Genomic DNA, 115,343 nt, shown 5'->3' with positions numbered 1-115,343 from the left:
CGCCATGTCGCTCGTGGATAGAGCGGAATGCAGCGCCGGCTTCGATTGCCTGTAGCTGCTGGGGATCTCCGACCAACACGACTTTTGCGCCAACGTTGGCCGCATGGGAGAGCACGCGCTCCAACTGGCGCGTGCCGACCATGCCGGCCTCATCGATCACCAGGACATCGCGAGCGGTGAGCAGATCGCGGCCCTGTCCCCAGCCATGCTCCATGCTGGCGATGGTGCGTGACGAGATGCCTGATCCGCTCTCGAGATTCTCAGCGGCAATGCCGGAGAGTGCGGCACCTCGAACCTCGTAGCCCGCCGCTGCCCATGCCTGGCGTGCAACGCCCAGCATGGCGCTCTTGCCCGTTCCGGCAAAGCCGACAATGACCCCAAGACCGCGACCATCGGTGATGTGATCCAGTGCATCCGCCTGCTCGCCTGACAGGACAAGCCCGCGTTGCGCGGCCCGCGCCACAGCTGCCTCGCGATGTACCTCACTCACCGCGTGTCGCTCGTCCAAATCCATACGCTCCGCAGCGCGGTGAAGGCGCTGTTCGGTCTCGATCATCTGCCTTGTGGTGAAACGGTCTTCGCCGCGCCGGTCCTTGCCGAGTTCGATCAGATCGGGTGCGTTGCTGATGGCTGCCACCACCTCGTTGAACTGCTCCATTCCGTCGCTGTGGCGATGCGCAAACTTCGCAATGTCTTTTCGGGTGAAGGTCGATTGCTGATGGGTGATGGCATCAAGCGCCACGGATGGATCGGCAATGATGCGCGCACCATTGTTGCGCGCGATCTCGCGATGCAGTTCGGCGCGATCTGCTTCAATGCCGCCAGCCTCAAGGCCACTGCCCTCGATGCGTTGGGCTGGCGCACCAATCTGCGTTTGCGGCTCTAACGCTATGCCCTGTGCTTCCAGACTGCGATGATCGATGCGGGCGTCGATGTCGAGCTCGGCCAGACGCTCATTGACCAGTTCCGCCCATCGCTCGCGCCAGCGCTCGACCATCTGGGTGGCATTCCAGTCACGAACCTTGGCACCAAAACCATTCTCGTCTACGGACCGCATGGTCAGCATGACATGAGCATGCGGCTTGGGACTGCCATTCTCTGCCCTGTCCCAATGCACATTGAGATCGGCGACCATGCCCTGGCTGACAAACTCAGCCTGAACAAAGTCGCGCGCCAGTTCGATGCCTTGCCCTTGGCTGAGTTCACGCGGGAGCGCGAACTCCACCTCGCGGGCAAGCTGGGCATCCTTGCGCACCTCGAACGCCTCGACATCGTTCCACAGCCGTTCGCGGTCGCGCCAGGCTTCGGGTGCATTCTGCGGCAGCATCACCTCGGAATGGACGACACCACGCTTGGCGGAGAAGTCGTGGCTGCGTTCGATGCGCTCGTCACGCAATCGCGAAGCCGAGCGGTAGGCCGCCGACGCTACAGCACTGCTCCCAGCCTTGCGGCCAATGACCTTGAGATGAAGATGATAGATCGCCATCGCGACCGGATCATTTGCACGTCAAAGCGAACGTCGGCACGACGTATAAGCGCGCCCTCCCTCGAAAAATTCTCGGGATGGACCAGCCCGTCCCGGGCTGTCTCGGCAACCCTGAAGCCTTCCGGCAGGCGCTCAACTATCATTCAGAGATCGACAATCAATGGAGACAGCCATGCGCAAACCACGAGACTTCGACGCCGAACTGAAGGCGCTGGAAGAAAAAGCGCGAGAACTCAAAACGCGAAAGGTGCAGCAACTTGGCGAACTGGTGGTCGCCACCGGCGCCGATCAGCTCAGCACCGACGAACTGGCTGGTGCACTGGTCGCAATTGCCGAGACGAAAGACGCCGCAAAGCGTGAGGCATGGGCCAAGCGTGGGGTGACGTTTTTCGAGAGCCGGTCCCGTCGAACTGCTCCGGAATCTCAGCGCAGCCCTCGCGGCGCTCCAGCGCAACCGGGCAGCGCGCAATCGCCGGCAGGCGGCTCTAGCTCGCAATGACATGCGCACCTGGCAGGTCGAGCGCCGCAAGCGCACCCGACATCTGATCGAACTCGGCGGGCTAGTCGTCAAGGCCGGCATCGTTGATCTGACCAACGGCGATCGGGCCACCATCTACGGCGCGCTCCTCTCGCTCGCCGCCAAGCTGCAGAGCCATGAAGACGATCATGCGCGGGACCTGTGGGCCGCGAAGGGGAAGCAGGCGTTCGATGCGGAACGGCATGAAGAGCAGATGGGCCGGCGAAGCCCGTGGCGGTTGGCCCAACCGGCGAAGTGCTGCGGAACAACCCCGTGCTTTTCGAACAAGCGCTGAAAAGCCTGTGTCAGCCATGGCCGTTCGAACTGGAACGCAAACCTGGCTTGATGAAAGAGCCTACCAAATGAGTCTTCATCCACACTGCCGATCTTGGCGGCAACCCGATCATCCGCATAGATCATTGGCGTGATATGCGCCATTAACGGGCTTGCTTGAGCGTCTTTTGGACTTGCTCTTCAAGAGCGCCCCGCTTCAACATGAACTCGCGCGTGATACGCACAAGGATTGAACCAAGATCATCGACGACCACTTGGTTCAAGAACGATTCCATATCGTCCTTGGTGATCTCGATCTTGTGCTCGACCGACTGGAGATTTTCGCCCGCAGCGCCGATTTTCTTCTGCATAAGGATGAGGGTACGGTCACGCTCCTTCTTCAGCCCGGCATTTCGGTATTCATCCGTTGCGGTTTGCAGGAGCGCGGCTGCAAGCATCGGGTCGGCATTGCTTGCGAAGTGCTCGAATGATTCACCGACCGCCTTATGGAGGCGGCGGGCGTCATCGTGTTTGCTGAGGCGGCGATAATAAGTGGATTCGACGTCCTACGCACGGCGATCTGCACTGGTCTGGAGCGTACTCCTCGGACGTGAACGGGCTGCCTGTGCGGCAGCTCAGTTGAGGCCTGCCGGGCCGAAGCCCGAGAATTCGGCTTTGTGCTAAGTGTTAAGCCGACGGGACGGCGTCTACCTCACCCAGGACCCGCTTTAGCATTTCGGCCACGGCAAAATTCAGCCGGCCTTCGCTGCTATTGCTGCCCTGGCGTGAACCGCTGAACATATGCTGATTGAACATATTCAGAGCGACTTCGGTAACACGCCCAAAGTCGCCGTCCACCTGGCCTACATAATAACCGATGCTTTTGAGATTTTTCTGAAGCTCAGTTATGGCGCCTGCAACCTGATTGAGGATTTCTCCACCGTAGCGATGTGCAGTATCGTTGTCGCCTTGGATCAGGCGACCTGCTGGCCTGAGCACAAAATATCCCCCGAACGCCTCCGCAGTCATTGTTCCGGCTATGATTTGAAGGCCAAGTCCAAGTTGTTCAATCCTTTCCCACGGAAAAGTTGAACCAGGATCGGTGGACTTGCGCCCTAGTCGTTTCGGGGCCGATGGGCTACACGAATTGGGAGCAGTCGGCTCGCATATTCCGATATCACTGTGTCCGATCACGCGCCCCGAGGGTATGTGAGGAAAGGCGTGATGCAGTTTATCCACGAGTGCGACGGTCGCATCGACCTGTACCTGGGGATACGGCCCGGAGATGTGCGTCATCTCAATTCCTATCGATGTGCCGTTGAGGCCTTCATCGCCCTGCCAATGGCTATAGCCGGCGTGGGACGCTTTCCGGTCCTCCATGACGAGTTTATAGACATCACCATTTGGCGCGACGACGTAGTGGATGGACACGGTGTTGGCATAGAGAAAGGTGTTGAGGTCCCCTTGCAGATTGCCGGCTGTGTGATGGATGACGATCGCGTCGATCGGGCCGGGACGGGTGTTGGCCAAGGGGGCTTTGAGCCAAGCAGGCTGCAAACGGACGCGAACATTGCTTCCGTTGACAACGAGAAAGTCCGAGGGTTCGGCGGAAACAATGCGCCCAGCCTGCACTTGCACCTGTCCGGATAAGGACCGCCACACGCGGGGTTTTGAAGTGTCGGGTCGAAAGTCGGGCCCCATCTCCGTATCGTCAGTATCAGGCGCCCGAAATTCGGCGTTATAGGCGCCGTCAGCAAGCGTCGACAGGTCGATGCCTCCGTTGCCGGCCGTATTCGTTGTCGCCATTTTCGTGCCAATTCTAATGTTACAGTTCGGTACACCCTCGGACGGCAAGGGGCGGCAGACGATAGTTATCTGCTGGGCGGCAGATGTGGATTCGATCGATATCTCATCGTCAGGATTGACGAATTCAGGGCTGCGTCTCTCTGGATTCGGATTGGCGAGGATGTCGCTTGCGTCTCGTTCGTCAGGCTGTGGATAAGTGTTTGATGCCGCTTCGTTCGCCATGTGCGCTCTCCCTGACCGGTCTTGGTGTTTGAACTGCGGTTATTTCCCGCTCTGAGAAAAATGTTGGTAGTCCTTCTTGGAATCCCATGTTCCGCCCCAGGTCCATCCGACGTCGCCAAAGGACGTAGTGACTTCGCCGCCGGGTAGAATAATGCCCGTTACGGAGCTTATTCTCTCGTGAGCTTCGTCAAATGCTTTACCAGCTGGGGGGTAGGTGTTTGACTTCGTTACGAATGGATTCTGGACGGGGTTAATATCAATGGCGATGCCCAAAGCATGCGCCGATAGCGTGTTGGTGCCGCCAACAAAGCGACAGTTGAAAGCGCTGGTGTTGTTGTCAGCCATAGAGGCGTCGTCATCGCCGCCATATTTGTCGACTAGCTCCATCCGCTCAATCCGGAAAGTTCCAGATGCAAAAATCCTGTCCATGGCGGCCACAATATTGGCCGCATGAGCTTTTGCAACAATTAGATGGCCGGTCTTCTTCTGCCCATCGAAACCAGTATAGGGAACGGTGAGCAACAGCAGGTCCGTTCGGGCGGGACATGGAAGATCCGCATGCCAGGATTTGCCCTGCATGTTCTGCCAAATGGTGTCCGGAATCGGCTGAGAGGTCGTTTTGTCGGCGTTCGTCTCAGAAAAGGCGCCTTGAGTGGCGGCCAGGCAAACGCAAAGGCCGCCGACGAAAACAATAACACCAAGACGTCTAGAATCCATAAAAAAACCAAATTCCCGCGTCTACGTGGATACCAACTACACAAGAGATAAAGTAACAGAAAATTACCATAACGTTCAATATGACACAAGACAGCAGGATTTACTTTACAAACTTTTGCGCAAAATGGCATCTCGAGTTTTGCCGATCGACGCAGTAGAGTTCAAATCATTGCGACTGAGTGATCGCGCATCATCTCCTATTTTAGACATTCGTCACCGAAGCGTCTTTTGAAGCTCTCTCCAGAGAAGGTGCTGCACTCTCATAGCCCTGGGCGTTTTGAGCAGTCTTGCGGCACAGTCTGGGCGTCGTGCACTGTTCGATCGATCGCAACGAAGGAGGATGTGTAACTATCCGGGTAAAGCTCCAACTTCAGCAACCCGGCCGAAGTGTTCTGGAAAGCTCTGCTCAGGGGATGCCGCTTGTCGTCCGGAACACCGTAGAGATGTGCCCCTCCGGTTCCAGCGACAAACGACCCGAGCCCGCCTGCCATCTCGTTGCCGGCGGCGTCCTGGCGGGCAAAGCGTTCGTAATCGTGGTCGTGCGCCGTCACCAGCAGCGTGGCCCCCTGCTCAATCGCGATCTTCATGAAGGGTTCCATCTTGGCATACGTCCAATTCGGTTCGTCGCGACCGTGCTCGCCGGAACTCATGAGGAAGGGATGTGAAAAGACGAGAGCGCATTTTGCCTTGGAATTCGTCAAGGCAGTACGCAGCAGTCCCTCTTGCAGGTTCCTATCCCGATAGAAATTCACGGCCGCCAGCAACCATCCGTCGGCATTGTCCTGCGGGAAGGTCGTGGCATAGAACTGCGTGGCCTTATCGGCGTTGAGCGCCGTGAACCTTTCCTGGAAGTACCCCTGATACACGCTCTTGGTGGGGTCATCCGAGTAGTCATGGTTGCCCGCGACAGGCAGGAGACGGTTATAGTTGGCGGTTCCCCAAAGGGTTTTGAACTCCTCGAAGCATTCGGCGTAGAACGGCGCTGCCAACTTGCCCTTCTTGTCGCGGTTTGAATACGCAACATCGCCCAGGACCAGAACCGCGACCGGCAGTCCTGCCGCCTTGTCGACTTCCCGCTGGATCAGCTCGGCGACCTCCTTGTACTTGCGTTCCTTGTGATAGCAGGCGGTGATGTCGCCGGCGGCGAGCAGGATGCCAATTCGCTTGTCCGGTTCCGTTCCTTCTTGCGCCAAGCTGGGCCCCCACCCTGCAAGAAGCATGATGGCGACAGAAAATACCCGTGTGCAGCTGTTCATTTCCTGCTCCCTCCCCGCTCGACAGAACGCCGCCCGGGCGATTCCGGGCGAATGTCGCGCTACAGGCGTTCCCTGCGCGTTGCGAAAGCAACGTCTACTACTGCTTTGCCGGCACCTGTACGCCCATCTTCAGCGCCGCCTTGATAACCATCATCCGGTCATGGGCCGTTTCCACGGCCCGTATCTCATTGTCGCGCACGTAGACCTGAAACGCATCAGATGCCAACCCTTCCAAACTGCCCTCGTCCGGTTCGGGAAAGGAGCCGTCGACGGCGACGTTGGCCCGGGTGACCGCAGCTAGGCGTCCCACTTTGAATACGTCGAAGGTTCCGAAGGTGAGGCCAACCTTCCGCTGCGTGTCGGCCGTCTCGTTCGTCGTGACGCAGTAGGCCAGCTTGTTTTTGCTGGCGGGTCCGTCCGTGTACTGGATCGTCACGCCGTGGCGGAAGCCGATCAGGTTTTCGTTGCCATTGCACGGTTCGCGCACGAAGCCCGTGATCGGAAAGATGAAGCTGTTTGAACCGGCTGGAGCTGTGTCATCGCCGCTGTCCATGAGCTTGTCCACACAGGCTTTGGCCTGGCCGGGAGCCACTTCATTGCAGGCATTGACCATTCTTTCCGCCAGATTGCGGGGCGTTGCCGCCAGCACGATCACCCAACCACGGCGGGCCGAACCGGGGAACTTGTAGTCGCATTCGAGGAGTTTGGCCGCTGCATGCCCGGCAAGTTGGGCATATGGTTTGATCAGATCATTCTCCAGGAGCACGTTGCCTCTGGCGATTTCAGTGCACCACGGATGGGGGTTCGCGGAGGTTTCGCTGCCGATGACATAGCGGGCACCCCCGGCAAATCTCTCTTGCAACTCATCTGCTGTGGACGCCACCAGATCGGCTGCCGCCGCCGCCTGGCATAACATGAGGGCGCAACCCAGTGACACCAGGCTGGTCAACGTTGGCAGATTGATCGTCGCCGAAGCAAGTCTTGGCATGAGCGTTTATCCTGTGTGAGGCAGCCGCGTTCAGGCGCAATGTCGTTCCGGAGGAACGAACCCCTTGTTGATGACGCGCCCGAGGCCTGTGTTGCGGCAATCGAAATGCATGATGTCGCCGCTCTCGCCGAGTCCGAAGTCCGAGGCTCCCCATGCCAGGCAGCCAAAATCCCGCAACGCGATGACCAAATCCTTCGACAGATTAAGGAAACCGTTGCGTGGGTCGCGCTCGAAGAAGCCGTCATCGGTGCCCAGGTTCGCCAGGTCGGATGCGATCGTGTTTCGCCATCGGATGGCGGCCTGATCTAACGTTTCCCCGGCACTGAATATTCCCGGCGTGCCGTTCTGATGATGCCGCTCGAGCAGTTGTCTCAACTCCTCGGCATCATCTCGCAAGGCCAGGTAGCTGCGGAAATCGCGGTCGAGGCTCCACAGGAAGTCGTAGATTTCGACAGTCGTCTTGTTGGCGTTGGCGTGAAGCAAGCTGGCGGCGGTGGAGCCGCCTTCAAGCGTCATGCCGGAGACGAGACGCCGCGCACACTGCAGCACGCGCACGATCTCGCTGCCCTTGATCCAGGGATTTCCGGTGTAGTTGATGTCTGTCGCCAGTCCAAATGTGTGCATGCTGGCGGTGGTTGCCGTTGGCCTGGACCCCCGGTGGAATTTCTGGATTCCCAGCGCCTGGCCGAGTTTCACGGGGGTGAACCCCTGATAAGCCGGCATGCCAAGCAGATGCCGCTCGGCGGCCCTCAGTCGGCGCAGCAGGACCGCATGAATGCCGTTACGGAACGTTTGGCCAAGAAACGAGGGCGCGGTCATGTGCCGGAACCAGTTGGCGGCATTCAAGGTCGCCGGCGCGGCCGGATTGTCGGCAACGCCTGCAAGTTTTTTGTTGATGCTGGTGAGATGAGCCTGCGCGGTCGGGTTGGCGACGTCGACCTGGTTGAGGCCTGGCCGGCCAAGATAAAGCCCCAGATTGTCAAGGGTCGATTCACCGCAGCGCCCGTCATGCTGCGCGGCATCGACATATGTCTTGCTCTGAAACTGGTGGATGGCTTCGACGAGCACCGCCTTGTCAGTCGCTGCCGCAGCGCCCTGGGCCGCGGCGATCGCGACTTTCACGGAGGCGAAGTCGACATAGCTCTCCAGTGTGATTGCGATGCGGCCAAGACCGACACCCGATACGCTAGGATGCCGCTGTTCGTTCCACGCCAACGCCGCCTGGTTGACGGCCGGCAGCAGAAGGGGCGTCAGAATGCTACGCCGCTCGGCATCGCCAAACGGAGGGATGGCAAGCGCCTGGTCGGCAAAGACCAGCTCTTCGCGCAACGCAGCCATTTGCCGTGCCGCGGCCTTGCTGGGCGCCAGAACCTGCAGTCGATTGCGGAGTGGCCCGGCGGGGTCCCTCCAACGCCAGCGCTTGTAGGCGCCCTCGAGATTGCGGACGTACAGATGGTTGTCGTCGATGGCATCGACGATCGCCATTTCGAGCCGGCCTGATTTCGCGGTTTTGACCACCAGGTCGCCGGAGACGATGCGCTTGGCTCGTTTTTCTCCGGCTCGGGCGGCCTTCATCGAAGGCTTGCGGTTCTGTGTCCGGTCGACCTCCCTCGCCATCAACGACTGGAGCTGCTGGCTGACGTTGCCGAGCTGGGTGAGCGAGGCGGCCGCTTGGGCATCCCAGAAGCGATGGTCCGCCAGTATACGGCTGACCTCATGGTCGCAGCTGTCGTCGTCCACATCAACCTCGACCGAGGGGGCGATTGCTGCGGCCATCATTTCGAGAGGCGCTCCGGGATAGGAATCGGCCAGCCGGTCGATAACCTCCCAAGCCGCAATGGCGTCCGGCTTCTGCGCCGCGAGGCGGGTGGCCAGCTTGGAGCGCCGGTCCTGACTGCAACTTGACCAGCTATCGGAAGCAAGCAGCACGCCGTTGATGGCAGCCAGCTTTGCGGCAGGCGAAGCGTAGGGCTTCAGCGCCTTGAGCAGCGGCGCAAGGCATGCCGAATACCGGACATAGGCAGACAGAAGCAGCGCCTTGAGGACAAAGGTGTCGCGATCGGGCCGCATTGTGTCGATGGGAAGGATGCCGGCAGCTTCGATGCTCTTGAGGCCGGGCCGCAGCCATTCCCCCGAAACGCCCATGATCGTCTCGTGCACATGCGGCCAGATCACCCCATCGCGAAACGCGGCCGCGAGGTCCTTGCGGAACGCGGCGTCGATCTGATTGAAGGAGTCGTGACCGGGGATCCCCGACTGAAAATATCCGCAGTTGCGGGAATGGTCGGCATCCCGGCCAATCAGCTGGGTTGCGTTGCCAGCGGCATCGACCACATTGAGAGCAAAGAAGTTGGTCCCCCCAATCGTTACCTGCTTGGGTGACCAGCCAAACCGATCGAAACACGGGTGGAACAGGTCGGGGTCCATCTCATTGAAGGCATGGAGAAACTGGAAGATCGCCGCGCGATGCACGTTGAACTGAATCGAGCCCAGGCTGATGCCGGCACCGAGGTCATAGGCATTGATGGATTCAAGCAGACCCTCCCGACCCGAAATGACGCGGATGTAGCAGTCGGGTTCCGACACCGGGTAGCGCAACAAAGGAAGCGTCAAGCCATGTGTCTGCCCGCCTCGATAGCCGTCGCCAGGTTGGTTGACCCCGGTCACCGCACAGGCATGCGCCGCCACATATGCCAGCAATATGCGCAAGGCCGGTGCCGAGACCGTCGATAGGTTCTTTTTCGACAGGTCGATGCCGTTGGGCCAGCTGGCTGGTTTCACCTTGGTGAGAGCGGCAATCCAGGCCTTTCGCTGCGCATCGCGGTCGGATGCCGCCATTGCAAGGAACTCGGGGGTTCTGGGAACATCGACCCACCTGCCGCTCGAGGCGTCCGGCTTGGACGGAAGATAGAGCCTGATTGTACTGGCATCCCGCAGGCAAAGGGCTGCGACGGCCAGTCCCGGCTCGGGCCTAAAATTGATGGTGGACGGCAGGTCAGCAGGTGCCTGGCCATCTAGCTTCATTGCCTCGACGCTTCCTGCTGCAAACAGTGGCCCGACGTGGGCAAATGATTCGCCGGTCGGCAGGGTTGCGGAGATCGAGCCGTCCAGTCCTGACGCGAAACTGCCGAGAGAGGTGCCTGTCAGCTCCCACTGCGTAGGCCCAACCGTCACCGTTCCGATCTTCAAAGTGCCCCCTCCCGAAGTAGCGTGAGAAATCTTCACGCACTTCGATGTCTAGGTCAACTGCAAATACTTGCGACAACAGCAGAATCCTGCCTTAATGACTGTGAAATTGCTGCGAAAGAAGGAACAGATACGAGCTCCCATCGCTGGACCTGCGGTGGGGGGCGGCCGGGCCATCACCGGCATAGGCGGTGTCAGAGGGCGACTGGGAGCGCCCTCCAGGTCGAATCCCCGGCCTTTCCGTCGACCATTAATCCGGCAAGCGTCTGGAGACTGCGTGTGGCAGCGTCCGTTCGGTCGCCGAAATCGCCGTCGATCGCCAGCTCCTCGATTGCGATGGCATTCTTCCAACGCCAGAAGCCAAGGCGGCGCTGCAATTCACGCACCGCAGCGCCGCGGCTGCCGCGCTGAAGGAGGGGATAGTTACGGGCCTCGCCCGGAAAGAACAGCCGGACATGCAGGTGGTTGTCGTGGTTGTCTTCCCAGTTCGCACCCACAATGTCGGGGTCGTTGAAGAAAATCACCTTGAGAGCTAGCGTGCCGTTGGCGTGCCACAGGTCGACGAGTTCCTGGGTGAGTTCGAGCGAATAGTTTGGGCTCTGGAAGGTTATACGCCCGGAATCGGTTTCCGTTCCGTCGTTGCGCAGCATGTCCATGTCGATGTCGCGGCCAAGTTTATGCGAGCCGTGGTCAGGGATCGTCCCGCCGCCTTTCTGGCTGATGTCACCGACGCCGAGGCGCGGCGAAGCGCGCCTCAGCGACCAGATGCGTCCCACCTCCTCGACCGCCGCGGCTGCCTGCGCAATTGCGAACCGGTATTTCTCGAGCTTGTAGCCATAGAGGCCGGTCGTCGGCAAAGCGAGCTGAACGTCGATGGGAAACGGCATGGCACCTGCCGCCAAGGGAGAAGACTTTTCAGTGAACCCGGCAGGATACTCTTCGGGAACCGCGCAGAGGTCTCGGTCGAGGTCTCTTTCGTGGCGTACATTGCCCGTCATGCGAAATCCTCCTGTCTTGCCATCGAACGCTCGCAGCTAGGGTTTTGGGTGCCTGTCCGAACGGAACTGAAAAACAAAGTAGGGCGGGATGCAAAGCCCCCGCCGGTCGCGCCTGTCCAGCCACTCCTTGTCGGGGAAGCTTTGGCCGTAATAGTCCGCGGCCGAATAGGGTTTCCCGACAATGTTCTTGAAGTATGGCTTCTTGGCGAGGCTCTCGGCGCGTGCGTTAAAATAGTTTTCGAAATCTTCGGGGCTGGTGGCCACAGCACTGGCGCAGATGTAGTCGTCCCGGCAGGGATCTGCCGCGTCACACGCGCGCATCCCGGCAAAGGATGTGAAGTTCTGAAAGCACACGTTTTGCGTATAGACTGTGCCCGGATCGGTGATCCGGCCCAGGCAGGTGTTGAAGCCGGTCGATGCGATCAGGCCGCAAGTGCTGTTCGGACCAAGGCCCAGGCATTCCGATAGCCGCAGCATGCCGGCCGGAAACCCGCCTGTCTGTGCATCACGCAACTCGTCCTTGCTGCAGGGCACTGACCTGCAATCTTTCCCAAGATAATACTCCTGGTGCGCCCCATAGAATGAATTGTCCTTCAACGGCGGAAGCGAAAATTTCTTGAGCGCTTCGTTGTCGATCAGCTTGTTCTTGTCGTGGCCTTCGGGATAGGCCTTGGGAAAGTCACGGCTGTAGCTGTCACGCCCAAAGGAGAGAGATTTTATAATCCCGGCCTGCAGCGGGTCTCCTATCTGCGCATGGCTTTCCGGCACGCAGGTCCCGACCATCTTGTCGTTTTCTGATCTGTAGAACTGCTTGCAGGTCAACCCCTCCTGGCACGTCCACTGGCGTTGCGTGGAGGCGAGGAATTCGGCATGATGCATGCCCCTCCCCAGCCGCCAAGCAGCTGTGTGCCCGACAGCTCGTCTTCCAGCTTGTTCAGGGGGCGGGCCGAGTAGCCTATCGCCAGCTCGTAGGTCGTCAGTTTGCCCGATGGACGGTTCGCGATTGCCGCAACGATCTTTTTCTGCGCGGCTGATCGCCGTAGAACAGCGGCGATCCAGGCAGGAAGACTGAGTTTGCCGCAGGCGTCCCCCGGCGGTCGGCGCCGGGAAAATGGAAGCCCGCAATGGCCCGCGTCTGATGACAGCCGGTGCACGTGCTGTCGTTCAGCCTCGTGCGGAAATCCTCCGTGGATTTGACGAAGCTGAGCTTCCCGCCGGTCTTCCCGAAGCGCTCGAGGGCGACCCAGATGGCGTCGTCGGAGATGACTTCCTGGTCGCCTTTCTTCCCTTCTTGCTTTCCGGCGTCGGCTGCCAGAACGGCTGGTTTCTCGCGCGATGAACGCCGCCGGGCGAAACGGAGACGGCGCGTTTGGACAGGTACTTTTGCGGAAGCTCCAGCGTGCCGGCATCGATGTCCGCCACGACTGCAGGCGTCTGCAGATAGGCGACAAGCTCCTCGCGCAGGGCCTTCTTCTCCTTGCATTGCGAGGCGCTATCCCCGGAACCGCACAGCAGCTTCTCGCGATCGATCTGGTTGGTGAGCCCGATCGGCTGGAACTCTCCAGCCTTCTCCTCCCAATGGAATACACGAATGAGATATTCCGCTTCGGATCCGAAATCCTCAACCGTGCTTGCCGGTTTGCGGTACACCTGCGCATTGATTTCAATGCGAAGCATGTCCTCGCCCTTGATGAGCGCGAGCGGACCGCTGCCTGGGTCGAGGAGAGCTTCTACCTTTTCCAGGGGGGCCCGGCCGACTGGCCGGTCAAGTTCTTTCACCCATCGGTCGGCGACGTTTGGCAGGTGACTGTTCCGCCTTGCGTGTCGCCAGGCAGTGCAGGAAACACGATGTTCATCGTCACCGGCAGCCTGGACTGGCGCCCGTTCGTCAGGTCGTAGGAAAAACGGTAGATGACCGATATCTCGCCGCAGTCGCGCTGCGCTGGCAACAGCGACACATCGGTGATGAATTGGCGATCCATTCGGTTGACGACGCCGACCAGCTCGATCCTTGATCCGGGATCGGTCAAAACTCGGTGTGGAGCTGGGAACCCTCAGCGCCCGCTAGCTTTGTCAGATCATCCAAATCTTCTGCAAGCTTGACCTGGATCGAACGCGCAATCTTCAGCTTGAACGGGTTCTTGTGCGCTACCTCTTCGTAGCTCCTCGCCTTGGCTTCGATCAGCCTGCTAAAGTTCAGCGGGCCGTCGCAGGGGTCGTGTTGAGCGCAGTCGAGGGCAACGATCACCTCCGGCTCGAACACGAAGGGTCCGCGCAGGTTGATCGGCACCTCGCCGCTATAGTCGTTCGACTTGTCTGCAGAGCTCGGGCTGGGAACCGCCAGCAGCGAAAGAGCAAGCAGTAAAAGCAGAGCTGCAGTCGACCGCACCCGTGACTTCGTTGGCAAGCTCAGCCCCATCACCACCTTGCTCCTGCGATGCCGGCAGCCGCCTCCGGCTGTCGAAGATTTCCTGTTGTCCTAACGAGGCATTTGTCACACTCGTTCAAAGGTCGAGATCAGGGTAGAACCACTCAAACTGCATCGAAGGCCATCAGCCACGCGTCGGGGAGTTTTCGTTTCGCGCAGTAGCGTTGCAAGCGGCCGCGCGTCTTTTCTCCGCGGCCCAAGCCTAGATACCGAACGGCGTTGCGCCAGTAGATATTCTGCAACTGGTCCGGCGTGAAGCCGGCGAGACGAAGTTGGGAGTCGAGATTTGCGAGATAGTTGTTGTTGTCGAGTTCCTTGGCGATCATGGTCCAGTCGGTGCCGTACATGAGGTGGCGCACGTCTGGATCGTAGGCAATGCGGAACGCTTCCAAACGGAGGCGGATTTCAGGGCGCTCTTCTTCCTGGCTACCTGGGATCGTCAGTTCACTGAGATAGGCCAAATCAGCGAACAGGAAATCACGACCATCGTCCTTGATCGTCTCGCCGATAATGACCTCCCACACCGGGCCTGAGTATTCATCGGCCTCGCATCTTAGTCCCTGAGGCGCGTTGTCCCCAATGTCGAGTGCTTCGTCGAAACCGCCGAAATGGGCGAGGTTGATTCGAAGGCGAGAATATTTCGGGATAGCCAGCAGTTTGCGCCACCACTTGGGGCTTGCACGCTGCCCATAGCCGCATACTGAACCAAGGCTATTTTCCGCATGCGCCATGATCGGCACATCCTCGGCCGCGCACCAATCGTATAGTTCCATAAGCGCGCGTTCAATGCGCTCACCACTTGCACCCTTCGGCTCTTTTGGAACCTTGAGATTATCATTCTCGATGGGCTGAAATCCCATTGGCGGATAGAGTTTGATGCCGACGAAGCCGCAATCGTTGATAGCATGCTTGACCTCCCTCAAAACGTCGCGGTCTTCTGCCGAGCGGCGCGGATCGAAGCCCACCATGCTGTGCATGTGCATACCGTTGTTGGATTGCGCTATGGTAACCTGAAGCGCATCCATGACATCCACTTGTTCGGCGATGGACGAGACTGGCGCCTTGCCTAGCCAACGATGCATATCGAGAAAGCTCGGCGTGATCATCTGCACGCAGCGCTTGTCTGCGAAGACCCGGATATATTCCCGTGCGATGGCCTCACGGCTGCCCAGCAGCAGCCGAGCGAAATCTATGTAGCGGGCGATTTTCGAATCCTTGCCCTTTAGGTTTCGGGCCACCTCAGCCGCTTTGGCTTTGTCAAGCGGCTCGCCGCGTGCCTTGGTCGTCAAAACGCCGGCTTCGGCGTAGATCTGGTCGAGCAGCTCACGATAGTCGGGCACGGCCTGGTCGCCGGCGATCGATTGAACGATCTTGTTTGGGGCGCGCTGGCTTTGATCAAGCGTAAGCAGCGCATCTGCCACGGCCTTGGTCTGGCGGTTGTCCAAGTCCTCGGGCTTTTCCATCGGTTGGCGGCGGCGCAGATTGGCAGCTTCTTGCTTCGCGGTAATCGTACCAGCACTGAGGATCAAAACCAGCAGGACAACCAGCGCATCGATGATACCGCCGGCCCGGGCAACCTTCAGTTCCGGGAAGACCTCTTCCCGATGCTCACCGAGCACGACATATCTGACAAAGCCTTCAACAGACACGTCCGAAGCATTGAAAAGGTGGCAGTGGACATCGATGATGTTGCCGCGTCCATCTGCAACACAGAGCCCCGGTGACAGCGGCCACGATGAACAGGCGGGCAGTATCGCGGCGGTTGCTGCACCACCCAGCCATTGTAGCATGATCCGTCGATTTGGGATGCCCGCAGCATCCCCAATCAAGTTACGCATTTTGCCCGCCTCTCAGAGACGCATTCTATCACCTAATGGCAGCGTTGAGCGCCTTCCAGTCGACGTTGTCCAGTTCCTTGCGTTGTGCTGCCTGATCCTCGACGTTCGTGCGCAAGGGTGCTGCGGTCCACGACGAGGGGACGCATGCCGTTGGCACGTCGACGACGTCGAACGGTTTCTCCCCGTCTCTCGCTGATTGGCATAGATGTTCGAGCCCCGTCTGAATTTGCAGCGAGTAGTCGAGGCTGATCGCGTGGACCAATGTCCTGTTCGTGTTGTCGTTGAAAAATCGGGTGGGAGAATCGAACACCTCACCAGGCGCGATGTCTCTGAAGTAGCTCCTGAGCCGCTCTCCATATGCGGTCCTGTTCTTCGGATCAGGATCGACAGCTTTGCTTGGAACATTTCCAAGAAGCAGGCTGCGCGGGAACTGTGCGCTACCATGGCAGCTCAAGCACGAAGAGTTTAGGTTGTCGAGCGGCCCGTTCAGGCGCCCCTGCCATCCCATCACCAAACGGTTTGCCCAACCGTAGGTAACGCCTTTCAGCTCAGTGTTGATCATGCTCTGCGTGATGGGCTGATCGGCCTCGGCGTTGGCATCGTTTCCCCACATCAGTCCAACAGGGGCCAGCCGGTGCCAAGGATCCGTGGACACGACATCCGTACTATAGACGAATGTTCCAAACACCCATCCGCTGGTGCCCGCCCGCGGGTCCCTGACGGCGAAATCAAGCTGGATCAAATGAACTTGCTGAGGCACGCGGGTCGTCTTATGGGCGACCACCCGATCAATGTCACCATCCCAGGTTGGCGCACCCTTAAGGTAAGGGACCTTTTCATCAGACACGGTGCTAAACAGGAGCTTGAATGAGACGGTGCCCACCGGAAACAAAACGTTAGTTAAATCCGGCTGGCAGGGTTCCTTGAAGATCTTTGCAAACGTTGTTGCCCCGATCTCATTGTAAAATCCTATTGCCCACGTCTGGTCACCGCCATCGACGCCTTCTTTCAGCTGATCTTTGAGGGTAGGTCGCTCGGCGGTGAGCCCATGCAAAAATTCCCGTCCTGTGGGTGTCCGGTCCATCCACAGGCCATGGTACCAGTTGCGCTTGTGGTTGTCTTGAATGTGGAACGCATTGGAAACCCCCGCCTCGGTGCCGTCCTCGTTGCCGTCGAGAACGTAGTCCAAAACCGCATTCATGTAGGCATGCCAATCGGTCCGGAAATCAATCGTCGACACAAAATCCGGTACCGCTTCGCCAGTTGTGCTGGGATAGTCGAAACGCCCGTTGAAGCCCTGGTCCTCGGTGTATCCTGGAGGGATCCCGAAGGATGGGTTATATGAAGTGGGGACGCATCGAGGGTCGGCACCAAGGGCCGCTGTGCAATCCATCGCCAGAAAGACTATGAGGATAGTGGTGCGTACGAACATTCATTCCCCCCGAATTTTATTCTGATCACAGTGTAAAAATATGGAAGACGGACGCGCATCGATACCACATTAACGTGTACTGTACTTCGACAGCTCGAGCTTGAAAAGATACCAGCATTGAAAACTTGCCAGCTACGGTCCTGGCTAACGTCCCGATCCGGAAACTCCCAAGTGCTTCGTGGAGACTCAACTCAAAGTTATGATTGACGGCTCATCACTCATGTACATGCGGCGATATCTGCTGGATTGCCGAGTTGTCACCAGTTTGGTAGACTTTGGTCATGCTGAGAATCGGCTCCGAATGGCAGCGCCTGCTTGAGATCGTCCGCCGCCTTCGCGGCGGCCTGGGCGTTGTTGTTCTTCACCGCCTCGCGATCTCGTCCTGCGCCGCCTTCACGGCGGTGATGAAAGCATCCTTCCGGTGGGGGCGGCGGTGGCCGTCTCAGTGGGGGAAGCGGCGCCGTCGCCTGGCACCAAAGGCCGGTTAGGCAAAGCCAAACAAGACCGCAAACGCGGTCGTCCAAAAATGTCCACCTCAGGATCACCCCAGCCGCCAAGATGATGCCGAAATAATGGACTCAGGGCCTGCGGCGCACTTCTTTATCCACAGCTAATTATCTTTTGTGATACTGCGGATCGCTTTGTCGGAAATTCTTTCATGGCACGATGAAGTCTTGCGCGTGGCAACACCTCGCTTTGCTTGGCGTCTCGGTCGTGCTATGCAGATATAATACTGGCATTTCGGTATTTGCCGTTTGGAATGGCTAGTTGGAAGGGAGCATGGCAGACCTCGCGCAGCCGGCAGCAATCCAATGGGAAGAATTTTCCCAATTGGCCGCCGTTCCGGCCAGTTCAAGAGTTGCCTCCGTAGTCAAATCTCCTGATGGGCGATCCCTGTCGATTCTAATCGAGGGTCTTGACGCACACTGCGACGGAACAGGGAACAAATCTGCTGCCGCCATTCTCGTGGGATCAATTGAGGCAAACATTCCGGCCAAAACAGATTGGACTGCCACACGGGCAGACTTCAGGGGCCAGGTGGCACTCGCCGGCAGTGCAAGAGCAACGGTTCAGTTAACGCTAGCACGGGCCTACGAAAGCCAAACGATGGTCGCGCCCCTTCAAGGAGGGTCCGACAGCATTGATTTTGTCCGAACACTTTATAGTCCCGCGGAAACCGCATTTCCCACTGCTGAAGGAGAGGCTCCTTCATATGCTCCACTCACTATCTCGGTTCAACTCAATCTCGCTTGCGCCGGGAAAGCGGCGTCCGCTCTGGCCGCGGTGGATTCCATTGATCTTGAGCTTTGGCTTCGCTGACACAAGACGTCATATCGCTTCCCACCGAGCAACGAGCCGCAACTCTGGAAGCCCTCCCGCTTTCCCGATCAGGCACAACGGCTTGATCTGCGTCGGGACGCTGAAATGCTTCACCGTTTTCGCACTGGATCGGCATGGGTGAAATCAAAATTTTAACTGAAGTAATTTTCAGTAAGGAGCTTGTTTTAAATTTAGGAACTTACTAGGATGCTGACGCGTTTTTTGCTGCGCCGCACTATCAACTAGACTTTCTACTTGCACCGAATAAACGGGATCACGCGCGAGGGTCTGATCAATGGATTTCATTGAACGGTGGTTTGGCGTAAGCCCTGATGGTGGCAATGGAACGACCGAAGCGCTCTACATCATTGCCGGCCTCGTTGTTGTCGTCGCCGTTCTGGCGCATTGGCGAACGAGGAAGGCCAAGGGCGATTGAGGCTTAAGTGCCTGTTTCAATTGGCGGGATTGACATGCCGTCTGCATCGAAAGTACCGCAGTTCAATCCGGCATCACTGCCCGCCGTTTCAGCTGCGTTCGCCGCGCAATTCAAGCGGGTGGCCGGCCTGGTTCCAAGCGGCGTCCTAGTTCCTCCTGCGGCACCGGGACCGGGGCCAACCAAACCCGGCGTCGAACGCTGGCCGGTCAAGACTGGGACCGACAGCGACGCCGGAGAGGTCGGCACGAACCGAGACGTCGGTACCGAACCCGGGATCGTCGACACTACAGTCGAGGAACTTGCGGCGCTGGCACGTCCGGCCGACATGCTTCCGGTCGGCAAGAACCACAAGAAATATCAAACGCTGCGCGCCCGTCCCGTGAAACTTGTCGTCTGGCGCGTCGTCGCTGACATCATTGTGCTGAAGAAAGAGGACGATGGTGACTTCCATATCGTGCTGCAAGGGGCGAGCGGCGAGACCTGCATCGCCGAGGCGCCGACAGCGCATCCGCCATTCGTTGATGATACCAGCCCATGGTTTGACGCCATGCAGGCGGTTAGGAGGAAGATCGCGGAAAAGTTCGGGCCAAGCTTCGTCGGCGTTCCGTTCGTTCAATTCGGCAAATACCTGATGCCGCAGGCATCGATCGTTCCTGGTACCCCGACCGGAACAGCCCACCTGGACGGAGCAGACATTTTCGACACGGCACTTCCGTTCAAGGCCAAAGTTCCGGCAACGCCCGTCGAGGTGATCGGGGTTGGCTTCTTCGATCGCGTTCACGGGCAGACCGGAGTCGTGCTGAACAATGGCATTGAACTGCATCCAATTCTGAGCGTCACCTGGAAATAGCGCGCGGCGCGTTTCCTCCGGAACGGAGACGGATGTGCGGGACTTTGTAGGCGGAATCTACGATGGCGAGTCACGGGCGTTTATACCCGTGGCGGGTGCTATTGCCGCGGTTGACATCGCCACTGGCAGGCTGTTGTGGCGGCGTGCGGGTCTCGGCCGCCCGGTGGCCGTGACCGGTTCGCGGTTGGTGACGCTTGCGGCGGAGGGCAAGAGTTTCCAGCTTCGACTCGTCGATACCTCGACCGGCGAGGATGCCGGTCGTATCGCAGATTTCGGCATGCCGGATCTCGCCGGCGAAGTCGGCACTGCGCCAGACGCCGTGGATATGGAAGCGGATAAGACGCCGGAGGGGCTGAGGCTGTCTTGGCGGCTCCGGCGACCTTACCGCGGTGGTGCTCCGCCGCCAGCTGATTTGTCCGAGCAAACGCGCGGCGAAACCAGCGGAGCCATCGTACTTGACCCTGAGAAGGTTGTGGCAAGGCAAGCCGCCACGACCCGGCTTGCGCCGGACACGGTTCGACCGGTTGACGCTATCGCCCGGTCGGCGGGCGACCCCGACGTCCTGGCACTGGACCAGATCGGTGGCACGGCATTCGCCCTGAGGGCCCGGATTGCGTCCGGCAACACCGAAGTGAGCCTGGAGGCCCGCGACGCGTCGAGCGGAAGCGTTTTGTGGGAAACCCCGCTATCGCAACACGTGGCATCCAAGCCTACTCCACTGCGCAATTAATTGGATCAGACATGAGGGGAGTTGTTTGTCATGGCCATCAATAAAAGGCGGGTTGCACGCGAACGCGGCATAACGGTTATGCAGGTCGACATGCTACGCACCTCGCGTGCAATGACCAGCGCCGGTATCGAGGCACTACCGGAAACGTCCCTTCTACGGGCGATACGGCGGCAGGACTACCCGGACTCCCCACGTGCCCGTTTGATGTTCCGCCTCGAGCAACTCTATGACAGCAAAGGTCGGCCAACCGAACAGCCGTTGGTAAAGGCACTAAAAGAAGTCGATGGCCTGCGGGCACGCGCCCGCCGTCCGAGCGTGGCGGGAATCCCGTCCGGCGGCCACGTCGCGCCCGCGGCCCTCGGGATGGCGCCACCGCCTGTCGCGGGCCTCGCGAGGCCCGCCTGGAAGGCCCTCGGCCCAGGCAATATTGGCGGCCGCACCTATGCGATCCTTGTTCATCCGGCGCAGCACCAGACGATGTGGGCCGGCAGTGCTGGTGGCGGGATCTGGCGGACCGACGACGGCGGTCAGAGCTGGACGCCGGCCGACGACTTCATGGCAAACCTCTCCGTGACTTGCCTGATGATGGACCCCAACGACGCCAATTTGATTTATGCCGGGACCGGCGAGGGCTTCCACAATGGGGATGCGTTGCGAGGCGGCGGCATTTTCAGGACTACCGATGGCACTCATTGGAGCCAGATTGGATCGACCGCGGGAGCGGGCTGGGACATCGTCAACAGGATAGCGATCAGCGTCGATGGCACGACAATGCTCGTCGCCACCAATGAGGGGATTCGCCGCAGCGTTGACGCCACGCGAGCGAGTTGGCAAACCGTTCTGGCGGCAGAGGTCGCCGACGTGAAGTTTCATCCTACCGATCCCACTCAAGCGATCGCCGCGAGTTTGTCTAGCGGCATGTCGTGGTACTCAGGTGACTCTGGCGCAACCTGGACTCCGTCGACCCACGCAGCAAGCTGGGGAGGCCGCGTTGAACTTTGCTATGCCCGCGCCAATCCCAGCGTTGTCTTTGCATCAGTCAACATAGAAAACGGCCAGATCTGGCGCTCCGCCAACGGCGGCAAGACATTCACGAAACGCAAGAGCCGCAATCCGGATGGCGATTCGGCGAATTACCTCGGCGACCAGGGTTGGTACGATAATGTGATCTGGGCGGACGATCCGACGAATTCCGATATCGTCATTGTCGGCGGAATCGACCTTTGGCGCAGCGTGGATGGCGGAGACGATCTGGTCGATATCAGTACCTGGTGGGACAGGCGTTCGGCCCATGCCGATCAACATTGCATCGTTTCACACCCTGCTTACGATGGCATAGCGAACCGGGCAGTTTTCTTTGGCAACGACGGCGGGATCTATCGCGCCGATGATGCAATGACCGTCGGCAACGACCCCGGTGTACCCCGGATCAGCGGTTGGACCGAACTCAACAACAACTATGCCGTGACCCAATTCTTTGGGGCGGCCGGCAATCTCGCCACCGGGATCATCGTCGCCGGTGCCCAGGACAACGGCACGCTCGCCTTCGATCCAAATACCGGGCCTGAAAACTGGACGCAGATCTTTGGCGGTGATGGCGGATTCTGTGGGGCCGATCCTCAAGATCCACTGACCTTCTACGGTGAATATGTCTACCTTAACATTCATCGCAACAGTGACGGCGCCACCACCGATGACACGGCCGGCAACCGCTACATCACCGGTCAGTTCTGGAACCCCGCAATTAGGGCCTGGGCGTGGAAGGCGGCGCCGTTCCTGATTCCTGACGCCAAAACCAGCAGCGCGCTTTTCATCGCACCTTTCTTGCTTGACCCGAACAATCAAAACCGGATCCTTGCAGGCGGTCAGTCGCTGTGGCGCACCAACGATGCCAAGACGCCGAACACGCCGACGGGCGGGCCTCAGTGGGCTCGGATCAAGCCACCATCGAATGACAAAATCAGTGCGATTTGCGTGACGCCCGGTGACTCGGACCGGGTCTGGGTTGGCTATGGGGACGGCGAGATCTCCAGATCGCTGAACGCCCTCGCGCCGACGCCGAGTTGGTCGCGCATCGACGGCCCAGGGCCGCAGCAGATTCAGGCTGGCCGATACTGCCACCGGATCGTTGTCTCCTCGCACGACCCTGATGTTGTCTTCGTCACATTTGGCGGGTTCTCCGCAAGCAACGTCTGGCGAACCGATGACGGCGGAGCCACTTGGAAGGACATCGCGAGCAACCTGCCAAAGGCGCCGGTCCATGCCTTGGCTATCCATCCCGACCACGCCAACAGTCTCTACATCGGTAGCGAGGTCGGGGTATTCGCAAGTGACGATCTCGGTGGGACCTGGTCACCCACCAATGAGGGGCCAGCAAACGTTTCGGTGGATGATCTGTTCTGGATGGATCGCAAATTGATTTGCGTGACCCACGGCAGGGGCTTGTTCGAGATCGATCTGTCACTAGCTGTCGCGTAGCGAGGGCGAGGACAGCACGAGACCTTTGCTCCACACGGGCCATCGGACCTGACGACGATGAAGACCGCGATTCCGGTGCCCCGATCCGATGAGTGAAGAAAATCCTGGCTGACCGTAGGCCGTGTTCTCAGGATGCGGTTTGTCGTTCTCCTGAAATCACCGCTCAGGATGCTTCCATCTACAGGCCGGCATCGCTAGCAGAGCCCTTCGCAAGGAACCCCGTCTTTGTCGCGGTCGAGTTTGCCGCCCCAAGAACAGTTGTCGAGATACTAGCGAGCGTCGTCGCACGAGCCGATTTGAGAGCAGTTCCGCCGTGGTTCGCATGAATAGGCACTTTGTGCGACCAGAGGGCGTTTGATGAACCCAAAGGGCTTCGACGAAGGAGCGTTTTCGCCATTTTGTGCGCGCCATTCCCAAGGCGTCTGGAAGGCTCCGACCCATATGCCGACCTTCGCGATCTCCGCCTTCGCCTGCTGCGCCGAATATGCGCCGCGGCTGTAGCGAGGCCAATCCATCGCCTGGCCATGCTCGACCATCCACGCGGCGACGTTGATACCATCGGCGCGCAGACAATCCCCGACAAAGCGGCGATATCGGTCCCAAGTCACGAACGTGCATTTGACCGGACTGGAAGCCCACAAGAAGGTCGCCAGAGCCTCGGCCGAGCGGCGCCCGCACGGATAGTCGAAGCCCGTGGCGTCACCGCAGGACTGGCTGCTCTCTGGGGCGTCGATGCCATCGAAACGGATCCGCTGGCCGTGGATCTCGATCGTGGCTGCGGCCGACGGCAGCGTGCGTATCAGGTGGTATGTGTGGCAACGGACGCGGACCCGTTTCAGACGAGCTTAGCTATAGCCCTGCCCTCCCTGGCCAGGAACGACAATTCTATGATATCGGAGCGCACGACGCCGCCTTCCTACCCAAGCCTGCTTTTTGGCAATGCCGATCGCGCTGCGGATTAGCTCCGCGCGATCGTTGGGTAGTCCCTAGCCATGCCCGTTTTGGTGCGGTACGCCTCTCGCTGTTTCTGGAAGGTTCTACGGCTCTTTCCAGGCGCTGCCGATCGCCTTTCTGACAACGGTGGCGCCTAACGGCTTTGTGCCCTCGATGTCCTCGATGGTCCGTAGCAATGTATAGTGGTCGATCCTCTCGGCGTGGTGGCCAGGCTTGATGCCGGCGCCGTAGAGCACCGTGAAGATGTGGTTCTCAAGACGGTAATCGTCTTCGTCGAAGGTGACAATCAGCAGGCTATTGTGCTTGCGCGACCAGTTGGCATAGGTGCGAAGATTGGCCTTCAGCCAGGCATCAGCCTGCACGATTGTGCCGTCATGCATGTCGTTGACTAAGTTGGGGATGACGAAGCTGACCGCCGGCAGCCGCGCAAAGTCGCGCGGAAACGCGGTCAGTGATTTTCCGGTCCCGCTAGCGTCAGCAAAGGATTCCCACGGGTTGTGCTTTCGCGGCGATCCGGCCTCGGCATAGCCCACGAAGGCCTTGCCGACAGCGTGAAGGCGGTTGGCAAGATTGGGCGCGGCGATATCGTGGAAGCCGTCGTCACGTACCCCGTGCGTCGAGCCACTGAACAGCGCCAGGTAGTTGGGCTGGCTCGGATGAGCGACCCCATGCGAATTAATGAACAAGGCCCCGTCCCTCGCCAGCTTCTGCAGATAGGGAGCGGCGCCCGGCTGTGCTATCTGGTCGAAGGAATGGTTTTCCATGACGACTACTACGACATGGTCGTATTTCGGCGGCGCGTCAGCCAAGGCGACAGCGCCCCCATCCAAGGCAATGCCGAAGGCCAGGACAAACACCACGGAAAGCTGAAGAAGATTGTGCCGTTTTTGACGCACGTTCACCCTCGCGACGTCGTTGCTAGGAAGCCTATTCGTCCGACAAACACGCCATGAATCCAGCCGGGAAACACGCATACTACAGCGGCCGGTAGGTAGCACTCAATACCAGTTCAGGAGGTAAGTTCTTCGCAAAAAAATCTAAGTCCAGGAGAAGCTAGCTACTTTTCGCTTAGCCTTGGCTTTGCGCATTGAAGGCATGTTTTCTGACTGTGCCTGCTTGTACCCCAATGCTGTGACCGCAAGGCAGGTATCTACATACAGTGGACGATGTCCTCGGGTCACGGTCAAAAGCGGAAAATTACCGGGTCGGCAGGCCGCGATTGCACCGGCGGTAGTATTTCCATTTCTCGTGCGGTGAGCGATTTCGAACAGCCCCTGAAGAGCGGGCCAAATTTTAAGCGGATAGCACGCCATGATGCACCTGCAATACAGGCGATCCGAGTATAAAACCATTAACGGATACGGAATGCTTGCCGTCAACGGTCATATTTGTTGGAGACGATTGAATATTATAGGCGTTACGCCATTAGCGGAGAACGCTGACGCCTTGATCCAACTAAGTTCAGAGCGAGATGCTCCATCAATCGAAGAGAATAGTTCTAAGCCAGCGATGTCGCACTTTTACCTTGCGAATGGTAAGGCAAACCACATAATATCCGCTATCTTAAAGGGAATTGGGGCAAATTCTGGCCTTCCACTAGACGAAGGCATTGGAGGGGCGAAAAAATGCGTTGGTATTTGGGCATGCCGAGTTTGCTGCTCTCAATTAGCCTTGGCGCCTGTGCGCAGTTGCTGGGTAGCGGGCCAACAGTCGACGACCGGGTCATCGTTCCGAGGGTCGCTGCATGTAATAGCGCTAGCGACACACCGAAAGCCGCGAACGATTATATGCAGATTGGGTTCGCGAACGTTTATGCAGCGTGTGAAGCATTCTTTGTCGACGCCACCAGGTTTCAGCAAAATGCCTTGGCCACCAATCAGACGCTGGACTCTGGTTTGATCGGAGCGACGTCTATCATTACTGCCACCAGTTCTGCGGCAAGCGCAGTTAAAGCAATCACGATCACCACGGCCGGAATCGTTATGGGAAAGTCTCTCCTGAACAACTACACCGCGACCTATGCGTTCGGAACGCACTTGTACAAAGTGCGACAGCTTGTTCAGAACGACATGGATAATTATGCGATGAAGGTCGCTCCTCCTGCCGACACATGCATTGCTTATGCCAATGTTCAAAAGCTGGCGACCAAGTGCACACTGGCAAATATGCAAGCGCTATTGGACGCCCAGGTCGCGATACCGTCTCAGGTCTCCAGTCCCGCAGCGATACCGCCGCCGGCTCTACCGAAAGCCTTCCTGGCGAAACGAGTTCGTCCCGGTTTCCAGCCGTTTCAGTCTTCACCGCCAATGAGTTCAACAGTCGTGCCTGTTCAACAATAAGGTGATCGAAAGCTCGAAATCAGCTCGGGTTCAAGGCTCGGCGATGGTTCCACGCAAGAAAACAACCGTGGCCTCGCCTCGTGGCGCTCTCATGCGGTGGTTCCGATTGTCATCCTACGTGTCGCACGAATACACAATGAAATTCGCACGACTTCGCCGATGAAAGATCCCGAAAAGATCTTTTCAATGACCGTTGACCTGAAGCGTCAATTATATACTATGTCCTCGGTCAGAGGCAAGCTAATATAATGTAAATTGCCAACGCGCCCAAGTCTAAGCTATCGATTGAGTGGGGTTGGGTCCAGATGCGCATGGGCTACGGCTATCTTTCGCGGCAGGGAACGTATCAAGAGGGATGCGATGGCTTTGGCCAAAAAGACGCTCTGGGTGGTCGACATCAAGACCGAAGCGGCGGAGAAGATGTTTGCCAAGCACGCCTTGGCTATCTCGGCGACGGCCGTCTGCATTCGCACATCGAGCGGCCGTCTCGAGGGCGCGATAGACCGGTTTCACAAGATCGGGATCATGGTCTATGGCTGGCGATGGCCATCGGCCGTCCAGGCAACGGCCCTGGCGGAGGCCAACAAGGTAGCAAAGAATTTGATACCGGCCGGATTGGACGGCTACATCGTGGATCCGGAGTCGGACGGGCCCGGGAAGAACGACTGGAACAACTCGAAAAAGGATCTCGGCCCGCTCGCCAAGCAATTTTGCGACACAATCAAGAAGGCGGCCGGCAAGAACTTCGTCTTTGGAACGACCTCCGGCTGTGCTTATCCAGCCCCGGGCGGCAAGCCGCACATCCCGTTCAAGGAATTCTTCGCTGCAAGCGACATTCTGCTGCCGCAGACATATTGGCGGTGGACGCATTTCGACCCGAAAAAGAAACTGGATGTGGTCGATAACATCAACGGTGGAATCCCCGCCAAATCTATAAAGCGCGGTCTCGACGCCTGGAAGCCCAAGGCGGGAGGAAAGATAATCCTACCAATGGCAGGCGAAGTCGATGTCGTCACGCCGAAGGAGATAGCCGACTATGGCGCCGAACTGGCCAAGCTCGGCGTAGCGGAAGCCCATTTCTATACCGACAACGGTAAAATCCCGGTGCCGGTGCTGGCGGCGATCAAGGCATTGTAATGCCTCGGCAGCCTAAAATCTGCTGACGCTGCCGCAGATGACTGCATGTCGCGCGAAAGCGAGGGATCAAGACGATGTCCGACAGCACGCCACCCGACCCAATTCCGTTCCCAGCGCGGCGCCCGCTGAAGGTCTATGCATTCGATCCGAGCATGGGGCACATGCTGGGCAACCATTTGGGCCTGACGGTCGCCTATGAGCCGCTTCAGCCCGGGCCTGTCGGCGCAAGAGTTGCGGTCGTAGACTATGATGGTCACACCGGGACGTATTATGCGCCGGTCGATCTCGACGACAAAGCGATTCTGATGCGGGGTGGGCTCGACCCTAGCGAGTCCGACCCGAGATTCCACCAGCAGATGGTGTATGCCGTTGCGTCGGAGACGCTCGAACGCTTCGAGGTCGCGCTTGGACGCAAGATCCACTGGCATCGGGCAGGCCCTGGCCCAAACCGTCTGAATCTCTACCCCCACGCGATGCTTGAGGCGAACGCCTATTATAGCCGGGATATCCACGGAATCGTGTTCGGATACTTTCCCGCCGGTCCGGATGCCGACGGCGATGTGCTGCCTCGGCAGACCGTTTTCACCTGCCTGTCGCACGATATCATCGCGCATGAGGTGACCCACGCCGTCATCGACGGCATCCGAGAGCATTTCACCGAGCCGACCAACATCGATGTCACCGCGTTTCACGAAGCGTTTGCTGATCTTGCGGCGTTGTTTCGCCACTTCTCTCATCAGGATGCGCTTCTCGATACGCTGCAACGGACCGGCGGCCGCCTCTACGCCCCGAGCTTGGCAGCCGACGCAAAAGGCCCGACGGCGCACGCCAATGTCGGCGCCGAGATTTCGCCGAACAATCCGCTCGTACAGCTTGCCCGTCAGTTCGGCCAAGTCTCGGGCCGCAGCGGCGGCTTGCGAAGCGCGCTGGACCAAAAATCGAACGCGAATAGTATACGCAGCGTCACCGAGCCTCATGCTCGCGGGGCAATCCTTGTCGCTGCCATGTTCGATGCATTCTTCACCACCTACGTCAGTCGTACCGCCGATCTGTTCAAGGTTTTCCGAATCGGCGGAGCTCGCCCCGATTCCGATGATTTGCCGGGTCCGCTCGCATTGCTGCTTGCCGAGCGCGCCTCCAAGACCGCCGACATGTTCTTCATGATCTGCGCCCGTGCGCTGGATTATTGCCCGCCTGTAGACATTACCTTCGGCGATTTTCTTCGGGCGCTGATCACCGCCGATTCCGACCTTTATCCGGTCGATGCCCGTGATGTGCGCTATACCATCATGCAGGCGTTCAGGCGTCGCGGCATTGTCCCCGAAGGCTCCCTGTATTTTTCGGAAGAGTCCCTGCGTTGGCCCCTGGCTTCCCCCGGGTTGCCTGCTGTCAAGGGACTGGTGTTCGGCGACCCGAACGGTCTCTCGAGAGAAGAGCAGGATATCAATGGACGGGTGCTGTGGGCATACGCTGCTGCCAACGCCGAAGCGCTCGGCTTCAATCGCGAGCACGGCAAGGTCAGCGTGCCGTCATTCCATCCAATTTTCCGCCTGGGCGAAGACGGTGTCCTGAGAATAGACATGGTCGTCGAACTCATCCAGAAACGAAAGATCGCATTCGACGAGGCCAGTCCGGAACTAGGCGCGTTCGAGGTTAACTCCGGCGTGACGCTAATGATCGCAAACCAGCCGCTTAAGGAAGGCTCGCGGCCAGACCCGGTCGTTCGCTATGTCATCCCCCGACATGCCCGATGATCATCGTATCCGGCGCCAGCGCACCGCCTATGCCGTCGGCGCCTATATGAAGGATCATCGCATCGACTTCAGCCTGGTTCACGGAGGGCAATAATGGCCAAGCGATCGACAAAGACAAAAGGCGCTGCCCCTAGCGCTGTCGGCGGTGAAGCAGGCATACGCGTACGCATGTACCGGGTTGGATTTGGCGACTTCTTCCTGTTGACGCTCCGCGCCAAGGATGGGACGCCGGTCCATATTCTGATCGACTGCGGCGTTCATGCAAGGCCGACCAACAGCATCGACAGAGCCATTCAGCAGCTTGAGACTGAGACCGGCGGCGAGCTTGCCCTGATCATCATGACCCACCGGCATGCCGACCATATCTCCGGCTTTGATTCCGGCAGCGAGATCTTCGCGAAATTCAACGTCGGGCGGGTCTGGATGCCATGGTTCGAAAGTCGGACGGACGCGGCTGCGCGCGCCTTTCAGGCCGGCATCACGACGCTGGCGCAAAAACTCCAGCTGGCGCTTGCCGCCCGCAACAACCCCGATGACGAGCAATATGAGAGCATGGCGAGCAACATCACAGGTGCGATGGCTGTGGCTGGCGGCGGCTCGTCGAATGAGCGCGCGCTCGCTGTCCTCCACGGCGGTTTTGCAGGCAAAACGCCGGTGGACTATTATGGCTCCGGTGACAATCCGGTCTTACCCGATGCTTTGGTGGCAATCGGCTTGCAGGCAAAGGTGCTCGGGCCGCCGCGAGACACGGACCTTGTCAAACAGATGGACAACAGAAACCATCAATACCTTGCTGCTGTCGATACGTTGATGGAAGGCGCCTCGCAAAATACGGGGTCCGTGTTTGGACCCGGCTTTGAAGGCTCGGCGCACGACTACGACGGTAGCGTGTTCGGCGCCGGCGGGCCTTTGAAGCTGCAGAAGACCATTGGCTCGATGCAGCCCGACATGCTGCGCGCCGCCGCCGCGCAGGCCGACAACACGCTCAACAACCAGAGCCTGGTCATCCTCTTCAACTTTAACGGAAAGTCCCTGCTGTTTGCCGGCGACGCGCAGTGGGGAAACTGGTCCAATTTTCTATTCGGCGGTGCTCTCGGATCGCCGGGGCACACGGCTCCCACACAATCGGCCAAGGACATTCTTGCCAGCATCGACTTCTACAAGGTCGGTCATCATGGCAGCACTAACGCGACGCCGGTCGACGCGCTCGAGGCGATGAAGAATGGCGTCGTTGCAATGTGCTCGACGGCCGAACATGCCTATGGCAGCGAAGAGAACAAAAGCGAGGTTCCACGTAAACCTTTGATGACTGCACTGGAGACCAAGACCAATCATCAGCTGGCGCGCAGCGATCAGGTGCCTGTCGAAGGGGCTGGAGTGATCAACACGCCCCTCGCCGCGCCATTCGTGACTCCGACCAACGACCTTTACATCGACTACGCCTTTTAACTAGTTGTCGGCTTCTTCTACATTGTCACCCGTTGCACTGGGTTGGCGTAACGGGCGATCATTCATGGGCAGTAGCATGGAGCTGGTGAGCTCACTGCGAACGCGTTCGCTGCCGGTTTAGGGGAAAATTGGCAGAGAACTCACGGCAGTCGCCTTAATCTATCACGGACAATCTGCTGAAGCTCCACAGGTCCATAGATGGGTGGTGCCCTCGCGTGGGTGCTGATCGATCCGTTTTGGACCGCCTAGCGGAGGTCCCGCATTTCGAAGCCGGGATCGTAGGCGGTGGTTTCTTCACCGATCGCGACCAGCCTAGCACCGATCTTGGCCAGCTTCCGCGTCAACTCATCAACCACAGAACCTTATTTCGCAGTCATTCGTTCGCTTGGCGACCGTCTTGATCCAAAGCGACCGAGCTGTCACTTTACTTGGCTTGTTCGCTGTGTGTCAGCAGGCGGTCGATTGTTAGAAGACGTGTTGAACACGGCCGTTACGATGAACACGGATGTCGCCGAAAGCAGGCTGACACAAAACGTCACGACGTTAGTGAAAGTCGCTCCGCCGTTCGATTTGCCTTGGTCGACCACGAGATACATAATGGTCACTATCAAAATTCCGACGATTGTGATCGGCGGACCGATGACAACCCAAGGCGGCAACCTTATCGCGGTAACGTTCTTGGGCGGATCGGCGAACCATTTGAACACAATCGTCAATTGGGTAAGGAAAGTCGGTATGATGATTTTGAAGGCACTTTGGGCATCTTCAGAACTGATAGGCAAGAGCATGGTCTGCTGAAACAACAATATATATGCACCGAGAAATGACGTAGTTCCAAGGAAGAAAATTCCGAGCCAGTTTCTAACGTCGTTCGCTGTCTTCACTTATTTTCTCCCGAGTTTTTTGTCTCAACGATACTGCCGACGCCATTGGATACAGTTGCGCCCAAGCGGGTAGACGTATTTGCGACGGCCGTCTGAACAGCTGCCTGCACTACTTTTTGATAGGCGGCATATTGATCTGCTGAGGGCTCCGGATATTTGCTCTTTTGCCCAATCCCAAGCTGAAGCGCCAAATCAACGTAAACGAAGATCCGATCGCCTTCGGGTTTTGTCTCGGCGCTGGTCACCTCGGCCCAAACACCGTCGTAAGACCCACCTTCCCAAACAGAAATCGTATAAGTGGTGATTTCGTACCAAGGACCCTCGAAACCGGCAAGGATGTTGCTCTTCTCGTAGAGGCGCTGAAACCGGAACTGACCCGGTGGACCGGGAATTTTTGCAAGTTCCGCTGAGAGCGGTGCTTCGTGAAATATCTTTGTCAACTCACTCTTAAAAGTACTCACTGTGGCTTTCACACACGCACGGTGGTCTGTGCACTTTGAGAGATCGAATACAGGCTGATACGAGACGAGTACATTGCCTCCCTGAGAATTGCGATAACGAAATAAGGAATTGACTTCCTTGCCATAGACGTAAAGCGACTTGTTCGTCTGCAGCGCCAATGGCTCGACAGTCTTCAGTGGCGCACCCAAGGGCGTCCAATTGTCGTCGACGGGAACCGTCGCTACGACCCATAACCGGACCGAACGCTCGCCTTGCAAGAGGGCAACGGTATTTTCCGGGAACACCGCACCGTTTGTGTAGATCTCAGAGATCTTATCGGCGTTGGCGACCATGTCGTAAGAACGCACGTACCTGGCAAACTGCTGGTCGGGATAGTCCTCGGCCGCCTTTCTTTCGAAAGGACGTCGGGCCGTAAACTTATCAAATAGCTTGCTGTTATCCATGCGATCAAGCCGCTGCAGCAACGTAGCCGCTAGCTCATCAGGGATTTGATGTAGCTTGTACGTGTAGGCCCACTCTTTCGGCACGCTATAGGAAGAGGTATATCCTCCGGGAATAACAGGAGGACTGAACGTCAGATTGTCGTTTCCTGACAATTTCGAAGATTCGCCTTCGGTCCTCAGAATCAGGGGGATGTTTATCGCCGGCGCTGCCGGAAAAATATCAGGAGAGGTCGTCGTCAAAGAGCCCAGACGCTCGATCAGGAAGTCATCTCTCAAAATTTCGTTCGTTTCATATCCAGGACATTCAACTTTTTCGTCGAACGCGGGAATATCGACTTCGCCATCGCGAAACCAGTTAGAACAAAGCTTTTGAGGCCGCTTGGGCAACTGATCCAGATCGCTGATGAGTTCGGAAATAGGTTTGACCGGAGGGCTGACTTTCACGTCGGCTCCCACTATCATCAGTTCGCAATTGCAGTCTTTCTGACGCTCTTCCTTCGCTTTCTCATCCACGCATCGCGCAAGCGATTTCTGCGATGCGATCTGAGGCGATGGCTGGTCGAAATAGTACCAATAGCTGTACATGAAATACGGCTCGTGGATGGTGCCGCCCCAACGAATGCACGCGGCGCCGGCTTTGTGCCCTGTCAACGTGTCGTAGCCGTTCCCGCCGCTTTTGACGTCGGATTTGAACTCGCTGAGCACCCGTTCGGTCATCAGCTGACGGAATACTTCGTCCGGAGTCGATTGCGCCGTTGAAACTACAGATTGCGCCCCTAACAACAACACGATTGAAAAAGCGCCAGTTACCGTTTTCCCGATCCGCATCGATAATCCCTCATCGATCCCGCGCTTATCGCATTACACTACCTTCGATTGCGTTTGCAGCAACTAAAATCATTCGCGAGCTAGGCTCAGGACTCATTGATTACAGCCAGAAGATGCCGGTTGCTGCGATCCAGATTGCTGAGAAGAAAGTGTGGGGCGCATCGGTCGTCGCGGGTGGCGATGCGGCGCCAGTCCTTGAGCTTGGCGAACAGGTTCTCGACCTTGTGGCGCTGGCGGAAGAGTGCCCTGTCGTAGTCGTAGGGAACTTTGCGGCTTCGGCTTGACGGGATGCACGGCGCGATGCCCCTCTTTTTGAGGTCCTCGCGTAACCAAGCGCTGTCGTAAGCTCCGGTACATCAACTTCTGTTCCTCCGTGCCAAGCTACAGTCTCCCTTCGATGTCGCCGGCTATCGAAACTCACCCTGGGCTATGGAGCCGCCTCGACGAAGAACCGGGGCGAAACCCATCACCTCTGACCCTGCAGGGATCTACACCTTAAAGCGTTGGGCGTTCCACACTGAGGAACTAGCCTAGCAGCCGGTTCGTTACAGCAAAAGCTCGCCTCGGCGGCGGGCTTTTTTATTTTGAAAGTACTTGTGATCGAGGCGGCGATTCCACGTTGAAGCCCTTCGACAAAAAGCTGGGCCAATGCCAGGCGTTTTTGACCTTCGAGGGATCATGGCTGCAACGCCACCCTACGTCTGCTTTGGGCAGAAGCGGTGTCGGCCTGGATGTCGGCTATGAGGCGCGAAGCTGCCGTTCATAACAGGGTACTTGGAAGTCGTGCCGTCGCGCTATCGGGCGCAACGTGCCAAGGGGTCGATCCCTTCCAGAGCCATGCAAAAGCCGAATCTAGTATCCTACTTTGTCCATGAGCACCCGCAATTCGGACTGCTGAGCGACCCAGAAAGTTCGAAAAGCTTCCAGGAACCCCAGCCAAACTGGACTACCTATCGATAGAGCTGCCTGCTTTGCACCCATTGCTGCGCCGGCCACGACCGTTTCCGCAAGTAGATCAAACGGTTGCCTTAAAAACGGCGTGAACTCGTGCGCAGGCTGTTTCGCAAACAGTCGGCTGGCTTTGCGTGCCAGTTCCAACAGCCGGATGCCGTCCTCCATGTACGATTCCTCGGCGCTACCATGACGCTCTATCTCGCGAAGCAGCCGCGTCTGTTCGGTCCGCCACTGTGCTGACATCGATCGTAGAAGGCGTTGTCGATGCGGCCATCAAGCTTGTCGAGATACATGGCATGCAGCCGATCCTCGAGCCGCTTGTACTCGACCTGGCATCGATGGATCGCCTGTTCATGCTCGCGGCGCTCGTCGGCATGGCTGGCCAAGAGGGCTGCCTTTACCCATTCCAGTATCTCTTCGTCGAAATGCAACCGGTCAAGCAGGTTGGCGAATTTCTGGTCGAGCACTTCCTCGCGGACATATTTGCGGCGGCAATCACCGTATCCACCCCGACCTTTTGTTGGCGTGCCCCGTGCAGTGATAGTAGATGTATTTGCCCTTCTTGATCTCCGCCACGACGGCGCAGCCGCATTCGGTGCAGGTCATGAGGCCGGTGAAGGCGAACTCGTTTCCTATCGGGTGGGTCGGCACCGAATTGCGGCCCGTCAGAACGCCCTGAACGCGCTCCCATAGTTCAATCGATACGAGAGGTTCGTGCTTGCCCTGGAGCAATTTGCCGTTCCACTGGAACAGTCCGGTATAGAGGCGGTTGCGCAGGATCATATGCACGGTGCTGACCGGAACCGGGTTGCCGCTCTTGGGATAAATCAGCCCATCGCCATGGGCTGCCTTAGCCAAGGCCTTGAGCGAATACTGGCCTGTTGCGTAACGCTCGAACAGCTGTGTGACGACTGGAGCCAGTTCAGGATGTGGCTCAATAACCTTCCTGCCATCCTTCCCCGTGGTGTTGACATAGCCCAGCGGAGCCTTAGTCGGCCATATGCCCTGCTCCGCCTTCTCCATCTGCCCCTTGCGGGCTTCTTCCGACAGGTTGTCGATATAGTTCTTGGCCATCAAGACCTTGATGCCGTGCATGAATTTTTCAGACGAGCGCGAGTATCGTGATAGCGTCACACCTTCTTTCGCAAGGTGGATTTCCACAACCAATTCATCGAGAGTCACCCAGTCCTTCAGGTTGCGATAAAGGCGGTCAGTCTTCTCGACGAGGACGCTTCGGATGCCGGGATGCTTTCGCAGATACTTGACCATTTCGGTGAAATTGGTCCGGCCAGAGGTCTTTGCCGTCTCGACGTCGATAAATTCCTGCACGATGTCGAACCGCTGTTGCTGGGCGTAGTCGCGCAGGAGCTTGCATTGGGCCGGGATGGAAAAGCCTTCCTTCTCCTGCTCCTTGGAGGAGACGCGCGCGTAAAGCAGCGCCTTTAGAAGGCCTGCTGGCTTGGCGGTCCGGATATGTCGGTGGCTCATCTTGGGGACACTCGTTCATCGCTCGATCGCACCGAAGGCCTTTAGGAAGCGTCAACTATTTGGCCCGGTCAATCCGTTCCCATTCGGCGAGGACGCGGAAGAATTCGCCGAGATTGTCAACGATTTCCCGAGCACTTTCCGCTAACAGGGGTCGTCCCATGCGAGCCTCGAACAAGCGGGCTGTTCGTTCCAGGAATGCTTCGTCGACGGCGCGATGGCTTGAAAACAGATCGGTCTCGGCGTCGCTTCTAGCGCCGCTTTTAGCAGCACGCCGTGCCGCCTTCACCGTTTCTGTCCCGAGCATATCTCCATCGGGACAAGGATGGCCTACATCGCCTCAGCGCCGAATGGCCGTTATGTGCGCTTGCGTATCCTTTTCTACTTTGTATCAATCCCAGCGGCCGGTTGCTGACCAAAATGGAGGTCAGCGGTGCGCTTTTCGAGACCGATCAAATCGGCCGCGATTGCTTGATATCGCCGACAGTCCGCCTGAACGATGGATCGATCAGGTCGCTCAAGCGGCACACTCCCGGTGATTCCCTTCAAGTCATGCAGGATCGACTCAATATGTGGCCAGGGAAAATCTGTTGGGTCGTCGATGTCGCGATCTGCGCCCACGATTATCTCCAGCTTGGCGACAACGCCGAGAAGTGAGTGTGCGGGCGTACGCGGAAGTCTATCCTGAATCTTCAAAGCCACTGTCGCAGCCTCGACTTCCGCTTGGCAGGCGATCGAGTAACCAACCTTCGCATCCGTCGCCGCCGGACAGGCTGCGCCGAGAACGCGCGTTTCTAGGCGCTGCTGAAGTCGGCAGAGTACCTGCGAGACATGCTGCGCCCGCAACCAGTCTCTTAGCAGCGCAAGCGCGGGATCTGCTTCGTCGGAACGAACAGATCTTTTTGTAGCCTGCTCGCCACCTCCCCCGAGCGTGACGGAAGACAAAGTCATGCTATTGTCGGAATCAGCCATGATCCGAGCTCCACAACAGCTTGCACGTGGCCAGGCCGGATCGGTGTTGCATCACCTATCCGGCCGCCCAATTGAAATCGAGACTACACAAAGTGCAGCATATGATCAATCGAAATCACTATATTATGGTGATTTTATGAACCCGGTGCAGTGTCGCATGGCACGAGCTGCATTGGGCTGGGGCGTTTTAGAGCTTGCTAAGGAGGCCGGAGTCTCAACTCAAACGGTTGTGCGATTCGAACGAGGCGAGACGTTGAAACAGTCCACAATAGTTCAGCTTAAAGCAACGTTCGAAGCAGCCGGAATAGAGTTCATTGCAGAGAATGGCGGTGGCCCTGGTGTGCGCTTGTCACGCGGTACTGCAAACACCTAGTCGAAGGCAGCACCTGCCGGCGGCAATACGGATTATCTGTTTCCGATCAATCCAGCAATGCGCCTCATTCCCGCCGTTCACGGTGATCGTCGTGATCCCGAAACACGCCGCTCCAGTTGACCGCATCTGCACGCACTCCGCAGCATCGCTGCTAAGACTTGGCAATCCCGAAACCGTTCGACATCAGCGGTCACTTTGTCCGAGGCTGGATACTCCTAGCAACTCGAAGCCAGAGCCCTCTTGCAAGGGCGGTGCTCCTACCGGCATATGCTTCTAGATGGGGCGAAGTTGGTGATATGGTAGTGTTCCAGAGCTTGGTTCGCACCCATAAACCAAGAGTTCGATATTGACGGAAGTATAGTAGACATGGCTGATTTTGCATTTCGATTTCTCTTATGGGATAATGATCAGCCATATCAATCGTCTAAATGCTTCATAATCGCCGATCCGGCCATTAATGACCGTAAACAGTGGACGCTCCAACTGGAGCGCCCAGACGATGCGTCGTGGTTTTATGAAATCGATGACATCAAGGACTGGATGTTGCACGGTAACCCAGTGCGGAAGATTTTTTACGATCGGGCGGATCCTCGCACGCCGTTCCGACAGTTCGAACGAGACGAAGTCTTTCGAGAATATCTCCGCAAGATCCTCGACAGGATACCCGCCGAATATCAGTCGCGGCGCAAATTTGCCCTCATGCCGTCGATCACCGATAGTGACGCTAGGACGCGATACAAGGATGGTATAGAGGCTGCCATTCCGGGTGTCACAGTTCTCCCAGAACCAGAGATGGTCGCGGAGTATTTTCGTCTTCTCAAGCGCAGTCTGAAGCTCGAGGCAGGCGAGAACAATGTCCTCCTCGTCGTGGATGCCGGCGCCTCGACCGCCAACATGACCCTGATCGTGAGTCGCCGCGATAGTACCATCCTCAACATAGACAAGACGGGTGCCCAGCGCGACCTGCGGCTTCGCGCGCTGCGTGGGGATAGCGATGATCATGCCGGTCGATGGGTCGATCGGCGACTGGCCGAACGTCTTGGCCTGAATGTTACGGACACGGTCCTGCGCGACATCGAACGGGCCAAAGTGCAAGCTAGTTTGGGCAAAACTCAGGACTCCTACGCCCACTCGTTGCCGCAGACATCGCTTGCAATTGACCAAGCCATGCTCGCCTCCGTTTCTTCAGATCTTTGGGCGGAGTTGCGTCCATTGTTCGAAAAGCTATGCGAACGGCTTTACGAAAATCAAATCTCTTCGCAGGACGCCCGTCTAAAGAGCGAAGAACGTCTCCATGAACGCGACGTGAATGCGCCTAGTGACGCGCACCGTCTGATAGACACGATCCTGCTGGCGGGTGGAACAAGCCTCCTGCCGGGCTTTGAAGAGGCGATGCTGGCGACGCTCTTCCCGGACGGTCATCGCCCCAACGTGCTGCGTGTAGGAAGCTCTTTCGCCGTCGCAGCTGCAGCTGGCGGCCTTGCACATATTCTGCACAATTACGCTCCGCCCCGCCTTCGAGAGGCTAGTGGACCGAGCAGCGAGCTCTTCACGGCTTCACTTGAGGCCACTCTACCCCATCCGTTGCTATTGGGTGTCAAGGAGGCGGCGGAGCGGGAGCGCTATGTCACCGTGCTTGATCCAAACGACCCGTTTGTAGATGACGGTGGGGAACGCCTGATCGAAGGCCTAGCCGCTCTGGCCCAAGGCGCTGAGCCCAAAGCGCGGCTGGTACCCGCCCTCACTGCCGGGGTCGAGGCCCGCCGCGGCCGACGCTTTATGCCCATACAAGTCCGCCATTCGCCTGGTAGGATGCGGCTGGTGTGGGACCCGGCAGCCGAGCGGGCGTCCATAACCTCGGAACAGGTGGACGGAACGGGGCATCTCTGGATCGACGCCAGCAAACTGCGAAAGAGAAAGGAAGCTGCGCTCAATCCCTTCGACGAGCCTCTGCCGACGAACGCGCTGGCAGTCGACACTGCCGATGACATCATTATTGATCTCGGCATGTCTAAAATCGTCGCGGTCACAGCCGAACGCGGATGGGTCTCAATCGAAGAGCTGGAGCGGCTTATCAAGGAAGGGGACCCAGCCGCTGCGCGTCTGATGGCCGGAATCGATGTCGACGACGATCCGCATACGGACGATGATCGCAAAGCAGACGTCGCAATTGGTCGCGACGGCCGACCTGTTCGCCCCCACGTTGAGGACGCGTTTCTCACGTCGGATGACGGCATTGATGCCGCCGAGCCGTTGGCTGATGTGGTCGTCAGCGAGATGAGACTCGTCGACGGCGCTCCTCCGGCCAAGGCGGGACCGGTAGTCGCCGCATCCGGTCCGCTCTTACCTTCTGCCCGATCCGAGCGGGATGGCCGCTCGGACTGGAGTATTCGGATCGCAGACTCTGATTTCTCCCACGCTTTGACGACCTTGCGCGACGTCCTTAAGAGTGAGGCTCCTCATCTCCACTTCGATGACATCGTAGTGTCGCTTCTGGCGCTCTCTGTCCGACCGATTGTGCTACTCGCCGGGCCACCCGGCTGCGGGAAATCGACGCTCGTACGGTTGATCGCCCGTCTCTTGGGCAAGAACGCTGGAGAAGACTTCCATGATGTCGCCGTGCAGGCGCATTGGGCGGACGACGAGGCCCTTTTTGGCGACAAAGGCATGCTGAATGCTTTGCGCACGCAACGGGATATGGCCCATCTGGTCCTGTTCGACGAATTTAATCTGACGAGGCCAGAGTATTATCTATCTCGGCTCTTCCATGCTCTCGATAGCGGGACTGGCACGCTAACTCGAGATCAGCCGATTGCGGCCTGTCGGGTATTCGGGACGCTGAACATCGACGAGTCATCCAGGCCTCCCTCCCCAAAGGTAATCGATCGCTGTTTTCTGTTAGAGCTATCGCAAGTCCCCTATGATCGAGAAATACCGTCCGAGCTTACGATCTTGCGTTCTCTCACGCCGCTCCCAGGTCTGCCGGCAGTCTCGATGACTGGTGCGAGCACCGATGAACGAATTGATGGCGTGTTGAGCGCGCTTCACAAGGCGGTCTATCACCATGATCTTCGTCAAGATCTGCTGCCCTCGCGCCGGGTGCTCTCCGACATCAGGGCATCGCTTAGTCTGCATCACCGGCTTGATCTCCAGGGCAAGGAGCTCTTGGATCGCAGCGATCTGGTGGATCGCCTCATCGCAAGCCGCATACTTGTGAAACTGTCGGGTGCCTTCGATCAGCTCGCCCCCGCGCTCACGGCGATCGAAGCTTTTGTCGAAGATGGCGAGGATCTGCCCAGAACACGACGTCGCCTCAAACTGGCGCGCCAGCAGGCGCGCCTCGGGTTCGTTTCCCCGTGGCAGTGAACCAGACGACCATCGAAGAGGTGCGCGTCAGGGACGCGGACGGGACGGGTGTCAAATACCCCTGGAAACCGGACGCATGCTATCTAATCCGAGACGATCATCCGTATCTGGATTTCTTAACCCGGGGCCACCCCGCGCAACCTAGCCACCGTGAAACGAAGGTTTCGAAGCTGTCCGAACTTTGCGAGGACGGTATGCAATGGCAGCGATGGGACCTGTCAGAGGAATTGTCGAGACAGCGGCGGCTCGGCGAAGTCAGCGCCGTGTTAAAATTCCCCAAGGACAGTGTGCTGCGCGCCTATGTCATCCCGACGGCGCTTATCAGCTATCGCGATGTGGTTGCGATGGCGGAGGATATCGAAAGTGAACTAGGGTTCGCAGCCGTGTGGGACATGCTGGCCGACCGGCCCGGCCGGACATGGAGCCGGCCCGTGAGCGGGCCGCGCTCAAGCACGCCGGCCGAGATCATGAGTCTGCTCGAAGACGAGATCCGTGCTGCAGGCTCGATCCGCAATGATCCCTTCACGGAATTGGCGCCTCACTCGAGACAGGATGTGCCGCTCGCAGAAAACGCCCTAGTCTCCCACTGGGCGACTCGCCGTTCCGGTCAAGTATGCGACCTTGCCAAGGTTCTAGAGGGTGCGCTTGAGACCATGGCGGCCAAAAGTGGTCGGAAAAATCCTGGCAATCGTCAGACAAAGATCAATGCGGAAGTCGAGCGCCTGAGCTCAATCTTGCGTGGACTCGGCGATGTGAGGACGAGGCTTGCTGGTTTCGTGAGGGACATTGAGCTTGGTACACGAATCCACCCGAGCCCGCTTTTTCAGCGAGATCACAGAGTTCGATCGCTGCTACGCGCTTTCGCGCCGACCCCGTCAGAGGCGATTTCTGAGGTTGAATCGGCGCGATCTCATTACCCACCGCTCTTCCTCAATCGTCTTTGGGAGCTTTGGGGAATTGTTTGGATCGCAAAAGAGCTGCGCCGACAGGGATTCTCCGGCCTGTGCACCGTTGAGGTGGTCGAGAGTGTGAAACGAAGCTCTTGGCATCTCACGAGAGGTGAGGTTGTCATCGAATTGGACTTCGAGGCTGAGCCCGTCTTCATCGACTATGACCGGATCCCCCCGGCACATGAGCGCGCTACGCCGGCGCTGGAGTGGGCGGCGCGCCATCAGGACCTTGATGTCGAGCGCCCTTTTATAGGAACAGAGCTCAAGTGTTCGCCAGACTACCTGGTTCGGATAACAACGCCGACTCAAAAGGCGCTGTTGGTAGGTGACGCTTGCTTGGCCAGTTCCGAGCATCATGGCAAGTCGGGCGAGATTACGAACTCGAAACCCTATACCGTCGAGAAGTATAGGAGAACCATTGGTTGGTCCACTGAGGACCAGGTCGTCAGATGTCATCCCATGGGTGGATTTGTTGTGTTCCCCCCACCCGCCCGCGCGTGGAGCAGCCTCGAGACAATACCAGGTGCAAGCGACTGCACTCTACTGTGCCCAAGCCCCAATGGTGATACGGAAGCAAGCCGTCGATTGCAAGTTTTGCTAAAGGCCGTCATGCCCGAATTTGGCGAATCGGGAATGGCGGCAGCGGTCCCGCCGTACCCTTAAACCGGATGGTCCGGTTCCGGCCCATTCCCAGTCGTTGAACTTGCCTCAGAGATGAGTGTTCAACCTTGACAGCAACGTGCCAATACACCGCCACTAGTCATTGTGTTTTCGTGATGCACTGGTGTGCCATGAGAGAGGATCGGCGATCCATCGCTTGACGTCGGACTCCCTCCATCCAGCCCCGTTGACACTGATCTTGATCTGAGTCGGGAACGTGCCTTCGGCGATCTTGCGATAGATGGTTGAACGGGACAGGCCCGTCAGGCCAAGGACGGTTTTGAGGCGTATAATACGATCCGGCTCGGACATCGCTTGCCTGCACCTTACTGGTGGTCGCTGATTTCTGCTGGGACAGACAGGACGGGCCGAACGCTGATGCAATCCCATTTGTCGCTTCACCCGCCTGTAGCGTGGAAACGGCGGCAAATCGGACGCGTTCAGATCCCGATGCCACGGCCCCTACCGATGCCGTGGCTGAATGCGAGTTCCGCGGCGAGGCGACGGCCGGAATCGATGTTGATGCCAAGCTCGCGTCTGCGGTTTGCAAGCAGGGGTTCAAGTTGAGGATCGCGTTCGAGGCTCTTGGCCATATCGGACATGGCCGAACGCGTTGACTTGTAGCCGGACATGTCGCCGGCCTGATATTGCTCCCGTCCCGTCCGGTCGAGCTTTTGCCAACGTTCCACGGACCGGTCGGCGCGGCGGCCGGGATCGATGTCCATTCCAGTGCGGATTTCCGTTTCAAGCTGGAGAGCAAGCACGATTCGGCTGACGCGGCCGGCACCCGCTTCACGAACCAGCTCGGGATTTTTCACATAAGCCGCTTCGGCATCGCGCCAGCCATACGGCCGCACCTTCTCGAAAGCGCTGCGGGCATCCCTCAATTCGCGCATCTGGTCGGGACCGCCCTGCCCGTCCGCATTTGCGTTGTGCGACATCGCGTCGAGCGCGCGCGCGTGGCGAACAAGCGCCTTCGTGCGCGCGTTGCGCAACGCCGCTTCCTCGTCCACCGGCACATTCGTATTGCGCGGCACTCCCGTGGCGGGAGTTTTCCTTTCGGGTGTGGAGCCAGCATCTCCGATTTGCGCCCCAACATCTTCCCTTCCCGGCCTGCGCCCATAGTCCTGGCCGGGCTCGCCGTCTCCAGGCGAGCGCAACCCGTCCAGCAAACCTCCGATCCTGTCGCGCAACTTCTCCGGAACGATCCGACGCACGATCTCGACCAGGCCCTCGCGGAAGGTGATACCGCGCCGCTCGGCATAGTGTTGCGCCGGGTCGATCTGGTCGTAATCCGACGCCATGTCCTTGGCGCGGTCGCGAGACAGCGTGCGGATGAGCCGGTCGCGTGTGGCAAAATCATCGCTGCTGTAATGCAGGTCCATTCCATCTCGACGCCGCGACAGTGCAACGTAGCTGCCGTGCGCATCCATGCCTGGCGTTGCCAGCACATGGGTCCGGTCGACAGTCATGCCCTGCGCCTTGTGAATGGTCGCGGCATAGCCGTGGTCGATGTGCGCGTAGTCTTTCAGGCCGAACCGCACCGATCTCCCATCGTCGACGCGAATCGTCATGCTCTGTGTGCTGACTTCCTCCACGATGCCGAGCGTGCCGTTCTTGACCCCAAGTCCGCGCTCGTTGCGCAGGAACATGACACGGTCGCCGCTGGCGAAGTTTCTTGGGCCGCGTTCGACATTCACCTGAACCTCGTCGCCGAGATCGCCGGCAATGCGCATGCGCCCGCGCGCTGCCTTGTTGAGCGCGCGTACTTCGTCGTTTGTGTGGGTGAGAATGATCCGGCTCGCCTCGGGCTCTGCCTGCCTGTCGCGATCCCAGCGCTCGACTAGATCGTTGCGCGCTTCGTCGCGCGTCGTAGCCTGGTGCATCATGCCTTGCGCGTCGTAGGCGCTGATCGCGGCGCCGATCCTGCCGGTTGCCAGATCGCGCGTGGCATCACGCTGCCAGTCCTCGCGCTGCCGGCGCACCTGGCCGATTTCGACGCCGCCGTGTCCCTCGTGGAGAGAGCGGAATGCAGCGCCGGCTTCGATTGCCTGCAACAGCTGCGGATCGCCGATGAGCACGACTTTTGCGCCAACGTCCGCCGCATGGGAAAGCACGCGCTCCAACTGGCGCGTGCCGACCATGCCGGCCTCGTCGATCACCAGCACATGGCGCGTGGTGAGGAGATCCCTGCCCTGTTCCCAGCGATGCTCGATACTGGCGATGGTGCGTGACGAGATGCCTGATCCGCCTTCCAGATTCTCGGCGGCAATGCCGGAGAGGGCGGCGCCTTGAACCTCATAACCTGCAGCTGCCCATGCCTGGCGCGCAACGCCCAGCATGGCGCTCTTGCCCGTTCCGGCAAAGCCGACAACGACACCAAGACCGTGACCATCGGTGATATGCGCAAGCGCATCGCTTTGCTCATCCGAAAGGACAAGCCCGTGTTGCGCAGCCTGCGCCAGAGCGGCCTCGCGATGTGCGTCACTCACCGCGTGCCGCTCGTCCAAATCGATACGCTCCGCAGCGCGATGCAGGCGCTGTTCAGTCTCGATCATCTGCCTTGTGGTGAAGCGATCTTCGCCGCGTCCATCCTTGCCGAGTTCGATCAGATCGGGTGCATTGCTGATGGCTGCCACCACCTCGTTGAACTGCTCCACTCCATCGCTGTGGCGATGCGAGAACTTCGCGATGTCCTTTCGGGTGAAGGTCGATTGCTGATGGGTGATTGCATCCAGCGCCACGAATGGATCGGCAATGATGCGCGCACCATTGTTGCGGGCGATCTCGCGATGCAGTTCGGCGCGATCTGCTTCAAGCCCACCAGCGGCAAGGCCGTCGCCCCCGATGCGCTGAGCAGGAGCACCAATCTGCGTTTGCGGCTCCAGCGCAATGCCCTGCGCTTCCAGACTGCGATGATCGATGCGGGCGTCGATGTCGAGTTCGGCCAGGCGTTCATTGGCCAGTTCCGCCCACCGCTCGCGCCAGCGCTCGACCAGCTGGGTAGCATTCCAGTCTCGAACCTTCGCGCCAAAACCATTCTCGTCCACTGACCGCATGGTGAGCATGACATGAGCGTGCGGTTTGGGACTGCCATCCTCTGCCCTGTCCCAGTGCACATTGAGATCGGCGACCATGCCCTTGCTAACAAACTCAGCCTGAACAAAGTCGCGCGCCAACTCGATGCCTTGCGCCTGGCTGAGTTCACGCGGCAGCGCAAACTCGACCTCGCGGGCAAGCTGCGCATCCTTGCGCACCTCGAACGCCTCGACATCGTTCCACAGCCTCTCGCGGTCGCGCCAGGCCTCCGGTGCATCCTCCGGCAGCATCACCTCGGAATGGACAACACCGCGCTTGGCCGAGAAATCATGAGTGCGTTCGATCCGCTCATCGCGCAACCGCGAAGCCGAGCGGTAGGCGGCAGACGCGACAGCGCTTGAGCCCGCCTTGCGGCCAATGACCTTGAGATGAAGATGATAGATCGCCATCGCGACGGGATCATTTGCACATCAAAGCGCACGTCGGCACGACGTATAAGCACGCCCTCCCTCGAAAAATTCTCTGGATGGATCAGCCCGTCCCGGGCTGTCTCGGCAACCCTGAAGCCTTCCGGCGGACGCTCGCCTATCATTGCCGCACCAACAATCAATGGAGACAGCCATGCGCAAACCAAGGGACTTCGACACCGAACTGAGGGAGCTGGAGGAAAAAGCGAGAGAGCTCAAAACACGAAAGGTCCAGCAACTTGGAGAGCTGGTGATCGCCACCGGCGTCGATCAACTCAGCACAGATGAACTGGCCGGCGCACTGGTCGCAATCACTGAGACGAAAGACACCGCAAAGCGTGAGGCATGGGCCAAGCGTGGAGTGATGTTTTTCGAGAGCCGGTCCCGGCGAATTGCACCGGCATCTCAGCGCAACCCACGCGGCGCTCCAGCGCAACCGGGCAGCCCGCAATCGCCGGCAGGCGGCACAGGCTCGCAATGACATGAGGACGTGGCAGGTCGAGCGCCGCCAGCGCACCCGACATCTGATCGAACTCGGCGGGCTCATCGTCAAGGCAGGCATCGTTGACCTGATCAATGACGATCGCGCTACCATCTACGGCGCGATGCTCTGGATCTCCGCCAAGCTGCAGAGCCAGGAAGGTGAGCATGCGCGCGACCTTTGGAATGCGAAGGGAAACAACGCGTTTGACGCGGGACGGCATGAAGACCATAAGCGCCATCGATCATAGCGGTGTTCCGCTAGCGGCCGGCGCTCCCAGGCCCTCCATTTGGTCACACCCGGACAACAACCGCGTCAGTGTGAAATGGGTATTACACTGAGAAAGCTGGCCAGCAGAGAATTAGAATCCCGCTCTCTCCGCCAAATGTGTTTGCAAATCATTCAAAAGCTAACAATTTCGTATATTCGAATCGCGCAACCCGCTTTCCACCCACATTTTATTCTGGATATATGTGGACTTCCCTGGACATCTCTGGCGCTCAAACATTGGATAGTGACACGTGAAGACCCGAGAGCATCCGGCGCCTCTGGTAAAACAAGCCGCCGTTGTTATGCTCGGCGGCTCGGTTTGGTGAGATGCCGATATCCGCTCTGAATGCTGCGTTATGTCGAATGAGATTCACCAATACGGGAGACTGAGCCGCTCAACAGAATGACGGCTTGGGCCCACTTCGGCCTTTGAAGCAGGCCTCGACAGAACCTCGAAGCCGACATGAGCAATCTCGATTGATGGTGCTTGGCCATCGGGATATCGGAGTTTCAAGGTTTCGTTCGAGGAGTGAGGAGTGAGGAGTGAGGAGTGAGGAGTGAGGAGTGAGGAGTTGACGATAACTGCAGTTGCAATTCGTCGTTGCGGCAATCCGTAATCCGCACCACAGTTTATTTAAAATATTTGCCGGCTCGAAATGGGTTAGGCCAAGCGGGGAACCATGCAACGTCTCGACCCAACGATTGAAGCTGTTTCGCAAGAATACGTCCTCATCCAGGCATGGAAAAAGGCCTCTGCCTGGATCCGGTACCACAACTGGTTCTCGGATACCTTGGAGCTGGATTTCGCCACCGCGAACCTTCCTGACTTCCTGCAATCAATAGGCGACGAACTGAGGACGGGGAAGTGGACTACGCTGCCGCTCCGGCTCGTGCCAGCTCCCAAAAGCCAAAAGTGGGCGGCGGCCAGGTCCGATATCTGGGGGCCAAAGAACCCTGGGGAGGTAAACTTGCGGCCTCTGGCCCACGTCAGCCTTCGCGACCAGGTCGCGGGTACTGCCGTAATGCTCTGCCTGGCAGACCGCGTCGAATCCCTACAGGGCGATCCGCACCCGTCGGAAGACAAGGAAGAAGCATGGAGTTCCGTCCTATCCTACGGCAATCGACTCTTTTGCGACTCGGATGGTTTCGGTGGCCTTCAGCATCGTTGGGGGTCGTCAAAGCTGTACCGGTCATTCTCTATTGACTATCGAAGCTTCATAGGCCGCCCCGAAGAAATCGCCCAGAAGCTGGAAATTGATGGCCACCGAGTCGTAATCGTAAGCTCTGACCTGAAGCAGTTTTACGACCGCGTGCGGCCGGCCATGCTCATGGAAAAGCTCGAGGGTATCAAACGCGAAGGCGACGATCCCCGGTTCTACGAACTCGCTGCTAATGTTTTGCATTGGACATGGCATGAAGACGACCGGTCCGATGTTGAGGAATACGCCAGGAAGGGAGAAGAAGTTCGCGGATTCCAGGAGATTTGCCTGCCGCAGGGCCTGGTTTCTGCCGGCTTCTTCGCGAACCTTGTCTTGCTTGATTTCGACCGCCAGGTCGCCGCCAGTAGGGAAACGACGATCTCCGCCGGTATTTCGCTCCGCGATACAACCCGTTACGTCGACGACGTGCGCTTGGTCGTGACCGTCCAACGAGACCGGGATCTGGAAGAAATCAGACTCTCGGTCTTCGCCTGGTTGGCAGGGGTTCTTGCCGACGCGGCGCCGGGCCTTCTGGTGTCCGATGACAAGACGCAGGCGGCTAACTTTAGTGGTGAAAATCGTCCACTGCTCCGTCAGGGGCGCAAGATGGCCCGGATTCAGAGCGCACTTTCGGGTGGCTTTGACGCTACGAGGGGCGAGGAAATAATTGACGCCGTGCAGAGCCTCGTGCGTGCGCAAGAGCACTACAATCAAAGTAGGAAAGCCAGTAATGATCGGATGCTTCCGGTTCCAGACGTAAGGGACGCAACCGTGGCCCGCTTCTCGGCTGCGCGTTTCAGAACCACGTTCCGATCGCTGCGGCCCCTTCTAGACGGTGGCAGGGCCATCGGCGTCGAAACCGACCCAACGGTGGACGAAACGCCCTTCCGAGGGGCGGCGATGACGCGGTCCGAACTCGACGACGAGGCGCGTAATTTTGCGCTGAGTCTCGTCCAGCAATGGATCGACGATCCATCAAACGTGCGGCTCCTGCGCATCGGTCTGGACATCTGGCCATCGACCGAAGTTCTTAGGCTGGTGCTGGAACTTCTGCGCCCATACCTCAAGCGAACGCGGGGTCAGCCGCGCCTTGTTGCCCTGTACTGCCTCTCCGAGTTGTTCAAGGCCGGTGCAACCGAGACCGGCTTCGTGGAGGATGACGAGTGCCTGCCTAGCAACGTCGATCTCGAGGAATACCGGGCATTGCTGGCGGCCGAAGCCCTTCAAGTGGTGTCATCCACCACTCGGACGACACCTTGGTACTTAAGGCAGCAGGCAATCCTCTTGTTGGCGGTAATGAGGAAGAAAACGGACAGGCGCTGGACCGAGCGTGTTAGGATGCCGGAGACTCGGCTCTACTTAGAGTTTCTTTCCTTTCTGAACGGAGATCGGAAGTCCTCGACATATGCCGACTTCGCGACACTTGCGGTTATGGCCAGGCGGTCGGTCCTCGACGAAAGTGAAGCAAGGCAACTTATAGCTGGTTCGATAGATACGAATCTATTCGAGGAAATCGCGATTCGCGATCCTGCCTTCGCCGCCGAATTGCAGCCGTCATGGATACTCAGGGATCAGCCAAGTCCAACGCACGACGGCTGGACGTCATTGTCGCGGTGCAAATCCCCACGTGCACCCACGGACCCCGATCTCCGGAATGAGATAGGAGTCTTGAGCTTCATGTATGCATTCGCCAAAATGCTGCTGACCGAAAAGCAACCTTACGCAATGCCTCCTTCATCTATCGAGGTAAAGCTATCGAGCGATCGCAGACACACCGAGATTGTGGAGGTTCGGATTGCTGACAAAGCGCATGCGCCATCAGGAGTCCTGCAGGCGCTCTATGAACCTCCGATCTGGTGTGACTCGGGTCTACGCTGGAAATTCCAAATGGGGTACCTTGTCAGGTTCATACTTACCGGAAACCTCGATTTCACCGAAGTCCGTGTGCCATCATGGCGAGAGACGAGGACTATCTACCGGCAGGTGCGCAGCCATTGGTACCAACGTTCCTATGGCCTCCACAACGGACATGAGGGTTTCGGTGACGACTGGCTTGCCATTTCGCACACGACCGAAGACCTACTCTATTCGATGCTGGCATGGCCAGGGTGCAGGGTCGACGATGGCGAATGGCTAAAGCGAGACCCTGAGCAGCTTGTCCTGTTCCTGCACGAAAAACTGGAGGCAGCGAGACGCCACGTCGGAGAGGCTACAGGCACTCTGATGCTACCGATATTAGCGCCGCTCCTGGCATATCCAAGAGAGGATAGACCGCTTCGGGGTTGCGTGGTGCAGACCATCACCCCAGAAGCTCATGAAATCGCGGATGGAGATCTCACGCTTTCGGGCACCGCTATCCGACAGAAGCATCGAAATCACCTTTCGACCGCGCTCGCGGCGGTGGAAAAGATGCTGGAACTCCGGGCGACCCATCAGACGCAGGACAAGCGACTAGACTGGCTAATCTTGCCCGAGCTCGCGGTCCATCCACACGATATCAAGACTCACCTCATTCCGTTCGCGCGAGCCTACAAGACCATCATCCTGACCGGCCTGACGTATGAGGAGGTTGAGCCTGGCTTGCCTCCAGTCAATTCGGCAATATGGATACTGCCTCAACTCATGACCGGCAGGGGCCTCCAGATCAAGACCAGACGCCAAGGGAAATTTCACCTCGCCAAGATGGAGAAAGCTTGGGAGGCCAAGAAATTGGTCCGTGGCTTCCGACCTGTTCAATGGCTTGTTGGTTACCAATGGACAACAAATCTCTCGGCAGATCCGCTCTGGCTCACTGCGGCCGTCTGCTATGACGCGACCGATCTCAGGCTTGCATCCGACCTTCGTAACAGGTCTGACGTTTTCGCCATTCCTGCGCTGAATCAAGATGTTGGCACCTTCGACCAGATGGCGGCCGCACTGCATTATCACATGTACCAGCTGGTGATCGTGGCGAATAATGGAGGCTTCGGGGGGAGTAACGCGCATGTTCCTCGAAAGGAAAATCACCTGAAGCAGGTGTTTCACAGCCATGGACAGCCACAGGCATCGATTTCTTTCTTCGAGATCGAGGACATATCGGAAATGAAGGAGCGCCGTGACCTCGGAAAGGGTCTGTCCCCGGCTCCGCCATATAAAAAATCGGGAAGTTGGAAATACCCTCCCGCAGGTTATTGAGAACATGAATCTTTCTAAGTTTGCCTCGAAGGCCAACATTGCAGGCGTTCCTGAGGCGAAGGCTGGCGATCGCAGCCGGAATAGCAGGCGTCAAACATAAGCCGGGAAAGTGACGCGGCGCACTTGGGTCAAGGCTTGCTTTGGTCGAACCATGTCAGTTTTCCGAAAGATGATCTCTCGCCGCGACTGCAGAGCCTGTCGGCCCCGGGTCTCAACTCGTCCGGGGACGGAGCTCACATAACATTCCAACCACCGGTTAGCGGTTGCAGGAACGAGACGATCCCTGATACCTTCCTAGATCACGGAATCGTCGAAGCGGCCCCGTGACTACTGGCGCAGATAGATCGTTGGCGGTGCTAGAGGCCTATCCTATGAGCCATCGGACGTTCGGGGGATGGCGGGATGAAGTGCTAAACATCGAAATCGGTAATGAATTTTCGGCGTCCGGCACCGCGAAGGTAATCAACCTGGATGCCGCTGCGAACACTGCACCCACTGAGGAAGTGATCGAAGCAGTTATCGCCGCGCTCCGCAGCGGCGCGGCCAATCCGGCGAGCGCCCATGAGCTCGGAGACCGTTCCCGCGCGATCCTCGCGCGCGCGCGCGACAGTGTGCTGTCCCTGATAACCGGTGCGGAGGAGGAGAGCGTGACCTTCACGTCCGGCTGCACCGAGGCTAACAACACCGTCTTTGCGGGCGTTGCAGCGACTACAGTCATCACCAGCACCGTCGAGCACCCGTCGGTGCTCCGCGCGGCCGAGCGCTCCTCGTCGATCGGAGCGACCCTCCATTACCTTCCAGTCGATCGTGCGGGTATCGTAGACCTGGACCGACTTGAAACCTTGGTCAGTGGGGCACAGGGGCCGCTTCTTGTTTCGATCCAATACGCGAATAGTGAGACCGGCGTCATCCAGCCGATCAAGGAAATCGCTGCGTTGCTGGCGACACGTCCAATGACCACGTTCCACTCAGATGCCGCGCAGGCATTCGGAAAGCTGGCCATTGATCTTTCTCCGGGCGTCGGTCCAGAGTTGGTAACAGTTTCCGGGCACAAGCTGCATGCGCCCATGGGGATAGGTGCAATCGTGGCGGCATCGCGAGGCGTGTCGCTCGTACCCCTGCTAGTCGGGGGCGATCAGGAAGGCGCGCTCAGAGCCGGCACCGAGGCCGTTCCCCTGATCGCCGGTTTCGGGGCAGCGTGCAACAAGCGCGCTGATGAGCTGGGCAAATCCGTAGACCAAATGAAGGCGCTGCGCGATCGACTGGAAGCCACACTTCGCGCCGCGATCTCTGATGTAAGGCTTGGAGCCGCTGCGGAACGCCTGCCCAACATCTCCAGCGTGAGGTTTCCTGGGATTGACGGGATGTCACTGATCGCACAGCTGGACAGTCGCGGCGTCGCGGCGTCGCAGGGTTCGGCATGTGCCAGCCGGCGGCCAGAACCCTCGCACGTGCTGATCGCGATGGGTTTGGCAGAGCGCGAGGCGTTTGAGACAGTCCGCTTCTCGCTCTCCATGCTGAATACAGAGACAGAGATCGACGAGGCGGTATCGATCATTGCCGGTTCGGTCGAACACCTGAGGAGCGTCGCGTGGACACGAGCTTGATGCGCTTCTCTTATGGCGGGCACGTCACGTTCCCCGTGCGTTACGGCTGGCTGCCAAAAGGCTTGTCGCGCATGCGTCAGGATGGAGCTTTCCATCCCAGTACAGACGTTGGGGACGATCTCGGTCTTGGCTCAAAGATGGTCGAGTCGCTAGGCTTCTGGCTCAAGGCTACCGGCTTGGCGCGCGATGCCGAGGGCGAGGCCCGGACCGGGCGCGTGCCGTCAGAGATCGCGGATCTCGTAATCGCCCATGATCCCTATTGTGAGCTGCCAGGCACATGGTGGTTCCTTCATCTCGCTCTTGCGACGCGCGAGGGCACGATCTGGTCTTGGTTCTTTAACGACTATTCCGAGCGCATATTCGATCGCGCGGCCTGCGTCGAAGGTTTTCTCCAGTTTACCCGCACCAGGGCGATGCGACCAGCAAGCGAGGCAATGGCGATCAAGGACGTGGCCTGCCTGCTGAGCGCCTATGGCGCGCGACCGGGGGTTGATGTCGTTGATCCCGACGATGTCGGGGCATGTCCGTTCCGTGAACTGGGTCTCATCATTCGTCATGAGCTCGTGCGGCGCTACGAGCGCACTCGGACACCAGTCGGCCTGCCGGCAGAGGCCTTCCTCGCCTGCTCGTCCCTACTGGCCAAGGAAACCGGCAAAGATGCAATCTCCCTGCGGGAACTTGCGACGCTCCGCTTCGGACCAGGCCGCGTTTTCTGCGCCGGACTTGACGCCGTCGACGAGATGGTCGGCAAGGCAGCCAGTGCCATGTGGACAAAGGGAGTCGTCGTCGAGACGCTCGCTGGAGAGCGGTATCTGCGCGCCACGATAAGGCCGATCGAGCAGTGGCTCCGCGATTACTACTTTCGCCTTGAGGCGGGAGCATGATTGGCGCTGACTTCTTCCGCTCGCTCAGTCTTATCGAGGATCTGGAGCATCCTGACCGGTTCGGGCACTATCGTCCGACCCGCCGTGCGCTTCCCATCATCACCGCGGTAGCCGAACGCGGTTCCACCACGATGGTCATCGCGCCGTATGGTAGCGGGAAGAGCCTGGCTGCGGGTGTCGCGGCGTTGGCGGTCCGCAACTCGGCTGACGATCGCCGCGCGCTCGCCGCCGTTTTGGAGCGCACCGATCAAGTCGATCCTACAGTCGGGGGGGCGTTGCGCCACCGCATCTCGACGTCTGTTCAGGGACGCGTCATCGTCCTGTCGGGGATGGTCGACGATCCGATCGCCGCGCTCGCGGAGGCGTTTGGAATGGCTCAGGCGCCAAAGAGCTTCGATGGGTTCGGCAAAGCGATGCGCGACGGAGGGTGGAATCACGTCGCGATCATATGGGATGAGTTCGGCCGACATCTCGAAGGGCTGGTGGCTGATGGGAGGTCGGGCGAACTAGACGTCGTCCAGCGTCTCGCTGAACGCGTGGCGCGTGCATCTGGCCCCACTATGAGCCTCACGCTGCTCCTCCACCAGAACCTCCTCGCATATGCCACACGCCTGAACGAGACCTCGCGTACCGAGTGGCGCAAGATAGAAGGGAGGTTCCGACCTTTTCGGATGATCGAGGACAGCCAGGAGTTTTACCGACTTATCGCCGACGTCGTCTCGGAGATGCGTCCGCCGAAGATAGCAGACATCATGGCTCCCGTTACTGAGGCCCTTGCTGACGAGGTAGTCAGGTGGAAGTGGCTCGACGGCATCGAGGATGCAGGCAAGGTGCGTGCGATACTTGACGACGTCAGGCCGTTATCAGCCGGAGCGTTGCAGGTGCTGCCAACGCTGGTCGCCCGTGTGGGGCAAAATGAACGCAGCCTATTCTCCTTCCTGCGTGAGATCGATCTAACGCGCAAGGTCGACATTGAGGCGGTGTACACGGCGTTCTCGGACGCCATGCGGACCGACGTGGGCATCGGCGGTACCTATCGGCGCTGGATCGAAACCGAGAGCGCGCGATCGAGGGCGGACACCGCGCTCCAGCGGATGCTCCTCGCGGCTGCCTGCCTTCTGCAGTTGGGAACCAGTGGCGTACGACAGCGCCTTCCACGCGACGTTCTCCAGCTAGCGGTGGCCGAGACAGAACTACCCACCGCAGAGGTCGCGGTCGCGGTCGACGAGCTGCTTAATGCCAAGTTACTGCTCTGGCGCCGGCACACAGACGACGTGGCGGTCTGGCACGGCGCCGACGTCGACGTTGCGATCCGCGTACGCGAGGAACGGGAACGGCGCTCGAGCGCGTTCGATCTCCGGTCCTTCCTAGAAGACCGTTTTCCCGCGCCTCATCTTCGTGCACCGAGACATAACGCCGAATTCGGCGTGAACCGCTTTCTGATCGGACGCTACGCCTCAGTCGACGAACTAGCGGGGCTGCTTGAAGACGGTGATCGCGCCGAGAACACAATCATTTACGTGCTTGCGGAGGACAAGGCCGACATCGCGGCCGCGCAGAAGCTGGCGAAGAAGTCCAATATGCAGGCGATCATCGTGGTTCCCGACAGGCCGCTCGCCGCAGAAAGTGCCGCGATAGAGTTGACATCGATCGAGGCACTTCGCGCCGACAAGGAATTTGTGGCTTCGGATCCGATGGTGACGACAGAGATCGACGAACTCCAGTCGGTCGCATTCGAGGAGCTGGCGACCCTTCTACGGGGACTGCTGGATCCCCGCGCCACCGCTGCGAGCTGGTATGCCCTGGGTCAGCGCCTGGACATTTCGCCGGAACGGCCAGGCTCTATGGCGGCGTCGCGCCTTTTGAGTCAATGGTTCCACAAGACACCGACAATTGCGAACGAGCAGCTGATGCGCAGCACTGCGTCGCGCACGATGCAGACGGCGCGTGTTCGCGTCGTCGGGTCGATCCTCGAACGCTCCGATCGAGTGCGGTTGGGCTATGAGGAAGGCGATCGTAGCGCGGAAGGGTCGATATACCGCACTGTCATCGAGAACACAGGGCTTCGACCCGCAGGATCAACGTGCTTCGCTGATCCCGACGCAATCACTGATCCAGGCCTACAGGAAGTATGGTTACGCATCGCCGACTTCTTCCGGGTGCCAACCGGACGCAACAGCGGCCAGTATCGGAATCTGCACACGTTCGTGTCGACCTTGGCATCGGCACCGATGGGCGTTCCCCTGGCCGTCATTCCGGTACTGATGGCTGCAGGCTTCAAGCACTTCTCCCGCGCGGTGGCGCTCTACGACAACGGCCAATACGTCGCCGATACGCTAGGCTTCCAGTTCGACAACATGGTGTCAAATCCGAACGGGTTTTGCGTGCAGGTCCTAGACCCCACGCCGGAACTTAGTGAGTACCTCGCCGAGATCGCCTATATCTTCGCGCACGAGCGGCCAACGGCGAGCGACGAACTCGTCCGCTTCGCCTATGATGCATTGATGCGTTGGCTCCTCACCGTTCCCGACGGGTCAAGACGCTCGCAAAAGCTAGGGATATATTCGAAAGGGTTGCTGCGGACAGTCGGAAGCACCTCTGACCCCGTGAAGCTCCTATTAGAATCCCTGCCCGGAGCGCTTGGTGCCAAGCAGGCCTCCCCGACGTTGATCGCGAAGCTTGAGATCGCGAGGAATGAGATCGATCATCTTCGCGACGAATTCGCGCAGGAAGCTGTCGAGGTGATCGCGGAAAGCTTTCGATCCACGTATCTCGGCATGGATCCACTGGAGGCAGTGACAGCATGGGCGGGTTGCTTCGACGCCGGATCGCTCGACCGTCGCGACGACCTCCGCATCGTCGACCGAGCTGTGCTAAGGAAGGCCGTCGAGGCAGTCAATGGCCGCTTCTCACCCAAGTCGCTCGCGAACGCTCTTAGTTCCATTCTCCTCCAGCGCAGTTTAGACAAGTGGGACGATCGCACTTCGGCGCAGTTCAGGTCGGCCCTGCGCGACGCACGGGAGCGGATCGAGGCGGCCGCTCTTGATACCGAGACCCCCACGGCCGCGCTGAGGCCAATCGTACGGGCCCGAGTGGAAGAACTCACTCGAATGCTTGTTAAAATCGACGAGACCGAAGACAGTCAGATTCGCAGCCTACAGGCCGCGGGGGGAAAAAGATGAGCTTACTAGCCACCAACGTCGACGACGCGGTGAAAGACACCGAGGCGCGACACATCGTGCCTGTCTCTGGCGGCAAGGACTCGTCCGCGCTTGCGGTATACCTTAAGCAACGAAACCCTGAGGTGAATTTCGAATACGTATTCTCCGACACCGGCGTCGAGCTTCCCGAGACTATCAGCTATCTCGACCGACTTGAGAACATCCTCGGCGTCAGGATACATCGCGTCTCAGCGATGGAGATGTTCGACGTGGCGGAGAAGCCAGGGCGCACGGCATTCGATGTGGCGCTGTTTGAACACTTCGCAGGTTTCCTTCCCAGCCCACGCGCCAGGTGGTGCACGCGGATAATGAAGATCGCCCCATTTGAGCGCTTCATCGGCGGCGATAGGGCGTACTCCTACATCGGCATCCGCGCGGACGAGAACCGAGCTGGCTACCTCGGGACCGGCACGGCCGGCAGTAAACCCGTCGTAATCTCGGAAAAGCCTAATATCACGCCCGTGTATCCGTACCGCGACGACGCGATCGACATCGCGGAGGTCGGACGGATCCTCGACAGTGCGGGCCTAGGCCTGCCGGATTACTACAAGTGGCGCAGCCGTTCGGGCTGCTACTTTTGTTTCTACCAGCAGATCGGCGAGTGGCAGGGGCTCAAGGAGCGCCACCCGGAACTATACGAGAAGGCGAAAGCGTACGAGACGATGAAGAAGGGCCGCAAGTATACTTGGGTCGACGGCCGCTCGCTGGATGACGTGGAGAACATGCCACGCCGGGCAGTCCGGTCGAAGGCTGAGGACGGCTGTGCCGTCTGCCATCTCTGATGAACGCGCAGGTCCCTAACAGGCTGGTAGACTTCCTTGCGACATACGGACCCGTGGCCACGTCCGACACCCTGTGCGACGAGAACGTGCGGCTGGCCGAGGGCGAGTACGGCATCGCCAGCATCAGCACGCAGGCTCCCCGCCTTCAAGACATCGCTGCGGAGCTTGCCGGCGACGGTGCAAGGAACGTCATCCTCACAGGAACGGCCGGGGACGGGAAGACCTACCACATTCGGCGATACCTCGAGGACCACTACCCAGCCGCGCTGACTGGCTGGCCTGGAGCTGAGGGGGTGCTTCGGATCACGACGCCTGAAGGCAGGGAACTCCGCGTCATCCGCGACCTGAGCGAGATATCGGATAGCGAGAAGGTTGCCGAGCTCGCGAGCTTCGCTGGCTCCCTTCTCGGAGAAGCCGACGAGCGCCTGTATCTAGTGGCCGCGAACGACGGGCAGTTGCTGAAGTACTTCCGCGACGCCGCGCGGGCCGGTGGGCCCGAGGCAGGACGCTATCGCATGCTGCATGAACACATAACCGAAATGCTGCGGGCGGAGAGCGAGACCGCCAGTGGCGTATCGCTGCGGCTCATGAACCTCAGCAGGACGTGGAGCAGCGCGACCGTAGACGCCATCTTCGACGCCGTCCTAGACCATCCCGACTGGGATAGCACCTGCTCCGGATGTGCAGTCGCTACGGGCAACAACCCCTGTCCCATTCAGCTTAACCGATCGCTGCTGATGGCTTCCAAAGGGGTGCCGTCCTCGTTCCGCCGCAGGCTACGCGAGTCCCTCCGTTTAGCTGCGGCCAACGATCAGCATGTGCCGATTCGGCAGTTGCTGACTCTCGTCGTGAACATCATCCTCGGCGACGCGAAGAACGCCGATCGCCCACTGCTAGACTGCGCTACCGCAAAAAAGCGCGCTGCAGCGTGTGACTATGGCAGCACCAACCCATACAACAACGCGATGGGTCGCAACCTGCGGGATGACCGGCGCCGTGCGAACCGCGTGTTTGGAATCTTCGAGGTCCTCGGCGTCGGGTTTGAGACCAACAACCTGGTGGACGCGATGCTCGTCCAGCGCGAGCCTAAGCAGCTCTACGCTACCCTATTCGGGCAGGAGCCGACGTACGGCTCGAACCTGTTCGACCCTCTTCGGCGAGAGTATCTCGGTGGGGGTGGTGGCGATGTGGCGATCCGAAACTTCCGCCGCGGCCTCGAGGCGCAGCGCCGACGTGCGTTCTTCTTGTTTCCCGACCACTCGAACTTCGAGGCGGCGACACCTTGGCGGCTCACGATCTTCCATCATGGTGGAGAGTATCTTGGGCTGCTGGACGCCCTTGAGGCCAATGCAGGACGGGACATCACCGACGTGTTCACCCGTCACCTGGTGCGTGGGCTCAACCGAGCGCTCACGGGCATGATGGCGTCGGACGACAACCACCTTTGGCTGTCCGGCACGATCGGCAAGACGGACGATCCGTCCGGGCGCGTCGCGACGGTCGAGGCGGTCGACCGCACCTCCTCCACCAACCTCTCGGTCAAGCTGTCACGCGATCCAGTCACCTTAAGGCCTTCCCTCGGCGTCGCTGTCCCCAAGCTCTGGGAGCAGTCGAAGATGCCGCAGCTGGATCTGCGACCCCTTCTGTTCGAGTACTTGATGCGCGTGGCGAACGGCAGCTTGCCCGCGAGCTTCTCCCGGCAATGTCATCAGGAGATACGCCACTACGCGCTGGTGGCTACCGCTGCTATCCGCGCGATGCATGTCGAAGACGAACCCAGCCCAGAGGTCGTGCGCATGCTGTCGCTCGGTTCCCAGGGCGAAGTTCAGGCCAACAGAATCGAAATCTGATGACAACTCGGAATCAGCTCCTGCAGCTCGCCGAAGGCGCCGTTCGGGTGCCTGAGACCCAGAACCTCTCCAGCGTGAAGCTATGGTGCGAGTACGCGATCTGGGGCCTGCTGTTCTATGATGACCAATCGCCCTGGCTCACGGTGGTCGAGGCGCTGCATATCTGCTTCCACCGCAAGGGACAGGGTGACCCCGTGTTTACGGCCGTAGCTTCTGTTACGTCGGCAGAGCACGAGGCCATCACCTACAGACTCCGGCTTAACAACGAGCTTAGGCACATGCTGTTCCGCGATCGCGAGGTGATCCGCATCGCCAACGGCCAGTCGGTCGATGAGAAGGCGCGCTGGCATGGATGGCTAGAGACAGTCAGCCGAGACTATACAGGCCTCGAGCTCGGGTATCTTCAGGATGAGTTTGACACGTTTGGCGAGATGGCGCGGTCGGTCGAGCTCCTGCGTACCGCTGAGATTGAGGCCCAGTCGGCGAAGCGGTGGACGTCACGGCACATCCTACCGCTCGGCCCCGACATGCTGTTCGCGGACGTCAACGACAAGAATTCGCTTGACCGTAAGTTTATGCGGCGCACCGGCGAGATGTTGTACTTGATGCTTAACCGCGCATCGCTGCGAGACGAGCTCGGCCGTCTGATCGAGACGCGCCTGCTCAACTCTGGAAGCCCCTGGAACCGACTGGCGCGCCGTATCGGAGGACCGACCACGGCCTCGGTTGGGGACACGCACATCGGATATCTTCCGATGTCCAGCGCCTCAAGCTACGACCGTCTTGCTCAGGATTGGATCGCCCTGCTGTCGCTGCGGAACATCCCGGTCGAGAGCCTGCTCGATCCGCTGGAGCGCGTTAGCGGGCTGATGCAGATCCTCTACATCCTGGAACGCGCCCAGGAGACCATCGGCGACAACGTCCCGGTACCGCCGTTTTTCCTTGACCTTCTCGGGGCGCCCGGCAACAACCCCATACGCAAGCTTTCCGCCAACCAGTTCAAGCGCCATCGGTCGATGCAGATCGAGGCGATCGGCGCATTCATCGACGCCTTTGCGGATTCCGATCACTGGAGCGCCGTCCTGGCCAGTGCGGCTGGCGGGAAGGAAGCGATGGACCTCCTCGCCACGCGCTTCCGGTGGAAGCCTAGCCGATCACCCAATCCGGACTGGATGCCGCCGCCCGAGGAACAGCTCGCGGAGCTGCGCACACAGGCACAGAACAGCAAGGGGCATTCGATCACCTCCACCTTCTCGAACCACGCGAAGCACATCGGGATGCTAAGGGCGCAACGCAGCTCGGGCACTTGGTATGCGCCTAGCGACGCGTTTCTCGAGGCACTGGTGCTGGCCAACATCACGACACCGATGGAGTTCGGCGACTTTCTCCACCGCTTGATGACGAGATATAATATTGTCGTCGGCCCGGAAGAGGTGCGCATAGCCTTCAACGTGAAGACAAGCGCCCTTCCAGCGCCGCTTGCAGATTTGAAGGAAAACGAGCGACGGCTCGAGGACCGGCTCCGCGTGCTCGGCTTTCTTGATCGGAAGTCCGACGACTGCGCCTTCGTCATTAACCCATTCCACAACGCCACGACGACCAGCGGAGCAGCACAACTTGTCTACGCTTGAACTGATCGGGCAGGTCGCGGCACGCCGTCTCTCCGAGGTGCGGGATTCGTCGAACGGCAGGGCGTTCTACTGCATCATCGGAATGGACGCCGCGATTACGAGCGCCATCGCGAAGAGCGTAGCGAAGGACGCCGCCGCGCACGGTGGTGGGGTCGAGGTCTTCGTCCATCCTCAACTCGCGGTCGGCGACATATCCCCTGCGATCGTCTCCGACCAGACAGCGCCGTGGCACCGGAACCATGCCACCCCGGGAATTAAGCTCACCGTTTGCACCGTTCCGCCGGATATGGTGAAGGCGACCGAGCCGACGCTCGCGCACAACTCGAAGATCGATGAGGCGTGGCTCCTGCAGAATTCTGCGATCTGGTCGGCGGAGGCTCTGAAGCATAGTTCTGACGAAATCCGTAATAAGTTCACCAACGTGCTGGACGGCGTGCTCGGCGCGTTCGTCGCACACGACGCAGAAACCATCGGCAACTTCGTGTCCAGCGTCGTCTTCTACTTAATTGACAAGGGCCTCGCGCCCGAGAACGCCGTCCGCGCAGCGCTACCCGCACTGCGGCTTCCGCGCGACAGTGGCGATCCGCGTATGAAGATTACGGAATCTCCAGAGACTGCAGCGCGCTTTTTCCGCAAGATTGTCGAAGATGCGCAGCCGGCGATTTACCTGCGCGCGAAGGACGGCGATCCGCTCAACAGGGGCGAGCTGCGCCAGCGCCTGGCGGACATGAAGAGCGATGGTAGCCTCAACGACGATTTGCACGACAAGCTGCAGGCACTCGTCGCAGATCGAGGCGTCCATGACGGTCAGTGGACCCCGAGCCAGCAAGCGGTTTCCGAACTCGGATGGGATCGCATTGAGCCATTCTTCAGCGACGCAAAGCGCAAGCCGAAGCAATCGTTCGGTGGCGAGACGAAGTCGTTCTTTGATCGTCAGTATCCGGGGACCCTGAAGGCAGCGGAGGACGAGCTGCTCGCGGATCTCGCGAAGGAAAATCTCAAGCCTTCCGAGTTGGTGGATGACTTCTTCGCTAGGCATCGTCCACGGCTTCAAACGGATCCGAAGCTCTACAAACGGTGGGAGCGAATGGTTTTCCGCGCTCCGATCGAGACGAGAGACCTCGGGGAAGGTATGCTGCGCCTCGCGCATCGCGCCTTCCCTGAGACGGATGACGCCGATGGTGACGATGTCACACGCGTCTTGTTCATCAGACTCCGGAACGCGGAGAAGATGGACTTCTGGGCATCGGAAAAGAACACGCGCATTCTGCGCTATCTGCGAGACCGCTACCGCGGGCTCCTCCAACTGCTCGCACCGCACACCGTCCTCGACTTCGGGCGATGCTGGGAGGACGGCTGGGAGCAGAACGTCGCAGAGGAGAACACGAGTAGTGGAAAGGCTGCGACCGAGCTCGAGTTCGAAGCCTTCTTCGTCACCCCCGTAGAGCTTGAGGCCGTCCTGAAGGACAGATCGAGCAAGCCGCACGCCAATCGCGCGCAGATGATCTGGAAGCCGCATGCCGAGGCGCTCGGCCTCTCGCTCTCGATCGACCTGCGTCAGATCCGCCAGCAAGACGCAGCGCAGCCGACCCATCTGATCTCCGGGCGCATCCACCAGAACCGGGCAAGCCGCAGCGCAGCGCCAAGCACAGTGGACCTCGCGCAGCGAAGTTCCGTATCGGACGCGTTTCAACAGAGTGAAGGCCTGCTCGCAAACCCCGGGCGCGAGGAGAACCGGATCGACGTCACCTGGCCTAGGTCACTCGCTTCCATCGTCGATCAGGGTGTAATCACCCCAGATCAAGGGCAGGAACTTCGTTCCGCATACGACGCGTTCGTGGCATCCTACGGCGCCGCGCTGGATGCATTACTGCGTGGCACCGGCATCGGGGCCGACGAGATACTGCTCCAAGCCGAACTCTATGGCGACCTGCTACGAAGCGTCATGACCATCGCGCCGCAGGAGCTATGCATCCGGGACCTTCTCTCGCCGCTGGTGAGCATCGGGCTCATCACCGTCGAGGGCGAGACGCCATCGGCCATCCTGACTGCCTGGCACCCGCTGCGGCTCGCTGAGATTGGCGCCAAGGCCCGCCAGCTGGCAGACGCTATGACCGCAGTCGTTATGAGCGATCCCAAACAGCGGAGCGGGATTGAGGATTTCGTCGGTGACCGGATCGCAACGCTCGGCCGCACATACTATGGCGACATTGCCTTGTTGCCCGGCCTCGATGCTCAGCTTATCGCCGAGACCCAGACGATCATGGGCTATAGTTTGCTGGAGCCGATCTCTGGCGGCACGCAGCACGGTGTTACCAACGAACCTGCAGATGCGGCTATCGCGGCGTTCGACCGCGTTGCCGACGAATACCTCAAGCTTCGCCCACATGAGCGCGCAAACTTCTCGGTGGTGATTCTCAACGCCGATTCCGAGAACCTTCCGCTCGCCATGGCCAACGGGCTGTCGAGGCGCGTCGAGGACGATAGCGAGATCAGATGCGAACTCGTGGTAACTGATGACGACCCCATTAGACTGCGCCAGGTTTACGAGCGGCAGAACCGCCGCATAAGCCACGAGATCGACACCAGCCTCGCCAGCGAGGCAGCCCGTAACTTTCTGTCGCGCCTGCGCGTGGGAATCTTTAGCCCCGAGACGCTCGCGCAGGAAAGCCAGAAGGCGAACGACGTCGTCGTACTGCAGGACGTGATCGCGCGGAGCAGCAAGGTGCGCTGGACGAAGGGGTTCGACGACGGCACCAATGAGGAAATCGCCACCTTCGTCCCGACGGCTCGCTCGAAGCGGCGTCCGTTTCGGAAAGGGAACACTACTTCCGCATTGTACCTCACCGCGCCGAGGCAGCCACTCGCTGGCCGGATATACGTCGACGCGCTACGCACAATCATGATGCGGGACGTGGCGACCAACCTGGAACCCTGGCTGCCCGTCCAGGAAGTCGAGTTCAAGGCGGGAGAGGTCAGCCAGATCCTTGCTAAGGCCCACAAGCTGGGCAACTGGGTGATGACCTTCGACCGCGTCGCGGATCGGCGACTGATCGCCACCGACGAACGCCGCATCATCCGCTACTTCAGCGTGCCGGGATCGACGCACAACGTCATCGTGTCGACCGAGATCACCGAGCGCGAACTCGGCGACTGCATCGACACGGACGTCGGCGTCCTGCTCCAAGGGCTGGACTCAGACACGTTGTCGGCTCTTCGCCACGAGCTGTTCACACGCGCGGCACAGCTCTCGGGCGGTGTGGTGATGCGTGGCGCGCAGTGGGCTAACTACGCGCACGAACTCCTCGGCCTCGTGCTCTCCCAGCGCGAGCTCGACCGCCTGCTCCGCGTGGATCGCGAGAACAGGACCGCGTGGTTCTTCCTTGACGACTACCGGGAGTGGCTGGATTTGACTGGCGAGATGGCCGACATCCTCGCAATCGACTTAGCCGTCGGTGCGAATGGACCAGAGATTCGCGTTGTGGTTGCCGAGGCCAAGTATGTCGGCCAGGACGGCATCTCCGACCACCGGAAGCGTTCGGCCAGCCAGCTCGAAGCGACGTGGACGGCGCTCAACCATCGCCTGCTCGGCGGTTCCGCCAATCTAGATCCCGCCATATGGCGGCACCGGCTCGCGGACATGGTCCTTGAGCATATGGAACCGTTCGACCAGGTCGGCGGGATCGGACAGGACCGATGGCTTGAGGGGTTGCGAGAGGGCACGTTCCCTATCTCAGTCGACGGGTATTCGATGGTGTTCAGCCACGAGCTCGACACCGTCTTCGAGACGATGCCCCATCTACCCGACGAGGCGAAAATGATTGCGGAACGCCGACGTCTAGCTCAGTGGGTGTTCTCCAGAGCAGAGACGGCTGAGGCTCTTCGGGGCCTCGCGAACGACACGCTGCCCGCAATGATTCACGTACCTGCCGGCTGGCCTCAGCCGAACGCGGGAGCCGAAGCTGGCGAATCGAAGGTGGCTTCGACGCCGCAAGGTAACTCGAGCCATGGTAGAAATAGGCCGTCGGGCGATGCACCGCCGCCACCAACGCCCGAACCTGAACCAAACAAGCCTTCGCCGACGAGCGATGCAGCAACCGCCGGGTCGGACGATGTCAAAGTCGCGGACGAGCCGCGCGCCGCTGCTGGCCCCTGGAGCCTGCAGATCATGAAAGTCCTTGACCGTCTGCGCAACACTGGCGACGAGGCGGAAGGCCGCACTTGGCTGACCGGGCAGATCGACGCGCTGCGGGCGGCACTGCAGGCTGAGGGTATGGACGCACCAGTCATGGGTCAGCGGCTCACTCCTAATACCGGCCTTGTGTACGTGGGTGGCCGTACCCTGACGGTGGCCTGGCTTGAGCGGAAGCGCACAGATCTGCTCACGCGCTACGGCCTCGACATCGTCCGCATATCGCCCATGCCGGGTCAGATCGCCATTGGACTGCGCCGGCCGGCACGCGCGATTCTGCACCTTGCCGATGCTTGGCTTAGGCGCGCGGCGGATCCGGTCGAAGCTCAACGCACCTCGCCGCTGCTCGGTGAGAAGGAGGATGACGGCACACTCTGCTACCTGCCGCTGGCCAGCTCCTATATCGCGCAGGAACGTGCGGCCCCCCACAGCCTAATTTCGGGCACAACCGGGAGCGGCAAGGGTATCCTCGTCACTAACCTGATGCTCGATCTTTGTGCGCTCAACAGCCCGGGCGAGCTGGAGATGCATCTGATCGATCCCAAGCGCGGCGTCGACTACGCTTGGGCCCGTCGCCTGCCGCACCTCAAGGGCGGAATCATCGACGACCAAGAGGAGGCGATGCGGCTGCTCGAACAGCTGGTCGGCGACATGGACCGGCGGTACGACGAGATTAGCCGGGAGAACTGCCGGAACATTGATCAGTACAACCGCAAGATGCCTCCCGGCCGGCGGATGCCCCGCATAGTAATATTCTTCGACGAAGTCGCCAACTGGATGCAGGACGACGATTTCAAGAAGGTGGTCGATGGCCTGATTAACAAAATCGCGACCAAGTCCCGTGCCGCCGGTTTCCATCTCTTCATGGTATATCAGAGGGCCGACAACCACGTCATGACTATGCAACTGAGGACGAACCTTGGCAATAAGATGATCCTACGCCTAGGCGACGAGGGAAGTTCGCGGATCGCCCTTGGCGAGGCAGGTGCTGACCGCTTGCTCGGCAAGGGGCATCTGATCGCCAAGCTCGACACCGACGACAAGATCTATCTGCAGGTTCCGTTTATCGGCGACGACGAGGTTGAGGAGCTGGCTGACGCCGTAATCGCGACGTGGCTGGAGGCGCGCCAGGAAGCGGGGGGGTAGATGGCGCTCGGAAAGTTCGTCCGTGGCGCGCTATACGTCCACCGCGAGGCGATCGACGGTCTGGCGGAAGAAACGCGGGCGAAGGTCGACCAAGCGGTTGCGGCAGCATGTCCGCCACGGTGGAATGTTGCCCGGGTCGAAAGGGATATCGTCGGACTGCTCGAGTATGAGGACTTCGACATCGCCGCATTCCCGTGTCTGATCGCTTCGACGCGCGTGGACCTTGCAACAGGCCGTCACACTCGGACAGACTTCAGCCGATCTAACAATCCGCTGGTGCTCCATCGCAAGGAGCAGTTGCTGATGTCGCACGATCCGCGGGTGGCCCGGTGGACCGAGAGGACTCGGAAACTCGTGGCGAAGGGCATGTTCAAGGACAGCCATGCCATCGGGCGACACAAGGCGTGGACTGAGCGGCTCGCTCAGGCGGGCCTCGCCGTCGTTGGGGATGAGGTAGTGCCCGCATGACCAGCGCGACCGTCCATCGTCATCGCACCGCGATGGTACGGCACACGTTGTCGCAGCCTATGTCCCTCGCCGTGCGGCACGGCCTCATCCGGCCAGGCGTCACGGTGTTCGACTATGGGTGCGGGCAGGGCGACGACCTTCGGGCGCTCGCGGTAGCGGGCGTGGAAGCCACCGGATGGGATCCCCACTTCGCGCCCGGCATAAGCCTGCAGGATGCCGAGATCGTCAACCTCGGCTTCGTCCTGAACGTGATCGAGGATCCGGCCGAGCGGGTGGTCGCCCTCAAAGCGGCGTGGGAGCTCGCTCGCCGTGTATTGCTCGTCTCGGTTCTGATCGTCGGTGCAGCACCGGTGGACGGCCTACGGCGATTTGGGGATGGCTACCTGACCGCCCGCGGCACCTTCCAGAAGTACTTTGAGCAGTCTGAATTCAAGGTGGTTCTGTCCCAAACCGCCGGTGTCGACCCGATCGCCCTGGCGCCTGGCATCTTCGCGCTGTTCCGCTCGCCTGAGGACGAGCAGGACTTCCTGCTAGAACGACGTCGTGGGCGGCGGACATCCACGAGCAAATACCGGACCGACCTTCGAGCAAAAGTGTTAAGCGCCAAACCCGATCTTCCCGATAGGATAGCGAATGCGATCGACGCGATAGCCAAGTTCGCGCTGCAGCGCGGGCGGCTGCCTCATCCCGACGAAGTGCCGTCCGATGTGCATGATCTGCTTGCGGCGGAGCGCGTCTCATTCGCGAGAGCGCAAGACGTCAGCCAGGGTACTCGCATCGACGAGCGGCTGTTCGAACGGGCGGCAGCCGACCGCCGTGAGGACTTGCTGGTCCACCAGGCGCTGAATCTCCTTAACCGCTCACGATCGGCCTCCCGTCTTAGCCCGTCAATGGTGCGGGACATCCGCCATCACTTCGGCAGTCAGCAGCAATTTGCCGAGCAGACGCTCGAATACCTTCATGCTCTTGCGGATCCACAGCGGACCGCAGCCGCCATGCGCCGCGCCGCTGATAACGGCCTCGGGGCGATCGACGAGGATGGTCGCCTGGTTATCGACAGCGGACGCGTCGTTGACCTGGAGGGTGTGCTCAGGTGCTACGTGGGGTGCGCGGTGCACCTTTCGGGTGACATCGACCACGAGCATATCGTCCGACTAGACCCATTGCGCCGTCGCACGACACTCTTTTCTCTCACGGCCAAGCGCCAGCCGTTTCCTGAGACGAGCACGTCGATCATGATCGACCTGAAGCGGCAGGACGTGATAATCCGCGACGACCCCCGCTTGTTGGTCCGCAAAGCGGACGTCTTCGGGATGGCCCCTCTGTCGCGGCAGCGGTCGGCCGAAGCGGATCGGCGCAAATCGGGCGGTTACGACGAAGATCGAGTGCTAGTCCGAATGTGACTTCGGGGCGCCTTACTGTGCAAAGTCGCGCTATTATTATCAAAGTCTGCGACACTTCTCCCACGTGCGCTTAAGCCCCTCGCACACGAGTGTGGTAGAAGCAGGCCTTACGACCAAATATCCTGGGCATTGTCCGTTTCTAACCGGCCGATCTGGAAGGGTCGGCTGCTACTTCTTCGCCGTCACGGCAGGATATGCTCCGAAGTGACGGAACATGGTCTGACGCTGACCATGTAGGATCTGGGTAACGATAGCGGTTGCGACGTTGTAGCCCCCGGCCGAAACCTTAAGGTGACACCCTTACGAGCGAAATCGGTTACGCGTCGTTGGTCCCCGTCCAGCATCGTATCCGTCGCCCTGCTACCCCATGTGTGCCGAAACCCTGCACCGGTCGTTCCAAGGAAACTCCGTGTTTTCCGACAACGGTTCCAGTGCGGAATTATTCTTTCAGACTAGTCTAATTGTTTAGTCCCAAGGTTTGATGGGTTGGATCGAGCCTGAATCGTTCGGGCTCTTTTGTCCAGATTTTGCAGATGTATTCAAAGGGCGTGAGGCCCTTGAGGGTCTTCAGTCGACGGCCGAAATTATAGGCTAAGACGAAATCGGCGAGATGCTGGCGCAGTTGGTCATGGCTCTCGTAGTAGAAGCGTTTGACGGTCGCATCCTTGATCGTGCGGTTCATGCGTTCGACCTGGCCGTTGGTCCATGGGTGCCTTGGCTTTGTCGTTCGGTGGTCGATATCGGCCTTGGCGCAAGTATGTTCGAAGGCGTGCGCCCATATGATTTCTCCCGCCGCCATGGCTTCCTTGATCAGCGGAACGGCCGAGCCGCCGGCACCTGGGGTCGTGATCTGAATGCCGTTGTCGGTAAGCACTGTGTGGATCTTGTAAGGGACAGCATCAAGAAGATGGCGCAGGAAATCGGCGGAGACCGCTGTCGTTGCCTTCTCGTGCAGCTCGACGAAAGCGAACTTCGAGGTCCGATCTATGGCCACGAACATATGCAGCTTGCCCTGCTCGGTTCGGACCTCGGCGACGTCGATATGGAAGTAGCCGATTGGATAGGCCTTGAACTTCTTCCTTGCCGGCTTGTCGCCCTCGACATCCGGCAACCTGCCTATCCCGTGACGCTGCAGGCAGCGATGCAAGGATGACCGCGACAGATGCGGGATCGTCGGTTGGAGAGCATAGAGGCAATCGTCCAGTGGCAGCAGCTATAACGCCGAAAGGCGACGATGACCGCCTCTTCCTCAGTCGATAGCACTGTCGACTTCGGATCTCTGGGGCCAGTCGAAAGATCGGCGGCCGACGTCCGGTTCCTCCACTTCCTAACCGTCTTCTGATTGATGCCGTAGCGCTTCGCCAGCGCCCTCAGGCTCTCTTGACTATGCTGTATCGCTCGACGGATCGCCTCTGTCGTCGTGGCGCTCCCATGAAGAACCTGGCCCATAGCGCATCCTTTGATTCGGACGAAAAGTATGCGCCATCAAAGCCTGGGATCAAACATCTAATGCCCCAGGCCGCCTGCCAGACTTGGTTCAATATCCGCGCAGCAAGTGCGGCTTTGTCTTGCGGCAGAAAACGACCGTAGTGGTGCGCTACCATGTCGGGCGTGTCCTGGATCGCGTAGCTCGCCTGCTCATATGAACCGGTCTGTTTCAGTATGTGGGTCGCCAGAACGTCACGCACATTGTGCGGCCCATGAGGGAGAAGGCCGGCGATCACGCCGCGCTGCGTATATGGATTGTAGATGCCATATCGCTGGATGACCAGGCGCCATGCCTCATAGAACGTATTTCGATCGTACGAAGCGTCCTTGCTGGTTGCCTTCACCGTCTTGATGAAAAAGGTACCGGGGTCCTCCGTCCCTCCAAGCAGCACTTGGCGGTGGCGATCGATATATGCTTCGATGTGCTCGTATAGACCACCCAGGTTCGGCAGGACGAGCCGAAATGGCTTGCTCCCAAAAAAGATGAATTCGCGTTGTTGAATGCTACCGAAGGAATAAGCACCTCCCAGCCCTTTTCACGTTCGCTCCAGCGGAGTTCCCCGCGCTTCATGTCGGCAAGCTGGCGCTCAGAGCGCGGCAACCTCCCGCGTTCACTGACCATCAGTTGACGCAAGTTCTTCTGCCGCAACCCAAGATGCAGTCCGAACCGAAGCATCAGGAACGAGCGGACAGCTTCTGCGGCAGGACGGCGATAAATGCGTTCATCTGGCATGAGCCGGAGGATCTCTTCAGTGATCTTTCGATACTCGCCGACTGGGCTATCGGCCTCTAGCACGGGCATGATTGGTTCAAAAGGATCGCGATGTACACGCGCGACCCGTTGAATCTCCTTCACACGGGAGGTGGCGTGCTTGAAGTAGACCTCGCAGGCGTCCTCCCAGTCTCCACGTGCGCGATCAATATCGGTCTGTGAAACCAGTCCGTTAATAGGGCGGATCCACGACGCCATATGCGGTTGCTGCCTGACCAGCCCGTGTCCTTGCGGGTGAGCGCGAGAGAAATTCGTAGCATGTCCACCTCCCAGGCGGTGTAGAACCCGCGACGTCTCTCGCGCCATTGCACATACCAGTCCCACACAGAAGGGAAGACGAGCAGGCCAAAAGTCAAATGCTGCGTCGGAACGCCATAGCCGCGTACTGGTCCGCGTGGATGCGCGGCCAACGCACCGAACATCAAACCGAGATGCTCAACTTTCTGCGATGCGGTCTCCTCGCCCCAAACACCGTTGCGCTGCAAACCAAACGCAGTAAGCGTCGCCATCTTGAAGCGGATCAAATCCGCCATTTCCATGCCAAGCACAGGCGGCGCGTCTATGACGCCGGACATCAGGTCGGGGTCCGTGAACTGGGCACCATCATCATGCTGTTGCTCCCGCCGAACTCGATAGCCGTCATTTGCAGCATCCGACTGACCATAGGTGATACCGGGGAAACGGATGGCATAACGCTGTTTCAACGCAGCCGCCTGGAATTTCCGGTAATCAGTTGACCCGCTGATAATTACGCGCCGAACCCATTCCAGGATCTCTTCCTGCTCCTCGGAACGACGCGTGTTGAAGGGCGGCGTCAAAGCACTGCCCGCAAGGTCTAAAAGGCCTCGTCCCATCGCGCAGGGCGATTCAGCCGGCCGAGGTATTGAAGGATTAGAACATGGCCGCCAACGGTTTCACGATCGACGCACTGTCATCCCTGTTCGCCGCTGCGCGAGCGGGCGACATGTTTAGCTTGGACGCACTAGCGAAGCGTCAGGCGAAACTGTGCGCTCGGCTGGCAAAGTTCAGCCAGCGCCATGTCGTTGAAATCCTTGCCGGGCTTCTTACCCAGCCAGCAAACCATGCAGCCACTTTGCGCATCGAGGCGCTCATCCACCTCGCTGTCCTCAACTGCAAAGGCACTGTGAAGCCCACGCTCTTGCAGATTAGGGAATGGGTGAACGAGATTCTCCTTAAGGACGGCATAGGCGCAGGCGAAGACCCGGTCGAGGACGTGTTCAGTTCGGTAGTGCCGTCATCGTCCGGTAGCGCCACGATCCTCGAAGGAGCATGGCAAGATAACGGCTACCATCTGGCGCGGATCATGGGTGCGCTATTGCCATTACGCGAGGAGGCTTGGGCGAACGAGGCGATGCAGTCCGTGATGTCGTTGCTCTATCTGGGCGAGGCAATGGCGCAAAAGGCCGGAGTGACGCGATACACCCTAGCCGACTCCCAGCCAGTTTCGCGGGTTAGAGTTGCTCCGGGGAATGTCGAGGCCGGGGTGAAGGCCGTCAGCTTCAGCTTGCAAGAGATATTCGGGCTGGGTCTCGTCGCCCGCGACCTCGCGCCTTTCGTCGGCGATGCAAATGACCTGGCAAGTCTCGAAAGCGAGTCCCTGACAAACAGCTCGCTCGAACGGTTTCCCCTGCTGAGACATGAAGACGGTTGGTTGGTTATGCTTCCGACGGCGATCGGTGCGGCGGCGCGGCGGCTGATCCTCGACAAGGCAGCTGCCGCCGGCGCGCTTTCCAAACTCCAGGCCGAAATCGGCCGGGCCGAACTGCAGGACGTGCGGGGAATTTTGGCGGAAAACATGCAGTTGTCCAAGCAGGCTATTCTCCCTCTGCCGGCCGAACCGAAGCTGACAGTCGTCAAGGCGGAGTTCGATCTGGGCGGCTTTGCATTGATTGTGCTCGTTGCTGACGAGTTTTCGGAGGCGATGGGGACCGGCCTCCAGGGAATGAACGACAAGGACCTGGATCGCGGCGCCTCGGCCGTCTCGCAGCTCGAAAAGCAGCAGGCGGCCTCGTCCGATTATCGCCGGGGCTTGACGTTGATCGTCCATGGCGGTGTCGGGCGACGCGTCGCCATGGGTTTCGATGAAAGCCCTCCCGAGTGGCACCGTGTCAGTATCGGGCTCGGTGACGCGTTGCGGATGAGTTGGGACGCTGACTTCGACACCAACCGCGTGTGGAAGATAATCTCTCAGCAGGAACAGCTGCACGCACGGGGTTACGACATCCACAGCGTCGGCGACTTCATTAACCGCTACGGTTACCTAGAAGCGCAAGGATTCGATCCCGTGCGGCCGGAGATGTCGAAGGGCGCGTTTGCATTGGTGACGACACACTATGCGGCGGCGGTGCGCCACCGAGTCCGCAGTGCCCTTGACTATCATCTGGTTGTTGATCCGACCGTCAGTCGGTTCGTCGAGGTACAGCGGCGCTCCACGAGCTCGTATTTCAGGGAGATCAGCAACCTGCCGCTATACGTTGCGCCGTTTGACGCCCTCAACGGCGAGTTTCTTGCGGTAGTGGAAACCCCAAGCCGCGCTTGGTGGGTCGAGTTACCCATCGTCGATGGACCATATCGGGCGTTCTCAGCGAGAATCTGGGACGCGGCCCAGCGCTGGCTCGTATGGCTCGCTCTGAGGCTCGAGGAGTTCCTGCCCGGCCTGCCTGAACGGCCCATCCACTTCAAGCTGGAATTTCCCGATATCGATCGGCTGACCGATGCGGCGATGAGCGATGCAACTCCGCCAGAGCGTCCACAGTTCGAACTGGTTGACGGCGTCATTGCCATCCGATCTGGCGTCGCTTCACTGCGTGGCTACATGGACGCGACTAATATCGCAGAGAGGCAGTTGCTCGCCTCCATGGCCCTCGCGGCCTCGGAACTGGCGGGGACGCCTCAGGACGCGGAGTGGGGCGACCGCCTCGCCACGGAGGTGACCGGTTCGTCTCATGCCCGCTTCGCGCATGCAATTCCCGCTAACGACGCAACGGATATCGTCGGATCGTACCTGGACCTGCCGCCACCCCGCTTCGTGTTCGATGAGGACCGTAGCTGGGCTCATCTCGGACTGGCGTTTGACGCCGGAGCGAATGCGGCAGGGATGGTCCTTGCGGGCGATGTCGGATCACGGCTTCAGACAGCGGTGCTGAGAATCTGGGAGCGGATCAAGGACAAGCTTCAGAAACTGGACCGGCGCTCGATCGTCGTCAGGGCGCTGTTGAACCACGAGGCGATCGACAGGGATCGCCGGGAGTGGCAGCAGACCGCCGCCGCCTTACGGGCACTCCATGACGACCAAGCGGATGTACTGGCCGCGAACAACAAGGCCGAACTCAGAAGATCGGCTGCCGGCGTTGCGAGCCGTGCACTGGCCGAGATGGCGATCTGCACCTCACCGACCACGGGCGGCCGGCAGTGCACCGACATCGATCTCGATGACCTGATCGGCGAGGTCGCGGCGATGCTGGACTGTGCCGGGCAATGTGATGCCCATTTCTATGGGCTAGCCACAGGCCCACTCAGCGTTGCACCGAACGGCGACTTCCAGTTCGACAGGGGCTTTGGGGAAAACACCCACGTGCCCTATATGTTTGCCCAGGGCGACCGAGCCTTCCACGACGCCGCTGACTCGTACGCAACGTCGTTCGACGTCCCCGCCCCCGGTGCACCGCTGCCGTCGGCGCCGGTGATCGATCCGGGCCTTAAGATTGCGATGCGGGCCGAGTTCGGGATGGATTTGGAACATCTCGTTGCGACCTCACATGGCCTCGCCGAAATGGCGATCGAAGTAGGACAAGCCTGTTTCAGCATGCGCAAGAGCGAGTTGCTCGACTTCTTCCGCAAGATGGACGGCGCCGTTGATGCAGAGCGAGCATTTGCCGCTCTCACGCTGATACCGCGAGCAGAGTGGGGCGAGCGAAATCCGAAAGGCGCGTCGGCGCGAGACTGGCAGCCTTGGCGAATGAACCGAAAGCTGTCGCTGACGCGGCGTCCGCTCATCCAGATCGACGAGACCGATGACCCAGAAGTGATCGTAGCCTCTGCGCTCATTTCCAAGGTCGTCTTTCGCCTGTTCGGTCTTGTCGACGGTCGGCTGGGCGCCGAGATGTTCGACACCAAGGAGGTGAATCGCTGGCTCGGCAAGATCGTCAACGAGCTAGGCCATGCCTTCAACCATTCCGTCGCAGCGAAGCTGCAGGAAATTGGTCTTGATGCACAACCTGACCAACTGATGACGCTGTTCGGCGGCAAGAAGGAGCTGGGCGATGTGGACGTGCTGGCCTGGGACAAAAAGACCGGGACGGTCTGGGCCATCGAATGCAAAAGGCTGCTTCTCGATCGGACAATCGGTGAGATTGGCGAGCGCCTAGCCGATTACACCACCACGGGCACCCGTCACACGAAACGCACTCCGATCCAGAAGCACCTCGATCGTGTCGACTTCCTCAGAGCCAACCTTTCGGCCGTGGCGTCGATAACCAAAATCCCTGTCGAAGACATCAAGTTGAAAGCCGCGCTCGTGACCGACAAGATCGTACCCATGCAGTTCACCAACATGATGTCGGCCCTGGTAGATCGAACCTGCACTTTCCGCGATCTCGCCAAGCAGTTCGGTTCGTCGTGAGGCGGCGGCAGCCGAGGCATGCCAACGTCGCTATGGATGGGAAGCGCCCCCTACGCCGCACCACGGGTGTGGGGTCCCTGACCGCTTCGGGCCAAAAGCGGCCTTTAGATTAGCAGACCGCAACGGCCGATGCAGGGGTCGTGTCCCATCAGGTGGTGTAGCTCGGCGGTAGCGAAGCCGCTCACGAGCGCGCCGTTAGTAGCGCTGTAGCCAGCGAGCGGGGTGTGGGTGGTCATCGGCGCTTTCCGGTAGGGTTTGGTTGTTGACGCCAACCCATTTCGGAAGGACCACCGATGACCGACGACATGATGAACCTGCGCACGCTCCTGGAGAAGACCCCGGATGCCGATCTGCTGCGGGAGATGATCGGCTTTGCCGCCGAGCGACTGATGGAAATGGAGGTGGGCGCGGGCACCGGCGCCAGCTATGGCGAGAAGAACCCGCTGCGGCTCGCCCAGCGCAATGGCTACCGCGACCGGGACTGGGAGACGCGGGCCGGCACGGTCGAGCTGCGCATCCCGAAGCTCAGGAAGGGAAGCTACTTCCCAGGTTTCCTCGAACCGCGCCGCATGGCCGAGAAGGCGCTAACCGCCGTCATCCAGGAAGCTTATGTGCAAGGCATCTCGACCCGGTCGGTTGACGACCTGGTCAAGGCCATGGGTATGAGCGGCATATCCAAAAGCCAGGTCTCGCGGCTCTGCGAGGAGATCGACGGGAAGGTGAAGGCCTTCCTCGAGCGGCCGATCGAGGGCGATTGGCCATACCTGTGGATCGACGCCACTTACCTGAAGGTCCGCCGCGGTTGGGCGGATCGTCTCGGTCGCCGTTATCATCGCCGTCGGCGTCAACGCGGACGGCCGGCGCGAGGTACTGGGCATGGAGATTGGCACCTCGGAGGCCGAGCCGATCTGGACAGAGTTCCTGCGCAAGCTGACACGTCGCGGCCTGCGCGGCGTTAAGCTCGTCGTCTGCGATGCTCACGAAGGCCTCAAGGCGGCCGTCACCAAGGTGCTGTGCGCGACATGGCAGAGGTGCCGCGTCCACTTCATGAGGAACGTGCTGGCCCATGCCGGCAAGAGCGGCCGCAGGGTCGTCTCAGCCTTCATCGCCACCGCTTTCGCCCAGGAAACGCCCGAGACCGCGTCCGTACAATGGCGCGCCGTCGCCGACCAGATCCGGCCGAAGGTGCCGAAGCTGGCGACAATCATGGACGACGCCGAGCCCGACGTGCTGGCCTACATGACCTTCCCCAAGGAACATCGCGCCAAGCTCCACTGAAGCGGCCTCGGGCGGTTGCAAGATCATTACAATGTTCTTTCTGATATCCGCCCGGTAAGGCGCTTTTCGCCTAAGCACTAGGCGTTCTCACATTTTTTGTTCAAGAACAAGGCGTTTACACACTTGGCTACAAGCCGAAAGCGCCTTAACTGTGAACGTTTACATATGCGAAAGCGCCTAAACATCCTGCCTGCTGCGGATGGAAAAACGCTGACTGTAAAAGCCCGCCCAACCTTTCGGCGGGCGGGCCTTCCACTGTCGGAACTGGAGAGTGTCATGTCGACAGGCCCGACAGGTCGGAAAGGGGTCGCTGGTTAGCGGCGCGAGATCAGCAAGAAGAGCCGGCGCAGGTCACGATCATAGGTATCTTCGTTGCTAAGCACATCGACGCAGCGCTTCTTCATCCGAGTGACCTGGGCGTTCGACATATCGCCGACAACGCTAGCCAGATTCGGGTTGCTCGAAGCGGTCGGGTTGCTGGGGTTGGCGGCTGGATTGGTTCCAACGCCGACATTTACGTCGGTACCGACCCCGGTGACGACACCGACATTGGCGCCGCCGGTGCCGATGGAAGCAGTCGCTCCGCCAGTGCCGCCGACGGAGGCTCCGGCATTTGCCCCAGAACCGCCTAGGGATACGCTAGCCGTAGCGCCGCTGTTGCCGCCCACATTAGCGCTGGCGCCTCCGCTGCCGACGGATACCCCGCCGACGCCTCCGACATAATTCCAGCTGCAGTCGCTGGCATACAAAGAATTACGAGAACAGATCCGGCAGTCAGACTGCCCGTAAGAATTTCAAAAATTCTTGCCATAGTACGCCTCCTTGTTGCCATGCAAAGGATGGGACATTTTTTGGGATCTACGGACCCCATAGTGACGCACTAGAGTTGAAAAACAACTTAACGGCCACGAAAGATTCGTTCTTGGATCATTACTTGATAATTCTGGGGAGTCAGATATAATAAAATTTTACTTTGGCTCCTACGTGATTTTTCCATTTGTCAGATAATATCATTCCCTAAGCACCCCAGGTGCGGTGCAACAAGGTTCAGGGATCGACCGTCCGGCGATCAGTAAGCGGCTACTACCGCCGATCGGACATACAACGCTATATTAGCACCTTTTGACGAACCCGACCGGCGGGCCGAGCCAGAATCCCGTCAGCGCAAAACCTGCAAAATCGCTTCCGATGCTCGCCATTGACTAGCACGGAGGAAGTTCTGAGCGCCAAACACGGTGACCATCAACCCACGGCCGCTGGTAACTGTCGACGTCGAGCATTTCGCCTGGTTGAAAGCTATGTGGCGCCGAAGCGGAAGAAAACACTGCAGACCCCGTTTCCTAAAATCGTATCAGGGCATTAGCAGTGACGCCGAGCGGCCGCCGACCTATCGATTAACTCGGTCCGGAGCCAGAGCGTTATAAAGGAGCAAACACGCCAGAAGTGAGATGACGCTGCCTAGCAGTTGGTCTGCCGTCAGGCCGGAAAAATAAACGAGATCGAACGCCAGTACAGCCATCGCTCTAGCCACTCATGAATTGAAAAACCTAACGAGCTGGTCACCAAGTCCGGCCTGCTCAAGATCGCGCAACGTGTCCTTCAACTCCTTGCGCTTGTAGCGATTGATGATGCCGGCTTAGGTTGTGGCGGCATCTAACAAACATTCGACTCGCGCCTGCCATGACGACGACCCGCCGAAGCGAGCATCGCGAGCGCACAGGTTCAAATCCCCCAAGGCGTCCGTCGAGATTTGACAACAGACAGATGGCGCGGCGCGAGCTCTGACGCTGTACGACTGACGCAAGCGGCTCTCAGCCCTGGGCGTTGTCCTTGGTCCGTGTGAGGCGGCTTTCGCCTTCCTCCGGGCCGAAGCAGCTTTCGAAATCATTGCAGTCCCGGCAACTGGGGGAGCTGCACAGCGAAAAGCCTTCGGCCTCGCAGAGCTTTCGGTAAAAGTATTTTTTCCATTTCATGTTTTGGGTGTTGCCGGCCGCCAGCGTCGGAAAATGCGAGGCGAGCAGGCGGCCGAGGTCGCTTCGACTAAAGAGGCCAAGGTCTTGCCAGAGGTGGTCATTGCGCATGGCACGCCGGGCGGTGATCTTGGCGAAGCGGGCGCTTGCCTTGTCGTCGGGCCGGGCATGCGCCAGCAGCAGTCCGCGCAGAAGTTCTTCTTCCAGATCGGGCTCGGGCTCGCTCCCCTCTTCCAAGGCAAACGCGTTGATCGGAAAAGCAGGGAAACAGCGGGACAGGACATCGCGCAACTCGGCGCGCGAAAGTCCGGTTGCCTCCGTCGCCGTCGCCTCGCCGGCCTCGATCTCCTCGAGCGCACGTGAAAGCACACAGGCAAGCACATGCTGGTCGAACCTTCTCTCCAGCTGCGGCCATTGGCCGGTGCTGAGCCGGGCATAATGTTGGGCAAATATGGTGCGTTCTCCTGGTTTCGCCCTATCAAATCATGCAGAGACCCGGCCTGCCGCAACATGGGTCGGGCAGTCCTTCGGTACGGCACTCCGGGTCGCCTCGCGTCGAGTAGTTCGGCAATTCTCGTCTGGTCCATCGGCTCTGGCGCAAATTCTGTGATTCGAAGAGGTTCGCGAACCCCGGCCCTGCCGTTTGCGCCTCACGGGGAACACTGGCGCCGGAATTTGCCCCGCAGAGTTGGACGTGAACCGTGCGGGACAGAGGTCGCGTGCTGAGTGCGGCCACATGGTTCAAGCCGCCAGACTCACGGTTGAATGCCGTCTCATCCAGAGCGTCAGCGAGTGAGTTCCAGCGCACGTTCAGGACAGGATCGCGCGCCTCGTGATGCAGGCAGTTCCTCCCCTTCCGCAACTTCAATGTCACCAGGCAGGATGTAACCGTCATTATCGAGTTTAAAGATGTCCGGCGCTTGCGCCGCGCATCGCGCGTGGCCCTGGCATTTGGCCTTTTGGACGATGATGCGCATGGCGCTGCCTCCATTGTCTGTGCCCGGGCTCGGGGCGGGCCTAAGACCAGTCCAGGATCAAATTTTCGATCCCGAACACATGGCCGCCAGAAGTTATCGGCGCCGTACCCTGCTTGATCCTGAAAGCCGGGATGCGCGCCAGCCACTCCTCCAGGCCAATGACAATCTCGCGCCGGGCAAGGTGTGAGCCAAGGCAACGGTGGGGACCATAGCCAAACGCTGCGTGGCGGTTGTCCTCCCGCTCCAAATCAATCGTGTTGGGGCATTCGAATTCCGCCGGGTCACGATTGGCAATCATCGTGGCGCAGGAAACATAGTCCCCCTTCCGGATCGGCGCGCCTTCGAAGTCGATATCTTTCGTGGCCACGCGGATCAACTGAATGGGCGGATAGGCCCGCAGCAATTCTTCGGTTGCGAGCGGGATGCGGTCCGGTTCGCTCCGCAGCAATTGCTGATCTTTGAGGTTGCGTGCGAGGTACGCCAAGTCAAAGCCTATAGCTGCTGCGACCGTGTCGAGCCCAGCGACGAAGACAAGCACGCCGATGCCGCGGACTTGGGTGTCAGTCAGCCGGCGGCCCTCGACCTGTGCCTGCACTATAAAGGTCATGAAATCGTCAACCGCCTCATCGCGGCGCATGGCTGCAAGTTCGTCGATGAATGCCACGATCGTCCGGGCAGCCACAGGTCGTTCCTTATCGTCGCCGTGGAGCAGATCTTTCCCCCAGCCGACGAATGTATCGAGTCGGTCATCAGGCAACCCCAGAAAGCGAAGAAAGGTGCTCACCGCGAAAGGAAAGGCAAAATCCTTCATCACGTCGCAGCTTGTGCGCGACGCGGCGATCCTTTCGATCAGCTCGACCGCCCGTTCGCGGACAGCCGGTTCCAAAGCCAACACCCGCTTTGGCGAAAGCAGCGGATTAAGCAGTGAGCGAAAGACGCCATGGGCCGGTGGATCGAGCTCAAGCGGGATCGTCGGCCAGTTCTCACCCAGTATGGAGGAGAAGATGCTGCGATGGCTGGAAAAAGTCTCTGCGTCCTGCAGCACCTTCCGCTGGTCCGCGGCACGGGTGATGACCCAGGTACCCCGGCCATCTTGCGTGTTGTAGCGGGAGTAAAAGATCGGAGGCCCGTCATGTACGCAAGCGACAGCTGCGTGTGGATCCCCGTTGGGTGTTGGTGGCATCCCTGGCGATGTAAACAGGCTGAAGTCCCTCACCATTTCGGGCGGGACATGATCTGGAACGGGGTTGGTCGCCATTTTGTTTTCTCTACATTGGCGTTCATGGCTCAATTGAGATTGCACCGCTGTTCATAAAGTCGATTTCCAGCATGGGCACGTCTCTTGTCGGGCGCCTTCTAGATTCTGTCGCCTGATACAGCCCACCTGCACCAGCGCGGATGAGATGGGTTGCGAAGTCGATCAGAGGGGCATCTCCGCCGCGCTCCGGTCATGAAGCAAAGCGGCCGCTTCCCCGTTAGGGTTGAGAGACTGGTCAACCACCTCTGCCCTGCTGATCAAATTGTCGAAGCAAGTCGCGTGCCGGATAGGGTAGCCATGGCGGTGCACCAAGCAATGCCAGCCTGCGCTGGGTCTGCCGCTGATGATCACCTGTCCATCATTCTTATGACAACGTCCGACAACCGACATCCGTGGTCGGTTTTGTCGAGCCCGCGACATCGGGCTGTTCGGCTTGGCTGTTGCTGCACAGCCTGCCGGTCGACGAGCGAGTAGATCGCTCGCACGGCCCGGATTGAGCAATGACGCGATCCAGCGCAAGGATCGGGTGCGGTCCGAGAAGACCCGACGGCGCTTGCGCGAGACGATCGGAAATATCAAAAAGGTCAAGCCGCGCTTCGGTTCGGCGCTGATGGCGTATGCGTTTTATCGCTCGCAGGCGCTGCAAGGCTTTTCCGGCAGACGGCGATGCACTCGTGCGCACCGGTGCCGACCGGCGACCAGCTTGACTGTATAGATGCGGTCCATTCCGGCGTGCATCACCTGACCATGCGCATGCGCTACGACGGCATCCTTTCCGCTCATGGACCTAGATTTGCTCGCGAGCCGCTGTCGGAACGTGGTGCTGAGTCCTATCGCGGCCAATTCAATCCGAGGACCTGTCGGCAGTCAACACACCCCTGGAGGTCGGACCGGGAACGCGTGGCAGACTCTCGGCCAGAAACCGCCAGTCGCTGCCCTCGCGTTCGCCTTCCCTGCGCGTGCCGAAGAACTGGATGATCATCTTGCCGTCCGCGCCATAGGCTTCAATGGACGTAACGTGACCATCCCTCGTCGGCTTGCGCACGGCCCAGACCTCGCGGATGCGATGGGTCCTAAGATGCAGATGGAAGGTCTCTTCGAGCACATTGATCCGCGGCCCGATCTGCTTGACCGACCTGATCGGGCCGGAATGGATCTGAATGCAACCACGATTGCCGACAAAGCACATGATCGGCATCTCGTCTTCGGCCGCCTGTTGGAACAGGGCGCCAATGGCATCATTGTCGAGTAGCCAGGCGTCATCCTCGTCGGCCATACGCATCGCCTGGCAGCGGCTGAGCTTCAGTGTCTTCAACATATGGTAGAACTGATGCACGTCGCTTAGCCGGCCCCAGTGCTCGCGTAGGTCGTCGACCGTGGTGGCGTGGTCTGGACTCACTGCGTTATCGCGCGCCCCGCTCGCCTCGAGCGATATGATCGGCTCCTGGTCGGGGGATACAAGCTCTGCCGTCAGATCCTGACAGGCCTGCAGGTTCGAGGCGGGCGTGAGATGAGCTTTGTGCATCGCCTCGCCGGTGGCATCAAAGAATTGCAGGCTGCGGCGGATCTCGGCCCCCTCGCGCTTCTCGACGGCGAAGCCATACGCCCACGCTTTCGGGAAGATGCGCAGGTCGATCTCGTCGCCGAGCAGTATGGCATGCTGGTTGCCGGTGACCACTTTGCCGTAGACGCCAATCTTTTGGTGCACGGCACTTTCGTTGCTGGTGACCGCCATCACCTCGCCGACCGCTTCGAGGCCGGTCAGCAGATCATCGACGCGCGGCTCGATGCGCACCGCGCCGTGACCACAATGCGCCGCGACCAACTCGGCTTCCGAAATGCCCAATCGAGCGGCGAGATCATGCTCCCGGATCTTCGGATTGTCTTTGCACGCCCGCCGGATTTCGTCGGGCGACGGTTTCTCGCGTTGGTCCATGCTTACCCCTGTTTCTACGACGTGTGAGGATCATCTGCCCTGCCCGGGAATCTTCAGCCGATAAGGCGCGCCGAAATGCTCGATCCTGATCTGCTGCTGGCCCATGAACAAGGTGTCGCTGGACAGCGTGCGCACGGCGTCGCACCGATGCGAAAACCGGCGAGCAGCCACATGCCGATGGCATCCCATCGAGCCGGTCGGCGGCTACTGGGCGGTGGTGAGCCAGTATGGATGTTGTCGCAATCGGCCAAGCGGGCATTCGGATGCCACGAGCGGCGCTGCTTTGCCAACAACGCGTATCTGACCACGGTCCTGACATGTTACTCCCTTGCTTCGCCCCATCCATCGCGATGGCACCCACGGCATGGTTGTGGATCGGCATGCTCTTGCCGTCTCGCCAAACGGAGCTTCAAAAACCGTGCCAATTGCGCCGAGGCAAGCTCAGAAGAAGTTCTGTCCTTGGTGATGTGAGTTCACCCAAGAACTCAGGCCAACATCCCTCGTGCCGGACCCGACAAACCCGACAGCACGTGTCGATTGGCCGACACCTTATCAGCAATCAAGAGGCACCAGTGCGAGAGATGCCGCGCTGTGTTGAAACGTTTTTTGGCTTTGGCACGGTGCATGCAACGTGATGGGCAAGCAGGTCGCGGACTGAGGAGAATGGAGCCATGATTACGCTCACCGACAACGCTGTTGCCGCCTTCAAGACTGCTCTTTGCCGTGCCAGCGAGCCGGCGGAAGGCTTTCGCATTATGGTCGAGGCCGGCGGCTGCGCAGGCTTCAAATACTTAATGGGCCTGGAGAGCGTGTCGCGCGAGGGCGACGCGATCACTGACACAGATGGGGTCAAGCTGTTCGTGGACGCGGGCTCCCAACCCCATGTAGCCGGCATGACCGTCGACTTCCTCACCGGGCTCCAATCTTCCGGTTTTGTCTTCGATAACCCCAATGCGCGCGAAAAGTGCGGCTGCGGCAAGTCCTTCAGTTAAACGCCCGAAGCGCCCTGTGCGGCCGACAGAGTGATTTTGCGGCAGAGGAGACTTATATGGCCGGCACAACAGATGTCCCCGTCCTAAAAAACAAGACAAGGTCAAAGCCGATCTCGGGACCGCCATTCGCTCCCAGTAGGATTCAAAGAACGTCGCCTCCCGAAGCAGCTCGGTTCCTGGTGGCACCCGAGCTGCTTGCGGACAAATCGCGCCGCTGCGCCAAATTCGGCTCATCGGTAGCGTTATCGCGTTCGGGCGTCCTTACCTGCCGGCTGACCTACGGCCACTGCGAACATGTCCATATCGACGGAGATCCGGTTTACGTCAAACACTCCGGGCGCCTGCGCGCGCTGCCAGTTCAAATGATCATCAACGGCATGCGCCAGAGGCTCAACGAGTCGGTCTAGCGCTCGCGTCATTCTGTTTAACTGAGGATCGCACCTATGAAGCCTGTCTACCTCGACAACAACGCAACCACACGGGTCGATCCTGAGGTCGTGCAAGCGATGTTGCCGTTCTTTAGGGATCAATTCGGCAACCCTTCGTCGGCACACGCTCTTGGCGCCTCAGTCAGTGCGGCGGTGAGAAAGGCGCGGAGGCAGTTGCAAGCTCTGATCGGCGCGGAGTTCGAGGATGAGATCACTTTCACCTCGGGTGGGACAGAAAGCGACAATGCAGCGCTTCTTTCAGCGCTCGAGGCGGCGCCCAACCGAACCGAGATCGTGACGTCCGCGGTCGAGCATCCCGCCGTGCTGACGCTCTGCGCGCATCTTGAGAAGACCCGCCGCCTCAAGGTGCACAGGATCCCGGTGGATTGCCGTGGTCGGCTCGATCTCGACGCCTATATGGCCGCCCTCACCCCACAGGTTGCAATCGTGTCAATAATGTGGGCGAACAACGAGACTGGTGTGATCTTCCCCGTGGCAAGGCTTTCCGAGTTGGCCAAGGAAGTGGGCGCCCTATTCCATACCGATGCTGTGCAGGCGGTCGGCAAGCTTCCGATGGACCTGAAGTCGACCGCAATCGACATGCTGTCGCTCTCCGGCCACAAGCTGCACGGGCCGAAAGGGATCGGTGCGCTTTTCGTAAAACGTGGCGTCGATTTCCATTCGCTGATCAAGGGGGGTCACCAAGAGCACAACCGGCGTGCTGGAACCGAGAATACGCCCGGCATAGCCGGGCTCGGCACGGCGGCCGAACTCGCCTTGAAATTCATGGACGACGAGACCACACGGGTAAAGTCGCTCCGCGATCGCCTGGAGGGCGGGATCCTCCAGCGCATCCCAAGCACCTGTGTCACTGGTGATCCCTTGCAACGGTTGCCCAACACCGCAAACATCTCCTTCGAACATGTCGAAAGTGATGGAATTCCACTTCTCCTCAGCCGCATTGGCATCGCGTGTTCCTCTGGCTCGGCCTGCACCTCCGGCTCTCTGGAACCAAGCCATGTCCTAAGCGCGATGAAAACGCCACACGCGGCAGTCCGCTTCTCCTTGGCGCGGGACAACAGCGAAGAGGACATCGACCGGGTGCTCGAGGTCATGCCGGGAATCGTGGGGAAGCTGCGCAGCTTTTCCGGTTCTGGGCCGGGTAGTCCGGTCTATGCGTGAGCCGCAGAAGAACAGGCTGCCTGTCATGACCGGTCATGTCTCCCTCAACGATACGACCTTGCGCGATGGCGAGCAGGCGCCGGGCGTCGCCTTCACCACGACGGAAAAGCTGGAGATCGCTGAGTCTCTTGCGGCGGCTGGCGTGACAGAGATCGAGATCGGCACGCCGGTCATGGGCGTCGACGAGATGGAAACAATTCGCGCCGTGGTAGCGCGGCGTCTTCCGGTTCGGCTCATGGCCTGGTGCCGGATGACGTCGTTGGATCTCGATGCAGCGATCGAGAGCGGCGTCCAAGCGGTCAATTTGTCGCTGCCTGCGTCGGACATCCAACTTGCCGCCAAGCTCGGCCTCGACAAGGCGGGAGCGCTCCAGGTCATCGATCATATGGTCAGGCGCGCCGCCGATGCCGGCTTCTTCGTCGCGGTGGGCTGCGAGGATGCCTCGCGGGCCAATCGGGATCATCTCGCCCGCGTCATCGAGACGGCCGCACGCGCCGGCGCAAGCCGCGTGAGGCTGGCCGACACAGTCGGTGTTCTCGACCCGTTTTCGACCTTCGAACTTGTCGCCCAGCTCGTGGTGCAGTCTCCAATCGACCTTGAATTTCATGCGCACAACGATCTCGGACTTGCTGGCGCCAACACGCTGGCGGCGATCCGCGCAGGCGCGCGCCATGCCTCCGTCACCGTCCTGGGGCTCGGCGAGCGTGCGGGCAATGCCGCGCTGGAGGAGGTGGCCGCCGCAATGGCAGTCTTCGACGGCGCAGACACCGGCATTGAGCTGACCGCATTGCCCGGCCTCGCCGCCCAGGTGGCTTGGGCCGCCCGCCGGCAGACCGCAGCCACTAAGCCGGTCGTCGGCGCCGATGTTTTCACCCACGAATCCGGCATTCACGTCGCAGGGCTGCTGAAGGACTCGCGTACTTATCAGGGGCTCGATCCGACTCTCGTGGGCCGCTGCCGGCGGATCGTCATCGGCAAGCATTCCGGCGCCACTGCGATTGCCCATGTGCTGAGCGAAAGCGGTCGCGATCTCGACCCGGATCTGGCAGCCGCGATGGTGGCCCGCGTCCGACGCGAGGCGGCCGAGACCAAATCGACCCTTACTGCAACTCGACTGGTCGAGCTCTACGATGGAATGTGCAGCGAGGCATCCCTCATCGAGCTGTGCGGGTCCAAGTCAGCCGTGCGCGAGCACACAGAGGCCACAGTTTTGCGACCAGGAAGAATGCAATGAATTGTTCCGCTGACAGCCGCCCCATGGATGTCACCGACATCCTCGCACGACTGAAGCGCTTGTCGGCTGCAGAGGAATTCTTCTCAGTCCTAGGCGTCGCCTATGACCCGAAGGTACTGAATGTCTCGCGGCTCCATATCATGAAGCGTGTGGGCCAATACCTCGCCGAAGAAGATTTCTCCGGTCTGCCCGACCAGGTGATTGCCGCGAGGGTGCGCGCGACGCTCGAACGAGCTTACGAGGACTTTGCGATTTCCTCGCCGCTCACGCATCGGATTTTCAAGGTGCTCAAGGACCACGATCCGAACAAACCTGCCGCGCCGGGTCACACCTTTGTTCCGTTCGACTCGGTACTGAAGCGGTTCGGACGGGAATGATCGGCGACAAGGGTGCGACGCGACAATGTCGAGCAGCCGCCAAATGCGGTCATCACCACAGCGCCGTCAGAAGCAACCAGCCGAAGTTGTAGGAAAGGGGGAGCGCAAGAGACTTGGCACGAATAATGCGGACAAAGGAGATAACCGCAATGCCGGACCCGGACAGGAGCCTAGAGAAACCGCCAATGCACATCGTAATCTGCATCAAGCAGGTGCCGGACTCGGCACAGATAAGGGTCCATCCGGTCACGAACACGATCATGCGCCAGGGTGTTCCGACCATCATCAACCCTTACGACCTGTTCGCCCTCGAAGAAGCGCTCAGACTGCGCGACGCACATGGCGGCGAAGTCACTGTGCTCACCATGGGTCCGCCCATGGCAGAGGACGCGCTGCGCAAGGCGCTCGGTTACGGCGCCGACCGAGCGGTGCTCTTGACCGACCGCTATTTTGCCGGCTCCGACACGCTGGCAACCTCGTTCGCCCTTTCCCAGGCAATCGCGAAGATTGGCGAGACGTTCGGCACGCCAGACCTCGTCTTCACCGGCAAGCAGACGATCGATGGCGACACCGCCCAGGTCGGGCCCGGCATCGCCAAGCGCCTCGGACTCCTGCAACTGACCTATGTCGCGAAGATCCCTTCTGTCGACCTTGCTGCACGCGAGATCAAGGTCGAGCGCCGTTCCGAAGGCGGCACACAGATGCTGAAGAGCAGGCTCCCTTGCCTCATCACCATGCTGGAAGGCACAAACGAGATCCGCCGGGGCTCGATCCAGGACGCCTTGTGCGCCGCGCGCAGCCAGGTCTTGAAATGGAGCGCGGCCGACGCCGGCATTGAGGATCTCACCAAATGCGGCCTGCGCGGTTCACCGACGGTCGTCAAACGTGTTTTCGCCCCTCCTGCTCGAGCTGAAAAGGCGGCACAAATCGACACCGCCGAGAAGGCCTTGCGCGATGTCGCTGACGAACTCATCACCGCAATCTTCACCCGCCAGCCGGCGCTGGAACATGAGCTCGCCTTTAACGGCGGCGCGTGACGGCAAGGAGCAAAAACGATGTCGACCGCGAACGGAGAAACCCCTCGCCCTGCCGCCGGCCGCGCCGGCATAAAGAAGGAGTTGCCCGCCCATTTCAAGGACTACCGGCACGTTTGGGTTTTCATCGAGCTCGAACGTGGCGAGGTCCATCCGGTATCGTTCGAACTGCTCGGCGAAGGCCGCAACTTAGCAGACAAGCTTCAGGTCCAGCTTGCAGGTGTCGTGCTTGGACCGCCGGGAGAGGCCGTGGGGAACGCCGTTGCCGAAGCATTCGCGTATGGCGCTGACCTTGTCTACATCGCCGAGGCGCCCCTGCTCGCCGACTATCGGAATGAACCTTTCACCAAGGCGTTGACGGATCTGGTCGATACCCACAAACCCGAAATCCTTCTTCTCGGTGCCACCACACTGGGCAGGGATCTTGCCGGCTCCGTGGCGACGACCTTGCAGACGGGGCTCACGGCCGACTGCACCGAACTCGATGTAGATACCGACAGTTCGCTCGCCGCCACGCGTCCGACTTTCGGCGGTTCCTTGTTGTGCACGATCTATACGCTCAATTTCCGCCCGCAGATGGCGACCGTGCGGCCGAGGGTCATGCCCATGCCGCAGCGGACGGATAAACCGGTCGGGCGTGTCATCCGGCACAAGCTTTCGCTTGCCGAGGACGAGATCGCTACCAAAGTCCTCGGCTTCCTGCCGGACAATCAGTCGGCGAAGGCAAACCTTGCCTATGCCGACGTCGTGGTTGCGGGAGGCCTTGGTCTTGGCGCGGCGGAGAACCTGCAGCTTGTGAAGAACCTCGCACGAGCAATCGGCGCCGAGCACGGCTGTTCGCGTCCGTTAGTCCAGAAGAGCTGGATGCCAGCTGATCGGCAGATCGGCCAAACTGGCAAGACGATCCGGCCGAAGCTTTACATAGCGGCCGGGATTTCCGGCGCCGTCCAGCATCGGGTTGGCGTGGAGGGGGCGGATCTCATCGTGGCCATCAACACCGACCCGAACGCGCCGATTTTCGATTTCGCTCACCTCGGAATCGTCACCGACGCGATCCGCTTCCTGCCCGCACTGACGGAAGCCTTCACCCGGCGGCTGTCGCCCCACAGTCGCGATAAGCTTTCGAGCTAAGGGGATGGACATGATCGAGGAAAACTTCGACGCCATTGTTGTTGGGGCAGGCATGTCCGGAAACGCAGCTGCTTACACCATGGCCAGCCATGGCCTGAAGGTGCTGCAGTTGGAGCGGGGTGAATATCCGGGCTCCAAGAATGTCCAGGGTGCCATCATGTACGCGAACATGCTGGAGAAGATCATCCCGGATTTCCGGGATGATGCGCCTCTCGAGCGGCATTTGGTTGAACAGCGGCTTTGGGTGATGGACGACACATCCCATACAGGGATTCACTATAGGTCGGACGACTTCAATGAGGCGAAGCCCAACCGGTACACGATCATCCGTGCCCAGTTCGATAAATGGTTTTCGCGTAAGGTGCGCGCGGCCGGCGCGACCGTTCTGTGCGAGACGACCGTGACGGAACTCATCCGTGATGCCAATGACAGGGTGATCGGCGTCCGCACAGACCGGGCGGGCGGAGCCATCTACGCGGACGTGGTCGTTCTCGCAGAAGGTGTCTGCGGACTGCTTGGCACTCGAGCCGGCCTGCGCGAGATGCCAAAGCCGCAAACCGTGGCCCTCGCCGTCAAGGAAATGCATTTCTTGCCCGAAGAGGTCATTGAGCAGCGGTTCGGCGTAAAGGGCGATGAGGGCTGCGTGATCGAGGCGGTGGGCACGACCTCCCGCAGCATGGCCGGGCTCGGCTTCCTCTATACCAACAAGGAGTCCATCTCACTGGGCATTGGCTGCCTCGTCTCCGATTTTGCCGCGATGGTCGAGAGCCCCTACGTTCTCCTTGATGCCTTGAAGAGCCATCCTTCGATCCGGCCGCTGATCGCCGGCTCGGAAGTGAAAGAATATTCCGCACACCTCATTCCCGAAGGCGGCTACAAGGCTATTCCGCAGCTCTTTGGCGATGGTTGGGTCGTGGTCGGCGATGCCGCGCAACTGAACAACGCCATTCACCGCGAGGGTTCGAACCTCGCCATGACCTCCGGCCGCATTGCGGCTGAGGCAATCGTCGAGGTCAAGAGCCGCAACGGTCCGATGAACAAACGGAATCTCGCCCTTTACAAAGCCATGCTGGACAAGTCCTTCGTGGTCAAGGACCTGAGGAAATACAAAGACATGCCGGCCTTGCTCCACACCAATTCATGCAATTATTTCACGACTTATCCGCGGTTGATGTCGCAAGCTGCGCAGAACTTCATGCGTGTCGACGGCACGCCGAAGATCGAGAAGGAAAAGGCGACCACGGCGGCCTTCATCAAGGCGCGCTCGCGCTGGGGGCTGGTCAGCGACGCGGTCCGCCTTGCATTGGCGTGGCGCTGAGGGGAGACGAAATGACCAGCGCAGCGACGAAGTCACGTGTCGAGGACAAGCTTTACCAGAACCGCTACTTGGTGGATTCCGGCCGCCCGCACATCAAAGTGCGACCGCACCAGAAGCCGAGCGCGAATTTGCTCGCGCTGACCCACGTCTGCCCGGCGAAATGTTATGAGTTGAACGACAAGGGTCAAGTGGAGATCACTGCCGACGGCTGCATGGAGTGCGGCACCTGCCGGATTTTGTGCGGGACGACTGGTGAGATCGAGTGGAACTATCCACGCGGCGGTTTCGGAATCCTCTTTAAATTCGGATGACCGGCGCACGCATGCCCTAAGCAGATACCGCGCTCAGGGACTCTACGATATGTGAAGGTGCTGACCGCGCCAAGCGAGCTGGAGATTACGCTCGCCATACGCTGGGCAATTGTCGTGAACGTCCTGCCCACGTTTCTGCAGACGGGTGATGGAGAAGTCGTCGTCTGGACGCTGAAGGAGAGCCGGAGATTGCCGCCACTGCCGGCAACACCCACGCACCTCAATCAGGCACTCGCCGCCTCATACCACAGGCTGTACCAGATCGAGCGGATTGCGGCTGCCGGCCAGTCGCATCGGCGCCTCCGCAGCAAGGTATCTCCCCTTACGGCCGGCGTCCGAACCATGCCGCTTGTCGCCCGCATCTGACGGAACGCTAGTGGCTGATCGACGCGATTGACAAGGCCGGTTGGGTTTTGCCAGGGCGGCTCGTATCCCTGGCCTCACGCCCTGGATAATCGGCTACGCCCTGCGCCGGCATGGTATCAAGGTTAAGAAATTCGGGACGTCGTGATGACGTCAAGCGTAAGCAGCCCGGAGTGGTCTCGCTCACACTCTGCGCGCCCGAGGCTGCTAGCCTCGCGACCCTATTTGCCTGTCCACTGTCGTAAGCCCGACAGGTGTGTCGGAGCAATCCGAAGGAATGTGACACGGGAAGCCTATTCATGAACCGAAACAGCTCTTTGGGCTGGCATAGCTCTTGCGCTTTGAACTGCGACATCACGCAGCAACGGAGCCGTTCATGTCTGCACCGGCAATTTCGCTTGAGAGCCTCAGCACGACATTCGGTGACCAGTTGCTTGGCACCATGAAACTCGGGGGCTGCGCGTCTTCGACCTGCGGCTCGTCGGCAAAGCCCGACGACACGGATCCGGCTGTCTGGGAGAAGATCAAGGATCACCCCTGCTTTTCAGAAGAGGCGCATCACTATTTCGCGCGTATGCACGTCGCGGTCGCGCCGGGCTGCAACATCCAGTGCAACTACTGCAATCGCAAATATGACTGCGCCAACGAAAGCCGGCCTGGGGTGGCCTCTGAAAAGCTGACGCCCGATCAGGCGCTACGCAAGGTGATCGCGGTCGCCAATGAGGTGCCGCAGCTTTCCGTGCTCGGCATCGCCGGACCGGGCGACGCCTGCTACGACTGGACGAAGACGAAGGCGACCTTCGCCAGGGTCGCCAGGGAAATCCCAGACATCAAGTTTTGCATATCCACGAATGGGCTGGCGCTGCCCGACCATGTCGATGAGCTTGCTGACATGAATGTCGATCACGTGACGATCACGATCAACATGGTCGACCCTGAGGTCGGTGCAAAGATCTATCCTTGGATCTTTCACGATCATCGCCGCTACGTCGGCATTGAAGCCACCCGGATCCTGCACCAGCGGCAGATGTTGGGCCTGGAGATGCTGACCGCGCGGGGCATCCTCACCAAAATCAACTCGGTGGTGATCCCGGGCGTGAATGATGAGCATCTGATCGAGGTGAATAGATGGATTAAGGAGCGAGGCGCGTCCCTGCACAACCTTATGCCGCTGATTTCGGACCCGGCCCACGGCACGCACTACGGTCTGAGCGGGCAGCGCGGCCCAAACGCAATGGAGATGAAGGCTCTTCAGGATCGTGTCGAAAACGGCGCCCAGTTGATGCGCCACTGCCGGCAGTGCCGGGCAGATGCCGTGGGCCTGCTCGGAGAAGATCGTGGCCAGGAATTCACAGTCGACCGGATTCCCGGCGAGGTCACCTACGATGCCAGCAAACGCAAGGCCTATCGGGAGCTGGTCGCGGAGGAGCGCCGTGATCACGTCGAGGCTAGGAGAGAAGCGATCGGATTGGTCAAGGCAGCGAGCCCCGGCAAGTCCCTTCTCTTCGCGGTGGCGACCAAGGGCGGCGGCCGCGTCAATGAGCATTTCGGCCATGCGAAGGAATTCCAGGTTTATCAAGCCTCGCTGAAAGGGATCAGCTTCGTCGGGCATCGGAAGGTGGACAAGTATTGCCTTGGCGGCTGGGGCGCAGAAGCCGCCCTCGATGGCGTCATCGCAGCGCTTCAAGGCATAGATATCGTGCTGTGCGCCAAGATTGGAAATTGCCCGCAGGATCAGCTCGCGGAGGCTGGAATCAGAGCCACCGACGCCTGTGCCCATGACTATATCGAGACAGCAATCAGCGCGATTTACATCGCCGCATCTGGGACCCCCACACTCGCGGCGACGGCCTGAGCTGTCTCATTCATTCGGACCAGGAGTTAAAATGGCTTTCAAGATCATCGCATCCCAATGCACCCAATGCGGCGCCTGCGAATTCGAATGTCCTTCCGGCGCGATCAAGTTCAAAGGCGAGAGCTACGTGATCGAGTCACAGAAGTGCACCGAATGCGAGGGGGTCTTCGATGCGCAGCAATGTGCCTCGGTATGTCCGGTGCCGAAGACCTGCGTTCCTGCGTAACGGACATTGGACTGCCGACATGGTTGGGGGCTGCCTACGCAGGACGCCTGGAACGCCTTGTTCGCAATCTCAGCCACAAGAGAAATCAGGGAACGGACATGTCGCTCGGACGCGAAGAGGAGATCGAGATCCGCAGGCCTCCACGATTCATGCCGGGAGAGCGGGTACGTGCCACTCGCCACATAAAGAATGACGGCACCTATCCTGGCAGGGAGATCGGCGAAAATCTCGTGCGGAAGGGGGACGAGGGATATGTGCGCGACATTGGCACCTTTCTCCAGCAGTTCTTCATCTATGCGGTCGAGTGGATCGACCGTGGCACCGTAGTCGGTATGCGAGCGCGTGAACTGATGAGCCTCGATGAGGCCGAGGCGCCCTGCAGTGCTGAAAGCAATACCAATGAAGGGACGGCCAGATGAAAGTCATGATCCGCAGGACCGATGCTGGTTTGTCAGCGTATGTCCCCAAAAAGGACCTCGAAGAGCCGATCATCAAACTCGAGAAGGAAGAGTTGTGGGGCGGAACGGTCACGCTCAGGAACGGGTGGCGGCTCCTCCTACCCGATCTCCCACATGATACGCGTCTGCCGATCACCGTCGAGGCAAGGAAGATTTCCGAAGAGGGCTGATGCTGCCCCTAGGTGCGTCGCGAGGAAACGAGATGAACACGATCCTGACATCGGGCCACCTCGTCATTGTGCGGGACAGTTTTGCTGAAAAGCTGCTTGACCTGGCGAAGGAAGCGCTCGCCGCCGATGAGGTGATCCCCTATCTCGGTCCGGCTCTTCTTGAGTTGAACTGTGTGGAACCGCCTGTGCCGCATACCCCGGAGGTTGTTGCCGCGGCACTCAATGCACGGGCTCCAGCCCCTTCCAGGATCCGCACCAATATGTGGTCGGTTGCACAGTTCATCGAACAGCGCCGGCATCGCCGGACGCTTCAAGCTTGGATGACCGACATATTCGCAGCGCCGGTGGGGCCGACCCCCTTCCACGCCTGGCTCGCAAGGCTGCCACTCTCCCTCATCATCGACAGCTGGTATGACAGCGCGATGCGCACGGCTCTGGTAGAGACCGGTCGAACGGACGTCCTTGAGATACAAGGCGTCACGCGCGCGAATGAAATCGGCAACATTTGGACGAAAACCTACGATTTGTCCGGGAGGGAGCTCGACCCCCGATTGGGGGCCAAGACGGTTCTCTATTCACCTCACGGGAGTATTACGCCCGCGCAAAACTTTCTCGTCGCAGATTCCGACTACGTCGAAGTCCTGTCCGAAATTGATATCCAGACACCGATCCCAGACGCTGTGAAGGAACGGCGCATCACCCGTGGATTTTTCTTCGTTGGCTGCCGCTTCAACGATCAGATGCTGCGCACCTACGCCAGACAGATCATGAAGCGCTCCCGCGGTCCCTATTGCACCGTAATGGACGCGGAAACCCTGACCAGAAACGAAGCGCGTTTTCTTGCGGCAAGCGGAATCACGGTGATCGACATGCCACTAAGTCAAGCGGCGGCTCGGCTTGTGGGAACGGGCACGGCTGCAGGTTGAGGACGGGATTAACAATGGCGGATGCCTTTGATGATGTCTGCTTCGGCTTTCCTCGAAGGCGCAAAATGCAGTCGGGAATACACCCGTGAACAGTGAAGCTGTCAGCGGCGCAACGAACGCACTGAATTCGTTGGCCCATGTTGAAGCGGCGCGCTGGGGCCGGGATTTGAGTACGCTGTTGCGCATCACGCGTATGAATCTGCGCCATCCGTGGCAGGTCGCCCTCGCTATGGGCTCGACGATCATGGCGGCAATCCTCCAGTTGCTCATTCCCCAGCTTCTCGGCCGGGCTGTCGACCAGACCCAGACAGCTATCGGGGGCGGTGTCGCGGGGGCTGCGGCAGGACAAGCGCTCTGGGCCCCGGCTCTCCTGCTGCTCGCCGTCAGCGCGCTACGCGGCGTTTTCACGATGGCGCAGAACTATTTTGCCGAAGCCGTCGGGCATCATGTCGCGTACGAATTGCGGCTCGCCTACTACGACAAGATCCAGCGTCTCAGCTTTTCCTTTCACGACCGGGTCCATTCAGGCGATCTGATAACCGCCGGAATGCTCGATCTCGAAGGCGTGCGGATGTATTTTTCCACCGGGCTCATGCGGGTGCTCCTGCTGACGATGCTGATCGGGATTGGCGCTTACATGATGATCTCGACCGATCCGATGCTCGGCTTGGCCGCGCTCAGCTTCGTGCCTTTTGTCGCTTGGCGCTCATCGACCACACAGCTTAGGCTGCGCGCCACCTGGCTCGACCTCTATGAGCGCCTTTCGGTACTAAGCCGCGTGATGAAGGAAAATCTCGCAGGTATCCGTGTGGTCCGCGCTTTTGCGGCTCAATCCTATGAGATGCTGAAGTTCGACGGCGCTTCCAAGAACGCGCTCGACCTCGCCAACGATCTCGTTGACATCTACGTACCCAACACGTCGGCGATGACCTTGTCCTACTTTTTCGCAATGGGATTGGTGCTTGGGATCGGTGGCAACAAGCTCGTCGCTGGCGAGATCAGCGTCGGAACCATGGCGACCTTCCTGACCTTCATGACCATGCTGCAAATGCCAGTCCGCCAGATCGGTCTCATGGTCAATGCGTTTGCCCGCGCTTCTAGCTGCGGTTCGCGGCTTTTCGGTCTCCTCGATCAGGAGATCACCATCAGGGATGCTCTCGAGGCCAGACCGCTTGAGATAAGTGACGGCACTCTGCGCTTCCACAATGTCTCATTTGCCTACCCCAACGCCGAAAACCGCGCCATTCTGAAGAACCTCAGCTTTGAGGCCCGGAGAGGCGAGACGATCGCTATCGTCGGTCCGCCGGGTTCCGGCAAATCGACGATGGCTCATCTGGTCCCCCGCTTTTACGACGTGACCGGTGGCGCCATCACGTTGGACGGCCAGGACATACGCAATGTCACCCTCGAGAGCCTTCGCAAGGCGGTCGCGGTTGTACAGCAGGATGCGTTCCTATTCACAACAACGATCGAGAACAACATCGCTTATGGCGATCCCTGGGCGAAGAGACAGCGAATTGAACGCGCTGGAGAATTCGCCCAGCTCCACGACTACATCCTCGGGCTCCCGGCAGGGTATGAGACGGTCGTGGGCGAACGCGGCGTTTCTCTCTCTGGCGGCCAGCGCCAGCGTCTCACGATTGCTCGCACCATGATGCTGCGCCCCTCCGTCATCATTTTCGACGACTCGATGGCCGCGATCGATGCCGGCACCGAGCTGCGCATTCGCGCGGCGATGCGGCGCTTCGCAAAGGATCGGGTGACGATCATCATCGCGCACCGGCTGAGTGCGCTTAAGCATGCCGATCAAATCCTTTTTGTCGATAAAGGCGAAACCGTAGAACGCGGCACGCATGAAGAGCTTCTGGCGAAGCGGGGACGCTACAGGGCCCTTTACGATCTCCAGACGCGCCCGGGTGATAGCATTATTAGCCAGGATGGGGGCGCCCGCTGATGGACCAGGGCCGCGGCGAACTCGAAGCCGAACGTGACGATGGGAGACGCCCTCCGCGCGCGGTCGTCGGCTCGCACCGGATCGAGGAGGAGATGTTCGGCCGGGCTTTCGACAAGAGCATCCTCCGTCGCATCTGGGGCTTCGTCCATCCCTACCGGGCAAAGGTAGTTGTCACGATTGTCGCGATGCTGATCTTCACCGGGACGCAGCTTCTCATCCCCTTGATCATCCGCTACGCGATCGACCTCGGCATGAACCCGGCAAGGCCCGATCGCTCAGCCCAGCTTGCGGCCGTCGGCGCGTTCCTTTCGGCGATTTTGGTCAATTTCGCCGCCGGCTACATGCAGGAAGCCTTGGATGGGAAAATGGCCGAAACTGTCCTGTTCGACATCCGCCGCGCCATGTTTGGCCATCTGCAAAAGGTTTCGCTCTCTTTCATGGACAAGACCGAGGTCGGACGCCTGATGTCGCGCCTGCAAGGCGACGTTAACTCCATACAGGAGTTCCTGGAAACCTCGGTATATTCCCTAGGCGATGTTGCGCTTCTCTTCGGCATCGTTTTCGTAATGCTGTGGCTCGACTTTCGCCTCGGCCTCCTGACGCTATCGGTTCTGCCGATCCTGGTGATCGTCCGCATTGTCTGGTTGCCGCGTGCCCGCGACGCCTTCATGGCTGCACACGAAACCAATTCCGTCGTCAATGGCGCGCTGGCCGAAGCCATTCACGGCGTGCGGACCATACAGTCAATGGACCGCCAGCAGGTGAATTTCAGTCTTTTTGACGATCGGGCCCATGCCAACCTCAGGACCCACCTGATCGCTGCCAGATATGCACTGGTCATGGTGCCCATCGTCGATGGCATCACCGGCCTCGCCTTGGCCGCCGTTATTGTGGTCGGCGGCTCGATGGTCATGAATAGCCGTATAGATGTAGGCGTGTTGGTAGCCTACCTATTTTACATCCAGCGCTTCTTTGACCCGATCCGCTCACTCACCCTGCAATATTCGGTCATGCAGCGCGCCATGGCCTCAGGCAAGCGCCTGACGGATGTGCTCGACGTCAAGATCGATGTTAAGGACAAACCCAATGCCGAGGTGCTTTCGCCCGAAATGGACGGCTCGGTCGAGTTTAGGGACGTCACCTTCGGCTACGATCCGAACCGTTCGGTTCTGAAAAATGTCTCGTTCAAGGTCAATCCGGGCGAGACGGTCGCACTAGTCGGACCGAGCGGTTCTGGCAAATCGAGTGCGATGGCCCTGGTCCACCGCTTCTATGATGTTCAGCAGGGTCAGGTGCTGGTCGGCGGACATGATGTACGCGACCTCACCCAGGAATCGCTCGGCCGCCAGGTCGCCATGGTGCTGCAGGAGCCATTCCTGTTCACCGGGACGGTCTTCGAGAACATTCGATACCAGAAGACGGAAGCCACGCGCGACAAGGTGATCGAGGCGGCCAAGGCTGTCGGCGCGCATGACTTCGTCATGAGCCTCGCCGACGGGTATGAGACCCAACTTGGCGAACGCGGCGACAACTTATCTCTCGGCCAGCGCCAGCTTATCAGTTTCGCCCGCGCCCTCGTCGCTGACGCCAAGATCCTCGTGCTCGACGAAGCTACCGCCAATATCGACAGCTACACGGAATTGCAGATTCAGAAGGCTCTGATCAAGCTGCTTGAAGGGCGGACTGGCCTCGTCATCGCCCACCGTCTCGCCACGGTCCGGGGGGCCGACCGCATCATCGTGCTTCAGAATGGCCAAGTTATTGCGACTGGCAACCACGATGAGCTAATAGCCATGGGCGGCCTGTATTCCAAACTCTACTATCTCAACCACGCCTCCTTCGACGACCTTCCCGAACACGATACCACCGTCCAAGCTGGCTCTCAGACCTGACATCTTGGCGGCCTTGTGGTAGTGGCGTTGACTTTCGGGCGTGTCGGCAGACCACTCAGGCCACCGCATCCGGCCAGCAGCCAGCATTCAAGAACGAGCACTCCTCGCAATTCGTGAAGAACGGCTGCGAACGATTTCCTCCAGCATCGTATCCGACCGCGGTGCACCACCATCATCGGGCGAGCTCGCTGGAGGTGTTGGCTGGGGGTCGCAAAGCCGCTCGCGAGCGCGCCCTCAATAGCGCCGTAGCGAGTGACGGCTTTGCCACCGACGGGCCTCTGATGAAGCTGGATTAGTGGGCGCCGCACCGACGCCGCCCCGGGCGAGAAGAACCTCCTGCGGCTGGCTATGGGCAACGACTAGCGCCAGCGCGACGAGCAGACGCGTGCCGGCATCGTGACGCGCTCGGCTACCCTCTCCTTAGGATCGTGCATGTTCACACGATGGCCCAGACGCCAGCCAACGCACAAAGCTGGTATTCTGTGCCGCCTGCTCGTCGTCAGTTTGGCCTCCTCCCGATTGCCCGCCCCACCACGTGCAAGCTCGAGCACATGGTCAGCCAAGTCGAGCCATGATTTCGGATTGAATGGTCCTCGCGGTGTAAAGGGAAGCATCTAGCGGCAGATTTCCAAATGCCATTTGACAAAGCAGGTAGTTGGCACCTGCCTCTTCCAACTGATCTAGCAGAGCTTTTCGCACAGACTCTGCTGATCCTACCACGCACAATTCACTCTCGACTGCCGCATCGAAGGTCAGCGGCAAGTTTGGTGGAGTGGGGATAGCGTTAAGCTCGTAAAGGAATTGGAAGCTCTTGAGCCAGCGTGCGTAAGCAGGTGCCGCGAGCGAATAGGCATGTGTGTCACAACGCCCAATCACGACCATGCGGAGCAATCCGACAAATCTCCCTTGATCCCCCCCGCCTGCGTTGTCCTCTCGATAGGCTCGGAACGCATCAGTAGTTTTGCGAACAGAAGAGGAAGGTCCTACACACGCGATATTTGTTCCATTCGCAGCGGCCCAAGCTGTGGACTCGGGTCGATTGGCAGCGACCCATGTGGGCGGATGTGGACGCTGATGAGGTCTTAGCGTCAAAGGAACGTCATTGAGATCAAAATGGCGACCTTGATAGCAGAGCGTGCCGACCTCCCTCGAATTAACAAGTATTTGCATAAGAATTTCGCTGGCTTCGGCATAACGGCCCGGCACCGCGTCCGCACCAATCCCGAAGTAGCCCAATTCGGTCGGGAGAGCACCGCGCCCTATGCCCAGTTCGAGCCTGCCACCGCTCAACTGGTCCAGCATACAGATCTCTTCGAACGCACGCAGCGGATGATAAAGCGCAAGCAGCATCACCAAGGGTCCGAGACGCAAGCGCCGGGTGCGCTGGGCGACGCTCGATAAGAACAGATTCGGCGATGGACCTCTCCCATGGGGAGTGCAGTGGTGTTCTGCGAGATGATAGGCATAGAACCCTAGCTGATCGCACGCCTCTGCTAATATCAGGCGATCTTCGTACTGCCGGCCTATATCGCGGCCATCCTCATCCAAATGATCGAAGATGCCGAAAGCCAGGTTTGAAGGAAAGACGTTTGTCACTCTTTAAGTCCCCGATTTTAAAAGCAGGCTGTTTTCTTGCTGGGGTCACCAAGCAAGTCGGAAGAGATGTGTGTGATCGCCGATTAGCGTCAGCGTAACGAAGAAGCAGAGCCTGACGCTTCCCTGCCCCTGAAGCTTGGCACCGTTAAGCTTCCAGCGATGTCGCCAGCGGCAGCAAGAAATTCATCCATCTGCTCTTTTGTGCCGATGCTGACGCGGATACAGTGTTCCAAGCCTTTGTCCGGAAAAAACGCGACAAGTATCTTTTGCCTCTCCAATGCTGCTTGCCACCATGAGCCGTCCTGTCCCGCGGGCACACGGGCCAGCAAGAAATTTGCGCGGGAGGGTGTTACGGAAAATCCGAGTTGCGATAGTGCAACTGTCACTCGCTCTCGTTCATCCTTGATGTGCTTGTGGTTGTCTGCGTAGGCGCCGCGATGCGCAAGCACGCTGATACCTACGGCATGCCCGATCACGTTCATGTTGAAGACGTTCTGGATGTTTCGCAGCCTTCCAATAATTTCAGGGTGACCGAAACCGAAACCGACGCGAATGCCGGCGGCGGCATAGCTTTTCGAGAATGACCTCAAGATCAGAAGGTTCGAATACCGGTTGATGAGGCGCAGTCCGTGATCGGGTGCAAAGTCGACGTATGCCTCATCAAGGACAATCAAGCGGTCCGATTGTGCTACGAGGCGTTCGATATCGCTGATCGGGAGGAATGTTCCGGTCGGATTGTTTGGATTGGCCAACATAATGAACTTGGCGTCTTTTGCCGGACCGGAAAGCAATTGCTCCATTGGCAGGGAATGAGCTTGACATCCGATTTCGAGGAACTCAGCGCCCTGGAGCATGGCAAGTTTGCGGTTGAACGAAAACCCTGGCGACATCATCGCAACCTTGTCGCCGGGTGCGAGGAAAGCTCTGTAGATCAGTCCGAGCAGTTCAGACGACCCGTTGCCAGCGATGACCTGATCCCTGGAAACGCCATAGGCGCTGGACGCTGCTTCCCTCAGTCTGGAGTTGTCGTCATCCGGATATAGATACTGGCGCTTGAGGGCCGCCACTGCACTTTGCATTATGATTGGCGGCAACGGAAACGGGTTCTCATTCGTATTCAGCTTGATAAAATTTCCGTCCGGCGCTGGTCCGTTGGACGGCAGAGCATCTAACTGTCGTGTCACTTGCGAAAGAGCCGAAAGCACAGTTTGCAGTTTTGCATCGGACATATTTTACTCCGTTTCAGTCACACAGGGGGCATCCGTATGAGCTCGCAACGAGAGCAACATGGCGGACGAGATTGACGATGGCAGGGTTGCCTTTCACACAATGGCCGCAGCGCCGGCTGACATGGGAATTCGGCCAGGCTGTCCTCGGTCGAATCGAGTTGACGCGGACGCGGATCTGCATCGCTGCGCGGCGCCAAGGCGCTAAGCGGCTCAGCTCATGCCCAGGGTCATGCTTTCAAAGACGCTTGATCTCGACGCCATATTTCCTCAGCACGTAGCCAATCTGACGCGGGGTCAGCCCAAGCAGGCGCGCTGCCTTTGCCTGCACCCAGCCACATCTTTCCATGGCAGCAATGACGCGCTCTATGTCGGGCGTCCTCGCCCCAATTGGGTGGGTTGCGCCGGCAAGCGGGACTGTAGTCGCGGCCGAACTGGCGGCCGCGTCCGGCGGCGTGGCCAAATTCGCTGACTCCGACAGGATCGGCGGTGGTTGCAGCGCGGCCTTGCCCGATCTGCACTTCCACAGCGCCTCGGCAAAGCATTGGCCTTGGGAGCAGGCAAAGTCGTTTCTCCCGATTGACAGTCCCTCGGCCAGGATCGCTGTCCGGTGCACGCAATTTTCAAGCTCGCGAATGTTGCCGGGAAACTCACATTTCATGAGCACTTCAATCGCACGCGGATCGAAGGTGAGCGTACAGCCGTTCTCGTTGTTGAACTTCTTGAGAAACTCAGCTGCGAGGAGCGGAATATCGCTGCGCCTTTGGCGCAATGCTGGTACCAGCAAGGGAACCACGTTGATGCGGTAATATAGGTCGGCGCGGAACTCATTCCTTGCAACCGCCTCTTCCAGGTTCCTGTTCGTGGCGGCAATCACGCGAACATCGACCTTGATGGTCTGATTGCTGCCGACACGCTCAAACTCCTGCTCCTGCAGCACGCGCAGTAGCTTTGCCTGGAACGAGGCCGAGATCTCGCCAATCTCATCCAGAAACAACGTCCCCTTGTCAGCGAGCTCAAAGCGCCCCTTGCGGGAATTGAATGCGCTTGTGAAGGCACCCTTCTCATGACCGAACAATTCGGATTCCAGGACTGTCTCTGGGAGCGCTGCACAATTGAGTTTAACGAAGGGCCGCTTGGCGCGCGGCGACAACTCGTGAATTGCCTTGGCAGCCAGCTCCTTCCCGGTACCGGACTCACCTCGCAACAGAACTGTCGTTTTTGCCTTCGCTACGACCGCGATCTTCTCCAGCAGGGCGCTTATCGCCGGACTGTCACCAATCATCCCCTCGACGTGAACCTTTTTGCGCCGGGGTGCAGGGTGCTTAACATCAGAAAATTTCGTTTGCAGCCGATGTTCCAGCTCCGGCGCTCGCTCGCTGTCGGCCGCGGAGAAGCGATGCAACTTGACTGTCTGTCCCACCATGTTGGCAATCATGGTGAGCAGCCGGACATCATCGTCGAGCCGATAGCTTGACCTGCTTTCCAAAACCCGGTCCAAAGTCAGCGCGCCTATGGCGTTCCCATCAACACGAATGGGAACGCCGATGAACGACACGGCGTCGGAGGCCCCAAGCACTTCGATATCTGTGGCAGTGAAGGTCGGATGCATCGCTATGTCGTCGGCGACGAGCGGCGTGTCGGTCGTGACAATCTGATCGATGGCGTTGCGCGGCAGGCGCGACCGGGAGGGCTCATTCGTGCCGCAGCCGCTGGCCACTGTGATGTCCAGTCCGCCCTCGGCATCGCAGAGAGCGATGATGCCGTGCCGCATCTGCACAAACGAGTGCAGGAGATCGACTACCTTGGCCAACTTGAGTTCGAGCCGGGCGGCATCGGCGAGTACTTTCGATATTTCGAAGATGCCGGTTAGCGCGCGCTCGTGCAATGCCACATTCGCAGGATTCGTGTCGGGTTTTGGACAACCCTTTATCGCATTCGGCAGCGAGATGCCGCAGTCGCGGGCATTCTGTTCTGACTTGCTAATGTTGTGGTGCATGTGATCCTCGATCTCGCGCCATCAAATCTAGGCTGGCGGCATGTGCGCCCGCGACGTCGCGGGCACGCGCGAAAATGCTCCGACGTGAACTCGTGCCGCCGCCGTGTGGTCGAGTGCAAAGCGGGTCTAGCCCTGACGCATCGCTTGGCTACTCCCTCACGAGGCTTGGCCATGTTATTGGCTTGCCCCGGGCAAACACACGTTGTTTTCAAAAGACTGGAGCGAGGCGGCATAGTCAATCGAGCTTTCTTTCATCTGTGAAAGGAAACCTCGCGGCCTATGATAGGATTCATCAGTCCTATCTTTGCGTTGAAGCAGAAATACCTGGGCCGGCCATGCCTTGCCCGAGCGGCTGACCGCGCGGTGTGTAAATGCGGGGCCGTGCCATTCACCAGCGCCCGCGAAGGAGGGGCGGGAGCGATAATAACAGCCAACGGCACTGGTCCGTTGCCGCAAGCGCCATCTTTCTCGAGTTGATCAGGCGGCGGCGATGTCGCGTGTGAAGGCGCGAAGCTGGCGTCGAGTACGACTTCGTAGGCGGTGCTCGCAACTTTATGAATCGCATCGTCGTGGTCAGCACCATCACTGGGGGCCGAAATCGGCACACTCAATGAGCGTATCGAAAAGTCTGAACAGATTACGATGCGACCGCTTGGAAACGGCTGCCCCTGCTGCGGGCGTTGATTTGCAAAATGGGTCGTCCAAAAGGCCGTCCGAATTTATTCTGTGATTGCAGTGGCTGCATGGTCGTAGGCTGTCTAGAAACGAGCGCTTCCGAACAGGGGTAAGTTAGCCTGTCATCTGGACGGCCTTGAACAGGCGACACGATGGGGCCCGGTCCAAAGCCGGCTAACGAGGAACCCACCACGCTCTGTGCAGCAAACCGCTAGCCAGAGGGATCGACCGGCAGCACTCTGCCAGAGACCATCAAGGGCGTTGGGACCGCGGCCTTGCCCGCTGGTCTGACACCGCATTCCTCCATCATTGGCGAGCCCACGTCAGTTCAGGTGATGCGGATTCATCTGGCATGGGTATTGCGGCGGCGTTGGTGCAGCGTTCGACCGGAGCGCCGCGATAGGGAGAAGCCCGGGAGAAGTCACGCCACCTCGATCCGGTCAGGGAGAGAGAAACAGTGTCAGCTGCACAAGTCCGCGGCGCGAGTCCCGCGCCCCGCAAACCCTTCTACACCAAGCTCTACGCCCAGGTGCTTGCCGCCATCGCGCTCGGCGTCGCAATTGGCTATTTTTATCCGGAGACCGGCGAGAGCCTGAAGCCGCTGGGTGATGCCTTCATCAAGCTGGTCAAGATGATCATCGCGCCTGTCATCTTCCTGACAATTGCGACCGGCATTGCTGGCATGAACGATCTTCATAAGGTCGGCCGGGTCGCCGGCAAGGCAATGGTTTATTTCCTCACCTTCTCAACGCTCGCGCTGATCGTCGGCCTCATCGTCGCCAATGTCGTCCAGCCTGGCGACGGCCTGAACATCGATCCGGCCTCGCTCGATGTCCAGGCCGTGAATACCTATGCCGCAAAAGCCAAAGCGCAGTCGGTCACCGGCTTCCTGATGAACATCATCCCGCCAACGATCGTCGGTGCCTTCGCGGAAGGCGACATCCTGCAGGTGCTGTTCTTCTCGGTTCTGTTCGGCATGGCGCTTGCGATGGCCGGAGAGACGGGCAAGCCTGTCGTTTCCTTCCTCCAGGCGCTCATTGTGCCTGTCTTCAAGCTCGTCGGAATTCTGATGAAGGCCGCGCCGATCGGCGCTTTTGGCGCGATGGCCTTCACCATCGGCAGATATGGCATCGGTTCGGTGGTCAACCTCGCGATGCTGGTCGCGACGTTCTATTTCACCGCCTTCCTCTTCGTGTTCGGGGTTCTCGGCGCAGTCTGCCGGTACAACGGCTTTTCGATTTGTTCTCTCATTCGTTACATCAAGGAAGAGCTGCTGCTTGTCCTCGCAACGTCCTCCTCGGAGGCGGCGCTCCCGTCGCTGATGGAGAAAATGGAGAAGGCGGGCGCCAGGCGTTCGGTTGTGGGTCTCGTCATCCCGGCCGGATATTCGTTCAATCTGGACGGCACGAATATTTACATGACGCTAGCGGCTCTCTTCATCGCACAGGCGACGAACACGGATCTGTCCATCGGCGATCAGGTGCTGCTGCTGCTCGTAGCAATGCTTTCCTCCAAGGGCGCTGCAGGTGTGACAGGTGCGGGCTTCATCACCCTGGCGGCTACGCTCGCGGTAGTTCCGAGTGTTCCCGTTGCTGGGATGGCACTGATACTCGGCATCGACCGATTCATGTCCGAATGCCGGGCGCTGACGAATTGCGTCGGCAACGCAGTGGCATCCCTCGTCGTCGCACGCTGGGAAGGAGAGTTGGACCGAGCACAGATGAAAGCTGCCTTCAGCGGTCATCAGCTTACCGAGGCATCAAACCGGCTACCCTCCTGCAAGTAAGGTGGGCGGCCCACGACCTGTCAAGTCGCTTAGCTGGTCACATAACTGAACGACCGACCCGCAGCCTCTAAACGGCTCCTCACGGACCATGTATCAGAAGCGCTAAATGTGTGAGTGCAAATCGTCACCGCCCTTTAAGCGAATGAGCCTTTCAGTATACCCGGCCGGTTTACGTCTGCAATGATGTTCGTCCAACACGTTGTGCCCATTCGTATGGGGACGTCTTCACTTTGCCACCCGAAACCGAAACGCGCTAGGCGGACAGAGAGCCGGCCCGCGTCAAAAACCAATCAGAATAGGACCTATGACCAAGCGCCCCACAATTGCCGATCTCGCCCGCGAAGCCCGAGTCAGCGTAGCAACGATCGATCGGGTTCTGAACGCCCGCCATCCGGTGCGCGAGGAGACCGCGCGGCGGGTCCACGACGCCGCCCAGGCGATCGGCTATCATGCTGCCGGGCTAATCAAGCAGCGGTTGCGGCGAGACCTACCGCACTACCGTCTGGGCTTCATCTTGAGAAAACCGGCCCAGCATTTCTACCAAGATTTTGCGCGCGAGGTCGAAGCATCGGTCAATTTGGCCCAGTCCTTCCACGGCATTCCGCTCGTCGAATTCGCCCCGTCACATATGCCGAGCGACCTGATCGCGCCGCTCAAGGAGTTGGGCGCACGCTGCCATGCAATCGCGATGGTGGCACCGGACCACCCGAAAATCACAGCAGCGGTTGAGGACCTCAAGGCCAAGGGCATTCCGGTTTTCTCGCTGCTTTCCGACTTCGCCGCCGGCGTGCGACAGGGGTATATCGGCCTCAACAACCGCAAGGTGGGGCGCACGGCCGCTTGGATGGTGTCCAAGGTAGCAAAACGGCCCGGCAAAGTGGCGGTGTTTGTCGGCAGCCATCGTTTCCAGGGGCACGAGCTCCGTGACGTCGGCTTTCGCTCCTATTGCCGTGAGAACGCGCCCACGTTCGAGGTGCTGGATCCGGTCATGAACCTCGAGAAACGGCAGATCACCTACGAGGCAACGCTTGATCTCATGCAGCGGGAGCCCGAGCTCGTCGGCTTCTATGTCGCCGGCGGCGGCATGGAGGGCGCCATCTCCGCGCTCCGAGAAGAGGGCAAAAGTCGGGATCTCGTCGCGATCGTGAATGAAATCACACCTGAGTCTCGGGCAGCGCTTGCAGATAACATCGTCACGATGGCGGTCGCCACGCCAATGCGCCGGCTTTGCCAGGAGCTGATAACGCTGATGACACGGGCTATCGAGACCGGCACCGCTGAAACACCCGGACAGACATTTCTGCCGTTCGACATCCATCTGCCGGAAAATATATGAAGGCGGAAGCGCGAGGTAGATTGCCTAGATCCGCAGCGTCAACCTCCACCGGCTTCACTTGCCAACATGCCCCACGTTCTCGTGCAGGGGGTGTGGTCAATGATCCCGCACGGCAAGAGCCGAGCGAGGCCAGCACAGTCCATTTGGGGTCGACCTCGTCGACCGCCATCTCCTCGCCTGGCTGCACGTGAAAAGCCGCGGCACAGCCGGCAAGGTAGGAATTTAACCGGGCTAACCATCTTCTGGGACTTCGCAAGCAAATCGAGGCGGCAGTCAATTCAGTAGCAGCCCGGGCGTGTGTTCTGCTCGTTCCGGCCCCTCGCACTTAGCAAGGAACTGCGCCGCTCTGCCGGGCCAAAGGCCCGACGCCCGAAGGGCAACCGCTCCTACGCGATCGCGTCCGCCTCCAGAAGCCGCCATCGAAAAGAATGCTCGCGTCGTCACCACCTACGGCCAAAGCGGGCAATCAAGGCAGCTGGCATCACTCTGCCACACATCCTCGACGAGCAACTCGCCTGAGATCAGCCCCAGAACGTAGGTAACACGCGCCGCGCCGGCGCTTGTCGAACATGCTGATCAGCCTGTCTTACAGGCGGTGATTAGGTGGGGCTCAACATCTTCCGGGACTTCGCACGCGATTTCGAGGTGGCAGTCGGTACCAAGAAACGAAAGGTCGGATCGGCGTGCCCGAGACGCTCAATGATTTCAGGCAAAGGCGCCAGGCGAGATGCCTCCTGCAACATCATTTCCCGCATCCACATGCTTGCCGGATCACTATTGTGAAGCTCAGGCCATTGGACGGCTTCCGTGAATGCAGGAGGAGGAAGTGGCGGCGGAAGTTGGACAATCCGCAGGGGTGTTGTTTTTGCGAAATGCTGCGCCAGCCGTAAGGGCATGGTCCCGATGCGGTTGGTGCCTGACAGGACGGGCGGGATCAGGCTAAAGCCCTGTACGACAACTTCGATACGTCTCTCGAAACCGTGCTCGAGCAAATACCATTCCTCCATGGTGGGCTGCCGGGTGTGCCTGAATTTGAGCACAACATGTCCCATGCACAAGTATCGCTCGAATGTAAGTGGCTCCGACAGCTGCTTGTTCGTGCCGCAGCCTACGCCTACGAGCTTATCTTCGAACAGGGCTGCGCGAGGATGTTTCGACATGAACACTTCCGGCATGATTAGAAAATCAACGTCGCCGCGCCGGAGAAGCTCCTCGGGGTCGTCGCAAATAGGCAGACATTCAAAGCGAACGGCGGGAGCTTCCCGCGCAGCGCGCTCTACTATCGTCCTAAAAAATACGAGCGTGATGTAATCGGAAAGCATGATTCGGAAGAGGCGATCCGATTGGGCCGGGTTGAAGGCGTCGGGGGAAATAATCGATAGCTGGATGTGCAGCAATGCATCCCGGACTGCTGGAGCGAGCCCGTCGGCGCGCGGTGTCAAAATGAGCTCGCGGCCGTTCATCGTAAATAGCTCATCGTTGAAATAGGCGCGTAACCGAGCAACGGCGGCGCTCATGGCCGGCTGGCTCAGGTTGATACTGCGAGCCGCGGCAGTGACTTTACGCTCCCTCATCAGAGCGTCCAGCACAACGAGGAGATTTAGATCCAGCCCTTTAAAACGCATGTCATGTTCTATCCAACGTGTGGATGCGTATCATTCAAACAATCAATTTTACGAATTTACGAGCCATGCATTAGAGGAACGTAAATGAGCGACGTCAAGCTCAAATCGACGACACGGGCCGGAACTTCGAGAGAGTGTCTGGCTCACCTTCGCCAACGACAACGGCTGAGTGCAGCCAACAACGCCGCTTTGGTCGAGTAATGCGGCCGCAAAAACCAATATGAAGAGAGGTCCTGAATGCGCCATCAGGTGCAGTGGAAGTTGTGCTGGGAAAACGAGTTGCAGCTCTCCGATCACGTTAAGCTCGCCGAGTTCTTTCGTGATACGTACGGGCCGACTGGGGCGTCCAACGCAGAACCGTTCGAAGGTAGTCGAAGCTGGGCCGGAGCCAGGCCTGAACTCCGCGTAATCGCCTATGATTCAAGCGGTGTAGCGGCTCACATGGGCATACTGCGCCGTTTCATCAAGGTCGACGCGGTCGACCTGTTGGTGGCTGAACTGGGCCTGTACGGGGTACGTCCGGACCTTGAGGGTCTGGGAATCGCCCATTCAATCCATGTCATGCTTCCAATACTGCAGGAGCTTGGCGTTCCATTCGCTTTCGGAACGGTCAGGGACGCGCTGCGGAATCATGTTGAGAGGTTCGGACGGCGATACAGCCCTATGGCCGTTTTGTCGGGAATTCGCGTGCGCTCCACCCGACCAGAGGCCCGCCTCGACCTGCCGCCCACACGCATCGATGACGCACTCACAATTGTTCTGCCAGTTGGACGGCCGATCAGCGAATGGCCCACGGGCACGATGATAGATCGGAACGGACCAGAGCTATGAGCCGGTCCGATTGCTTGTACGAAGTGCGCCGTGAGTGCTCTGACGGCACCGGCCGTCGAAGCGTTTATCTGACGTTTGACGACGGTCCCAATCCACTTTTCACACCGGAGATTCTCGACGTGCTGGCAGAGCAGCGAGTGCCGGCGACTTTCTTCGTCATCGGCGCCTACGCCTTAGAGCACCCATATCTAATCCAACGGATGATCGCAGAAGGGCACGAGGTAGGCAACCACACGATGTCTCATCCGGATCTGTACCAATGCGGTTTCGGCGAAGTGCAACGTGAGGTCTTTGAAGCGAACGACGCCATCATGAGAGCGTGCCCGCAGGCCTCGGTCCGCTTTGTTCGCGCGCCCTACGGCGCCTGGAGCGAAGAAGTCTGCACAGCATCACAGATCGCCGGGCTGGCGGCCCTTCATTGGTCCGTCGACCCTCGAGATTGGTCTCGCCCTGGAGTCGAGGCGATTATCGATAAAGTGCTCGCCTCCGTCCGGCCGGGCGCAATTGTACTCTTGCACGACGGATGCCCTCCCGGCGAGTTGAGCCAGGGCGCTCACGCCGGCATGCGCGACCAGACGGTCACGGCGCTGTCCCGGCTGATTCCAGCACTGCGTGAGCGCGGATTTGTAATCCGCTCACTTCCTCAACATCACTGAACAACGAGATCCCATGACTCTTCTTGGTACAACCAGCACTGTGGCCATTTCGCTTTATGCACTGCTCTCGACTGCCTATAAGAGCATGCAAGGGCTTTATGCTATGCCGACAAAGGATTCGTCGGGGTTGGAGGTTCTCGTCGGCTCCGACAAACTGCCCAGCGTGGATGTCATCGTCCCCTGCTTCAACGAGGATCCGCGCACGCTTTCAGAGTGCCTGGCTTCCATTGCAGACCAAGAATACGCCGGAAGACTTCGGGTCTATTTGGTTGATGACGGTTCTGGAAATCGCGAAGCCTTAGGAACTGTCCACGAAGACTACGCGCGCGACCCCAGGTTCGACATCATTTTGCTTCCCGAGAATGTTGGAAAGCGCAAGGCGCAGATCGCCGCGATACGACGCTCATCAGGGGATCTGGTGCTTAACGTTGATTCAGACACGGTACTCGCGCCCGACGTCATTTCCAAGCTTGTACCGAAGATGCGAGATTCAGCGGTCGGCGCAGTCATGGGTCAATTGACGGCCAGTAACCGAACCGAGAGCTGGCTGACCAGGCTGATAGACATGGAGTACTGGCTGGCTTGCAACGAGGAGCGCGCGGCACAGGCTCGCTTCGGTGCCGTTATGTGCTGTTGCGGCCCATGTGCCATGTACCGCCGGTCTGCGCTCCTTTTGTTACTGGACCAGTACGAGTCGCAATTTTTTCGGGGCAAGCCAAGCGACTTCGGTGAGGATCGCCATCTCACTATCCTGATGCTGAAAGCAGGCTTTCGAACCGAATACGTTCCGAGCGCCATCGCGGCCACAGTCGTTCCGAACAGACTCGGACCGTATCTGCGCCAACAACTCCGTTGGGCACGAAGCACATTCCGGGACACGCTGCTTGGGCTGCGCTTGCTGCCTAGCCTAAATAGCTATCTCACGTTGGACGTGGTCGGACAGAATCTCGGCGCGCTACTCCTCGCCCTATCGGTATTAACGGGCCTCGCACATTTCGCACTGACAGGCACTGTGCCTTGGTGGACAGGACTGATGATTGTGTCCATGACCATGCTCCGATGCAGCGTGGTAGCATTTCGTGCTCGACAATTTCGATTTCTTGGCTTTTCGCTGCACACGTTCATCAACGTCTTTCTCTTGCTTCCGTTGAAGGCCTACGCGCTGTGTACCTTGAGCAATAGCGATTGGCTGTCGCGAAGCTCTGCTGTCGCTACATCGAACACTGGGGGAAAACAGGCCCCCACCCAAGCTCCGATCACTGGTTCCAGCAGGGCAGAACTCTCGCCCCATTCGGCTCCGCTTCGCAGGCTCAATCTTGCGCGGGATTCTTCGGAATTAGTCCTGTCGGACAACATTTGCGGCGACGACTGACCGCAAATACCTAATGGACGAGAGGTGCACGAGTTTGACCCAGAACGTGAATCATCAGTTGCTTGATCGGGAATTGGCCGCTGACGATCCGTGGCGCCTCGACGGCAATCCATTCGAGCGGAAGCGCCACACGCAAATGCTCCAGCTGGCGCTTGCCCAAGGCTCCATTACAAATGCCCTCGAAGTCGGGTGCGCTGCCGGCGCATTCACGGAAAAACTAGTCCCCTACTGCCAAGGGCTCACCGTCATCGATGTCGTGGCGCAAGCGATTGCTCGAGCACGTCAACGGATAAAGGAGCCGTCGCGCATCAACTGGATAGTCTGCGATGTTCAACAGTTTTCGACCGACGAGTTGTTTGACGTGATCGTTGTGGCGGAGGTCCTCTACTACCTCGGAGACATAGCCGAGATGCGCGCGGCCATCAAAAACCTGGTGCGGGTGCTTGCGCCAGGCGGGCATCTGATCTTCGGATCGGCAAGGGATGCTAATTGCCGTCGCTGGGGTCACGCCGCTGGTGCTGAGCCGGTCATCGCCATGCTGAACGAAACGTTGATCGAGGTAGAGCGGCTTGAGTGTCGGGGCGAGTCGGTCAACGAAGACTGCTTGCTCGTCCGTTTCCGGAACCCGATTTCCGCTTCCTGATGAATCTCGAATCTATCGCCGTTAACGTGGAGACACTATGCGCATCTGTGGTACCAAGCTGACCCATGATGGGGCGATCGCCCTGGTCGAGGATGGACGGCTCGTCTTCTGCGATGACCAGGAAAAGCGGCACAACGATCCGCGTTACCAATCCATCGATAATCTCGACGCAATTGTCGCCGCTTTAGCGGAGCAGCGGCTAGATCCTTGTGATGTCGATCAGTTCGTTATCGACGGCGGGGATGGCGAAGACGAGTTACAGTTTCAGATCGGCAGGGAACCAAGCAACCGCCAGTTTTGTCGTCCCTCTCGGTAAAATGAACCCATGTCCATGATAGCGATCGACCTTACTGACGTAAGCAAAACCTATGACAAGCTCGTTGTCGACAGGCTGTCGTTCCGCGTTGCGGCGGGGGAATGCTTCGGGCTCTTGGGACCGAACGGCGCGGGCAAAAGCACGATTGCGCGTATGGTCCTCGGCATGACATCGCCTGATGCGGGGAAGATTACTGTGCTCGGCGCTCCAGTGCCGGCGCGCGCGCGTTTGGCACGTATGCGCATCGGCGTGGTCCCGCAGTTCGACAATCTTGATGCCGCGTTCACTGTACGCGAGAACCTGTTGGTGTTCGGGCGCTACTTCCGGATGAGCAGACGCCAGATCGATGCGGTCATACCATCGCTGCTTGAGTTCGCCCGCCTCGAGAACAAAGCGGATGCGCGCGTCGCCGAACTGTCCGGCGGCATGAAGCGGCGCCTGACGCTCGCGCGTGCGCTCATCAATGACCCGCACTTGCTGGTGATGGACGAGCCGACCACCGGCCTCGATCCGCAGGCCCGCCACCTGATCTGGGATCGGCTGCGATCGCTGCTGGCGCGGGGCAAGACTATTCTTTTGACTACCCATTTCATGGAAGAGGCCGAGCGGCTGTGCGATCGGCTGTGCGTTATGGAGGAGGGGCGCAAGATCGCCGAAGGTCGCCCGTCCGAACTCATTGACGAGCAGATCGGCTGTGACGTGGTCGAGGTCTACGGCGGCAATCCGCATGAACTGGGTGCGCTGATCCGGCCGTACGCACAGCGCATCGAGGTGAGCGGTGAGACGCTTTTTTGCTATGCACCCGATCCGGAGCAGGTGCTGGCGCAGCTACGCGGGCGCACGGGTCTACGCCTTCTGCAGCGTCCCCCCAATCTCGAGGATGTGTTTTTGCGGTTAACCGGGCGCGAGATGGAGGACTGAACAATGGGCGAACGTTATGCGGCGGGCATGCCCGCCAATGCGTGGAATTGGGTCGCGGTTTGGCGCCGCAACTATCTTGGATGGAAGAAAATCGGGCTTGCATCGGTTCTCGGCAACCTCGCCGATCCGATGATCTATCTGTTCGGTCTCGGCTTTGGCATCGGAACAATGATAGGTCCTGTTGAGGGCACTTCGTACATTGCGTTTCTCGCGGCTGGCATGGTTGCCACAAGCGTGATGGCATCGGCGACCGCTGAAACGGTCTACGGGAGTTTCGGCCGCATGGGCGACCAGCGCACCTGGGAAGGAATGCTATGCACTCAGCTGACGCTCGGCGATATCTTACTCGGCGAATTGGCGTGGGCAGCCACGAAGGCCCTCATGGCGGGCACAGCAATCACTATTGTTGCCACCACGCTCGGCTACGCATCGTGGCCATCCATCCTCTGCTTGCTGCCAGTCATCGCTCTCAATGGCCTCGCCTTCGCGAGTCTAGCGATGGTCGTCACGGCGCTTGCGCCCAGTTATGAATATTTCATATTTTATAATACGCTTGTTATTACACCCATGCTGTTCCTTTGCGGCGCGATGTTTCCGATCAACCAATTGCCCGGCGCTTTTCAGTATGCTGCCTCCTTATTACCGCTCGCACATGCAATCGACCTCATTCGTCCAGCGATGCTTGGCCGTCCGATTGACAAAATGGGCCTGCATATCGGCGCGCTTTGCATATACACAGTTTTGCCCTTCTTCTTTTCGATTGCTCTTTTTCGTCGAAGGCTGATGCGTTGACGCTACTCACCATTCGAATTGAATGTTTGGTCGCAACCCATTCACACGCCGCCTAGATCAAGACATGCGTTTTAAGGGACTCGATCTGAATCTCCTCGTTGTGTTGGACGCTCTGGTCAGGGAACGTAAAGTCACCGCGGCGGCCCGCAGTATTAACCTGAGCCAGCCGGCAATGAGCGCCGCCGTTGCTCGGTTACGCGCCTATTTCAGCGATGAGCTATTTACGATGAGCGGCCGCGAGCTCATTTTGACACCTCGCGCTGAGGGGCTCGCCCCAGCAGTCAGGGAGGCATTGCTGCACATCCAGCTATCGATTATTTCCTGGGACGCCTTCAACCCAGCCCAATCGGATCGTCGCTTCCGGATTATCCTTTCCGATTACATCACGCTCGTATTTTTTAAGAAGATCGTAGAACGTGCTGCGCGGGAAGCTCCCGCCGTCCGCTTTGAATGTCTCCCTATTTCCGACGATCCCGAGGAGCTTCTCCGGCGCGGCGACGTTGATTTTCTGATCATGCCGGAAGTATTCATGTCGAAACATCCTCGCGCAGCCCTGTTCGAAGATATGCTCGTGTGCGTAGGCTGCGGCACGAACAAGCAGCTATCAGAGCCACTTACATTGGAGCGATACTTATCGATGGGGCAGGTTGTGTTCAAATTCGGGGACACCCGGCAGCTCTCCATGGAGGAATGGTATTTGCTCGAGCACGGTTTCGAGAGACGCATCGAAGTTGTCGTACACGGCTTTAGCCTGATCCCGCCCGTTGTATCAGGCACCAGCCGGATCGGGACCATGCCCTTACGGCTGGCGCAGCATTTCGCAAAAACAACACCCCTGCGGATTGTCAAACTTCCGCCGCCACTTCCTCCCGCATTCACGGAGGCCGTTCAATGGCCTGCGCTCCACAATAGTGATCCGGCAAGCCTGTGGATGCGGGAAATGATGTTGCAGGAGGGATCTCGTATGATTCCTCTGCCTAAGAGCACCGGACGTCTCAGTTGTCCCCAAATTGAGAAACTGCCCCCCCCTCGACTATGAGAGGAGGCATGGATGGCGATCCCCCGCCGCCTGCGACCCCGCAACTGCTCAGCAGAAGGGCGAAGCGAACGAGAGTGAATCCATTTCGTAAATGTGTGCCTATCCAAGCAATCGATTTCTGCAATTGTCCGATGACGAATATGAACGCGCCTGAAGGTGTGGAGGCGGAAGCCTGTTCAGGCCCTTGCGGCCGACCACGATGAATCCCTTCCAAACCTTCAGCCGGACGGTGTTGTTGACCCGCTCCATTAAATGCCGGGACCAAACATATTCGGCGGGAGCACTGATCCTGAACCAGTGAGCGGATGCAGTCGGTTGCCGGTCGGGGAGCAATATAGGGAGCTGGGTCGCCAGCCTCCGGAGACTTACGTGACAACCATTCCTTAAAGGATTCAGCTTTGAGACCCTTCCCTCTGACTTCCGCGATTTGGGGCATTGTGTTGATCAGCGGCGTGGTCAACGTGCTTGCGCTCATCTCGCCGCTGTTCATGCTTCAGGTCTATGACCGCGTTCTGGCAAGTGGCAGCGTATCCACGCTGGTGGGGCTCGTCGTGCTTGCTGCGGGGCTTTATG

90 protein-coding genes and 6 pseudogenes (1 of these 96 running past the window's edge) are annotated in these 115,343 nt (G+C 59.3%); 57 read left to right on the top strand and 39 right to left on the bottom strand.

The annotated features are described in order from the left end of the window. Positions 1 to 1,486 carry the 5' portion of a Ti-type conjugative transfer relaxase TraA gene (gene traA / locus NKI96_RS21420; protein WP_352806006.1) on the bottom strand. 1,562 nt of this gene lie to the left of the window's left edge, so 1,486 of the gene's 3,048 nt are visible here — the first part of the coding sequence; it begins with the start codon at positions 1,484 to 1,486; the stop codon falls past the left edge of the window. Between the two features lie 172 nt (positions 1,487 to 1,658). Here traA (NKI96_RS21420) and NKI96_RS21415 point away from each other — a divergent pair, with 172 nt between their 5' ends. Continuing rightward, positions 1,659 to 1,985: a conjugal transfer protein TraD gene (locus tag NKI96_RS21415; RefSeq protein ID WP_352806071.1), complete on the top strand. Its 327-nt coding sequence runs from the start codon at positions 1,659 to 1,661 to the stop codon at positions 1,983 to 1,985. A 1-nt stretch (position 1,986) separates the two neighbouring features. Further along, positions 1,987 to 2,298: a conjugal transfer protein TraD gene (locus tag NKI96_RS21410; protein WP_352806003.1), complete on the top strand. Its 312-nt coding sequence runs from the start codon at positions 1,987 to 1,989 to the stop codon at positions 2,296 to 2,298. 142 nt (positions 2,299 to 2,440) lie between these two features. On the opposite strand, the gene NKI96_RS21405 is transcribed toward NKI96_RS21410, so the two are convergent. The 13 genes from NKI96_RS21405 to NKI96_RS21345 all read right to left on the bottom strand — a co-directional run bounded on the left by NKI96_RS21405 (position 2,441) and on the right by NKI96_RS21345 (position 17,147). Next, complete coding sequence (locus NKI96_RS21405; protein WP_352806001.1) at positions 2,441 to 2,734, bottom strand: hypothetical protein; 294 nt, start codon at positions 2,732 to 2,734, stop codon at positions 2,441 to 2,443. Positions 2,735 to 2,963: 229 nt separating this feature from the next. Then, complete coding sequence (locus tag NKI96_RS21400) at positions 2,964 to 4,304, bottom strand: N-acetylmuramoyl-L-alanine amidase (protein ID WP_352806000.1); 1,341 nt, start codon at positions 4,302 to 4,304, stop codon at positions 2,964 to 2,966. 39 nt (positions 4,305 to 4,343) lie between these two features. Beyond that, positions 4,344 to 5,021 (bottom strand): M15 family metallopeptidase, encoded by a 678-nt coding sequence (locus NKI96_RS21395; RefSeq protein WP_352805998.1) that lies wholly within the window; start codon positions 5,019 to 5,021, stop codon positions 4,344 to 4,346. Between the two features lie 260 nt (positions 5,022 to 5,281). Continuing rightward, positions 5,282 to 6,277 (bottom strand): metallophosphoesterase family protein, encoded by a 996-nt coding sequence (locus NKI96_RS21390; protein WP_352544702.1) that lies wholly within the window; start codon positions 6,275 to 6,277, stop codon positions 5,282 to 5,284. A 97-nt stretch (positions 6,278 to 6,374) separates the two neighbouring features. Further along, positions 6,375 to 7,265, bottom strand: coding sequence for a hypothetical protein (locus NKI96_RS21385; protein ID WP_352544701.1), 891 nt, complete (start codon positions 7,263 to 7,265; stop codon positions 6,375 to 6,377). A 30-nt stretch (positions 7,266 to 7,295) separates the two neighbouring features. Continuing rightward, on the bottom strand, positions 7,296 to 9,953 hold the full coding sequence (locus NKI96_RS21380; RefSeq protein ID WP_352805995.1) for a hypothetical protein: 2,658 nt from the start codon (positions 9,951 to 9,953) through the stop codon (positions 7,296 to 7,298). Positions 9,954 to 10,645: 692 nt separating this feature from the next. Beyond that, complete coding sequence (locus NKI96_RS21375; RefSeq protein WP_352805993.1) at positions 10,646 to 11,308, bottom strand: peptidoglycan-binding domain-containing protein; 663 nt, start codon at positions 11,306 to 11,308, stop codon at positions 10,646 to 10,648. A 177-nt stretch (positions 11,309 to 11,485) separates the two neighbouring features. After that, positions 11,486 to 12,328 carry an SOS response-associated peptidase family protein gene (locus tag NKI96_RS21370; protein WP_352544698.1) on the bottom strand — a complete coding sequence of 281 codons (843 nt, stop codon included), beginning with the start codon at positions 12,326 to 12,328 and terminating at the stop codon, positions 11,486 to 11,488. Positions 12,329 to 12,613: 285 nt separating this feature from the next. Beyond that, complete coding sequence (locus NKI96_RS21365) at positions 12,614 to 13,228, bottom strand: hypothetical protein (protein WP_352805991.1); 615 nt, start codon at positions 13,226 to 13,228, stop codon at positions 12,614 to 12,616. Next, on the bottom strand, positions 13,225 to 13,431 hold the full coding sequence (locus NKI96_RS21360; protein WP_352544696.1) for a hypothetical protein: 207 nt from the start codon (positions 13,429 to 13,431) through the stop codon (positions 13,225 to 13,227). Before NKI96_RS21360 ends, NKI96_RS21365 begins: the two co-directional genes overlap by 4 nt. Positions 13,432 to 13,475: 44 nt before the next feature. Beyond that, positions 13,476 to 13,871 (bottom strand): hypothetical protein, encoded by a 396-nt coding sequence (locus NKI96_RS21355; RefSeq protein WP_352805989.1) that lies wholly within the window; start codon positions 13,869 to 13,871, stop codon positions 13,476 to 13,478. A 110-nt stretch (positions 13,872 to 13,981) separates the two neighbouring features. Continuing rightward, entirely contained in the window at positions 13,982 to 15,715 is a 1,734-nt protein-coding gene (locus NKI96_RS21350; RefSeq protein WP_352805986.1) for an amidohydrolase family protein, read from the bottom strand. 28 nt (positions 15,716 to 15,743) lie between these two features. Then, on the bottom strand, positions 15,744 to 17,147 hold the full coding sequence (locus NKI96_RS21345; protein WP_352805985.1) for a hypothetical protein: 1,404 nt from the start codon (positions 17,145 to 17,147) through the stop codon (positions 15,744 to 15,746). Positions 17,148 to 17,927: 780 nt separating this feature from the next. Between NKI96_RS21345 and NKI96_RS21340 the strand changes: the two genes are divergently transcribed. From NKI96_RS21340 to NKI96_RS21320, 5 genes are all read left to right on the top strand, one after another. After that, positions 17,928 to 18,467 (top strand): hypothetical protein, encoded by a 540-nt coding sequence (locus tag NKI96_RS21340; protein ID WP_352544691.1) that lies wholly within the window; start codon positions 17,928 to 17,930, stop codon positions 18,465 to 18,467. Positions 18,468 to 18,762: 295 nt separating this feature from the next. Further along, positions 18,763 to 18,903, top strand: coding sequence for a hypothetical protein (locus tag NKI96_RS21335; protein ID WP_352544690.1), 141 nt, complete (start codon positions 18,763 to 18,765; stop codon positions 18,901 to 18,903). A gap of 34 nt (positions 18,904 to 18,937) precedes the next feature. Further along, complete coding sequence (locus NKI96_RS21330) at positions 18,938 to 19,753, top strand: hypothetical protein (protein WP_352805982.1); 816 nt, start codon at positions 18,938 to 18,940, stop codon at positions 19,751 to 19,753. A gap of 34 nt (positions 19,754 to 19,787) precedes the next feature. Then, entirely contained in the window at positions 19,788 to 20,483 is a 696-nt protein-coding gene (locus NKI96_RS21325; protein ID WP_352805979.1) for a PQQ-binding-like beta-propeller repeat protein, read from the top strand. Positions 20,484 to 20,513: 30 nt separating this feature from the next. Further along, positions 20,514 to 22,961, top strand: coding sequence for a beta propeller repeat protein (locus NKI96_RS21320; protein ID WP_352544687.1), 2,448 nt, complete (start codon positions 20,514 to 20,516; stop codon positions 22,959 to 22,961). Positions 22,962 to 23,155: 194 nt separating this feature from the next. On the opposite strand, the pseudogene NKI96_RS21315 reads toward NKI96_RS21320, so the two are convergent. The 3 genes and pseudogenes from NKI96_RS21315 to NKI96_RS21305 all read right to left on the bottom strand — a co-directional run. Continuing rightward, positions 23,156 to 23,206 (bottom strand): annotated as a pseudogene (locus NKI96_RS21315) (excalibur calcium-binding domain-containing protein); the annotation flags it as partial. 24 nt (positions 23,207 to 23,230) lie between these two features. Continuing rightward, complete coding sequence (locus NKI96_RS21310; protein WP_502900285.1) at positions 23,231 to 23,695, bottom strand: thermonuclease family protein; 465 nt, start codon at positions 23,693 to 23,695, stop codon at positions 23,231 to 23,233. A gap of 303 nt (positions 23,696 to 23,998) precedes the next feature. Beyond that, positions 23,999 to 24,889, bottom strand: coding sequence for an alkaline phosphatase family protein (locus NKI96_RS21305; protein WP_352805978.1), 891 nt, complete (start codon positions 24,887 to 24,889; stop codon positions 23,999 to 24,001). A gap of 651 nt (positions 24,890 to 25,540) precedes the next feature. On the opposite strand from NKI96_RS21305, the gene NKI96_RS21300 reads away from it, so the two are divergent. From NKI96_RS21300 to NKI96_RS21285, 4 genes are all read left to right on the top strand, one after another. Continuing rightward, positions 25,541 to 26,254 carry a hypothetical protein gene (locus tag NKI96_RS21300; RefSeq protein WP_352544684.1) on the top strand — a complete coding sequence of 238 codons (714 nt, stop codon included), beginning with the start codon at positions 25,541 to 25,543 and terminating at the stop codon, positions 26,252 to 26,254. Between the two features lie 360 nt (positions 26,255 to 26,614). Next, complete coding sequence (locus tag NKI96_RS21295) at positions 26,615 to 27,391, top strand: hypothetical protein (RefSeq protein WP_352805977.1); 777 nt, start codon at positions 26,615 to 26,617, stop codon at positions 27,389 to 27,391. 74 nt (positions 27,392 to 27,465) lie between these two features. After that, positions 27,466 to 29,145, top strand: coding sequence for a gluzincin family metallopeptidase (locus tag NKI96_RS21290; protein WP_352805975.1), 1,680 nt, complete (start codon positions 27,466 to 27,468; stop codon positions 29,143 to 29,145). 93 nt (positions 29,146 to 29,238) lie between these two features. Further along, positions 29,239 to 30,594 (top strand): ComEC/Rec2 family competence protein, encoded by a 1,356-nt coding sequence (locus NKI96_RS21285; protein ID WP_352805972.1) that lies wholly within the window; start codon positions 29,239 to 29,241, stop codon positions 30,592 to 30,594. Positions 30,595 to 31,013: 419 nt separating this feature from the next. On the opposite strand, the gene NKI96_RS21280 is transcribed toward NKI96_RS21285, so the two are convergent. After that, positions 31,014 to 31,478: a hypothetical protein gene (locus NKI96_RS21280; RefSeq protein WP_352544679.1), complete on the bottom strand. Its 465-nt coding sequence runs from the start codon at positions 31,476 to 31,478 to the stop codon at positions 31,014 to 31,016. Next, on the bottom strand, positions 31,475 to 33,100 hold the full coding sequence (locus NKI96_RS21275) for a hypothetical protein (protein ID WP_352805970.1): 1,626 nt from the start codon (positions 33,098 to 33,100) through the stop codon (positions 31,475 to 31,477). Before NKI96_RS21275 ends, NKI96_RS21280 begins: the two co-directional genes overlap by 4 nt. Before the next feature lie 38 nt (positions 33,101 to 33,138). Here NKI96_RS21275 and NKI96_RS21270 point away from each other — a divergent pair, with 38 nt between their 5' ends. Continuing rightward, positions 33,139 to 33,495 carry a hypothetical protein gene (locus NKI96_RS21270; protein WP_352805967.1) on the top strand — a complete coding sequence of 119 codons (357 nt, stop codon included), beginning with the start codon at positions 33,139 to 33,141 and terminating at the stop codon, positions 33,493 to 33,495. A gap of 568 nt (positions 33,496 to 34,063) precedes the next feature. Here NKI96_RS21270 and NKI96_RS21265 read toward each other — a convergent pair. From NKI96_RS21265 to NKI96_RS21245, 5 genes are all read right to left on the bottom strand, one after another. Continuing rightward, on the bottom strand, positions 34,064 to 34,330 hold the full coding sequence (locus NKI96_RS21265) for a hypothetical protein (protein WP_352805965.1): 267 nt from the start codon (positions 34,328 to 34,330) through the stop codon (positions 34,064 to 34,066). Positions 34,331 to 34,359: 29 nt separating this feature from the next. Beyond that, positions 34,360 to 34,632, bottom strand: a complete 273-nt coding sequence (locus tag NKI96_RS21260; RefSeq protein ID WP_352805963.1) for a hypothetical protein — start codon at positions 34,630 to 34,632, stop codon at positions 34,360 to 34,362. A gap of 28 nt (positions 34,633 to 34,660) precedes the next feature. Next, positions 34,661 to 35,653 (bottom strand): recombinase family protein, encoded by a 993-nt coding sequence (locus NKI96_RS21255; protein ID WP_352805961.1) that lies wholly within the window; start codon positions 35,651 to 35,653, stop codon positions 34,661 to 34,663. Between the two features lie 55 nt (positions 35,654 to 35,708). Continuing rightward, complete coding sequence (locus tag NKI96_RS21250) at positions 35,709 to 35,957, bottom strand: hypothetical protein (RefSeq protein ID WP_352805958.1); 249 nt, start codon at positions 35,955 to 35,957, stop codon at positions 35,709 to 35,711. 74 nt (positions 35,958 to 36,031) lie between these two features. Next, positions 36,032 to 36,622 carry a hypothetical protein gene (locus NKI96_RS21245; RefSeq protein WP_352805957.1) on the bottom strand — a complete coding sequence of 197 codons (591 nt, stop codon included), beginning with the start codon at positions 36,620 to 36,622 and terminating at the stop codon, positions 36,032 to 36,034. A gap of 136 nt (positions 36,623 to 36,758) precedes the next feature. Here NKI96_RS21245 and NKI96_RS21240 point away from each other — a divergent pair, with 136 nt between their 5' ends. From NKI96_RS21240 to NKI96_RS21230, 3 genes are all read left to right on the top strand, one after another. Continuing rightward, the gene (locus NKI96_RS21240) at positions 36,759 to 36,995 is read left to right on the top strand and encodes a helix-turn-helix transcriptional regulator (protein ID WP_352806066.1); all 237 of its coding nucleotides are present in this window, start codon (positions 36,759 to 36,761) and stop codon (positions 36,993 to 36,995) included. Positions 36,996 to 37,361: 366 nt separating this feature from the next. Further along, positions 37,362 to 40,361 carry an AAA family ATPase gene (locus NKI96_RS21235; protein WP_352805955.1) on the top strand — a complete coding sequence of 1,000 codons (3,000 nt, stop codon included), beginning with the start codon at positions 37,362 to 37,364 and terminating at the stop codon, positions 40,359 to 40,361. Continuing rightward, a complete protein-coding gene (locus NKI96_RS21230) occupies positions 40,352 to 41,974 on the top strand; it encodes a hypothetical protein (RefSeq protein WP_352805953.1) in 1,623 nt (540 codons plus the stop codon). Before NKI96_RS21235 ends, NKI96_RS21230 begins: the two co-directional genes overlap by 10 nt. Before the next feature lie 93 nt (positions 41,975 to 42,067). On the opposite strand, the gene NKI96_RS21225 is transcribed toward NKI96_RS21230, so the two are convergent. Both NKI96_RS21225 and traA (NKI96_RS21220) read right to left on the bottom strand, forming a co-directional pair. After that, positions 42,068 to 42,283, bottom strand: coding sequence for a helix-turn-helix transcriptional regulator (locus NKI96_RS21225; protein ID WP_352805951.1), 216 nt, complete (start codon positions 42,281 to 42,283; stop codon positions 42,068 to 42,070). A 128-nt stretch (positions 42,284 to 42,411) separates the two neighbouring features. Next, positions 42,412 to 45,459, bottom strand: coding sequence for a Ti-type conjugative transfer relaxase TraA (gene traA / locus NKI96_RS21220; RefSeq protein ID WP_352805948.1), 3,048 nt, complete (start codon positions 45,457 to 45,459; stop codon positions 42,412 to 42,414). A 172-nt stretch (positions 45,460 to 45,631) separates the two neighbouring features. Between traA (NKI96_RS21220) and NKI96_RS21215 the strand changes: the two genes are divergently transcribed. The 12 genes from NKI96_RS21215 (at position 45,632) to NKI96_RS21160 (ending at position 67,785) form a co-directional block, all read left to right on the top strand. Further along, entirely contained in the window at positions 45,632 to 45,958 is a 327-nt protein-coding gene (locus NKI96_RS21215; protein ID WP_352805946.1) for a conjugal transfer protein TraD, read from the top strand. A gap of 1 nt (position 45,959) precedes the next feature. Then, complete coding sequence (locus NKI96_RS21210) at positions 45,960 to 46,208, top strand: conjugal transfer protein TraD (RefSeq protein WP_352805944.1); 249 nt, start codon at positions 45,960 to 45,962, stop codon at positions 46,206 to 46,208. Positions 46,209 to 46,908: 700 nt separating this feature from the next. Continuing rightward, positions 46,909 to 50,601, top strand: coding sequence for a reverse transcriptase domain-containing protein (locus NKI96_RS21205; protein ID WP_352805942.1), 3,693 nt, complete (start codon positions 46,909 to 46,911; stop codon positions 50,599 to 50,601). Between the two features lie 371 nt (positions 50,602 to 50,972). Then, the gene (locus tag NKI96_RS21200) at positions 50,973 to 52,208 is read left to right on the top strand and encodes a cysteine desulfurase family protein (protein WP_352805940.1); all 1,236 of its coding nucleotides are present in this window, start codon (positions 50,973 to 50,975) and stop codon (positions 52,206 to 52,208) included. Then, positions 52,193 to 53,092 carry a DUF4007 family protein gene (locus tag NKI96_RS21195; RefSeq protein WP_352805937.1) on the top strand — a complete coding sequence of 300 codons (900 nt, stop codon included), beginning with the start codon at positions 52,193 to 52,195 and terminating at the stop codon, positions 53,090 to 53,092. Before NKI96_RS21200 ends, NKI96_RS21195 begins: the two co-directional genes overlap by 16 nt. Next, positions 53,089 to 56,274 (top strand): hypothetical protein, encoded by a 3,186-nt coding sequence (locus NKI96_RS21190; protein WP_352805935.1) that lies wholly within the window; start codon positions 53,089 to 53,091, stop codon positions 56,272 to 56,274. The genes NKI96_RS21195 and NKI96_RS21190 overlap by 4 nt, the downstream gene beginning before the upstream one ends. Next, on the top strand, positions 56,271 to 57,095 hold the full coding sequence (locus NKI96_RS21185) for a phosphoadenosine phosphosulfate reductase family protein (RefSeq protein WP_352805932.1): 825 nt from the start codon (positions 56,271 to 56,273) through the stop codon (positions 57,093 to 57,095). Before NKI96_RS21190 ends, NKI96_RS21185 begins: the two co-directional genes overlap by 4 nt. 53 nt (positions 57,096 to 57,148) lie before the next feature. Further along, positions 57,149 to 58,945 (top strand): hypothetical protein, encoded by a 1,797-nt coding sequence (locus NKI96_RS21180; RefSeq protein ID WP_352805930.1) that lies wholly within the window; start codon positions 57,149 to 57,151, stop codon positions 58,943 to 58,945. Further along, a complete protein-coding gene (locus NKI96_RS21175) occupies positions 58,945 to 60,576 on the top strand; it encodes a hypothetical protein (RefSeq protein ID WP_352805928.1) in 1,632 nt (543 codons plus the stop codon). Before NKI96_RS21180 ends, NKI96_RS21175 begins: the two co-directional genes overlap by 1 nt. Continuing rightward, positions 60,563 to 65,914: an FtsK/SpoIIIE domain-containing protein gene (locus tag NKI96_RS21170; protein WP_352805925.1), complete on the top strand. Its 5,352-nt coding sequence runs from the start codon at positions 60,563 to 60,565 to the stop codon at positions 65,912 to 65,914. Before NKI96_RS21175 ends, NKI96_RS21170 begins: the two co-directional genes overlap by 14 nt. Further along, positions 65,915 to 66,382: a class I SAM-dependent methyltransferase gene (locus NKI96_RS21165; protein ID WP_352805923.1), complete on the top strand. Its 468-nt coding sequence runs from the start codon at positions 65,915 to 65,917 to the stop codon at positions 66,380 to 66,382. It begins immediately after the preceding gene. Further along, positions 66,379 to 67,785: a DNA phosphorothioation-associated putative methyltransferase gene (locus tag NKI96_RS21160; RefSeq protein WP_352805921.1), complete on the top strand. Its 1,407-nt coding sequence runs from the start codon at positions 66,379 to 66,381 to the stop codon at positions 67,783 to 67,785. Before NKI96_RS21165 ends, NKI96_RS21160 begins: the two co-directional genes overlap by 4 nt. Positions 67,786 to 68,242: 457 nt before the next feature. Here NKI96_RS21160 and NKI96_RS21155 read toward each other — a convergent pair. Together NKI96_RS21155 and NKI96_RS21150 are read right to left on the bottom strand one after the other, a co-directional pair. Continuing rightward, positions 68,243 to 69,234: pseudogene (locus tag NKI96_RS21155) on the bottom strand (IS481 family transposase). A 68-nt stretch (positions 69,235 to 69,302) separates the two neighbouring features. Continuing rightward, positions 69,303 to 70,857 (bottom strand): annotated as a pseudogene (locus NKI96_RS21150) (hypothetical protein); the annotation flags it as partial. Positions 70,858 to 70,943: 86 nt separating this feature from the next. Between NKI96_RS21150 and NKI96_RS21145 the strand changes: the two are divergent. Then, a complete protein-coding gene (locus tag NKI96_RS21145; RefSeq protein ID WP_352805919.1) occupies positions 70,944 to 74,687 on the top strand; it encodes an anti-phage protein Upx-like protein in 3,744 nt (1,247 codons plus the stop codon). A gap of 293 nt (positions 74,688 to 74,980) precedes the next feature. Next, positions 74,981 to 75,962 (top strand): annotated as a pseudogene (locus NKI96_RS21140) (IS256 family transposase); the annotation flags it as partial. 317 nt (positions 75,963 to 76,279) lie between these two features. Here the strand turns inward: NKI96_RS21140 and NKI96_RS21135 are convergent. The 6 genes from NKI96_RS21135 to hemP all read right to left on the bottom strand — a co-directional run bounded on the left by NKI96_RS21135 (position 76,280) and on the right by hemP (position 82,241). Then, positions 76,280 to 76,633 (bottom strand): hypothetical protein, encoded by a 354-nt coding sequence (locus tag NKI96_RS21135; protein ID WP_352805917.1) that lies wholly within the window; start codon positions 76,631 to 76,633, stop codon positions 76,280 to 76,282. Between the two features lie 1,143 nt (positions 76,634 to 77,776). Next, positions 77,777 to 78,388 (bottom strand): nitrogen fixation protein NifQ, encoded by a 612-nt coding sequence (locus NKI96_RS21130; protein ID WP_352806065.1) that lies wholly within the window; start codon positions 78,386 to 78,388, stop codon positions 77,777 to 77,779. Positions 78,389 to 78,720: 332 nt separating this feature from the next. Continuing rightward, on the bottom strand, positions 78,721 to 78,912 hold the full coding sequence (locus tag NKI96_RS21125) for a ferredoxin (protein ID WP_081725572.1): 192 nt from the start codon (positions 78,910 to 78,912) through the stop codon (positions 78,721 to 78,723). A 40-nt stretch (positions 78,913 to 78,952) separates the two neighbouring features. Further along, the gene (locus NKI96_RS21120) at positions 78,953 to 80,170 is read right to left on the bottom strand and encodes a cytochrome P450 (protein WP_023727121.1); all 1,218 of its coding nucleotides are present in this window, start codon (positions 80,168 to 80,170) and stop codon (positions 78,953 to 78,955) included. Between the two features lie 844 nt (positions 80,171 to 81,014). Then, positions 81,015 to 82,106, bottom strand: coding sequence for a hemin-degrading factor (locus tag NKI96_RS21115; protein ID WP_352805915.1), 1,092 nt, complete (start codon positions 82,104 to 82,106; stop codon positions 81,015 to 81,017). A gap of 30 nt (positions 82,107 to 82,136) precedes the next feature. Continuing rightward, positions 82,137 to 82,241 carry a hemin uptake protein HemP gene (gene hemP, locus NKI96_RS21110; RefSeq protein ID WP_023685012.1) on the bottom strand — a complete coding sequence of 35 codons (105 nt, stop codon included), beginning with the start codon at positions 82,239 to 82,241 and terminating at the stop codon, positions 82,137 to 82,139. Positions 82,242 to 82,777: 536 nt separating this feature from the next. Here hemP and NKI96_RS21105 point away from each other — a divergent pair. From NKI96_RS21105 to nifW, 5 genes are read left to right on the top strand one after another with little or no spacing between them, the layout of a single operon-like run. Beyond that, positions 82,778 to 83,098, top strand: coding sequence for a HesB/IscA family protein (locus tag NKI96_RS21105; RefSeq protein WP_023672207.1), 321 nt, complete (start codon positions 82,778 to 82,780; stop codon positions 83,096 to 83,098). 56 nt (positions 83,099 to 83,154) lie between these two features. Further along, the gene (locus tag NKI96_RS21100) at positions 83,155 to 83,505 is read left to right on the top strand and encodes a hypothetical protein (RefSeq protein ID WP_156940485.1); all 351 of its coding nucleotides are present in this window, start codon (positions 83,155 to 83,157) and stop codon (positions 83,503 to 83,505) included. 36 nt (positions 83,506 to 83,541) lie between these two features. After that, positions 83,542 to 84,708, top strand: a complete 1,167-nt coding sequence (gene nifS / locus NKI96_RS21095) for a cysteine desulfurase NifS (protein WP_023685015.1) — start codon at positions 83,542 to 83,544, stop codon at positions 84,706 to 84,708. 25 nt (positions 84,709 to 84,733) lie between these two features. After that, on the top strand, positions 84,734 to 85,942 hold the full coding sequence (gene nifV, locus NKI96_RS21090) for a homocitrate synthase (protein WP_352805912.1): 1,209 nt from the start codon (positions 84,734 to 84,736) through the stop codon (positions 85,940 to 85,942). Beyond that, positions 85,939 to 86,319 (top strand): nitrogenase stabilizing/protective protein NifW, encoded by a 381-nt coding sequence (gene nifW / locus NKI96_RS21085; protein WP_023687348.1) that lies wholly within the window; start codon positions 85,939 to 85,941, stop codon positions 86,317 to 86,319. Before nifV ends, nifW begins: the two co-directional genes overlap by 4 nt. Before the next feature lie 52 nt (positions 86,320 to 86,371). Here the strand turns inward: nifW and NKI96_RS21080 are convergent, their stop codons facing one another. Further along, positions 86,372 to 86,581: a hypothetical protein gene (locus NKI96_RS21080; RefSeq protein ID WP_023708822.1), complete on the bottom strand. Its 210-nt coding sequence runs from the start codon at positions 86,579 to 86,581 to the stop codon at positions 86,372 to 86,374. Between NKI96_RS21080 and NKI96_RS21075 the strand changes: the two genes are divergently transcribed. The 12 genes from NKI96_RS21075 to NKI96_RS21020 all read left to right on the top strand — a co-directional run bounded on the left by NKI96_RS21075 (position 86,505) and on the right by NKI96_RS21020 (position 97,957). Beyond that, positions 86,505 to 87,356: an electron transfer flavoprotein subunit beta/FixA family protein gene (locus tag NKI96_RS21075; RefSeq protein ID WP_023672212.1), complete on the top strand. Its 852-nt coding sequence runs from the start codon at positions 86,505 to 86,507 to the stop codon at positions 87,354 to 87,356. The genes NKI96_RS21080 and NKI96_RS21075 overlap by 77 nt on opposite strands. 18 nt (positions 87,357 to 87,374) lie before the next feature. Further along, positions 87,375 to 88,484, top strand: a complete 1,110-nt coding sequence (locus NKI96_RS21070; protein ID WP_023685019.1) for an electron transfer flavoprotein subunit alpha/FixB family protein — start codon at positions 87,375 to 87,377, stop codon at positions 88,482 to 88,484. Positions 88,485 to 88,494: 10 nt separating this feature from the next. Further along, the gene (locus NKI96_RS21065; protein WP_023712672.1) at positions 88,495 to 89,802 is read left to right on the top strand and encodes an FAD-binding protein; all 1,308 of its coding nucleotides are present in this window, start codon (positions 88,495 to 88,497) and stop codon (positions 89,800 to 89,802) included. An 11-nt stretch (positions 89,803 to 89,813) separates the two neighbouring features. Next, entirely contained in the window at positions 89,814 to 90,113 is a 300-nt protein-coding gene (locus NKI96_RS21060; protein WP_023806340.1) for a ferredoxin family protein, read from the top strand. Between the two features lie 51 nt (positions 90,114 to 90,164). After that, positions 90,165 to 90,479, top strand: coding sequence for a hypothetical protein (locus NKI96_RS21055; protein ID WP_023672216.1), 315 nt, complete (start codon positions 90,165 to 90,167; stop codon positions 90,477 to 90,479). Positions 90,480 to 90,852: 373 nt separating this feature from the next. Beyond that, positions 90,853 to 92,331: a nitrogenase cofactor biosynthesis protein NifB gene (gene nifB / locus NKI96_RS21050; RefSeq protein ID WP_352805909.1), complete on the top strand. Its 1,479-nt coding sequence runs from the start codon at positions 90,853 to 90,855 to the stop codon at positions 92,329 to 92,331. A 31-nt stretch (positions 92,332 to 92,362) separates the two neighbouring features. Then, positions 92,363 to 92,557 (top strand): 4Fe-4S dicluster domain-containing protein, encoded by a 195-nt coding sequence (locus tag NKI96_RS21045; RefSeq protein WP_023672218.1) that lies wholly within the window; start codon positions 92,363 to 92,365, stop codon positions 92,555 to 92,557. A 98-nt stretch (positions 92,558 to 92,655) separates the two neighbouring features. Continuing rightward, complete coding sequence (locus tag NKI96_RS21040) at positions 92,656 to 92,976, top strand: nitrogen fixation protein NifZ (RefSeq protein ID WP_023672219.1); 321 nt, start codon at positions 92,656 to 92,658, stop codon at positions 92,974 to 92,976. Further along, positions 92,973 to 93,185 carry a putative nitrogen fixation protein NifT gene (gene nifT, locus NKI96_RS21035; protein WP_023672220.1) on the top strand — a complete coding sequence of 71 codons (213 nt, stop codon included), beginning with the start codon at positions 92,973 to 92,975 and terminating at the stop codon, positions 93,183 to 93,185. Before NKI96_RS21040 ends, nifT begins: the two co-directional genes overlap by 4 nt. Positions 93,186 to 93,217: 32 nt before the next feature. Continuing rightward, positions 93,218 to 94,111 carry an SIR2 family NAD-dependent protein deacylase gene (locus NKI96_RS21030; protein WP_352755917.1) on the top strand — a complete coding sequence of 298 codons (894 nt, stop codon included), beginning with the start codon at positions 93,218 to 93,220 and terminating at the stop codon, positions 94,109 to 94,111. An 85-nt stretch (positions 94,112 to 94,196) separates the two neighbouring features. Further along, complete coding sequence (locus tag NKI96_RS21025) at positions 94,197 to 96,065, top strand: ABC transporter ATP-binding protein (protein WP_023685023.1); 1,869 nt, start codon at positions 94,197 to 94,199, stop codon at positions 96,063 to 96,065. Further along, complete coding sequence (locus NKI96_RS21020) at positions 96,065 to 97,957, top strand: ABC transporter ATP-binding protein (protein ID WP_352805906.1); 1,893 nt, start codon at positions 96,065 to 96,067, stop codon at positions 97,955 to 97,957. Before NKI96_RS21025 ends, NKI96_RS21020 begins: the two co-directional genes overlap by 1 nt. A 555-nt stretch (positions 97,958 to 98,512) precedes the next feature. On the opposite strand, the gene NKI96_RS21015 is transcribed toward NKI96_RS21020, so the two are convergent. The 3 genes from NKI96_RS21015 to nifA form a co-directional block, all read right to left on the bottom strand. Next, on the bottom strand, positions 98,513 to 99,553 hold the full coding sequence (locus NKI96_RS21015; protein WP_031194208.1) for an LLM class flavin-dependent oxidoreductase: 1,041 nt from the start codon (positions 99,551 to 99,553) through the stop codon (positions 98,513 to 98,515). 89 nt (positions 99,554 to 99,642) lie between these two features. Beyond that, positions 99,643 to 100,782 (bottom strand): histidinol-phosphate transaminase, encoded by a 1,140-nt coding sequence (hisC, locus tag NKI96_RS21010; protein WP_352805903.1) that lies wholly within the window; start codon positions 100,780 to 100,782, stop codon positions 99,643 to 99,645. 235 nt (positions 100,783 to 101,017) lie between these two features. Beyond that, positions 101,018 to 102,778, bottom strand: a complete 1,761-nt coding sequence (gene nifA, locus NKI96_RS21005) for a nif-specific transcriptional activator NifA (protein ID WP_031214180.1) — start codon at positions 102,776 to 102,778, stop codon at positions 101,018 to 101,020. Positions 102,779 to 103,910: 1,132 nt separating this feature from the next. Here nifA and NKI96_RS21000 point away from each other — a divergent pair. From NKI96_RS21000 to NKI96_RS32535, 3 genes and pseudogenes are all read left to right on the top strand, one after another. Further along, positions 103,911 to 105,239: a dicarboxylate/amino acid:cation symporter gene (locus tag NKI96_RS21000; RefSeq protein ID WP_023706359.1), complete on the top strand. Its 1,329-nt coding sequence runs from the start codon at positions 103,911 to 103,913 to the stop codon at positions 105,237 to 105,239. A 304-nt stretch (positions 105,240 to 105,543) separates the two neighbouring features. Beyond that, positions 105,544 to 106,575: a LacI family DNA-binding transcriptional regulator gene (locus NKI96_RS20995; RefSeq protein ID WP_023672231.1), complete on the top strand. Its 1,032-nt coding sequence runs from the start codon at positions 105,544 to 105,546 to the stop codon at positions 106,573 to 106,575. A gap of 291 nt (positions 106,576 to 106,866) precedes the next feature. Then, positions 106,867 to 107,094: pseudogene (locus NKI96_RS32535) on the top strand (IS1634 family transposase); the annotation flags it as partial. Between the two features lie 80 nt (positions 107,095 to 107,174). Here the strand turns inward: NKI96_RS32535 and NKI96_RS20990 are convergent. After that, on the bottom strand, positions 107,175 to 108,200 hold the full coding sequence (locus NKI96_RS20990) for a LysR family transcriptional regulator (RefSeq protein WP_023685028.1): 1,026 nt from the start codon (positions 108,198 to 108,200) through the stop codon (positions 107,175 to 107,177). Between the two features lie 237 nt (positions 108,201 to 108,437). Between NKI96_RS20990 and NKI96_RS20985 the strand changes: the two genes are divergently transcribed. The 8 genes and pseudogenes from NKI96_RS20985 to NKI96_RS20950 all read left to right on the top strand — a co-directional run bounded on the left by NKI96_RS20985 (position 108,438) and on the right by NKI96_RS20950 (position 114,770). Further along, positions 108,438 to 109,031 (top strand): NodA family N-acyltransferase, encoded by a 594-nt coding sequence (locus tag NKI96_RS20985; protein ID WP_023694280.1) that lies wholly within the window; start codon positions 108,438 to 108,440, stop codon positions 109,029 to 109,031. Beyond that, a complete protein-coding gene (gene nodB / locus NKI96_RS20980) occupies positions 109,028 to 109,687 on the top strand; it encodes a chitooligosaccharide deacetylase NodB (RefSeq protein WP_023672235.1) in 660 nt (219 codons plus the stop codon). The genes NKI96_RS20985 and nodB overlap by 4 nt, the downstream gene beginning before the upstream one ends. Positions 109,688 to 109,700: 13 nt before the next feature. Continuing rightward, positions 109,701 to 111,059, top strand: coding sequence for a chitooligosaccharide synthase NodC (gene nodC / locus NKI96_RS20975; protein WP_023829773.1), 1,359 nt, complete (start codon positions 109,701 to 109,703; stop codon positions 111,057 to 111,059). Positions 111,060 to 111,072: 13 nt separating this feature from the next. After that, a complete protein-coding gene (nodS, locus tag NKI96_RS20970; protein ID WP_023755874.1) occupies positions 111,073 to 111,702 on the top strand; it encodes a nodulation methyltransferase NodS in 630 nt (209 codons plus the stop codon). Positions 111,703 to 111,739: 37 nt separating this feature from the next. After that, a pseudogene (locus NKI96_RS20965) lies at positions 111,740 to 111,973 on the top strand (carbamoyltransferase N-terminal domain-containing protein); the annotation flags it as partial. A gap of 54 nt (positions 111,974 to 112,027) precedes the next feature. Further along, positions 112,028 to 112,939 (top strand): nodulation factor ABC transporter ATP-binding protein NodI, encoded by a 912-nt coding sequence (gene nodI / locus NKI96_RS20960; protein WP_023685034.1) that lies wholly within the window; start codon positions 112,028 to 112,030, stop codon positions 112,937 to 112,939. 3 nt (positions 112,940 to 112,942) lie between these two features. Further along, positions 112,943 to 113,731, top strand: coding sequence for an ABC transporter permease (locus tag NKI96_RS20955; protein WP_023698293.1), 789 nt, complete (start codon positions 112,943 to 112,945; stop codon positions 113,729 to 113,731). Positions 113,732 to 113,795: 64 nt separating this feature from the next. Then, on the top strand, positions 113,796 to 114,770 hold the full coding sequence (locus NKI96_RS20950) for a LysR family transcriptional regulator (protein WP_023685036.1): 975 nt from the start codon (positions 113,796 to 113,798) through the stop codon (positions 114,768 to 114,770). Positions 114,771 to 115,343 lie beyond the last annotated feature (573 nt).

It is taken from the genome of Mesorhizobium sp. M0292 (genome assembly GCF_040321695.1).
Classification (GTDB): Bacteria; Pseudomonadota; Alphaproteobacteria; order Rhizobiales; family Rhizobiaceae; genus Mesorhizobium.
This window is presented reverse-complemented; position numbering and strand designations above follow the sequence as displayed.

Excerpts from the sequence above, each read along its gene's own strand:
- NKI96_RS21075 (WP_023672212.1), top strand. The coding sequence starts at position 86,505 with ATGCACATCGTAATCTGCATCAAGCAGGTGCCGGACTCGGCACAGATA.
- NKI96_RS21115 (WP_352805915.1), bottom strand. The coding sequence starts at position 82,106 with ATGGACCAACGCGAGAAACCGTCGCCCGACGAAATCCGGCGGGCGTGC.
- NKI96_RS21070 (WP_023685019.1), top strand. The coding sequence starts at position 87,375 with ATGTCGACCGCGAACGGAGAAACCCCTCGCCCTGCCGCCGGCCGCGCC.
- NKI96_RS21105 (WP_023672207.1), top strand. The coding sequence starts at position 82,778 with ATGATTACGCTCACCGACAACGCTGTTGCCGCCTTCAAGACTGCTCTT.
- NKI96_RS21290 (WP_352805975.1), top strand. The coding sequence starts at position 27,466 with ATGTCCGACAGCACGCCACCCGACCCAATTCCGTTCCCAGCGCGGCGC.
- NKI96_RS21305 (WP_352805978.1), bottom strand. The coding sequence starts at position 24,889 with ATGCGTGTTTCCCGGCTGGATTCATGGCGTGTTTGTCGGACGAATAGG.
- NKI96_RS21300 (WP_352544684.1), top strand. The coding sequence starts at position 25,541 with ATGCGTTGGTATTTGGGCATGCCGAGTTTGCTGCTCTCAATTAGCCTT.
- NKI96_RS21395 (WP_352805998.1), bottom strand. The coding sequence starts at position 5,021 with ATGGATTCTAGACGTCTTGGTGTTATTGTTTTCGTCGGCGGCCTTTGC.
- NKI96_RS21030 (WP_352755917.1), top strand. The coding sequence starts at position 93,218 with ATGAACACGATCCTGACATCGGGCCACCTCGTCATTGTGCGGGACAGT.
- nodB (WP_023672235.1), top strand. The coding sequence starts at position 109,028 with ATGAGCCGGTCCGATTGCTTGTACGAAGTGCGCCGTGAGTGCTCTGAC.
- NKI96_RS20990 (WP_023685028.1), bottom strand. The coding sequence starts at position 108,200 with ATGCGTTTTAAAGGGCTGGATCTAAATCTCCTCGTTGTGCTGGACGCT.
- NKI96_RS20955 (WP_023698293.1), top strand. The coding sequence starts at position 112,943 with ATGGGCGAACGTTATGCGGCGGGCATGCCCGCCAATGCGTGGAATTGG.
- NKI96_RS21330 (WP_352805982.1), top strand. The coding sequence starts at position 18,938 with ATGCCGTCTGCATCGAAAGTACCGCAGTTCAATCCGGCATCACTGCCC.
- NKI96_RS21040 (WP_023672219.1), top strand. The coding sequence starts at position 92,656 with ATGTCGCTCGGACGCGAAGAGGAGATCGAGATCCGCAGGCCTCCACGA.
- nodC (WP_023829773.1), top strand. The coding sequence starts at position 109,701 with ATGACTCTTCTTGGTACAACCAGCACTGTGGCCATTTCGCTTTATGCA.
- nifW (WP_023687348.1), top strand. The coding sequence starts at position 85,939 with ATGAATTGTTCCGCTGACAGCCGCCCCATGGATGTCACCGACATCCTC.
- NKI96_RS21340 (WP_352544691.1), top strand. The coding sequence starts at position 17,928 with ATGGCAGACCTCGCGCAGCCGGCAGCAATCCAATGGGAAGAATTTTCC.
- NKI96_RS21205 (WP_352805942.1), top strand. The coding sequence starts at position 46,909 with ATGCAACGTCTCGACCCAACGATTGAAGCTGTTTCGCAAGAATACGTC.
- NKI96_RS21240 (WP_352806066.1), top strand. The coding sequence starts at position 36,759 with ATGAACCCGGTGCAGTGTCGCATGGCACGAGCTGCATTGGGCTGGGGC.
- NKI96_RS20995 (WP_023672231.1), top strand. The coding sequence starts at position 105,544 with ATGACCAAGCGCCCCACAATTGCCGATCTCGCCCGCGAAGCCCGAGTC.
- traA (WP_352805948.1), bottom strand. The coding sequence starts at position 45,459 with ATGGCGATCTATCATCTTCATCTCAAGGTCATTGGCCGCAAGGCGGGC.
- NKI96_RS21245 (WP_352805957.1), bottom strand. The coding sequence starts at position 36,622 with ATGGCTGATTCCGACAATAGCATGACTTTGTCTTCCGTCACGCTCGGG.
- NKI96_RS21400 (WP_352806000.1), bottom strand. The coding sequence starts at position 4,304 with ATGGCGAACGAAGCGGCATCAAACACTTATCCACAGCCTGACGAACGA.
- NKI96_RS21020 (WP_352805906.1), top strand. The coding sequence starts at position 96,065 with ATGGACCAGGGCCGCGGCGAACTCGAAGCCGAACGTGACGATGGGAGA.
- NKI96_RS21320 (WP_352544687.1), top strand. The coding sequence starts at position 20,514 with ATGGCCATCAATAAAAGGCGGGTTGCACGCGAACGCGGCATAACGGTT.
- NKI96_RS21350 (WP_352805986.1), bottom strand. The coding sequence starts at position 15,715 with ATGCGTAACTTGATTGGGGATGCTGCGGGCATCCCAAATCGACGGATC.
- NKI96_RS21295 (WP_352805977.1), top strand. The coding sequence starts at position 26,615 with ATGGCTTTGGCCAAAAAGACGCTCTGGGTGGTCGACATCAAGACCGAA.
- NKI96_RS21215 (WP_352805946.1), top strand. The coding sequence starts at position 45,632 with ATGCGCAAACCAAGGGACTTCGACACCGAACTGAGGGAGCTGGAGGAA.
- NKI96_RS21405 (WP_352806001.1), bottom strand. The coding sequence starts at position 2,734 with ATGCTTGCAGCCGCGCTCCTGCAAACCGCAACGGATGAATACCGAAAT.
- NKI96_RS21175 (WP_352805928.1), top strand. The coding sequence starts at position 58,945 with ATGACAACTCGGAATCAGCTCCTGCAGCTCGCCGAAGGCGCCGTTCGG.
- NKI96_RS21120 (WP_023727121.1), bottom strand. The coding sequence starts at position 80,170 with ATGGCGACCAACCCCGTTCCAGATCATGTCCCGCCCGAAATGGTGAGG.
- NKI96_RS21285 (WP_352805972.1), top strand. The coding sequence starts at position 29,239 with ATGGCCAAGCGATCGACAAAGACAAAAGGCGCTGCCCCTAGCGCTGTC.
- NKI96_RS21210 (WP_352805944.1), top strand. The coding sequence starts at position 45,960 with ATGAGGACGTGGCAGGTCGAGCGCCGCCAGCGCACCCGACATCTGATC.
- NKI96_RS21370 (WP_352544698.1), bottom strand. The coding sequence starts at position 12,328 with ATGCATCATGCCGAATTCCTCGCCTCCACGCAACGCCAGTGGACGTGC.
- NKI96_RS21255 (WP_352805961.1), bottom strand. The coding sequence starts at position 35,653 with ATGAGCCACCGACATATCCGGACCGCCAAGCCAGCAGGCCTTCTAAAG.
- NKI96_RS21200 (WP_352805940.1), top strand. The coding sequence starts at position 50,973 with ATGAGCCATCGGACGTTCGGGGGATGGCGGGATGAAGTGCTAAACATC.
- NKI96_RS21125 (WP_081725572.1), bottom strand. The coding sequence starts at position 78,912 with ATGCGCATCATCGTCCAAAAGGCCAAATGCCAGGGCCACGCGCGATGC.
- NKI96_RS21235 (WP_352805955.1), top strand. The coding sequence starts at position 37,362 with ATGGCTGATTTTGCATTTCGATTTCTCTTATGGGATAATGATCAGCCA.
- NKI96_RS21165 (WP_352805923.1), top strand. The coding sequence starts at position 65,915 with ATGGCGCTCGGAAAGTTCGTCCGTGGCGCGCTATACGTCCACCGCGAG.
- nodI (WP_023685034.1), top strand. The coding sequence starts at position 112,028 with ATGTCCATGATAGCGATCGACCTTACTGACGTAAGCAAAACCTATGAC.
- nifV (WP_352805912.1), top strand. The coding sequence starts at position 84,734 with ATGACCGGTCATGTCTCCCTCAACGATACGACCTTGCGCGATGGCGAG.
- NKI96_RS21385 (WP_352544701.1), bottom strand. The coding sequence starts at position 7,265 with ATGCCAAGACTTGCTTCGGCGACGATCAATCTGCCAACGTTGACCAGC.
- NKI96_RS21345 (WP_352805985.1), bottom strand. The coding sequence starts at position 17,147 with ATGTTCGTACGCACCACTATCCTCATAGTCTTTCTGGCGATGGATTGC.
- NKI96_RS21185 (WP_352805932.1), top strand. The coding sequence starts at position 56,271 with ATGAGCTTACTAGCCACCAACGTCGACGACGCGGTGAAAGACACCGAG.
- nifT (WP_023672220.1), top strand. The coding sequence starts at position 92,973 with ATGAAAGTCATGATCCGCAGGACCGATGCTGGTTTGTCAGCGTATGTC.
- NKI96_RS21415 (WP_352806071.1), top strand. The coding sequence starts at position 1,659 with ATGCGCAAACCACGAGACTTCGACGCCGAACTGAAGGCGCTGGAAGAA.
- NKI96_RS21100 (WP_156940485.1), top strand. The coding sequence starts at position 83,155 with ATGGCCGGCACAACAGATGTCCCCGTCCTAAAAAACAAGACAAGGTCA.
- nifB (WP_352805909.1), top strand. The coding sequence starts at position 90,853 with ATGTCTGCACCGGCAATTTCGCTTGAGAGCCTCAGCACGACATTCGGT.
- nodS (WP_023755874.1), top strand. The coding sequence starts at position 111,073 with ATGGACGAGAGGTGCACGAGTTTGACCCAGAACGTGAATCATCAGTTG.
- NKI96_RS21390 (WP_352544702.1), bottom strand. The coding sequence starts at position 6,277 with ATGAACAGCTGCACACGGGTATTTTCTGTCGCCATCATGCTTCTTGCA.
- NKI96_RS21060 (WP_023806340.1), top strand. The coding sequence starts at position 89,814 with ATGACCAGCGCAGCGACGAAGTCACGTGTCGAGGACAAGCTTTACCAG.
- NKI96_RS21045 (WP_023672218.1), top strand. The coding sequence starts at position 92,363 with ATGGCTTTCAAGATCATCGCATCCCAATGCACCCAATGCGGCGCCTGC.
- NKI96_RS21360 (WP_352544696.1), bottom strand. The coding sequence starts at position 13,431 with ATGGATCGCCAATTCATCACCGATGTGTCGCTGTTGCCAGCGCAGCGC.
- NKI96_RS21080 (WP_023708822.1), bottom strand. The coding sequence starts at position 86,581 with ATGATCGTGTTCGTGACCGGATGGACCCTTATCTGTGCCGAGTCCGGC.
- NKI96_RS21265 (WP_352805965.1), bottom strand. The coding sequence starts at position 34,330 with ATGGAGGACGGCATCCGGCTGTTGGAACTGGCACGCAAAGCCAGCCGA.
- hisC (WP_352805903.1), bottom strand. The coding sequence starts at position 100,782 with ATGTCCGATGCAAAACTGCAAACTGTGCTTTCGGCTCTTTCGCAAGTG.
- nifA (WP_031214180.1), bottom strand. The coding sequence starts at position 102,778 with ATGCACCACAACATTAGCAAGTCAGAACAGAATGCCCGCGACTGCGGC.
- NKI96_RS21190 (WP_352805935.1), top strand. The coding sequence starts at position 53,089 with ATGATTGGCGCTGACTTCTTCCGCTCGCTCAGTCTTATCGAGGATCTG.
- NKI96_RS21065 (WP_023712672.1), top strand. The coding sequence starts at position 88,495 with ATGATCGAGGAAAACTTCGACGCCATTGTTGTTGGGGCAGGCATGTCC.
- NKI96_RS21250 (WP_352805958.1), bottom strand. The coding sequence starts at position 35,957 with ATGCTCGGGACAGAAACGGTGAAGGCGGCACGGCGTGCTGCTAAAAGC.
- nifS (WP_023685015.1), top strand. The coding sequence starts at position 83,542 with ATGAAGCCTGTCTACCTCGACAACAACGCAACCACACGGGTCGATCCT.
- NKI96_RS21225 (WP_352805951.1), bottom strand. The coding sequence starts at position 42,283 with ATGTCCGAGCCGGATCGTATTATACGCCTCAAAACCGTCCTTGGCCTG.
- NKI96_RS20985 (WP_023694280.1), top strand. The coding sequence starts at position 108,438 with ATGCGCCATCAGGTGCAGTGGAAGTTGTGCTGGGAAAACGAGTTGCAG.
- NKI96_RS21160 (WP_352805921.1), top strand. The coding sequence starts at position 66,379 with ATGACCAGCGCGACCGTCCATCGTCATCGCACCGCGATGGTACGGCAC.
- NKI96_RS21335 (WP_352544690.1), top strand. The coding sequence starts at position 18,763 with ATGGATTTCATTGAACGGTGGTTTGGCGTAAGCCCTGATGGTGGCAAT.
- NKI96_RS21410 (WP_352806003.1), top strand. The coding sequence starts at position 1,987 with ATGCGCACCTGGCAGGTCGAGCGCCGCAAGCGCACCCGACATCTGATC.
- NKI96_RS21275 (WP_352805970.1), bottom strand. The coding sequence starts at position 33,100 with ATGACCGAACGGGTGCTCAGCGAGTTCAAATCCGACGTCAAAAGCGGC.
- NKI96_RS21145 (WP_352805919.1), top strand. The coding sequence starts at position 70,944 with ATGGCCGCCAACGGTTTCACGATCGACGCACTGTCATCCCTGTTCGCC.
- NKI96_RS20950 (WP_023685036.1), top strand. The coding sequence starts at position 113,796 with ATGCGTTTTAAGGGACTCGATCTGAATCTCCTCGTTGTGTTGGACGCT.